At 73.6% G+C, this 115,343-nt stretch carries 91 protein-coding genes, 1 tRNA gene and 3 pseudogenes (2 of these 95 cut by a window edge); 64 read left to right on the top strand and 31 right to left on the bottom strand.

Going from position 1 to position 115,343, the window contains the following annotated elements; all coding sequences use genetic code 11:
* Both ACIQG9_RS09885 and ACIQG9_RS09890 read left to right on the top strand, forming a co-directional pair.
* Window positions 1-220 carry the 3' end of an ABC transporter ATP-binding protein gene (locus ACIQG9_RS09885; protein ID WP_400399820.1) on the top strand. It extends 1,658 nt beyond the left edge of the window, so only the last 220 of its 1,878 coding nucleotides appear in the window; the start codon falls outside the window, past its left edge; its stop codon occupies window positions 218-220.
* A complete protein-coding gene (locus ACIQG9_RS09890; protein ID WP_400399822.1) occupies window positions 217-1,989 on the top strand; it encodes an ABC transporter ATP-binding protein in 1,773 nt (590 codons plus the stop codon). The genes ACIQG9_RS09885 and ACIQG9_RS09890 overlap by 4 nt, the downstream gene beginning before the upstream one ends.
* A 15-nt stretch (window positions 1,990-2,004) precedes the next feature.
* On the opposite strand, the gene ACIQG9_RS09895 is transcribed toward ACIQG9_RS09890, so the two are convergent.
* Genes ACIQG9_RS09895 through ACIQG9_RS09905 form a run of 3 tightly spaced genes read right to left on the bottom strand, consistent with a single transcriptional unit; the run spans window position 2,005 to window position 4,107 of the window.
* Window positions 2,005-2,598 (bottom strand): TetR family transcriptional regulator, encoded by a 594-nt coding sequence (locus ACIQG9_RS09895; RefSeq protein ID WP_400399824.1) that lies wholly within the window; start codon window positions 2,596-2,598, stop codon window positions 2,005-2,007.
* A 4-nt stretch (window positions 2,599-2,602) separates the two neighbouring features.
* Window positions 2,603-3,358 carry an ABC transporter permease gene (locus tag ACIQG9_RS09900; RefSeq protein WP_400399826.1) on the bottom strand — a complete coding sequence of 252 codons (756 nt, stop codon included), beginning with the start codon at window positions 3,356-3,358 and terminating at the stop codon, window positions 2,603-2,605.
* Window positions 3,355-4,107, bottom strand: coding sequence for an ABC transporter ATP-binding protein (locus ACIQG9_RS09905; RefSeq protein WP_400399828.1), 753 nt, complete (start codon window positions 4,105-4,107; stop codon window positions 3,355-3,357). Before ACIQG9_RS09905 ends, ACIQG9_RS09900 begins: the two co-directional genes overlap by 4 nt.
* A gap of 667 nt (window positions 4,108-4,774) precedes the next feature.
* Between ACIQG9_RS09905 and ACIQG9_RS09910 the strand changes: the two are divergent.
* The 4 genes and pseudogenes from ACIQG9_RS09910 to ACIQG9_RS09925 form a co-directional block, all read left to right on the top strand.
* Window positions 4,775-5,098, top strand: a pseudogene (locus tag ACIQG9_RS09910) (phosphoribosyl-AMP cyclohydrolase); the annotation flags it as partial.
* 165 nt (window positions 5,099-5,263) lie between these two features.
* The gene (hisI, locus tag ACIQG9_RS09915; RefSeq protein ID WP_400400115.1) at window positions 5,264-5,677 is read left to right on the top strand and encodes a phosphoribosyl-AMP cyclohydrolase; all 414 of its coding nucleotides are present in this window, start codon (window positions 5,264-5,266) and stop codon (window positions 5,675-5,677) included.
* A 58-nt stretch (window positions 5,678-5,735) separates the two neighbouring features.
* Entirely contained in the window at window positions 5,736-7,289 is a 1,554-nt protein-coding gene (locus ACIQG9_RS09920) for an anthranilate synthase component I (RefSeq protein WP_400399830.1), read from the top strand.
* A 34-nt stretch (window positions 7,290-7,323) separates the two neighbouring features.
* Window positions 7,324-7,917, top strand: coding sequence for a Trp biosynthesis-associated membrane protein (locus ACIQG9_RS09925; protein WP_400399832.1), 594 nt, complete (start codon window positions 7,324-7,326; stop codon window positions 7,915-7,917).
* Here the strand turns inward: ACIQG9_RS09925 and ACIQG9_RS09930 are convergent.
* Window positions 7,910-8,185 carry a hypothetical protein gene (locus ACIQG9_RS09930; protein WP_400399834.1) on the bottom strand — a complete coding sequence of 92 codons (276 nt, stop codon included), beginning with the start codon at window positions 8,183-8,185 and terminating at the stop codon, window positions 7,910-7,912. The genes ACIQG9_RS09925 and ACIQG9_RS09930 overlap by 8 nt on opposite strands.
* A 492-nt stretch (window positions 8,186-8,677) precedes the next feature.
* Here ACIQG9_RS09930 and trpC point away from each other — a divergent pair, with 492 nt between their 5' ends.
* The 5 genes from trpC (at window position 8,678) to ACIQG9_RS09955 (ending at window position 14,547) form a co-directional block, all read left to right on the top strand.
* Window positions 8,678-9,481, top strand: a complete 804-nt coding sequence (gene trpC / locus ACIQG9_RS09935) for an indole-3-glycerol phosphate synthase TrpC (protein WP_400400117.1) — start codon at window positions 8,678-8,680, stop codon at window positions 9,479-9,481.
* Window positions 9,482-9,519: 38 nt separating this feature from the next.
* Complete coding sequence (trpB, locus tag ACIQG9_RS09940; protein WP_400399835.1) at window positions 9,520-10,752, top strand: tryptophan synthase subunit beta; 1,233 nt, start codon at window positions 9,520-9,522, stop codon at window positions 10,750-10,752.
* A 76-nt stretch (window positions 10,753-10,828) separates the two neighbouring features.
* A complete protein-coding gene (trpA, locus tag ACIQG9_RS09945) occupies window positions 10,829-11,632 on the top strand; it encodes a tryptophan synthase subunit alpha (protein ID WP_400399836.1) in 804 nt (267 codons plus the stop codon).
* 354 nt (window positions 11,633-11,986) lie between these two features.
* Entirely contained in the window at window positions 11,987-13,342 is a 1,356-nt protein-coding gene (gene lgt / locus ACIQG9_RS09950; protein WP_400399838.1) for a prolipoprotein diacylglyceryl transferase, read from the top strand.
* Window positions 13,343-13,353: 11 nt separating this feature from the next.
* The gene (locus ACIQG9_RS09955; protein WP_400399840.1) at window positions 13,354-14,547 is read left to right on the top strand and encodes an FAD-dependent oxidoreductase; all 1,194 of its coding nucleotides are present in this window, start codon (window positions 13,354-13,356) and stop codon (window positions 14,545-14,547) included.
* A 289-nt stretch (window positions 14,548-14,836) separates the two neighbouring features.
* On the opposite strand, the gene ACIQG9_RS09960 is transcribed toward ACIQG9_RS09955, so the two are convergent.
* Window positions 14,837-15,679, bottom strand: a complete 843-nt coding sequence (locus tag ACIQG9_RS09960) for a GNAT family N-acetyltransferase (RefSeq protein ID WP_400399842.1) — start codon at window positions 15,677-15,679, stop codon at window positions 14,837-14,839.
* A 147-nt stretch (window positions 15,680-15,826) separates the two neighbouring features.
* Between ACIQG9_RS09960 and gltB the strand changes: the two genes are divergently transcribed.
* From gltB to ACIQG9_RS09975, 3 genes are all read left to right on the top strand, one after another.
* Window positions 15,827-20,482, top strand: coding sequence for a glutamate synthase large subunit (gene gltB / locus ACIQG9_RS09965; RefSeq protein WP_400399844.1), 4,656 nt, complete (start codon window positions 15,827-15,829; stop codon window positions 20,480-20,482).
* Window positions 20,475-21,983, top strand: coding sequence for a glutamate synthase subunit beta (locus tag ACIQG9_RS09970; RefSeq protein ID WP_400399846.1), 1,509 nt, complete (start codon window positions 20,475-20,477; stop codon window positions 21,981-21,983). The genes gltB and ACIQG9_RS09970 overlap by 8 nt, the downstream gene beginning before the upstream one ends.
* 179 nt (window positions 21,984-22,162) lie before the next feature.
* Window positions 22,163-22,684 (top strand): hypothetical protein, encoded by a 522-nt coding sequence (locus tag ACIQG9_RS09975; RefSeq protein ID WP_400399848.1) that lies wholly within the window; start codon window positions 22,163-22,165, stop codon window positions 22,682-22,684.
* Between the two features lie 112 nt (window positions 22,685-22,796).
* Here ACIQG9_RS09975 and ACIQG9_RS09980 read toward each other — a convergent pair whose 3' ends face one another.
* On the bottom strand, window positions 22,797-24,335 hold the full coding sequence (locus ACIQG9_RS09980) for a M1 family metallopeptidase (protein WP_400399850.1): 1,539 nt from the start codon (window positions 24,333-24,335) through the stop codon (window positions 22,797-22,799).
* A gap of 269 nt (window positions 24,336-24,604) precedes the next feature.
* Here ACIQG9_RS09980 and ACIQG9_RS09985 point away from each other — a divergent pair, with 269 nt between their 5' ends.
* The 4 genes from ACIQG9_RS09985 (at window position 24,605) to ACIQG9_RS10000 (ending at window position 29,110) form a co-directional block, all read left to right on the top strand.
* Window positions 24,605-27,235, top strand: coding sequence for an FtsK/SpoIIIE domain-containing protein (locus ACIQG9_RS09985; protein WP_400399852.1), 2,631 nt, complete (start codon window positions 24,605-24,607; stop codon window positions 27,233-27,235).
* Window positions 27,236-27,946 carry a hypothetical protein gene (locus tag ACIQG9_RS09990; RefSeq protein ID WP_400399854.1) on the top strand — a complete coding sequence of 237 codons (711 nt, stop codon included), beginning with the start codon at window positions 27,236-27,238 and terminating at the stop codon, window positions 27,944-27,946.
* A gap of 231 nt (window positions 27,947-28,177) precedes the next feature.
* The gene (locus ACIQG9_RS09995; RefSeq protein ID WP_400399856.1) at window positions 28,178-28,441 is read left to right on the top strand and encodes a DUF6244 family protein; all 264 of its coding nucleotides are present in this window, start codon (window positions 28,178-28,180) and stop codon (window positions 28,439-28,441) included.
* Window positions 28,442-28,675: 234 nt separating this feature from the next.
* Window positions 28,676-29,110 carry a hypothetical protein gene (locus ACIQG9_RS10000; RefSeq protein ID WP_400399858.1) on the top strand — a complete coding sequence of 145 codons (435 nt, stop codon included), beginning with the start codon at window positions 28,676-28,678 and terminating at the stop codon, window positions 29,108-29,110.
* Window positions 29,111-29,243: 133 nt separating this feature from the next.
* On the opposite strand, the gene ACIQG9_RS10005 is transcribed toward ACIQG9_RS10000, so the two are convergent.
* The gene (locus ACIQG9_RS10005; RefSeq protein ID WP_400399860.1) at window positions 29,244-30,209 is read right to left on the bottom strand and encodes an FAD-dependent oxidoreductase; all 966 of its coding nucleotides are present in this window, start codon (window positions 30,207-30,209) and stop codon (window positions 29,244-29,246) included.
* 121 nt (window positions 30,210-30,330) lie between these two features.
* Here ACIQG9_RS10005 and ACIQG9_RS10010 point away from each other — a divergent pair, with 121 nt between their 5' ends.
* Both ACIQG9_RS10010 and ACIQG9_RS10015 read left to right on the top strand, forming a co-directional pair.
* Complete coding sequence (locus ACIQG9_RS10010) at window positions 30,331-31,335, top strand: LysR family transcriptional regulator (protein ID WP_400399862.1); 1,005 nt, start codon at window positions 30,331-30,333, stop codon at window positions 31,333-31,335.
* A gap of 438 nt (window positions 31,336-31,773) precedes the next feature.
* Complete coding sequence (locus ACIQG9_RS10015; RefSeq protein ID WP_400399864.1) at window positions 31,774-32,604, top strand: lipase family alpha/beta hydrolase; 831 nt, start codon at window positions 31,774-31,776, stop codon at window positions 32,602-32,604.
* A 49-nt stretch (window positions 32,605-32,653) separates the two neighbouring features.
* Here ACIQG9_RS10015 and ACIQG9_RS10020 read toward each other — a convergent pair whose 3' ends face one another.
* Both ACIQG9_RS10020 and ACIQG9_RS10025 read right to left on the bottom strand, forming a co-directional pair.
* Window positions 32,654-33,520, bottom strand: coding sequence for an aldo/keto reductase (locus ACIQG9_RS10020; RefSeq protein WP_400399866.1), 867 nt, complete (start codon window positions 33,518-33,520; stop codon window positions 32,654-32,656).
* A gap of 131 nt (window positions 33,521-33,651) precedes the next feature.
* Entirely contained in the window at window positions 33,652-35,787 is a 2,136-nt protein-coding gene (locus tag ACIQG9_RS10025) for a SpoIIE family protein phosphatase (protein ID WP_400399868.1), read from the bottom strand.
* 251 nt (window positions 35,788-36,038) lie between these two features.
* Between ACIQG9_RS10025 and ACIQG9_RS10030 the strand changes: the two genes are divergently transcribed.
* The 3 genes from ACIQG9_RS10030 (at window position 36,039) to ACIQG9_RS10040 (ending at window position 39,028) form a co-directional block, all read left to right on the top strand.
* Entirely contained in the window at window positions 36,039-36,404 is a 366-nt protein-coding gene (locus ACIQG9_RS10030) for a YciI family protein (RefSeq protein ID WP_400399870.1), read from the top strand.
* Between the two features lie 294 nt (window positions 36,405-36,698).
* A complete protein-coding gene (gene pyk, locus ACIQG9_RS10035; protein ID WP_400399872.1) occupies window positions 36,699-38,147 on the top strand; it encodes a pyruvate kinase in 1,449 nt (482 codons plus the stop codon).
* Window positions 38,148-38,158: 11 nt separating this feature from the next.
* The gene (locus ACIQG9_RS10040; protein WP_400399874.1) at window positions 38,159-39,028 is read left to right on the top strand and encodes an acyl-CoA thioesterase; all 870 of its coding nucleotides are present in this window, start codon (window positions 38,159-38,161) and stop codon (window positions 39,026-39,028) included.
* Here the strand turns inward: ACIQG9_RS10040 and ACIQG9_RS10045 are convergent, their stop codons facing one another.
* Window positions 39,029-40,798: an extracellular solute-binding protein gene (locus ACIQG9_RS10045; protein ID WP_400399876.1), complete on the bottom strand. Its 1,770-nt coding sequence runs from the start codon at window positions 40,796-40,798 to the stop codon at window positions 39,029-39,031.
* Window positions 40,799-40,822: 24 nt separating this feature from the next.
* Complete coding sequence (locus ACIQG9_RS10050) at window positions 40,823-42,232, bottom strand: serine/threonine protein kinase (protein ID WP_400399878.1); 1,410 nt, start codon at window positions 42,230-42,232, stop codon at window positions 40,823-40,825.
* Between the two features lie 220 nt (window positions 42,233-42,452).
* Here ACIQG9_RS10050 and ACIQG9_RS10055 point away from each other — a divergent pair, with 220 nt between their 5' ends.
* Window positions 42,453-42,923: an RrF2 family transcriptional regulator gene (locus ACIQG9_RS10055; protein WP_400399880.1), complete on the top strand. Its 471-nt coding sequence runs from the start codon at window positions 42,453-42,455 to the stop codon at window positions 42,921-42,923.
* Window positions 42,924-43,125: 202 nt separating this feature from the next.
* Entirely contained in the window at window positions 43,126-44,121 is a 996-nt protein-coding gene (locus ACIQG9_RS10060) for a sulfite exporter TauE/SafE family protein (RefSeq protein ID WP_400399882.1), read from the top strand.
* A 99-nt stretch (window positions 44,122-44,220) separates the two neighbouring features.
* On the opposite strand, the gene ACIQG9_RS10065 is transcribed toward ACIQG9_RS10060, so the two are convergent.
* On the bottom strand, window positions 44,221-45,654 hold the full coding sequence (locus ACIQG9_RS10065; protein ID WP_400399884.1) for a pyridoxal-dependent decarboxylase: 1,434 nt from the start codon (window positions 45,652-45,654) through the stop codon (window positions 44,221-44,223).
* Between the two features lie 213 nt (window positions 45,655-45,867).
* Here ACIQG9_RS10065 and ACIQG9_RS10070 point away from each other — a divergent pair, with 213 nt between their 5' ends.
* On the top strand, window positions 45,868-48,129 hold the full coding sequence (locus ACIQG9_RS10070; RefSeq protein WP_400399886.1) for a cellulose binding domain-containing protein: 2,262 nt from the start codon (window positions 45,868-45,870) through the stop codon (window positions 48,127-48,129).
* Window positions 48,130-48,310: 181 nt separating this feature from the next.
* Here ACIQG9_RS10070 and ACIQG9_RS10075 read toward each other — a convergent pair whose 3' ends face one another.
* Both ACIQG9_RS10075 and ACIQG9_RS10080 read right to left on the bottom strand, forming a co-directional pair.
* Window positions 48,311-49,321: an LLM class flavin-dependent oxidoreductase gene (locus ACIQG9_RS10075; RefSeq protein ID WP_400399888.1), complete on the bottom strand. Its 1,011-nt coding sequence runs from the start codon at window positions 49,319-49,321 to the stop codon at window positions 48,311-48,313.
* Window positions 49,322-49,467: 146 nt separating this feature from the next.
* The gene (locus ACIQG9_RS10080) at window positions 49,468-49,947 is read right to left on the bottom strand and encodes an Lrp/AsnC family transcriptional regulator (RefSeq protein WP_400399890.1); all 480 of its coding nucleotides are present in this window, start codon (window positions 49,945-49,947) and stop codon (window positions 49,468-49,470) included.
* Window positions 49,948-50,030: 83 nt separating this feature from the next.
* Between ACIQG9_RS10080 and ACIQG9_RS10085 the strand changes: the two genes are divergently transcribed.
* On the top strand, window positions 50,031-51,206 hold the full coding sequence (locus tag ACIQG9_RS10085; protein WP_400399892.1) for a trans-sulfuration enzyme family protein: 1,176 nt from the start codon (window positions 50,031-50,033) through the stop codon (window positions 51,204-51,206).
* Window positions 51,207-51,562: 356 nt separating this feature from the next.
* Here ACIQG9_RS10085 and ACIQG9_RS10090 read toward each other — a convergent pair.
* Window positions 51,563-51,638 (bottom strand) — tRNA-Leu (locus tag ACIQG9_RS10090).
* Window positions 51,639-51,733: 95 nt separating this feature from the next.
* Between ACIQG9_RS10090 and ACIQG9_RS10095 the strand changes: the two genes are divergently transcribed.
* The 12 genes from ACIQG9_RS10095 to ACIQG9_RS10150 all read left to right on the top strand — a co-directional run bounded on the left by ACIQG9_RS10095 (window position 51,734) and on the right by ACIQG9_RS10150 (window position 64,967).
* Window positions 51,734-52,357 (top strand): ANTAR domain-containing response regulator, encoded by a 624-nt coding sequence (locus tag ACIQG9_RS10095; protein ID WP_400399894.1) that lies wholly within the window; start codon window positions 51,734-51,736, stop codon window positions 52,355-52,357.
* A gap of 54 nt (window positions 52,358-52,411) precedes the next feature.
* A complete protein-coding gene (locus tag ACIQG9_RS10100; RefSeq protein ID WP_400399896.1) occupies window positions 52,412-53,587 on the top strand; it encodes a hypothetical protein in 1,176 nt (391 codons plus the stop codon).
* 261 nt (window positions 53,588-53,848) lie between these two features.
* Window positions 53,849-55,009, top strand: coding sequence for a branched-chain amino acid ABC transporter substrate-binding protein (locus ACIQG9_RS10105; RefSeq protein ID WP_400399898.1), 1,161 nt, complete (start codon window positions 53,849-53,851; stop codon window positions 55,007-55,009).
* Window positions 55,010-55,111: 102 nt separating this feature from the next.
* The gene (locus tag ACIQG9_RS10110; protein ID WP_400399900.1) at window positions 55,112-56,062 is read left to right on the top strand and encodes a branched-chain amino acid ABC transporter permease; all 951 of its coding nucleotides are present in this window, start codon (window positions 55,112-55,114) and stop codon (window positions 56,060-56,062) included.
* On the top strand, window positions 56,059-57,204 hold the full coding sequence (locus tag ACIQG9_RS10115) for a branched-chain amino acid ABC transporter permease (RefSeq protein ID WP_400399902.1): 1,146 nt from the start codon (window positions 56,059-56,061) through the stop codon (window positions 57,202-57,204). Before ACIQG9_RS10110 ends, ACIQG9_RS10115 begins: the two co-directional genes overlap by 4 nt.
* On the top strand, window positions 57,197-58,042 hold the full coding sequence (locus ACIQG9_RS10120) for an ABC transporter ATP-binding protein (RefSeq protein WP_400399904.1): 846 nt from the start codon (window positions 57,197-57,199) through the stop codon (window positions 58,040-58,042). The genes ACIQG9_RS10115 and ACIQG9_RS10120 overlap by 8 nt, the downstream gene beginning before the upstream one ends.
* Complete coding sequence (locus ACIQG9_RS10125; protein WP_400399906.1) at window positions 58,032-58,742, top strand: ABC transporter ATP-binding protein; 711 nt, start codon at window positions 58,032-58,034, stop codon at window positions 58,740-58,742. The genes ACIQG9_RS10120 and ACIQG9_RS10125 overlap by 11 nt, the downstream gene beginning before the upstream one ends.
* 30 nt (window positions 58,743-58,772) lie before the next feature.
* Window positions 58,773-59,678, top strand: coding sequence for an ABC transporter substrate-binding protein (locus tag ACIQG9_RS10130; RefSeq protein ID WP_400399908.1), 906 nt, complete (start codon window positions 58,773-58,775; stop codon window positions 59,676-59,678).
* Between the two features lie 6 nt (window positions 59,679-59,684).
* On the top strand, window positions 59,685-60,665 hold the full coding sequence (locus ACIQG9_RS10135) for an amino acid ABC transporter permease (protein WP_400399910.1): 981 nt from the start codon (window positions 59,685-59,687) through the stop codon (window positions 60,663-60,665).
* Window positions 60,666-60,718: 53 nt separating this feature from the next.
* Window positions 60,719-61,471 carry an amino acid ABC transporter ATP-binding protein gene (locus ACIQG9_RS10140; protein ID WP_400400119.1) on the top strand — a complete coding sequence of 251 codons (753 nt, stop codon included), beginning with the start codon at window positions 60,719-60,721 and terminating at the stop codon, window positions 61,469-61,471.
* A gap of 158 nt (window positions 61,472-61,629) precedes the next feature.
* Window positions 61,630-64,329: a DNA polymerase I gene (gene polA / locus ACIQG9_RS10145; protein WP_400399912.1), complete on the top strand. Its 2,700-nt coding sequence runs from the start codon at window positions 61,630-61,632 to the stop codon at window positions 64,327-64,329.
* 77 nt (window positions 64,330-64,406) lie between these two features.
* Window positions 64,407-64,967, top strand: a complete 561-nt coding sequence (locus tag ACIQG9_RS10150; protein WP_400399914.1) for an isochorismatase family protein — start codon at window positions 64,407-64,409, stop codon at window positions 64,965-64,967.
* 125 nt (window positions 64,968-65,092) lie between these two features.
* Here ACIQG9_RS10150 and ACIQG9_RS10155 read toward each other — a convergent pair whose 3' ends face one another.
* The 3 genes from ACIQG9_RS10155 to ACIQG9_RS10165 are packed head-to-tail and all read right to left on the bottom strand — an operon-like array spanning window position 65,093 to window position 66,505.
* A complete protein-coding gene (locus ACIQG9_RS10155) occupies window positions 65,093-65,440 on the bottom strand; it encodes a DUF3140 domain-containing protein (RefSeq protein ID WP_400399916.1) in 348 nt (115 codons plus the stop codon).
* Complete coding sequence (locus tag ACIQG9_RS10160) at window positions 65,427-65,645, bottom strand: DUF2945 domain-containing protein (protein WP_400399918.1); 219 nt, start codon at window positions 65,643-65,645, stop codon at window positions 65,427-65,429. The genes ACIQG9_RS10155 and ACIQG9_RS10160 overlap by 14 nt, the downstream gene beginning before the upstream one ends.
* Window positions 65,646-65,698: 53 nt before the next feature.
* Window positions 65,699-66,505, bottom strand: coding sequence for a class I SAM-dependent methyltransferase (locus ACIQG9_RS10165; protein ID WP_400399920.1), 807 nt, complete (start codon window positions 66,503-66,505; stop codon window positions 65,699-65,701).
* A gap of 386 nt (window positions 66,506-66,891) precedes the next feature.
* Here ACIQG9_RS10165 and rpsA point away from each other — a divergent pair, with 386 nt between their 5' ends.
* Both rpsA and coaE read left to right on the top strand, forming a co-directional pair.
* Window positions 66,892-68,385 carry a 30S ribosomal protein S1 gene (rpsA, locus tag ACIQG9_RS10170; protein WP_400399922.1) on the top strand — a complete coding sequence of 498 codons (1,494 nt, stop codon included), beginning with the start codon at window positions 66,892-66,894 and terminating at the stop codon, window positions 68,383-68,385.
* Between the two features lie 949 nt (window positions 68,386-69,334).
* Window positions 69,335-70,522 carry a dephospho-CoA kinase gene (gene coaE, locus ACIQG9_RS10175; RefSeq protein ID WP_400400121.1) on the top strand — a complete coding sequence of 396 codons (1,188 nt, stop codon included), beginning with the start codon at window positions 69,335-69,337 and terminating at the stop codon, window positions 70,520-70,522.
* A 4-nt stretch (window positions 70,523-70,526) separates the two neighbouring features.
* Here coaE and ACIQG9_RS10180 read toward each other — a convergent pair whose 3' ends face one another.
* Window positions 70,527-72,074 carry a hypothetical protein gene (locus tag ACIQG9_RS10180; RefSeq protein ID WP_400399924.1) on the bottom strand — a complete coding sequence of 516 codons (1,548 nt, stop codon included), beginning with the start codon at window positions 72,072-72,074 and terminating at the stop codon, window positions 70,527-70,529.
* 481 nt (window positions 72,075-72,555) lie between these two features.
* Between ACIQG9_RS10180 and uvrB the strand changes: the two genes are divergently transcribed.
* Together uvrB and ACIQG9_RS10190 are read left to right on the top strand one after the other, a co-directional pair.
* Window positions 72,556-74,664: an excinuclease ABC subunit UvrB gene (gene uvrB / locus ACIQG9_RS10185; RefSeq protein ID WP_400399926.1), complete on the top strand. Its 2,109-nt coding sequence runs from the start codon at window positions 72,556-72,558 to the stop codon at window positions 74,662-74,664.
* Between the two features lie 196 nt (window positions 74,665-74,860).
* A pseudogene (locus ACIQG9_RS10190) lies at window positions 74,861-75,715 on the top strand (helix-turn-helix domain-containing protein); the annotation flags it as partial.
* Between the two features lie 319 nt (window positions 75,716-76,034).
* Here the strand turns inward: ACIQG9_RS10190 and ACIQG9_RS10195 are convergent.
* Window positions 76,035-76,832: an SDR family oxidoreductase gene (locus ACIQG9_RS10195; RefSeq protein WP_400399928.1), complete on the bottom strand. Its 798-nt coding sequence runs from the start codon at window positions 76,830-76,832 to the stop codon at window positions 76,035-76,037.
* A gap of 172 nt (window positions 76,833-77,004) precedes the next feature.
* Window positions 77,005-77,298 carry an antibiotic biosynthesis monooxygenase family protein gene (locus ACIQG9_RS10200; RefSeq protein WP_400399930.1) on the bottom strand — a complete coding sequence of 98 codons (294 nt, stop codon included), beginning with the start codon at window positions 77,296-77,298 and terminating at the stop codon, window positions 77,005-77,007.
* A 530-nt stretch (window positions 77,299-77,828) separates the two neighbouring features.
* On the opposite strand from ACIQG9_RS10200, the gene ACIQG9_RS10205 reads away from it, so the two are divergent.
* Window positions 77,829-78,827, top strand: a complete 999-nt coding sequence (locus tag ACIQG9_RS10205) for a TerC family protein (protein WP_400399932.1) — start codon at window positions 77,829-77,831, stop codon at window positions 78,825-78,827.
* A gap of 58 nt (window positions 78,828-78,885) precedes the next feature.
* On the opposite strand, the gene ACIQG9_RS10210 is transcribed toward ACIQG9_RS10205, so the two are convergent.
* Entirely contained in the window at window positions 78,886-79,821 is a 936-nt protein-coding gene (locus ACIQG9_RS10210; protein WP_400399934.1) for an NlpC/P60 family protein, read from the bottom strand.
* A 43-nt stretch (window positions 79,822-79,864) separates the two neighbouring features.
* Window positions 79,865-80,962: a mandelate racemase/muconate lactonizing enzyme family protein gene (locus tag ACIQG9_RS10215; RefSeq protein ID WP_400399936.1), complete on the bottom strand. Its 1,098-nt coding sequence runs from the start codon at window positions 80,960-80,962 to the stop codon at window positions 79,865-79,867.
* 43 nt (window positions 80,963-81,005) lie between these two features.
* On the opposite strand from ACIQG9_RS10215, the gene ACIQG9_RS10220 reads away from it, so the two are divergent.
* The gene (locus ACIQG9_RS10220; protein ID WP_400399938.1) at window positions 81,006-81,803 is read left to right on the top strand and encodes a tyrosine-protein phosphatase; all 798 of its coding nucleotides are present in this window, start codon (window positions 81,006-81,008) and stop codon (window positions 81,801-81,803) included.
* Window positions 81,804-81,828: 25 nt separating this feature from the next.
* Here the strand turns inward: ACIQG9_RS10220 and ACIQG9_RS10225 are convergent, their stop codons facing one another.
* Together ACIQG9_RS10225 and typA are read right to left on the bottom strand one after the other, a co-directional pair.
* Window positions 81,829-82,695, bottom strand: coding sequence for a serine hydrolase (locus ACIQG9_RS10225; RefSeq protein ID WP_400399940.1), 867 nt, complete (start codon window positions 82,693-82,695; stop codon window positions 81,829-81,831).
* A 168-nt stretch (window positions 82,696-82,863) separates the two neighbouring features.
* Window positions 82,864-84,732: a translational GTPase TypA gene (gene typA / locus ACIQG9_RS10230; protein WP_400399942.1), complete on the bottom strand. Its 1,869-nt coding sequence runs from the start codon at window positions 84,730-84,732 to the stop codon at window positions 82,864-82,866.
* Between the two features lie 136 nt (window positions 84,733-84,868).
* On the opposite strand from typA, the gene ACIQG9_RS10235 reads away from it, so the two are divergent.
* Window positions 84,869-86,224 (top strand): DedA family protein, encoded by a 1,356-nt coding sequence (locus ACIQG9_RS10235; protein WP_400399944.1) that lies wholly within the window; start codon window positions 84,869-84,871, stop codon window positions 86,222-86,224.
* A gap of 57 nt (window positions 86,225-86,281) precedes the next feature.
* On the opposite strand, the gene ACIQG9_RS10240 is transcribed toward ACIQG9_RS10235, so the two are convergent.
* A complete protein-coding gene (locus ACIQG9_RS10240) occupies window positions 86,282-88,411 on the bottom strand; it encodes an MMPL family transporter (RefSeq protein ID WP_400399946.1) in 2,130 nt (709 codons plus the stop codon).
* A 150-nt stretch (window positions 88,412-88,561) separates the two neighbouring features.
* Here ACIQG9_RS10240 and ACIQG9_RS10245 point away from each other — a divergent pair, with 150 nt between their 5' ends.
* The 5 genes from ACIQG9_RS10245 to ACIQG9_RS10265 all read left to right on the top strand — a co-directional run bounded on the left by ACIQG9_RS10245 (window position 88,562) and on the right by ACIQG9_RS10265 (window position 93,790).
* Window positions 88,562-89,077 carry a MarR family winged helix-turn-helix transcriptional regulator gene (locus tag ACIQG9_RS10245; protein ID WP_400399948.1) on the top strand — a complete coding sequence of 172 codons (516 nt, stop codon included), beginning with the start codon at window positions 88,562-88,564 and terminating at the stop codon, window positions 89,075-89,077.
* 5 nt (window positions 89,078-89,082) lie between these two features.
* Complete coding sequence (locus tag ACIQG9_RS10250; RefSeq protein WP_400399950.1) at window positions 89,083-90,723, top strand: CocE/NonD family hydrolase; 1,641 nt, start codon at window positions 89,083-89,085, stop codon at window positions 90,721-90,723.
* Between the two features lie 194 nt (window positions 90,724-90,917).
* Entirely contained in the window at window positions 90,918-91,775 is an 858-nt protein-coding gene (locus ACIQG9_RS10255) for a hypothetical protein (protein WP_400399952.1), read from the top strand.
* Window positions 91,776-91,844: 69 nt separating this feature from the next.
* Complete coding sequence (locus ACIQG9_RS10260; protein WP_400399954.1) at window positions 91,845-92,420, top strand: ArsR/SmtB family transcription factor; 576 nt, start codon at window positions 91,845-91,847, stop codon at window positions 92,418-92,420.
* Window positions 92,417-93,790: an MFS transporter gene (locus ACIQG9_RS10265; RefSeq protein ID WP_400399957.1), complete on the top strand. Its 1,374-nt coding sequence runs from the start codon at window positions 92,417-92,419 to the stop codon at window positions 93,788-93,790. Before ACIQG9_RS10260 ends, ACIQG9_RS10265 begins: the two co-directional genes overlap by 4 nt.
* 45 nt (window positions 93,791-93,835) lie before the next feature.
* Here the strand turns inward: ACIQG9_RS10265 and ACIQG9_RS10270 are convergent, their stop codons facing one another.
* Window positions 93,836-94,039, bottom strand: a complete 204-nt coding sequence (locus ACIQG9_RS10270; protein ID WP_091237353.1) for a cold-shock protein — start codon at window positions 94,037-94,039, stop codon at window positions 93,836-93,838.
* Window positions 94,040-94,221: 182 nt separating this feature from the next.
* Here ACIQG9_RS10270 and ACIQG9_RS10275 point away from each other — a divergent pair, with 182 nt between their 5' ends.
* Complete coding sequence (locus ACIQG9_RS10275) at window positions 94,222-94,905, top strand: class I SAM-dependent methyltransferase (protein ID WP_400399960.1); 684 nt, start codon at window positions 94,222-94,224, stop codon at window positions 94,903-94,905.
* Window positions 94,906-95,005: 100 nt separating this feature from the next.
* On the top strand, window positions 95,006-95,620 hold the full coding sequence (locus ACIQG9_RS10280) for a DedA family protein (RefSeq protein WP_400400123.1): 615 nt from the start codon (window positions 95,006-95,008) through the stop codon (window positions 95,618-95,620).
* Window positions 95,621-95,635: 15 nt separating this feature from the next.
* Here the strand turns inward: ACIQG9_RS10280 and ACIQG9_RS10285 are convergent, their stop codons facing one another.
* Together ACIQG9_RS10285 and ACIQG9_RS10290 are read right to left on the bottom strand one after the other, a co-directional pair.
* On the bottom strand, window positions 95,636-96,289 hold the full coding sequence (locus ACIQG9_RS10285) for an MBL fold metallo-hydrolase (protein WP_400399962.1): 654 nt from the start codon (window positions 96,287-96,289) through the stop codon (window positions 95,636-95,638).
* Window positions 96,290-96,294: 5 nt separating this feature from the next.
* Window positions 96,295-96,633: pseudogene (locus ACIQG9_RS10290) on the bottom strand (maleylpyruvate isomerase N-terminal domain-containing protein); the annotation flags it as partial.
* A 178-nt stretch (window positions 96,634-96,811) separates the two neighbouring features.
* Here ACIQG9_RS10290 and rsgA point away from each other — a divergent pair.
* The 3 genes from rsgA to ACIQG9_RS10305 all read left to right on the top strand — a co-directional run bounded on the left by rsgA (window position 96,812) and on the right by ACIQG9_RS10305 (window position 101,694).
* Entirely contained in the window at window positions 96,812-97,891 is a 1,080-nt protein-coding gene (gene rsgA / locus ACIQG9_RS10295) for a ribosome small subunit-dependent GTPase A (RefSeq protein WP_400399964.1), read from the top strand.
* Between the two features lie 186 nt (window positions 97,892-98,077).
* The gene (gene uvrA, locus ACIQG9_RS10300; RefSeq protein ID WP_400399966.1) at window positions 98,078-101,023 is read left to right on the top strand and encodes an excinuclease ABC subunit UvrA; all 2,946 of its coding nucleotides are present in this window, start codon (window positions 98,078-98,080) and stop codon (window positions 101,021-101,023) included.
* Window positions 101,024-101,217: 194 nt separating this feature from the next.
* A complete protein-coding gene (locus ACIQG9_RS10305) occupies window positions 101,218-101,694 on the top strand; it encodes a Rieske (2Fe-2S) protein (protein ID WP_400399968.1) in 477 nt (158 codons plus the stop codon).
* 49 nt (window positions 101,695-101,743) lie between these two features.
* On the opposite strand, the gene ACIQG9_RS10310 is transcribed toward ACIQG9_RS10305, so the two are convergent.
* Window positions 101,744-105,001: a penicillin acylase family protein gene (locus ACIQG9_RS10310; protein ID WP_400399970.1), complete on the bottom strand. Its 3,258-nt coding sequence runs from the start codon at window positions 104,999-105,001 to the stop codon at window positions 101,744-101,746.
* A gap of 195 nt (window positions 105,002-105,196) precedes the next feature.
* Between ACIQG9_RS10310 and uvrC the strand changes: the two genes are divergently transcribed.
* Window positions 105,197-107,137, top strand: a complete 1,941-nt coding sequence (gene uvrC / locus ACIQG9_RS10315) for an excinuclease ABC subunit UvrC (RefSeq protein ID WP_400399972.1) — start codon at window positions 105,197-105,199, stop codon at window positions 107,135-107,137.
* Window positions 107,138-107,153: 16 nt separating this feature from the next.
* Here uvrC and recQ read toward each other — a convergent pair whose 3' ends face one another.
* Window positions 107,154-108,998: a DNA helicase RecQ gene (recQ, locus tag ACIQG9_RS10320; protein ID WP_400399974.1), complete on the bottom strand. Its 1,845-nt coding sequence runs from the start codon at window positions 108,996-108,998 to the stop codon at window positions 107,154-107,156.
* Window positions 108,999-109,261: 263 nt separating this feature from the next.
* On the opposite strand from recQ, the gene ACIQG9_RS10325 reads away from it, so the two are divergent.
* The 7 genes from ACIQG9_RS10325 to ACIQG9_RS10355 form a co-directional block, all read left to right on the top strand.
* The gene (locus tag ACIQG9_RS10325) at window positions 109,262-109,360 is read left to right on the top strand and encodes a DUF397 domain-containing protein (protein ID WP_400399976.1); all 99 of its coding nucleotides are present in this window, start codon (window positions 109,262-109,264) and stop codon (window positions 109,358-109,360) included.
* 429 nt (window positions 109,361-109,789) lie between these two features.
* A complete protein-coding gene (locus ACIQG9_RS10330; RefSeq protein ID WP_400399978.1) occupies window positions 109,790-109,936 on the top strand; it encodes a hypothetical protein in 147 nt (48 codons plus the stop codon).
* A gap of 54 nt (window positions 109,937-109,990) precedes the next feature.
* Entirely contained in the window at window positions 109,991-110,890 is a 900-nt protein-coding gene (rapZ, locus tag ACIQG9_RS10335; RefSeq protein ID WP_400399980.1) for an RNase adapter RapZ, read from the top strand.
* Entirely contained in the window at window positions 110,887-111,849 is a 963-nt protein-coding gene (yvcK, locus tag ACIQG9_RS10340; RefSeq protein WP_400399982.1) for a uridine diphosphate-N-acetylglucosamine-binding protein YvcK, read from the top strand. The genes rapZ and yvcK overlap by 4 nt, the downstream gene beginning before the upstream one ends.
* A gap of 54 nt (window positions 111,850-111,903) precedes the next feature.
* Window positions 111,904-112,884: a DNA-binding protein WhiA gene (gene whiA / locus ACIQG9_RS10345; RefSeq protein WP_400399984.1), complete on the top strand. Its 981-nt coding sequence runs from the start codon at window positions 111,904-111,906 to the stop codon at window positions 112,882-112,884.
* Between the two features lie 262 nt (window positions 112,885-113,146).
* Window positions 113,147-114,151, top strand: coding sequence for a type I glyceraldehyde-3-phosphate dehydrogenase (gene gap / locus ACIQG9_RS10350; protein ID WP_400399986.1), 1,005 nt, complete (start codon window positions 113,147-113,149; stop codon window positions 114,149-114,151).
* Window positions 114,148-115,343, top strand: partial view of a phosphoglycerate kinase gene (locus tag ACIQG9_RS10355; RefSeq protein WP_400399988.1) — the 5' portion only. The gene runs 4 nt beyond the window's last position; only the first 1,196 of its 1,200 coding nucleotides appear in the window; it begins with the start codon at window positions 114,148-114,150; its stop codon lies off the right edge, out of view. Before gap ends, ACIQG9_RS10355 begins: the two co-directional genes overlap by 4 nt.

Here is a 115,343-nt window from a genome sequence, read left to right on the forward strand (position 1 = left end):
GTACCGGCGGGCCACCATCGCGCTCGCCGACGAGGTGATCTACCTGGAGCAGGGCCGGGTGCTGGCCCGGGGCACCCACCCCGAGCTGCTCGCCACCGTGCCCGGCTACGCCGACCTGGTCACCGCGTACGAGCAGGCCGAGCAGGAACGCGAGCAGAACCGGCCGTACGACGAGGCCGCCCCGCTGCCGTCGGGCCTGGAAATCGAGGTGGACCGGTGAGTGAGGAAGAGCGGGCCGAGAGCACCTGGCAGACGCTGCGGCGTGGGCTGGCGCTCTCCCCGGAGTTGCGGGCCGGGTTGGCCGGCACCATCGCCCTGGCGCTGGTCTACATGGTCGGCCGGGTGGCCGTGCCGGTGGCCGTGCAGCGCGGCATCGACCAGGGCATCGACGTACCCGGCGGTCCGGATCTCGGGGTGATCGCCACCGTGGTGACCGCCACCGCGGTGGTCCTGCTGGTCACCACCACCTGCGGCTACCTGATGATGCGCCGGTTGTTCACGGTCAGCGAGACCGCGCTGGCCAACGTCCGGACCAGGGCGTTCCGGCACGTGCACGACCTGTCGATGCTGCACCAGCAGTCCGAGCGGCGCGGCTCGCTGGTCTCCCGGGTGACCAGCGACGTCGACCAGATCACCCAGTTCCTCCAGTGGGGCGGGGTCATCCTCATCGTCAATCTCGGCCAGCTCGCCGTCACCACGGCGGTGATGCTCGCGTACTCCTGGCAGTTGACCCTGGTGGTGCTCGTCGCCTTCGCCCCGGCGGTGCTGGTGATCCGGCTGCTGCAACGCCGGCTCGCCGGGGCGTACGGCGTGGTCCGGCAGCGGACGGGCACCCTGCTCGGGACGATCGCGGAGAGCGTCGTGGGCGCGCCGGTGATCCGGGCGTACGGGATCTCCGGGCGGACGGCCCGGCGGCTGGACGCGGCGATCGAGGGGCAGCGGGAGGCCCAGCAGCGGGCCATCCGGATCAGCATCGTGGGCAGCTCGGTCGGGGAGATCGCGGCCGGGCTGGCGCTGGCCGGGGTGGTGGTCGTCGGGGTGCGTCTCGGGGTGGACCAGACGCTGTCCGTCGGCCAGCTCACCGCGTTCCTGTTCCTGGTCACCCTCTTCATCCAGCCGGTGCAGATCGCCACCGAGGTGCTGAACGAGGCGCAGAACGCCATCGCCGGCTGGCGTCGGGTGCTGGACGTGCTCGACGTCGCGCCGGACGTGGCCGACCCGGGGGAGCAGGGCCGGGAGCTGCCGCCGGGGCCGCTGGACATCCGCTTCGCCGGGGTGACCTTCGCGTACCCGGGCGGGCCGCCGGTGCTGCACGACGTCAGCCTGGAGATCCCGGCGAAGAGCCGGGTCGCGGTGGTCGGCGAGACCGGCAGCGGCAAGACCACCTTCGCCAAGCTGCTCACCCGGCTGATGGATCCGACCGACGGTCGGGTGCTGCTCTCCGGGGTGCCGTTGGACGAGGTGCGGTTCGACTCGCTGCGCTCCCGGGTGGTGATGGTGCCGCAGGACGGCTTCCTCTTCGACGCCACGGTGGGGGAAAATGTTCGCTTCGCCCGGCCCGAGCTGACCGACGCGCAGCTCACCACGGCCTTCACCGAGCTGGGTCTGGCCGACTGGCTGGACGGCCTGCCGGCCGGGCTGGCCACCCCGGTGGGCGAGCGGGGGGAGGCGCTGAGCGTGGGGGAGCGGCAGCTCGTCGCGTTGGCCCGGGCGTACGTCGCCGACCCGGACCTGCTGGTCCTGGACGAGGCGACCAGCGCCGTCGATCCGGCCACCGAGGTACGCCTGCAACGCACCCTGGACGCGGTGACCCGGGGCCGGACCACGCTCGCCATCGCGCACCGGCTCTCCACCGCGCAGGCCGCCGACGAGGTGGTGGTGGTGGACCGGGGCCGGATCGTGCAGCGTGGCTCGCACGACGAGCTGGTCCGCGACCCCGACTCGGTGTACGGCCTGCTCTACGCCTCCTGGTTGGAACAGACCCGCTGACCCCGGGCCGACCTGTCAGGCCAGGTCGCCGAGGAGGTAGCGCTGCACGGTCGGGCCGATCGCCGCGACCAGGGTCTCCGGGCTGGCGGAGGCGATCGGCTCCAGCCGGATCACGTAGCGCATGGTGGCCAGCCCGATCACCTGGGTGGCCACCAGCGAGCCGCGCAGCGGTCGCTCGGCCGGGTCCAGGTCGAGCTGGTCGAGCACCCGGCGCAGCACCTGGGTGACCAGGAACTCGCGCATCAGTCGGGCCGTCCACTCGTTGCTCACCGCCGAGCGGAGCAGGGCCACCGCCGCCGCCCCGGCCGGCGAGTCCCAGATCCCGAGGAAGGTGCGGACCAGCCGCTCCCCGACCCTGTCCGGGTCGCCGGCCAGCACCGCGGGGAGCAGGTCCGCCGGGTCCACCGGGATGTCCACGGTGGCCCGGAACAGCTCCTCCTTGGTGCCGAAGTAGTGGTGCACCAGGGCCGGGTCGACTCCGGCGGCACCGGCGATCACCCGGATCGAGGCCGCGTCGAAGCCGCGTTCGGCGAACGCCGTCCGGGCCGCGGCGAGGATCGCCTGCCTGGTGTCGGGATTGCCGGGGCGTCGGCCGCTACGGCGGGCCACGCGGTCAGCCGCTGCGCCGGCGGAGCGTCGCCGCCGCCAGCACCAGGGCCGCCACCGCCGCGCCGGCCACGATCGCCACGTCCCGCCACATCAGGCCGGTCGGCTCGGCGTGCGCGCCCACCTCCTGCAACGCCTCGACCGCGTACGACAGGGGCAGCACGTCGCTGACCGCCTGGAGCCAGCCGGCCATCTGCCCACGGGGCACGAACAGCCCGCAGAGCAGCAACTGCGGGGCGACCACCACCGGCATGAACTGCACCGCCTGGAACTCGGTGCGGGCGAAGGCGCTGCAGAACAGCCCCAGCGCGACGGCGAGCACCGCGTTGACCGCGGCGATCAGGATGACCAGGCCGGCGGCGCCGGCCGTGGTGAGCCCGAAGAGCCAGTACGCCACGGCGGCGGCGATGGTCGCCTGCACCACCCCGGCCAGCCCGAACGCGATGCCGTAGCCGAAGAGCAGGTCCAGCTTGCCCAGCGGGGTGGTGAGCAGCCGTTCCAGCGTGCCGGTGGTGCGTTCGCGCAGCATCGCGATGCTGGTCACCAGGAACATGATGATGAACGGGAAGAAGCCCAGCATCACCAGCGCGATCCGGTCGAAGTCCGACGGCCGGCCGGGCGGGGCGGACTGGTCGGCGTACATGTAGTAGACCAGGGTGAGCAGCACCGTCGGCACCAGCACCAGCAGCGCGACGGTGCGCCGGTCGTGCCGGAGCTGACGCAGGATGCGCCCGGTCGTGGCGGCCAGGATCCGGGGGTTCACGACGCGTCTCCGTCCGTTGCGGCGGGCCGCTCCGGGGCCGCCTCGCCCGCCCGGATCAGCCGCAGGAACGCCTCCTCCAGGTCGTCGACCCCGGTGTTGGCGCGGACGGCGTCCGGGGTGTCGTCGGCGACCAGCCGGCCGTCCCGGATGAGCAGCAGCCGGTCGCAGCGGGCCGCCTCGTCCATCACGTGGCTCGACACCAGCAGCGTGGTGCCGGCGGCGGCCATGGCGTGGAACCGGGCCCACAGGTCGGCCCGGAGCACCGGGTCCTGCCCGACCGTGGGTTCGTCGAGGATGACCAGCTCGGGCTCGCCGACCAGCGCGCAGGCCAGCGAGGCGCGGCTGCGCTGCCCGCCGGAGAGGGTGCCGACGAGCTGGCTGGCCGCCCCGGCCAGGCCGACGTCGGTCACCGCCCGGTCCGCTTCCGCCCCGCCCCGCCCCTGGAGGGCGGCGAAGTAACGGGCGTTCTCCCGGACGGTGAGGTCGGCGTAGACGCTGGGCGCCTGGGTCAGGTAGCCGACCCGGTGGCGCAGGTCGGCCGCCCCGGCGGGCCGGCCCAGCACGGTGACCGTGCCGGAGTTGACGGTCTGCACCCCGACCACGGCCCGCATCAGGGTGGTCTTGCCGCTGCCGCTCGGACCGAGCAGCCCGGTCACCGCGCCGCGCGGCACCGCGCAGGTTATGCCGTCCAGCACCCGTCGTCGGCCTCGGTCGACGACCAGGTCGCGGACGGCGACGGCGTTGTCCATCGCCCCGCCTCCCGAAAACTCATCACCTGTTGAACTCAACGGTAGATGAGTTACCTGTCGGCGCGCAAGGCGACGGCCCGGGTCGGCCTGACCACGCCCCGTCGACCCGGTGGTCGGCGAAAGGTATCCAGAGGCAGGAATGAGAACCGTCGGGCACTAGCCTTCGGACCGGACACGGAGTCCGGCATCGGGCATTGCGGCCCGATCGGACGTACGGCACGATGACGCCGTGGATCACGCTCCGTTGCCGGAGGGCGCCTTCCTGAACGACTGGACCGACCGGTTGCGTACGGCCGCCGAGCGCCCGGTGGTCGGCATCCTGCTGCGCGGCAGCCACGCCCGGCGGGCCGCCACCGCGCACAGTGACGTCGACCTGGACGTGCTCGTCACCGACGGCCGACCGACCCCACCCGGCCCGGACGGCGCCGACCCCACCCGGCCGGGACCGCCGGCCGGCCGGGCCGACGACCTGCCGTACGACGACCGCCGTGCCTACCTCACCGAGGTCGACGGCCGGATCGTGCACGTCTCGGTGGCCGCCCGGGACGTCCGCTCCTGGGTCGACCGGCTCGGCGAACCGGCCGACTGGGCGTTCGGGCTGCCGGTGGCCGCGCCCGCCCGGCTGCTCTGGGCCGACCCGACCTGGCGGCCCCGGATCGACCTGCCGGTGCTCTGCCAGCCCGCCGACCAACCCCGGCTGGAGGAGTTGGTGGCCACCCTCGGCAAGGTCGCCGGGGCCCGGGCGACCGACGACCCGCTCGGCGTCCGGCTGGCCGCCGCCGACCTGGCCCGGCTCTGCCCGTGCGTGCTGCGGGTGGCGAACCCGGGCGTCCGGGTGGCGTCCCGCCGGGCCGCCTTCGCCGCCGCCCTCGACCTGCCGGTCGCCCCGCCGGGCTACCGCGACGACATGCTGCTCTGCCTGGGGGTCCGGCCCGGCTCCACCGCCCAGGTCGGCGCCGCCGCGGCCCGGCTGGTGGCCGGGGTGCTGCCGCTGGTCCGGCCGTACGCCGACCGGATCGCCGAGACGGCCGGCCCGGACCTGGCCCTGGCCCTGGCCGACGGCCGGCTGGACCGGTACGTCGGCCAACTGTCCCGGGCGGCCCGGGGCGGGGACGGGCCGCAGGTGCCCGCGCCGCGTACGGGACAATGGGCCACTGTGCCCGTACCTGACTCTCCCGTGAGCGACGGCGGACCCGCCGGCGCGGTCCGCCCGTCCCGTCTCGACCCGGCCGTCGCCGCCCGGCTGCGCCGCACCCCCGACGGCCTGGTCGCGGCCGTCGTGCGCCAGCACGACACCGGCGAGGTGCTGATGGTCGCCTGGATGGACGACGAGGCGCTGCACCGGACCCTCACCACCGGCCGGGCCACCTACTGGTCGCGCAGCCGCCAGGAGTACTGGGTCAAGGGCGCCACCTCCGGCCACCACCAGTACGTCCGCTCGGTGGCCCTGGACTGCGACGGCGACGCGCTGCTGGTCAGCGTGGACCAGGTCGGCGCGGCCTGCCACACCGGCCAGCGCACCTGCTTCTTCACCGAACTCCCGGTCAGCACCGGGACGGACGCCCGGTGAGCGCGAGGAGTGCGGCGTGGCGGAGCCCCGCAGCCGCGGACGAAAGGCTGGCTCGACCATGACCGACGGCGCGCTCAGCCCCGACCTGGGCACCTTCACTGAGCTGGCGGCCCGCTGGCGGGTGGTGCCGGTGACCCGGCGGCTGCTGGCCGACGCGGAGACCCCGGTCGGGGTCTACCGCAAGCTCGCCGGTGGGCCGGGCACCTTCCTGCTGGAGTCCGCCGAGCAGGGCGTCGGGTCGGCCGGGATGGCCTGGTCGCGGTACTCGTTCATCGGCGTGCGCAGCGGCGCCACCCTGGTCGAGCGGGACGGCGTCGCGGTCTGGACCGGCACCCCGCCGGCCGGGGTGCCGGCCTCCGGCGACCCGGTCCACGTGCTGCGGGAGACCGTCGCGGCGCTCGCCGGCGGCGTACCTGACCCGGCCGGCGACCTGCCGCCACTGACCGGTGGCATGGTCGGCTACCTCGGGTACGACCTGATCCGCCGGTTCGAGCGGCTGCCCGAGCTGACCGAGGACGACCTCGGGCTGCCCGAGCTGGGCATGATGCTCGCCACCGACCTGGTGGTGCTGGACCACTACGACGGCTCGGCGATCCTGGTCGCCAACGCGGTGCTGCCGCCGCTGGACGACCCCGACCGGGCGGCCCACGTCACCGCCGCCTACCACCACGCGGTGGGCCGGCTCGACGCGATGACCACCGCGCTGTCCCGACCGATTCCGCCCATGATCTCCACGGTCGACCGGCCGCCGGTCGGCGACGTGGTCAGCCGGACCCCCGACGGCGGCTACCCGAAGGCGGTCGAGGCGGCGAAGGAGGCGATCCGGGCCGGCGAGTGCTTCCAGATCGTGCTCGCCCAGCGGTTCGAGCGGGACACCGACGCCGATCCGTTGGACGTCTACCGGGTGCTGCGCACCACCAACCCCAGCCCGTACATGTACCTGCTCCGCTTCGACGGGTTCGACATCGTCGGCTCGTCCCCGGAGGCGCACCTGAAGGTCAACGCCGGCCCGGACGGGCAGCGGCGGGCGCTGCTGCACCCGATCGCCGGCACCCGGCCGCGTGGCGGCACCGCGGCGGCCGACGCCCGGCTCGCCACCGAGCTGCTGGCCGACCCGAAGGAGCGGGCCGAGCACGTGATGCTGGTCGACCTGGGCCGCAACGACCTGGGCCGGGTCTGCCGGCCGGGCACCGTCCAGGTGCCGGAGTTCGCCACCATCGAGCGGTACAGCCACGTCATGCACATCGTCTCCACCGTGGTGGGCACCCTGCGCGACGACCGGACCGCCTTCGACGCCCTCGCCGCGACCTTCCCCGCCGGCACCCTGTCCGGCGCGCCGAAGGTACGGGCCATGGAGATCATCGAGGAGTTGGAGCCGGTCCGGCGTGGGCTGTACGGCGGCACCGTCGGCTACTTCGGCTTCGGCGGCGACCTCGACATGGCGATCGCGATCCGGACCGCGCTGATCCGCGACGGCCGGGCGTACGTACAGGCCGGAGCGGGGGTGGTGGCCGATTCGGAGCCGGCCGCCGAGGACCAGGAGACCCGGAACAAGGCCGCCGCCGTACTGGCCGCCATCGCCGCCGCCGAGACCCTGCGGCCGGCCCGGTGAACGCCCGGCAGGCGCCGGCCACGCGGCGGACCCGGTGAGCGCGCCCGAGGTCGCCGGGCCGGCGGCCACCGACGGCGGCGTACCAACCGCCCGTGGGCGGCGCGAGCTGGCGTACGCGGTGCTGCTCTGCCTGGCCGGCGCGGGCCTGGCCTGCTGGGCGGTGACCCGCACCTGGTCGGTCGAGGTGACCGCCCGGGGCGCGCTGCCGCCGACCCGGCAGGACCGCTCCGGGGCGGACCTGCTGCCCTGGCTCTCCGCGCTCGCGTTGGTCGCGTTGGCCGGTGCCGGCGCGGTGCTGGCCACCCGGGGGCGGGTCCGGCGGCTGCTGGGCGGGCTGCTGGTCGGGCTCGGCCTGGCCGTCGCGGCCGGCGGTGGCTACGGGCTGGCCGCCGATCTCGGCGGCGCGGTGAGCCGGCAGTGGCCCGCGTGCTGTCTGATCGGCGGGGTGCTGGCGGCCGGCGGCGGACTGCTCACCGCGCTCCGTGGCGCGGGCTGGCCGGCGATGGGCGCCCGCTACGAACGGCCGTCCCGCGCGGACGCCGGGACCGACCGGCAGCCGATCGGCGAACGGGGAAACCGCGAGGCGTGGGACGCGCTCGACCGGGGTGAGGACCCGACGGTCAGCTGACCGGCTGCGGGTCGCGGGCCTCGTGGCGGTCCCGGGCCGCGGCCCGGGCGGCTGCCAGCTCGGCGACCAGGCGGTCCAGCTCGGCCCGCTGGTCGGCGCGGGCCCGGTCGGCGCAGACCGCCTCCCAGGCGTTGCCCCGGGCGGTGCGCACCCGGCGCTCGCCCACGACGGCCCGCTCCAGGGTGTGCACCACGCCGACGGCGAGCGACGCGACCGTCCGGGAGATGGTGGTGAGTCCGATGGTGGCGTTCGGCCCCGCAGTGCTCATAGGTCACCCCGCGCGATGAGATCGGATGGTGGGCAGGCGCGTCGTCGAGTCTGCCCGAGTCCGATGCTGCCCGGCGCAGGTTTCACCCCGGTGACGGGCCGGTCAACGGTCCCGTCGGGCGAACCACCTGCGCCGGACCGGACTTCCTTGAGCTTGGTCACAGCCCGCGCGGCCGGCCGACCCCGGGCTGCGCGGCGGGCCGGATCGTGATCCCATATCCCATGGGCATCGATCGATGGCTGGGCGGGCGGTGGACGATGGGCGTCGATGACGCCGGCCGACGGGCGTGGTGGCGCTGCGTGACATCCCGTTCACCGGAGGTCGGCCATCATGCCACAGCCCAATTCGTGAGGAGCGCCATACCCCCGGCACCTGTCGCCAGGTGGCGCCCCCTAGCATCGGCCCATGACACCCGGAGAGGGGAGTCCGTTGGTGACTGCTGAGCATGCGCACGCGGAGGGGGACGGGGCCGGTCCGGCAGCGTCCGGAAGCGTGCTCGACGAGATCCTGGCCGGCGTCCGCGAGGACGTGGCGCGGCGACAGGAGCAGGTTCCGCTGGAGCGGATCCGCGAACTGGCCGCCGCCGCGCCACCACCGCTGGACGCGTACGCGGCCCTGCGCAAGCCCGGCGTGGCCGTGATCGCCGAGGTGAAGCGCTCCTCGCCGAGCAAGGGCCGGCTGGCCGAGATCGCCGACCCGGCCGAGCTGGCGGGCGAGTACGCCTCCGGCGGCGCCCGGGCGATCAGCGTGCTGACCGAGGGCCGCTGGTTCGGCGGGTCGCTCGACGACCTGGCCGCGGTGCGGGCCGCCGTGCAGATCCCGGTCCTGCGCAAGGACTTCGTGGTCTCCAGCTACCAGGTGCACGAGGCCCGCGCGCACGGCGCCGACCTGGTGCTGCTGATCGTCGCCGCGCTGGAGCAGAACGCGCTGGTCGGGCTGCTGGAGCGGATCGAGTCGCTGGGCATGACCGCGCTGGTCGAGGTGCACACCGAGGAGGAGGCCGACCGGGCCCTGGAGGCCGGCGCGCAGGTGATCGGGGTCAACGCCCGTGACCTGCGTACCCTGGAGGTCGATCGGTCCGTCTTCGAGCGGATCGCCCCCGGCCTGCCCAGCAGCGTCGTCAAGATCGCCGAGTCCGGCGTGCGCGGCCCGCACGACCTGATCCGGTACGCCTCGGCCGGCGCCGACGCCGTCCTGGTGGGCGAGGGACTGGTCACCCAGAAGAGCCCCCGCGAGGCGGTGGCCGAGCTGGTCAACGCCGGGAACCACCCGGCGACGCCCCGCCCGGCGCGCTGACCCGAGCGGGCAGACTTCCGCAGCGAGAGGACATCGCGATGAGCGCCAACGTGTCGGCTCCGGCCGGCCAGCTTCCCGACGCCGCCGGACACTTCGGCCGGTTCGGCGGGCGGTTCGTCCCGGAGGCACTGGTCGCGGCGCTCGACGAGCTGGACGCCGCGTACCGCAAGGCGATGACCGACGAGGTGTTCCTCGCCGAGTTCGCCGCCCTGCTGCGCGACTACGCCGGCACCCCGTCACCGCTGTACGCCGCGCGGCGGTTCTCCGCGTCGGCCGGCGCCCGGATCCTGCTCAAGCGGGAGGACCTCAACCACACCGGCGCCCACAAGATCCGCAACGTGCTCGGCCAGGCGCTGCTCACCAGGCGGATGGGCAAGACCCGGGTGATCGCCGAGACCGGCGCCGGCCAGCACGGGGTCGCCACCGCCACCGCCGCCGCCCTGTTCGACCTCGAGTGCGTGGTCTACATGGGCGAGGTCGACACCCGGCGGCAGGCGCTCAACGTGGCCCGGATGCGGATGCTCGGGGCCACCGTCGTCCCGGTCACCACCGGCTCGCGCACCCTCAAGGACGCGATGAACGAGGCGATGCGAGACTGGGTCGCCAACGTCGACGACACCCATTACCTGATCGGCACCGCCGCCGGCCCACACCCGTTCCCGGAGCTGGTCCGGGACTTCGTGCGCGGCATCGGCGAGGAGGCCCGGGCGCAGTGCCTCGACCTGACCGGCGCGCTGCCGGACGCCGTCGCGGCCTGCGTCGGCGGCGGCTCCAACGCGCTGGGCATCTTCCACGCCTTCGCGCCCGACCCCGACGTCCGGCTGTACGGCTTCGAGGCCGGCGGCGACGGGGTGGAGACCGGCCGGCACGCGGCCAGCATCACCGGCGGCAGCGCCGGGGTGCTGCACGGCACCCGCACGTACGTGCTCCAGGACGCCGACGGCCAGACCGTCGAGTCGCACTCGATCTCGGCCGGGCTCGACTACCCGGGCGTCGGCCCGGAGCACGCCTGGCTGCACGACACCGGCCGGGCCCGCTACCTGCCGGTGACCGACGCCGAGGCGATGGCCGCGTTCGAGCTGCTCTGCCGTACCGAGGGGATCATCCCGGCGATCGAGAGCGCGCACGCCCTCGCCGGCGCGTTGACGATCGCCCCGCAGCTCACCGCCGAGCTGGGCCGGGAACCGGTCATCGTGGTCAACCTCTCCGGCCGGGGTGACAAGGACGTGCACACCGCCGGCGAGTACTTCGGCATCCTCGACAAGGAGTGAGCGTCGTGAGCGAGCGAGTCATCGGGCTTCGCGCGGCCCAGGTGCCGGCCGGCGTCGACCGGGCGGAGGTGGCGGCGTGAGCCGGATCGGCGTCGCCTTCGACAAGGCCCGCGCCGACGGGCGGGCCGTACTGGTCGGCTGCATGCCGGCCGGGTTCCCCACCGTCGAGGGCAGCATCGCCGCGATGACCGCGATGGTCGAGGCGGGGGTGGACGTCATCGAGGTGGAGATCCCCTACTCGGACCCGGTGATGGACGGCCCGGTGATCCAGAAGGCCAGCGACATCGCCCTGGCCGGCGGCGTCCGCACCGCCGACACGCTGCGCATCGTCGAGGCGGTCGCCGCCACCGGCGCGCCGGTGGTCACCATGACCTACTGGAACCCGATCGAGCAGTACGGGGTGGACGCGTTCGCCCGCGACCTGGCCGCCGCCGGCGGCACCGGCCTGATCACCCCCGACCTGATCCCCGAGGAGGCCGGCGAGTGGCTGGCCGCCTCGGAGGCGCACGGGCTGGACCGGACGTTCCTGGTCTCCCCGTCGTCCACCGACGCCCGGCTGCGGATGACCGTCGGGCACTGCCGGGGCTTCGTCTACGCCACCGCCATCATGGGGGTCACCGGGGCCCGGTCCTCGACCTCCGACGCCGCACCGGTGCTGGTGTCCCGGCTGCGGGAGGTGACCGACCTGCCGGTCGGCGTCGGGCTCGGCGTCGGCACCGGCGCCCAGGCGGCCACGGTCGCCGGGTACGCCGACGGGGTGATCGTGGGCAGCGCGCTGGTCCGTTGCCTGCTGGACGTCCCGGACCTCGACACCGGCCTGACCGCCCTGCGCGCCCTCTCCGCCGAACTCGCCGAGGGCGTCCGCAACCCGGCCCGCTGACCGCCCACCCGGTGCGGGCCCACCGCCCTGCCGCTGGTCGCTCGTCGGGCGCCGGCCTGCTGGTCTGCTGGTCGCCCGCCGCTCGCCGAGCGCTCGCCGGCGGCCCGCCGTTCGCCGCTCGCCCGCCGCTCGCCCGCCGCTTGCCGGCCGGGCAGATCGGGTGGATCAACCCGGATGGGCGAGGTGGCGGTGTCCGCAGCGCGGGATACCGCCACCTCGCCCCACTGGCGCCGCCCCGCCGCCCCGCCGGCTCGGCGATTCGGGCGGGCCCGGGCGGGGTGGGCGGTCGGTCGGGGCAGGTCTGACCGGACCGGGGTGCCACAACGGGGGTCCGCAGCGGTAGCCTCTGCACCCGTGACCCTCGCCTCGATGACGCCCCTGGCGGCGCTGCCCAGCCCGACGACCGCCGTCTGGCAGCTCGGGCCGGTGCCGATCCGGGCGTACGCCCTCTGCATCGTCGCCGGCATCGTGGTCGCCTGCCTGGTGACCGAGCGCCGACTGCGCCAGCGGGGTGTCGCCCCCGGCGCGGTGCTCGACATCGCGGTGTGGGCGGTCCCGACCGGCATCATCGGCGCCCGGATCTACCACGTCATCACCTCACCGGAGAAGTACTTCGGCACCGGTGGCGACCCGTGGAAGGCGTTCGCCATCTGGGAGGGCGGCCTCGGCATCTGGGGCGCGGTCGCCGGAGGCGCGCTCGGCGCCTGGATCGCCGCCCGGCAGCTCGGCATCCCGTTCGCGGTGGTCGCCGACGCCCTGGCCCCGGGCCTGCCGTTGGCCCAGGCGGTCGGCCGGTTCGGCAACTGGTTCAACAACGAGCTGTACGGCGGGCGGACCACCCTGCCGTGGGGCCTGCAGATCCACCGGATGGACCCGGACAATCCCGGCCACGCGCTGCGTGACGACGCCAACCAGCCCATCCTGGAACCGGGCCTCCACCACCCGACCTTCGCCTACGAGGCGCTGTGGAACCTCGGCGTCGCCGGCCTGGTGTTCGCCCTGGACCGCCGGTTCAAGCTGGGCCGTGGCCGGGCCTTCGCGCTCTACGTGATGGGCTACACCGCCGGCCGGTTCTGGATCGAGCTGATGCGCACCGACGAGGCGAACCAGATCCTCGGCGTACGGCTCAACGTCTGGACCGCCGGCCTGGTCTTCCTCGGCGGGTTGATCTACTTCCTGCGGGTCCGTGGCCCCCGCGAGTACCTGATCCCGGTGAACGCCCCCGCCGTGCCGGTCCCGCCGGCCGGCGGCGACGTCTCCCAGGTCGACCTCTCCCGTACCGGCGAGGGGCCGGCGGCGGTCGCCCCGGAGGGCTACCGGGTGGTCAGCGAGGAGCAGTTCACCGCGTACCGGGAGACCGGCGCGGTGCCCGACGCTCCCGGCACCGACGACGCTCCCGGCACCGACGACGCTCCCGGCACCGACGACGCTCCCGGCACCGACGACGCTCCCGGCACCGACGAGGCTCCCGGCACCGACGACGGGCGGGCCGCCGACGACGGGCCGAGCACCGACGACGCTCCTGGCCCTGACGCCGGGCCGAGCACCGGCGACCGGTCATCCGCCGACGACGCTCCGGTGGCCGACGCGGGCGCGGAGCCGGCCGGGACGACCAGCGGCGAGCCCGCCGGCGGCGCGAGCGCCGACGCGGCGGGGCGGGCCGACCGGGCCGGCGCCGCCGGTGCCCGACCCGCCGACCGGGATAGCTGAGCGGGCGCGGCATGCGCAGCGCGGTGGTGGTCGGCGCCGGACTCGGCGGGCTGGCGGTGGCCGGCGCGCTGGCCCGCTCGGGGTGGCAGGTCACCCTGCTGGAGCGGGCCGACCGGGTCCGCCCCGACCCCACCGCCGTGGTGCTCTGGCCCAACGGGGTACGCGCGCTCCAGGCGCTCGGCCTCGGCGCCGGCCTGGACGCCATCGCCACCCCGCTGCCCGACGCCGGGATACGCCGCCCCGACGGTCACTGGCTGGTGCAGCCCCGCCCCACCCCGGCCGACCGGATGCCGGTGGTGGTGCACCGGGAGGACCTGCACGACGCCCTCATCGCCGGCCTCGGCGACCGGGTCGAGCTGCGTACCGGCGCGGCGGTGGACACCGTCCGGTCCACCGCCGGCGAGCGGCCCGGAGTGGGTGTCGGCCGACAGTTCGTCGAGGCGGACCTGGTCGTCGCCGCCGACGGTGCGGAGAGCGTGCTGCGTCGCCAGCTCGCCCCGGAGGCCGCCGTGGTCAGCTCCGGCTGTGCCGCCTGGCGGGCGGTGATCCCCTGGTACCGGGCACCCCGGCTGCCCGCCGACCAGCCGGTCGGCGGTGAGGTGCTGGGCGCCGGCTACCGGTTCGTGGCCGCCTCGCTCGGTGAGCGCGGTTCCTCCGGCGCGTCCCGCCGGGGCGGCATCTACTGGGTGGCGACCGCCGCCGGCGCGCCCCGGCCGGAGCCGCCGGAGACCCAGCTCGCCCTGCTCAAGCGCTGGTACGCCGGCTGGCCCGCGCCGATCGGCGAGCTGCTGGCCGCCACCGAGCCGGACGACCTGGTGCAGCAGGAGGTACGCGAGCTGCGCCCGCTGCCCCGGTCGTACGGCTTCCCGGCCGGGCCGGGCGGGGTGGTGCTGCTCGGTGACGCCGCGCACGCCATGCCGCCGCATCTCGGGCAGGGCGCCTGCCTGGCCTTCGAGGACGCGGCCACCCTGGCGTCGCTGCTGCGCGAGTCCCGGCTGCCCGACGCCGTCCAGGCGTACGACCGGCTGCGGCGCCCCCGCGCGGCCACCGTGGTCCGGCAGACCCGCCGGATGTCGGCGGTGTTGCAGACCCGGGGCCGGCTGGCCCTGCGGGCCCGCGACGCCGCCCTCGGCACGATCAGCCCCCGCCTGCTCTCCGGCGCGGCTGCGACAGCCGCCCAATGGCGCCCCCCACCCACCACCTAACCCCACCCCCCCCCGCACGCCCACCCCGACCCTGCCCATCTCCCGGCCTGGCTGGCTCCCGGCCTGGCTGGCTCCCGGTCTGGCCGGTCCCCGGCCTGGCCGGTCCCCGGCCTGGCCGGTCCCCGGCCTGGCCGGTCCCGGTCCGTTGCGCCCGCCCCGGCCGGCTGCGCCCCTCTGGTGGTGATCAAGAAGTTTGTGTCAGCCGCCCTGCGGCCCCATGACGTAAACCTCTTGATCGACACAGGCGGGGCGGATCGACACGGCCGGGGGCGACACGGGCGGCCGGGGGTCAGATGAGGGCGGTGGGTTCGGCGATGCAGGCGGTGCCGATGCGGCGGAAACCGACCCGTAGGTAGACCCGGGCGATCTCCTCGCTGCCGGCCGACAGGAACACCAGGTCGGTGCCGGCGTCGAGCAGGGCGCGGGCGAGGGTGGCGGTGACCGCCGCGGCGAGCCCCCGGCGGCGGGCGGCCGGCAGGGTGGCCACCCCGGCGATCTCGGCGACGTCGCCGACCCGCATCGCCATCCCGCTGGCCAGCACGCCCTCGGCGGGCGTCTCGGCCACCGCCGACAGCCGCCGTCCGTCGGCGATCCGGGCCCGCTCCTCGTCCAGCGCGGCCACGTCCAGCTCGGTCAGCGCGGCGTCCCGCTGCGCCGGGCCGGCCTCGCTGCGCGCGGTGCCGGCGGCGGAGAACCCGACCGCGGCGACCGCTCGCCGGGCGGCCACGTCGAGCGCGAAGCCGGGCGCGTCCGGGGCCAGCATCCGCAGCCGTACGTCGGTGAGCGTCGCCGGGTCGGGCAGCGTGGACGGGTCGAGCACCAGCAGTGGCGCCTCCAGCACGCTCAGCCCGGCCGCGCGGGCCGTGGCGAGTAGCTCCGGGGTGGTCTCGTGCACCCACTCGAAGGTTTCCGGCTGGCCCAGTTCGCGCTGCCGCTCCCGTACCACGTTGACGTCGGCGAGTGACGGGGGCTCGGTGGCGTCGAGCCGGGGTCGGGCGTAGAACGGCCAACCGTCGCCGTCCCGGACGAAGAGCACCAGAGCGCCGTGTTCCTCGGGCCGGGCGGCATCGCGGGGCACCGCGTCGTAGAAGCGTTCCAACCGGGCGAACAGGTGGCGGTGTGCGGAATCCACCGCGCGAGACTACACGTCCCAGAGTCTGGAAGGTGTGATCAATCTGCACTGGCCTTGCCAGGGTCGCCCTAACGTAGACTCAATAGACCGCCAAAGGGCCGACGTCGTCCCGACCATGATCGAACCTGAGTGACGACAGGAGACCCGGTGGCCTTTCCGTACCCGCACAGCCCGCAACCGGCGCCGTCCGCGACCGGTCTCTACGACCCGGCGCACGAGCACGACGCGTGTGGGGTGGCCTTCGTCGCCGACCTGCACGGGCGGCGCTCCCACGCGGTGGTGGCGAACGGTCTCGGTGCGCTCTGCCGGCTGGACCATCGCGGTGCCCGGGGCGCCGAACACAACACCGGGGACGGCGCGGGCATCCTGATCCAGGTGCCGGACGCGTTCCTGCGCGCGGTGGTGGACTTCCCCCTGCCGCCGGCCGGCCAGTACGCCACCGGCCTGGTCTTCCTCCCCGACGAGGACGCCGCCGAGTCCCGGGCCCGCCAGGTGGTGGAGAAGTACGCCCTGGTCGAGGGGGCCGAGGTGCTCGGCTGGCGGGACGTCCCGACCGACCCCGGCGGGCTGGGCGAGACGGCGCTGGCCGCGATGCCCCGGATCCGGCAGCTCTTCCTGGCCGCGCGCCGGCTCACCGACACCCCGGCCGGACCGGCCGGCTCCCCGCTGGTCGGCCTCGACCTCGACCGGGTGGCGTTCTGCGTCCGCAAGCAGGCCGAGCGGGAGACCGCCGAGCGGGGCGTCCCGGCGTACTTCCCGTCGCTGTCGGCGCGGACCATGACCTGGAAGGGCATGCTCACCCCCGACCAGCTCCCGGCCTACTTCCCGGAGTTGACCGACGAGCGGGTCGACAGCGCGATCGCGCTGGTGCACTCCCGGTTCTCCACCAACACCTTCCCGTCCTGGCCGCTGGCCCATCCGTACCGGTTCATCGCGCACAACGGCGAGATCAACACGATTCGCGGCAACCGGAACTGGATGCAGGCCCGCGAGGCGCTGCTGCGCAGCCCCGACCTGCCCGGCAACATCCGGCGGATCTTCCCGGTCTGCACCCCGGGCGCCTCCGACTCGGCCAACTTCGACGAGGTCCTCGAACTGCTGCACCTGGCCGGGCGGAGCCTGCCGCACGCGGTGCTGATGATGATTCCGGAGGCGTGGGAGAACGACCCGGGCATGCGCCCGGACAAGCGCGCGTTCTACCGGTTCCACGCCAGCCTGATGGAGCCGTGGGACGGCCCGGCCTCGGTCGCCTTCACCGACGGCGAGATCGTCGGCGCGGTGCTGGACCGCAACGGCCTGCGGCCCGGCCGCTGGTGGCGTACCGCCGACGGCCTGGTGGTGCTGGGCAGCGAGGCGGGCGTGCTCGACCTCGACCCGGCCACGGTGGTGGCCAAGGGTCGCCTCCAGCCCGGCCGGATGTTCCTGGTCGACACGGTCAACGGCCGGATCGTCTCGGACGACGAGATCAAGACCGAGCTGGCCGCCGCCCGGCCGTACGACGAGTGGCTGCACGCCGGCCTGATCGCGCTGGACGAGCTGCCGCCCCGCGAGCACGTGGTCTACACCCACGACTCGGTGCGCCGCCGGCAGCAGACCTTCGGCTACACCGAGGAGGAGCTGAAGATCCTGCTCGCCCCGATGGCCCGCAGCGGCGCGGAGCCGCTCGGCTCGATGGGCACCGACACCCCGATCTCGCCGCTGTCGACCCGGCCCCGGCTGCTCTACGACTACTTCCACCAGCTCTTCGCCCAGGTCACCAATCCGCCGTTGGACGCCATCCGGGAGGAACTGGTGACCAGCCTGGCGTCGACCATCGGGCCGGAGGGCAACCTGCTGGACCCGGGGCCGGCGAGCTGCCGGCAGATCGTCCTGCCCTACCCGGTGATCGACAACGACGAGCTGGCGAAGCTGCTCTGCGTCGACGAGGACGGCGACCTGCCCGGCTTCAAGGCGGTCCGGGTCTCCGGGCTCTACCGGGTCCGCGACGGCGGGGCCGGCATCAAGGCCCGGCTCACCGAGATCTGCCGGCACGTGTCCGAGGCGATCGAGGACGGCGTCCGGATCCTGGTCCTGTCCGACCGGGACTCCAACGCCGACCTCGCCCCGATCCCGTCGCTGCTGCTCACCGCCGCCGTGCACCAGCACCTGGTGCGGGAGCAGACCCGGACCCAGGTGGCCCTGATCGTCGAGTCCGGCGACTGCCGGGAGGTGCACCACGCGGCGGTGCTCATCGGCTACGGCGCGGCGGCGGTCAACCCCTACCTGGCCTTCGAGTCGGTGGAGGACATGATCTCCACCGGGACGCTGGTCGGGGTGGACCCGGGGAAGGCGGTCCGCAACTACGTCAAGGCGCTCGGCAAGGGCGTCCTGAAGATCATGTCCAAGATGGGCATCTCGACGGTCTCGTCGTACTGCGGGGCGCAGGTCTTCGAGGCGGTCGGGCTGCACACCCGCCTGGTCGAGCGCTACTTCCGGGGCACCCCGAGCACCATCAGCGGCATCGGGCTGAACGAGATCCACGCCGAGGTGGCCGCCCGGCACTCGCTGGCCTGGCCGGCCCCGGGCGTCCCCGCGTCCGACCGGTTGGAGGTCGGCGGCGAGTACCAGTGGCGGCGCGAGGGCGAGCTGCACCTGTTCAACCCGGAGACGGTCTTCCTGCTCCAGCACGCCACCCGCAGCCGCCAGTACGACGTGTTCCGCCAGTACACCGCCAAGGTCGACGAGCTGGCCGCGCGGGCCGGCTCGCTGCGCGGGCTGTTCACCCTGCGTACCGGGGTGCGCCCGGCGGTGCCGATCGAGGAGGTCGAGCCGGCCACCGAGATCGTCAAGCGGTTCGCCACCGGCGCCATGTCGTACGGGTCGATCTCGGCGGAGGCGCACGAGACCCTGGCGATCGCGATGAACCGGCTCGGTGGCAAGTCCAACACCGGCGAGGGCGGCGAGGACGTCGACCGGCTGCACGACCCGGCCCGCCGCTCGGCGGTCAAGCAGATCGCCAGCGGCCGGTTCGGGGTGACCAGCGAGTACCTGGTCAACGCCGACGACCTCCAGATCAAGATGGCCCAGGGCGCGAAGCCCGGCGAGGGCGGGCAGCTCCCCGGCAACAAGGTCTGGCCGTGGATCGCCCGGACCCGGCACGCCACCCCGGGCGTCGGCCTGATCTCCCCGCCGCCGCACCACGACATCTACTCCATCGAGGATCTCGCCCAGCTCGTCCACGACCTCAAGTGCGTGAACCCGGCCGCCCGGGTGCACGTCAAGCTGGTCAGCGAGGTTGGGGTGGGCACCGTCGCGGCCGGCGTGGCCAAGCTCAAGGCCGACGTGATCCTGATCTCCGGCCACGACGGCGGCACCGGCGCGTCCCCGCTCAACTCGCTCAAGCACGCCGGCACCCCGTGGGAGCTGGGCCTGGCCGAGGCGCAGCAGACCCTGCTGCTCAACAAGCTCCGTGACCGGGTCACCGTGCAGGTCGACGGGCAGCTCAAGACCGGCCGGGACGTGCTGGTCGCGGCGCTGCTCGGCGCGGAGGAGTTCGGTTTCGCCACCGCCCCGCTGATCGTCGAGGGCTGCGTGATGATGCGGGTCTGCCACCTGGACACCTGTCCGGTCGGCATCGCCACCCAGAACCCGGTGCTGCGCGAGCGGTTCACCGGCCGGCCGGAGTTCGTGGAGAACTTCTTCCTCTTCCTCGCCGAGGAGGTCCGGGGCTACCTGGCCGAGCTGGGTTTCCGCAGCATCGCCGAGGCGGTCGGGCAGACCGAGCTGCTCGACATCGCCCCGGCGGTCGACCACTGGAAGGCGCACGGGCTGGACCTGAGCCGCGTCCTGCACACCCCGGAGCTGCCCGAGGGCGCCGCCCGCCGTGGCGTACGGGCCCAGGACCACGGCCTGGAGCTGGCCCTGGACAACGAGCTGATCGCGCTGGCCCAGCCGGCGCTGCGCGACGGCAGCCCGGTCCGGGTCGAGGTGGCGGTCCGCAACGAGCACCGCAGCGTCGGCGCGATGCTCGGCGGCGAGGTGACCCGCCGCCTCGGCGGCGCCGGCCTGCCCGACGACACGATCGAGTTCGTGCTGCGCGGCACCGCCGGGCAGTCCTTCGGCGCGTTCCTGCCGCGCGGGGTGACCCTGCGCCTGCACGGCGACGCCAACGACTACGTCGGCAAGGGGCTCTCCGGCGGGCGGATCGTCGTCCGCCCGGACGCCGCCGCGCCGTTTCTCACCGCCGAGGCCGCCGCCGGGCAGCGCGCCGAGGATCAGATCATCGCCGGCAACACCATCCTGTACGGGGCCACCGGCGGCGAGCTGTTCCTGCGCGGCCGGGTGGGGGAGCGCTTCGCGGTGCGCAACTCCGGCGCGGTGGCCGTCGTCGAGGGCGTCGGCGACCACGGCTGCGAGTACATGACCGGCGGCACGGTGGTGGTGCTCGGTGAGACCGGACGCAACTTCGCCGCCGGCATGTCCGGCGGGACGGCGTACGTGCACCGGCTGGACACCGACCGGGTCAACGCGGAGCTGGTCGACCTGACCCCGCTGCGGGACGCCGAGCGCGACCTGCTGCACGAGTTGGTGCGACGGCACGTCGCGGAGACCGGCTCGGCGGTCGGCGCGGCACTGCTCACCCGCTGGCCGGACGCGGCGCGGGAGTTCACCGTGGTGGTCCCGAGGGACTACCGCCGGGTGATGGAGATCATGAAGGCCGCCGAAGCCGCCGGCCGCGACGTCGACGACGCGGTCATGTCTGCGCTGACCGCGTCGGTGCCGCCCGCCCCGCGGGTGGCGGCCCAGGAGGTGGCTCGTGCCTGACCCGAACGGTTTCCTGCGCTACAACCGGCGGCTGCCGGCCCGCCGCCCGGTGCCGGTGCGGATCACCGACTGGCGTGAGGTCTACCCGCCCGCGGGCGAGGAGCTGATCCGCGAGCAGGCCACCCGCTGCATGGACTGCGGCATCCCGTTCTGCCACGACGGCTGCCCGCTGGGCAACCGCATCCCGGATTGGAACGACCTGGTCCGCACCGGCGGTTGGGACGCCGCGGTGGAGTCGCTGCACGCCACCAACAACTTCCCCGAGTTCACCGGCCGGCTCTGCCCGGCGCCGTGCGAGACGGCCTGCGTGCTCGGTCTGGGCGGCCAGCAGCCGGTCACCATCAAGCAGGTCGAGGTGGAGATCGCCGACGCGGCGGTGGCCCGGGGCGGGCTGCGCCCCCGGCCGGTGCCGGCGCCGACCGGCCGCTCCGTCGCGGTGGTCGGCTCCGGGCCCGCCGGGCTCGCCGCCGCCCAGCAGCTCGCCCGCGCCGGCCACGCGGTGACCGTGTACGAGCGGGACGACGCGATCGGTGGCCTGCTCCGGTACGGCATTCCCGACTTCAAGCTGGAGAAGCAGCACATCGACAGGCGGCTGGCCCAGCTCACCGCCGAGGGCGTCCGGTTCCGTACCGGGGTGCACGTCGGGGTGGACGTCACCGCCGGGCAGTTGCGCGCCGAGCACGACGCGGTGCTGCTGGCCTGCGGCGCGTTGCAGGGCCGGGACACCCCGGAGACGCCGGGCCGGGCGCTGCGTGGCGTACACCAGGCGATGACCCACCTGGTCGCCGCCAACCGGGTGGTGGCGGCGGCCGGTGACGGCCGGCCCGCGCTGGCCGTCCTGCCGGACGGCACCCCGATCGACGCGGCCGGCAAGCACGTGGTGATCATCGGTGGTGGCGACACCGCCGCCGACTGCCTGGGCGTGGCCCACCGGCAGGGGGCGGCCGGCGTGCACCAGCTCGACCTCTACCCGGAGCCGCCGCAGGACCGGGACGCCGCCCGTGACCCGTGGCCGACCTGGCCGTGGGTGCTGCGTAACTACCCGGCGCACGAGGAGGGCGGCGAGCGGGTCTTCGCGGTCGCGGTGCAGGAGTTCGTGGACGACGGCACCGGCCAGGTGAAGGGCGTCCGGATCGCCGAGGTGACGGTGGAGAAGCGGGACGGCCGGCGGGTCGTCACCGTGCTGCCCGGCTCGGAGCGGGAGTTGCCGGCCGACCTGGTGCTGCTGGCCATCGGCTTCGAGGGCACCGAGGAGCAGCCGCTGCTGACCCAGCTCGGGGTGGCCCGCAACGCCCGTGGCGCGGTCGACGCCCGCCCGGACTGGCAGACCGACGCCGACGGCGTCTTCGTCGCCGGTGACATGCACCGGGGGGCCTCGCTGATCGTCTGGGCGATCGCCGAGGGCCGGGCCGCCGCCGCCGCGATCCACGCCCACCTGGGCGGTGTCGGCGCCCTGCCCACCCCGGTCGACCCGGCCCGCCAACCCCTCGCCGCCCGCTGACCCCACCCCCGACGGTTCGATCGTGAGGTTGGCGGTATCCACCCCGGCAGTTCGGGCCGCCAACCTCAGCTCACCGCAGCCGGGTCGGGTGGGGGAAGGTGAGCGAGGGCACGGTCTTCGGGGTCCGGTTCGACGGTTCCGGGACCGGCCGCGCGGACGATCGTCGCTAGGCTCCGGGCATGGACACCGAGGAACGCCTGCGGCGGGTCCGCCGCTGGCTGTGGGTGGTGCTGTTGGGTCTGTTCCTGAGCGGAGCGACCGCGTTTCCGCTGGAGATCGAGGTGCGCTGGCTGTCGCGGGTGGCCGACCCGTTCGCCGGCCAGTTCCCCGCCCTGGTCGGCTGGATCGAGACGGTCCACACCGGACTCGTCGAGACCGGTGACCGCTATCCGTTCATGCGCTACGGCACCGACTGGCTGGCCTTCGCCCACCTGGTGCTCGCGGTGGCGTTCTGGGGGCCGCTGCGCGACCCGGTACGCAACGTCTGGGTGGTCCAGCTCGGCCTGATCGCCTGCGCCGGGATCGTGCCGCTGGCGCTGATCTGCGGCCCGCTCCGCGACATCCCGTGGTTCTGGACGCTGGTCGACCTGTCGTTCGCGGTCGGCGCCTTTCCGCCGCTCTGGTTCGCCTACCGGCACATCCGGGCCATCGAGGCGGCCACCGGCCCGGCGACGCCGTCGGTCCCGGTGCCGGCGTCCTGAGCGTACGGCCGGGTCGGTACGCCGGCCGTGGCCGCCGGTCGGGGCGCGTTGCCGCCGGCCGGTGCGGGCGCCCACCCCAAAAGTGGGGCGGGCACCCGCACCGGGTGCCCGGTCAGTGCGTCATCAGCTCGTGCGCCTCGCGGATCCTGGTCCACGACTTCGGCTGCGCCGGCACGGTCGCGGTGCGGGCGGCGCTGGCCGGCGTGGGGCGGCCGGCGGTGAACAGCCAGGTGGTGAGGACCGGGTCCAGGTCGAGCCCGGAGATCCGCTCGGCGAGGGCCTGGAACTGCGCGATGGTGCCGTTGCCGTACCGGTGCTCGGCGGTCCAGGCCGGCAGGATCCGGAAGAACGCGTCGTCGCCGACGGCCAGCCGGATCTGGTGCAGCGCCATCGCACCCCGGTCGTAGACGGCCCCGTCGAAGACCGCGCCGGCACCCGGGTCGCCCGGCAACACCTGCCAGAACTCGTCGTCGGCCGGGTAGTCGGCGTAGGTGAAGTCGAACAGTTCCTGCGCGGTGCCCTCGCCCTGCGCCTCCGACCAGAGCCACTCGGCGTACGAGGCGAAGCCCTCGTTGAGCCAGATGTTGCTCCAGTCGGCCACCGAGACCGAGTCGCCGAACCACTGGTGGGCGTTCTCGTGCACCACCACGTAGGTGTTGCTGCCGCGCCGCCAGAAGCCGGGCCCGTACACCGGGCGGGTCTGCGTCTCCAGGGCGAAGCCGATGCCGTCGACCGGCCCGGCCACGCCGCCCTGCGCCTCGAACGGGTACGGCCCGAAGATCCCGCTCTCCCAGTCGACGATCTCGGCGGTCCGCTCGATGCTGGCCCGTGCGGCGGGCCCCCGCTCGCCCAGCGTGGTGCTGTAGGCGTTCACCACCGGCTGCCCGTTCGGCGCGGTGTCGGTGACGATGTCGTACTGGCCGATGGCCAGGAACGCCTGGTAGGTGGCGCCCGGCTTGGTGCTGCGCCAGCTCCACCGGGTCCGGTTGCCGGCCTCGGCCAGCGGGGCCCGGGGCTGGACGCCGTTGCTGACCACCTCGACGCCGGTGGGCACCGACACCGAGATGTCCCAGGTGGCCTTGTCCAGCGGGTGGTCGTTGGCCGGGAACCACCACCAGGACGACTCGGGCTCGTTGACGGCGAGCGCGCCGTCGTCGGTGCGGGTCCAGCCGGTGTAGCCGTCGACCAGGGTCTCCGACGGCACGCCGGAGTACGTCACCACGACGGTCATCGCCTGGCCGTTGGTGATCCCGCGCGGCGCGGTCACCACCAGCTCGTGGGTGCCCTCCCGGGCGAACCGGGCGGTCCAGCCGTTGACCCGTACCGACTCGACGTCGAGCAGGAAGTCGAGGTTGAACCGGGAGAGGTCCTGGGTGGCAGTCGCCAGGATGGTGGTGGTGCCGGTGAGCCGGTCGCTGGCCGGCTCGTAGCGCAGCCGCACGTCGTAGTGGTCGACGTCGTAGCCGCCGTTGCCGTAGTCGGGGAAGTAGGGGTCGCCCAGACCGGGGCTGCCGGGTCTCGGCGCGGCCGAGGCCGGGACCGTCCGGCTCTTGCCCGGTCGGGCGTCGGCCCGGCCGGGGGCGCCGGTCACCAGGGTGCCGGCGGTGGTGACGGTCAGGACGGCGATGGCCGCCGTGAAAACGCGTCGCACGGGGTGGACTCCCTCCATTGGGGTGTTCGCTCCGTCAACCTAATCGACGGTGGTGAGCGCGTCCGCCCCGCCCGGCATCGCTCGCCGCGCTGCGGGTGACGCGGGTGCCGGACGTCGCCGCCGAGCCGGTCGAGGTGTTCCACTGCGGAGTGGCCGACAACGTGCCGGACCCCGGGTGCCGCCCGGCCTGACCGGTGGCGGCCCGTGCGCCGGAACCCCACGGGCGTTAGGGTTCCCTGGACCGTTCGAACGTCGGTGGGGAGCAGTGGGTGGGCAGGCTCGCGTCGGCGTACGGGCAGGCGGTCGCCGTGCACCGGCAGGCCCGCCAGCGGTGGGCGGCGGCCCGGACGTTGCTCGACCGGCTGGCCGGCCAGCCCGTACCGGAACGCACCGCCGACCTGGTGGCCCGCCTCGCCCGGCTCGCCGACGGGCTGGCCGCCCCACCCCCCGGCGGCACCGACCGGGCCGACGCCTCCTCCGCCGGCACCGGCCACACCGGAGCATCCCCGGGTGGCAGCGCGCCCACCGGCGCGCCGGCACCGGTGCGGATCGGCGAGGCGTCCACGGCGGACGGTCGCTTCCCGCTGCTGCTGCCGCTCGGCGCGGGCCGGCACCTGGCGGTCGACGCCGACGCCCGGGACCCCCGGGTGGCGGTGCTGCTGCGGGTGCTGGTGCTGCGGCTGCTCACCACCGCCGCGCCGGGCACGGTGCGGGTGGTCGGCATCGACCCGGCCGCGCTGGGCGCCACCTTCCTGCCGCTGCGCCCGCTGCGCGACGCCGGGGTGCTCGGTGCCACCGCCACCACCGAGGCGGAGATCGGCGCGCTGCTGGACGCCGCCGAGGCGCACGCCCGGACCGTCCAGCAGGCCGGCCCCGGTGAGCACGAGCTGCTGCTGGTGGTGGCCGCCTCCGCGCCTGCGCCGCGTGAGCTGGCCCGGCTCGGCGCGCTCACCCACGTCGGGCCGGGGGCCGGGGTCTGCGTGCTGCTCGCCGGCCACCGCGCGTCGCCGTCCGGGCAGGCCCCGCCGCCGCTGGGCGGCACCACCGAGGTACGCCTCGACGAACGCTACGCCCGCGTCGGCGACCCGCCGGGCCAGCCGTTCAGCGCCACCGGCACCGGGCTGCCGGTGCCGGTGCTGCTCGACGGCGACCCGCCCGCCTCGGCCGTTCGGGCGCTCGCCGGGCGGCTCGGCGCGGCCGTCCGCCGGGACGCCGCCCTGCACGTGGCCGACCTGCTGCCCGAGCGGCGCTGGACGGAGTCCGCCCGCGCCGGCCTGCGGACCGTGGTCGGCCGCGCCGGCCGTACCCCGGTGACCCTGGCCTTCGACGACGCCACCCCGCACTGGCTGGTGGGTGGACGCACCGGCGCCGGCAAGACGGTCTTCCTGCTCGACGTGCTGTACGGGCTGGCCGCCCGCTACTCCCCGACCGAACTCCAGCTCTGGCTGCTCGACTTCAAGGAGGGCGTCAGCTTCACCGAGTTCGTGCCCACCGAGCGGGACCCGTCCTTCCTGCCGCACGCCCGGGCCGTCGGCGTCGAGTCCGACCGCGAGTACGGCCTGGCCGTGCTGCGGGAGCTGCGCCGGGAGCTGGGCCGGCGGGCCGGGCTGTTCAAGCGGCACGGGGTGACCAAGCTCGCCGACCTGCCGGACACCGAGGCGGTGCCCCGCACGGTAGCCGTGATCGACGAGTTCCACGTGCTCTTCGCCGGCAACGACCGGCTGGCCCGGGAGGCCGTCGACCTGCTGGAGGAGCTGGCCCGCAAGGGCCGCTCGTACGGCGTACACCTGGTGCTGGCCAGCCAGAGCACCACCGGCGTGGAGGCCCTGTACGGCCGGGCCGAGTCGCTGTTCGGGCAGTTCGCGCTCCGGGTGGCGCTGCCCGGCGGGGAGGCCGTGCTCGGCCCGCGCGGCCTGGTCACCGGCGCGACGGAGATCGGTTCGGCGGTGGTCAACACCGCCGCCGGTGCGCCGGGCGCGGACACCCTGCTGCGCTTCCCCGACGCGCACGCCGACGCCCGGCAGATCGGCCGGCTGCGCTACGAGATGTGGGACGGGCGGCCCGCCGACGCCGGCCCGCCCGCCGTCTTCCGTGGGTACGCCACCGCGCACCTGGAGGACGAGCCGGCGGTCCTGGCACCGACCGGCGCCGGCGCGGGCGGTGCCTCGTCACGGCCCGCGGCCCGCCGCCCGGCGGTGCTGGTCGGCCGGGTGGTCGACGTGGCCGGCACGACCGCCCGGTGCGAACTCGACGGCACACCGGGCCGGCACCTGGCCGTGGTGGGCACCTCGGCGACCGGTGCGCACGTGCTGCGGGCCGGCGCGCTGAGCCTGGCCGGTCAGCATGTCCCCGGTGCGGCCGAGTTCGTGCTGGCCTCGCTGGTGGCCGCCGCCGACGACCTGGCCGACGACACGGCGGCCGGGCTGAAGGCCGCCGGGCACCCGGTCACCCAGGTCGACGCGGCCGGGCTGCGGCGGCGGCTCGGCGAGCTGGTCGCCGGCCCGGGGGAGCGCGGCCGGACGTACCTGGTGGTCTTCGGGGTGGACGCGGCCGGCGCGGCCCTCGCCGCCAGCGACCCCGGCACGTACCGTTCGGGCCACGACGACCTGCGCGCGCTGCTGCGCCAGGGCCCCGGCCACGGGGTGCACCTGCTCGGCTGGTGGCGCGGGCTGCGCCGACTCGCCGACGACCTCGGCGGCAGCCAGAACCGCGACGACGTGGCCTGCCTGGTGGCGCTGAACGTGCCCGCCGGTGACCTGGGGCTGCACCTCGGGGTGACCGACCTGGCCTGGACCCCGCGCCCGGACCGGGCCCTGCTGGTCGACCGGCACGCCCAGCGCACCGCGCTGATCGTGCCCTTCGTCCGCCCCGGGTACCGGCCCGAGGAGGAGGAGCGCTGAGTGTCCGGCTACGACGAGTACGCGGCGGCCGTCCGCCAGCTCTCCGCCCGGATCCGGGACGGGGAGCGGGGTGCCGCCGCCGAGGCGGAGCGCCGCCGCGCTTTGCACGCCGGGGTCACCCAGCTCGGCCAGCGGCTGGCCGCCCAGGAGCAGCGCCTCGACCAGCTCGGCGCGGCGATCGGCCTGCCGGCGGTAGCTGCCCCGGCCGTCGCCGGTCCCGCCACCGTCCCCGGCTCCGGTCCGGGTGCTGGTTCGGTGCTCGGCTCCGGCGCGGTCGCCGACGCCGGGGTGGACGTCGACCCGGCGGTCGCGCTGGAGGAGGCCCGCCGGCTGGTGGACGAGGCGGACCGGCTCGGCCAGCAGGCGGAGGCCCTGGCCCAACGGCCCGAGCTGCTGCCCACCTGGTCACCGACCGCCCGGGCGGTCGCCGTCTACGTCACCTGCGCCGCCGCCGGGGCACTGGTCATGCTGGTGCTGGTGGTCGCCAACGGCGTTGGGCTGGTCAGCGGCGTGACCCTCGGCGCGCTGACCTGCGCCGGCCTGCCGGTGCTCTCCTTCGTCGCCGGCTGGCTGGTGCTGGGACGGTGGGGACGGCCCGCCCTGGCCACCACCGACCCACCCCGGTACGTCCCGCTCGGCTTCGTCATCTGCGCCCTGCTGGTGCCGTTGGCGTACTGCGCCAGCCTGCTGCTGATCCGCTTCCTGCGCTGATCCGCGCCGCCGGCCCGCCACGGATAGCCGATCTTGGAGCGGAACGGCCCTCTCCGGGGGCCACTTCGCTGTGGTTCCGGTGGGTGGGTGGGGGTGACGGGGGCCGCGTGCCGCGATCACGGTGACCGGTCGCGTGGTCGCTTTGGGTGCGCGGATCTCGTACGCTCCCTTGTGGTCGACGCCGGTGCGGTGGCGTGACCGACCCACGCAGGGCGACCAGGGGGAGGGCGGATGAGCGCAGCGCAGATGATCGCGCGGCTGACGGCGGCGGCACAGAAGCTCGACGAGGCGAAGGCGAAGACAGCCGCCGCAACGCAGGACGCCGCCGAGGCGCGGGAACTCGTCGCCGGTGCGCTGGAGGGCGTGGCCGCCGGCCCGCTGATCGGCATCATCGATGCCTACCGGCAGGCGTTGACGCATGCCGTCCAGGGTGGCGAGCCCGCCAAGCAGCATGTCCAGGAGACGATCGCCAAGGTCCAGGCCCTGGGAAACTGAGTACGGGGGCAGGTGGCGCGACCCGCCAGCCAGCCATGCCCCTCCGGTCCGCCGCGCCCGTCATCGCCCCTACCGGTTGCTCGGCGACGACAGGAGCTTCGAGAGGAAAGGTCCCGACGTGAAGATTGACGACCGGGTGGAGCCCCTGGTCAGGTCCGTCCCGGATGCCGCCGTCCACCGTGATCCTTCGCGACTGGAAACAGCTCGGCGAGCGGTTGCGATCGAGGCGGCCCGGTGACCGCCGGATCAGCCGCCGGCTCCGGCGGTGGCGAGCTGGACGGATTCCGCATCGGCCACCTTCCGCAGCAGGTCGGCCCGGAGGTGTCGGACTTCGCCACCGAGTGGGAGGACGTCCGGTTCTCCACCCGGGTGTGGGAGCGCCCGGTCGACGACGGTTACCGGGTGGATCTGCGGGTGCACGTCCTGCGCGGCGAACGCCTGGCCACGCTCGCCGAGCTGCGCGACTTCCTGGCCGAGTACCACGAGCGCGATCCCGCCGAATGGTCGTTGACGGAGTTCGCCCACGGCGAGGGCGCCGGTCTCGTCGGTGACGGTGAGGCGTTCTGGCTGGTCGCACCCGGGCTCGGGGTCGACCTGCTGGCCGACCCCGAGCGGTACGACGGGGACGCCGTGCGCGGCATCGCGAACTCGATCGTCACCGTCCACTAGCGGCAGCGCGTGCCACCGGACCGGCCGGCCCGTAGCGTGCGGCCGGACCGGTGCTGCTGGTGGACCGGCGGGGCGGGGCCTGCGTCGTCGCCGAACGAGGCGGACAACTGCCGTGGACCGGCCGGGGACCAGGTCATCGCCGCTTGTCAGGTCGTTCGTCGTCGAGCGCCAACCGGGCCACCTCGTCCGCGCAGCCCCATGACAGCGTCACCCCCGCACCCCCGTGCCCGTACGCGTGCACCAGCCGCCCTCCCGGCCTGCCCTCCACCGCCACCCTCGGCCCGCCGTGCCGGGCCGGCCGCAGCCCGACCCGTGCACCGAGTACGGGTGCGTCGGCCAGCTCCGGCACCAGCGCCACGCACCGGTGGAGGATCGCCGCCGAGGTGGCCGGGTCGGGGCGGGTGTCCCACTCGCCCGGTTGGAAGGTGCCGCCCAGCACCACGTCGTGCCGGCGCGGGTGCACGTAGGTGATTCCGGCCGGGTTCTCCTCGTCGCGTACCGAGGTGGTCAGGCCCGGGTTCGCCACCAGCACCAGATGTCCGCGTACCGGGTGCACGGCCGGGTCGTCGGCGAGCCGGCCGGCGGCCAGTCCGGTGGCGTTGACCACCGTCGGGGCGAAGGTGAAACCGTCGCCGAGCCGGCCCAGCCGGCCGTGCCGCAACCGCCCGCCGGCCTGCGTGAACCGGTCCCGCAGCCAGTCCAGGTAGGGCGGCATCTCCACGGTCGGCGCGGTGAACCGCAGCTCGGTGGCGTACGGCCCGGTGCCCGGCCGGGCGACCAGGTCGCCGGTCGCCGCCGCCCACCACGGCGGGCCGGCCCACGGCCGGCGCAGCAGCATCCGGGTCGGCCGGGCCACCACCCCGGGCACCCCCACCTCGGCCTGTCGGCCCAGCTCCGCGTGGGTCGCGGTGGCCCAGCGCAGCACCCGGGGGTCCTCGTCGGTGTGGGTGGGATACCAGACGGCGGCGGCCACCGCCGAGACCGTGTCGCCGGGCTCGTCGGCGGCGAGCACGGTCACCCGCGCGCCCCGCTCCCGCAGCCGTACCGCCGCCGTCAACCCGATGATCCCGCCGCCGACCACCAGCACGTCCGTGTCCATCGTCGACCTCCCGTCGATGCCGCCCGGCGTGGGTGGCCGCACCTGGATCGTCGCCCCGGCCGGACCCGACGGGCCAAGACGGAATCGGCGGGCGGCGATAAGCGACGCTTATGCTTGCCGGATGGCGGCGACCCCGACCGGAGACCCGGACCGGCCGCACACCGGCCCGGACCGGCCGCACACGGACCGGCCAGACACCGGTCGAGACGGGCGGGACCTGCCCCGGGACGGGTGGGACCTGCGTCGGTGGCGGTACTTCGTGGTGCTGGCCGAGGAGCTGCACTTCACCCGCGCCGCCGTCCGGTTGCGGATCGCCCAGCCGGCGCTCAGCCAGCAGATCCGGGCCCTCGAACGGCAGCTCGGCGTGTCCCTGCTGCACCGGGACAGCCACGGCTGCGCGCTGACCGAGGTGGGGGAGCAGGTCGCCGGGGAGGCCCGCCGACTGCTCGCCGAGGTGGACGCGGCCACCGCCCGGATCCGGGACCTGGTCGGCGGGCGCGGTGGCCGGCTCCGGCTGGCGTACACCCGCTCGGCCCGGGGTGGCCGGGTGGACGCGCTCGTCGCCCGCTTCCGGGCGGCGCACCCCGAGGTGGAGGTGGTGCCCGAGACCGGCTGGACGGCGCCGAACGTGGCCGGTCTGCTCGCCGGCCGGCTCGACGCCGCCTTCGTCCGCCCGCCGGTGCCGGAACCGGGCCTGACCTGCCGGACCGTCGACAGCGAGGAGCTGCTGCTGGCGGTGCCGGTGGGCCATCCGCTCGCGGTCGGCCGGGGCCGCGTGCGCCGGGCCGAGGTGGTCGGCCTGCCCGCGGTGATGTGGCCGCGGCAGAACGGCCCCGGCATGTTCGACCGGACCATCGCCCAGGTCTGGCCCGACGGCGGCTTCCACCTGGTCCGGCAGGAGCCCGACGACGAACAGTTGCTACGCGCGGTGGCCGGCGGCGACGTGGTCGCGGCCGTGCCCGCCGGCCGGGCCCGGGCGTTGAAGGTGCCCGGGGTACGACTGCGTCGCTTCACCGCGCCGCAGCCCACCGTCGACGTCGCCCTCGCCTGGCGGCGGGGCACCACCAACCCCGCGGTACGCCGCCTCGCCGCACTCCTCGCCGCCGGTCGACCCGAACCGCTCTGACGACGCGGCCCGCCGGGGCTCGCGGACCGGCCAGCCACCACACCGGCCCGAGCTGACGCGACTGACCGGCAGGTGCACCGGGACCGGCATCCGGCCGCCCGGCGCCGTGCCGGACGACACCCCGCGTCCGCCGCCGGCCGGGGAGAAACGACGGGCGATGTCAGCGGACGGATATCCGACGTTCTCTCGGGTCGCCTACACCCTCGCCGGGCAGAAGCTGACGGCCGAGCTGTCGTTGCGCCGTGACGACGCGGCGGTGCTGGGGCTGTTCCATCGGTCCGGTAGGCCGGTTTGTGCGTCCGGTGCGACAAGAGGTTACCGGCGCGTAACTTTTCATTGACGACTGTGAAACTAGCCACGCATCATCGTTCCACGATCGATCGGATCCCCCACCCGCCGTCCCCGGGCTCCCGGGTACCTCCCGCCGGAGGTGCAGCCATGCTGCTCCGAACGATCCTCGCCGCCACCACCCTCACCGCCGCCCTGCTCGTCCCGGCCACCGCCGCCGGGGCCGCCCCCGCCCCCGGCGCCGACCGGGCCCCCACCACCGCCGCCTCCACCGCCGCCGCAACCACCGGCGCGGACCCGGCGGCCAGCCGGGTCGCCGCCAACGCCAACCCGGTCATCGTGGTCGGCGGCCTGATCGGCGTCTCCATCGCGTACGAGCCGATCGCCGCCCGGCTGCGCGCCGACGGCTTCCGGGTGTACGTCTACCAGCTACCCGGCCTCGGCTTCGGCGACATCACCGACTCCGCCCGCGCCTTCGCCACCTACGTCGACCAGGTCCGCGCCGCCACCGGGGCGGCCCGGGTCGACCTGGTCGGCCACTCCGAGGGCGGCCTGGTCTCCCGCTGGTACGTGAAGTTCCTCGGCGGGACCGACAAGGTCGCCCGCTACATCAGCCTGGGCAGCCCCCAGCAGGGCACCTACGTGGCCAACATCCTGAAGGTCGTCGGCCTGGGAAGCTGCGCCGGCATCGTCGCCTGCCAGCAGATGTCCATCGGTTCGGACTTCCTCGCCGGCCTCAACGCCGGCGACGGCACCCCCGGCGCGGTGCGCTGGACCACCGTCCGTACCAACCAGGACGAACTCGTCCGGCCGGTCGACAACGCGACCCTCGCCGACGGCGCCACCAACGTCCTGGTCCAGGCGTGGTGCCCGCTACGGGTGGTCGGCCACCTGGGCCTCGTCCTCGACGGCAGCACGTACACGGTGGTCCGGCAGGCCCTCACCGACGCCGCGATCCGCCCCAACTGCCTCGCCCTGTGAGACGCCGGCGGGCGGGTGGGAGTCATGCTCCCGCCCGCCCGGTACCGGCTCAGCCGGCCTTCGCCAGGGCCTCGTACTCGTCGTCGGTGAGCTGCACCTGCGCGGCGGCCACGTTCTCCTCCAGGTGCCGCACCGAGGACGTGCCCGGGATCGGGAGCATGACCGGCGAGCGGCGCAGCAGCCAGGCCAGCGCGAGCTGCGCGGGCGTCGCGCCGTGCCCGGCGGAGATGGCGTCCAGCGGGCCGCCCGGCCTGGCGAGGTCGCCGGTGGCGATCGGGAACCACGGGATGAACGCCAGATCGTGGCGCGCACAGTGGTCGACGACGCTCTCGGCGCTGCGGTCGGCCAGGTTGTAGAGGTTCTGCACGGACGCGATCGGGGTGATCCGCCGGGCCGCCTCGATCTGCTCGACGGTGACCTCCGACAGGCCGATGTGCCGGATCTTGCCCTCCTGCCTGAGCAGGGCCAGTTCGCCGAGCTGATCCTCCAGCGGCACCTTCGCGTCGATCCGGTGAAGCTGGTACAGCCCGATGGACTCCAGGCCCAGGTGACGCAGGCTCAGCTCGCACTGCTGGCGCAGGTACTCCGGCCGGCCGACCGGACGCCAGTCGCCCGGCCCGGAGCGGGTCAGGCCGGCCTTGGTCGCGATGACCAGGTCGTCGGCGTACGGGTGCAGCGCCTTCCTGATCAGCAGCTCCGAGACGAACGGCCCGTACGAGTCGGCGGTGTCGATGAAGGTCACCCCCAGCTCGTACGCCCGGCGCAACACCCGGACCGCCTCGGCCGGGTCCTTCGGATCACCCCACACCCCCGGCCCGGTGATCTGCATGGCCCCGTAGCCGAGCCGGTCGACCCGCAGGTCGCCCCCGATCCGGTAGGTGCCCGATGCCTTCGCGGGCTGCGTGCTGGTCGCCATGAGCCGGTCTCCGATCCTGTGCCTCGCCGTCAGCGGCAAATCTAGTGCGCTGACCACCGACGTCCACCGGAAAACGTCGCGGGTGCCCCCGGTGGATCCGGCGTGCAGTCATCGACCGGCGGCGGGGCGGCTCAGCCGGCGTGCCGGATCACCACCAGCGCCTGGTCGTCGTCCGAGCCGGAGAGCTTGGCCATGATGGTGTCGGCGATCGTCTCCACCGGCTGGTCCCGCACCGGCACGATCACCTCGTGCAGCGCCGCGACCCCGGCGTCGTACGGCTGGTCGCGCCGCTCCACCAACCCGTCGGTGTACGCCACCAGCAGGTCACCCGGGCGGAACGGCACGGTGGCCACCGGCACCGGGTCGCGGACCAGCCCCAGCGGCAGCGAGTGCCCGGTGGGCACCATCTCCGGCGGCCGGCCCGGCCGTACCAGCACCGGGTGCGGATGTCCGACCCGGGCCACCTGCGCCGTACCGGCCGCCGGGTCGACCACCATCGCCAGGCAGGTGCCGAGGAAGCCGACCCCGAGCAGCCCGGTCAACCGGGGGAACACCTCGGCCAGCGGCACCCCGGAACGGATCAGGGTGTTCACCACCGTCCGCAACTGGGCCATGTCGGCGGCCGCCTCGACCTGGTGGCCGACCACGTCGCCCACCACCACGGCCAGCCGGTCGCCGGCCAGGTCCACCAGGTCGTACCAGTCGCCGCCGAGGTGCAGGCCGCTCATCGCCGGCTGGTACCGGGTGGCGAGTTCCAGACCGGGTGGTCCGTTCGTCGCCGAGGTCCGCAGCCGACCCGCCAACCGGGTCACCAGATTGTGCTCGGCGGCGGCCAGCCGGACCCGTTCCAGAGTCTGTTCACAGAGGTCCGCGATGGTGTCCAGCAACGCCAGGTCACCGTCGTGCAGCCGGCGTTCCCGGCGCCAGCCGAAGCCGAGCGCGGCGATCGGCCGGCGTTGGGCGTCCAGCAGCGGCAGCGCCACCGTGGTCACCATGCCGTGCGCGCCCGCCGGGTCCGGCAGGCCGGGATGGCGGGCGGCGAACTCGGCCCGGTTCCGCAGGATGATCCGCTCGCCGGTGCGCAGTGCGCTCGCGATCGGTCGCGGGTCGTCGACGGTCAGCTCGTCGAAGGTGGCGGCCAGCCCGGCCGGCACCTCGCCGTGCCAGAGCCGTACCCGCCGGCCCTCGCCGCGCATCGCCAGGCCGGGCAGGGCCGCGCCGAGGGCCACCGGGGCCGCGTCCAGGATCACCTCGATCGCCTCGGCGGTGGAGCGGGTGACGCTGAGCCGGGCGGCGAACTCCGCCATGGCCCGCGCCGAGGCGGTCAGCTCGGCCCGCCGCAACGCCTGGCTGCACAGTCCGGCCACCGCGTCGAGCAGGATGCGCCGGGCCTCCTCGTCGGCGACCGGCCCGTCCCACCGCACCTCCAGCGCGCCGAGCACCCCGCCGTCGCCGTCGCGCAGCGGCAGGCAGACCCCGTCCGGCAGCGGCACGGTCGTCTCCCCGCGTACCACCCGGGCCAGTGGGTCGTCGCCGGCCACCGTCAGCCGGCGCGGCCCGGCCCCGCCGGCGACCGTCAGGTCCAGGCCGCCGGGGGTCGCGACCGCGACCCGCACCCCGGCGGCCCCCACCACCGCCGGGGTGGCCGAGGTGATCACTCCGACCATCTCGGTGCGGCCCCGGGCGTCGCTGAGCGACCCGGCGAGCCGGGCCAGCCCCTCGGCCTGCCGCAGCGCCCGCCGCCGGTCACCGGGCTCGTCGCCGCCCGGCGGCGGCGGGCGGTCACCGACCGGCTCCTCGGTGACCGTGGTGAACACCCCGCCCGGCCGTCCCGTCCCGTCGACGACCGGGCCGGACGAGTAGACCAGGCGCCGCCCGGTGCCGTCGGGCGCGACCGGCCCCGGTCGCTCGCGGCGGCAGGTGACCCGGGCGGCGGTCAGCACCTCGGCCAGCTCCGGCGCGGCGGCCGGCCAGACCGCCGCCCCGGGCCGGCCCAGCACGTCCGGCTGGTCCGGCCCGAGCAGCGCCAGGTACGCGTCGTTGTGCAGCAGCACCAGTTCCGGGCCCCACCAGACCAGCGCGGGGGAGGGCGAGTGCAGGCAGATGGTGAGGGCGGTACGCAGGCTCTGCGGCCAGCAGCCGATCGGCCCGAGCGGGGTGCCCGCCCAGTCGTGCCCGGCGATCCGCCGGCCCATCTCGCCGGCGGTGCCGAGCAGTTTCCGCCAGCGCGAGTCCGCCGGCGGCCGGGCGGCGGCGGGGCTCGTCATGGCGGGACCTCCGCTCCGGGCGCTCGAGCGTCTCCCCATCATTCGGACCGTACCAGCGGGGGAGGCCGGGGAGTGCTGTCGATCATCGCGGGTGTCGCCGCCGGCGGACGGGAGGCGTCCACCCGGTCGGCGACCGGGGTGCCCGGCGGGCCAGTTGACCGGACCGGCGGCGGCGGGCGGTCCGCCCGTGCGACGCTGGCCGGGTCGGGGGGAGACCGGGGCGCTGCGGCGCCGGCCGCGAGGGGGACGCCATGACGGGTACGCCGCGGGTGGACTTCGCGCTCGACACCTACGAGTGCATCGTCCTCTATCCCGGCCCGGCCGGGCGGGCCCTGCCGAAGGAGACCGTGCAGCGGCTCCAGGCCGAGCACTTCGCGCACATGCAGGCGTTGCAACGCCGGGGTCTGGTGCTGGTGGCCGGCTCGATCGACGGCCCGGCCCGGGAGCCCGCCCCGCCGATCGGCATCGGCCTGGCCCGCACCGGCTCGGTCGACGACGTGCGCAGCGTGATGGAGGCCGACCCGGCGGTGCAGGCCGGCCTCTACATGGTCGACGTGCTGACCTTCCTCTGCCCGGCCGGCTCGCTGGACTTCCCGCTGGTCAAGACGGAGAGCTGAGCCGCCGGACGACGAGCCGCCCGGCGGCCCGCCCGCCCCGTCGTACCCACCCCGCCGGCGACACCGGTCCGGGGCGGGCGGGCGCGGGGCGCGGACGTGGGAGCGCCCCCGGACACCGGATGCGGGCGGGCGGTACGATTCCCGGCGCGCGGTCGCCGATGCCCGCCACCTCCCGACGTACCCGGCGTGGCCCGCGTCCCGCCGGCCACGCGCCCGGACGCGCGTCGTTGGACAACTGTTCCGCAGTCCGCAAGGGGTCGGCCCGCAGGTCGACCCGGAGGAGAGACTAGCCTGATGGGCGTGACACGCCGCGCGAAGATCGTCTGTACCCTTGGCCCCGCCACCTCGTCCCCGGAGCGGATCCGGGGTCTCGTCGAGGCGGGCATGAACGTGGCCAGGCTGAACTTCAGCCACGGCAGTCACGCCGACCACGAGTCGGTGTACCGGCTGGTCCGCGAGGCCGCCGACGCCGCCGGCCGGCCGGTCGCCGTCCTGGCCGACCTGCAGGGCCCCAAGATCCGGCTCGGCAGGTTCGCCGACGGCCCGCACGAGTGGCGCACCGGTGACTCGGTGGTGATCACCGGGGACGAGATCCTGGGCACCAAGGACCGGGTCTCCTGCACCTACCGCAAGCTGCCGCAGGAGGTGAAGCCGGGCGACCGGCTGCTGATCGACGACGGCCGGGTCGCCGTCGAGGTCAGCGACGTCACCGGCAACGACATCCGCTGCCTGGTCACCGAGGGTGGCCCGGTCTCCAACAACAAGGGCGTCTCGCTGCCGAACGTGGCGGTCAGCGTCCCGGCGATGTCGGAGAAGGACGCCGACGACCTGCGCTTCGCCCTCGGCCTGGGCGTCGACCTGATCGCGCTCTCCTTCGTCCGGTCGGCGGAGGACATCAAGCTCGTCCACGGGATCATGGACGAGGAGGGCGTACGCCGTCCGGTGCTGGCCAAGGTCGAGAAGCCCGAGGCGGTCGACCACCTGGAGGCGATCGTGCTCGCCTTCGACGGCGTCATGGTCGCCCGGGGTGACCTCGGCGTGGAGCTGCCGCTGGACCAGGTGCCGCTGGTGCAGAAGCGGGCCGTGCAGCTCTGCCGGGAGAACGCCAAGCCGGTCATCGTGGCCACCCAGATGCTCGATTCCATGATCGAGAATTCCCGCCCGACCCGCGCCGAGGCCTCCGACGTGGCCAACGCGGTGCTCGACGGCGCGGACGCGGTGATGCTCTCCGGCGAGACCAGCGTCGGCAAGTACCCGGTGCTCACCGTCAGCACCATGGCGAAGATCATCACCACCACCGAGGCCGGTTCCATCGGGGTGCCCCGGCTCCAGCACGACCCGCGTACCCACGGCGGCGCGCTCACCGTGGCCGCGTCCTCGATCGCCCGGGCCATCGGCGCGAAGGCCCTGGTCGCCTTCTCGCAGACCGGTGACACCGTCAAGCGGCTGAGCCGGCTGCACTGCGACCTGCCGCTGCTGGCCTTCACCCCGGTCCCCGAGGTGCGCAGCCAGCTCGCGCTCTGCTGGGGGGTGGAGACCTTCCTGATGCCGTTCGTGCAGCACACCGACGACATGTTCCGCCAGGTCGACCAGGCCCTGCTCGGCCTCAACCAGGCCACCCCCGGCGACTACGTGGTGATCGTGGCGGGCAGCCCGCCCGGCACCCCCGGCTCCACCAACACGCTGCGCGTACACCAGCTCGGCTCGCTGGTCGACGCGGCCTCCGCGCGGGCCCTGCAGTGACCGAGCGCCCGGTGGCGACCGGCCAGGCCGCGGTCGACCAGCTCCTTGAGGTCCTCGACCTCGACCACACCGGCGAGATGACCTTCCGGGGGATGAGCCCCCCGGTCGGCCCGCAGCGGGTGTACGGGGGCCAGGTCGCCGGTCAGGCCCTGGTCGCCGCCGGGCGTACCGTCGAACCGGAGCGCTTCGTGCACTCGCTGCACGGCTACTTCGTCCGACCCGGCGACCCGGCCGAGCCGATCGAGTACCAGGTGGAGAACGTCCGCGACGGACGGTCCTTCTCGGTGCGCCGCTCGGTGGCGTTGCAGCACGACCGGCCGATCTTCTTCATGTCGGCCTCGTTCCAGCGGCAGGAGGAGGGGCTGGAGCACCAGGCCCCCACCCCGCCGGACGTGCCCGGCCCGGACGACGTCCCGACGATGACCGACCGGCTCTCCCGCTACCCGGAGCGGCTCGGCATCTGGGGGCAGATCCCCCGCCCGATCGACGTGCGCTACGTCGGCGAGCCCGGCTGGGTCCGCCCCGGCGACCGCCCGGCCGACCCGTACCAGCGGGTCTGGATGCGCATCGACGGCAAGCTGCCCGACGATCCGCTGCTGCACGCCTGCGCCCTCACCTACGCCTCCGACCTGACCCTGCTGGATTCGGTCCTCTCGGTGCACGGCGAGGTCTGGGGTCCCGGCGGCGTGGTCGGGGCGAGCCTGGACCACGCGCTGTGGTTCCACCGCTCGTTCCGGGCCGACGAGTGGTTCCTCTACGACTGCTGGAGCCCGTCCGCCTCCGGTGCCCGTGGCCTGGCCACCGGCCGGTTGTTCACCACCGACGGCCGGCACATCGCCAGCGCCGTGCAGGAGGGTCTGCTGCGCCGCGTCGGCGCGTGATCAGAAGCTGCTGACCACCTTCACCAACGCCTCGTCGATCGTGGCCGGGTCCTTGGCGTCGAACGCCTTGCCGGCCGACGCCTTGGCGATCCGGTCGAGGGCGGCGAGGTCGGACTCCTGGTCGAAGGCGACGCAGAAGACCTTGACCGGCCGCTTCGGATCCAACGCGATGTCCCGCAGCAGCCGGGCCAGGTCGCTGTCCTTCTGGTACTCGTTCTTGCCGTCGGTGAGCACGACCACCGCGTTGATCCGGTTCGGGTCGTAGTTGTCGAGCAGGGTGCGGTGCGCCGCGCGGACCGTCGCGTACAGCGCGGTGTTGCCCCCGATCCGCAGCCCGGCCAGCTTGCGGGTGAACGCCGTCCGGTCCAGCGGAGACAACGGCACTTCCGCGCTGTACGGCTTCTTCGGCCGCTGCGGGGTCTCACTGGAGAACGACCAGAGCGCCACCTGGTCGGCGGAGTTCAGCAGCTCGATCGCCTTCCCGGCGGCGCCGGTCGCCGCCTGGAACCGGGTCTGGTCGCCGACGCTGGCCTTCATCGACCCCGAGGTGTCCACGGCGAGCAGGATGTTGGCCTTCTTGCGCAGGGTGTCCCACCCGTCGAGGATCGCGTCGACCACCTCCGGCGTCGGCGGGTCGAAGTAGTTGAGCTGGTCGCCGCCCCGGCCGGGCACCGCGGCCAGGAGCGAGCCGGCGGGACGGCGTTCCTTGTCGCGGAAGCCCAGCTCGGCGAAGCTGCGCTGCTGCGGGTCGGCCTGAAGGAACCGGAGGAAGTCCTCGGCGGCCTCGCGCTGCGCCGGGTCGGCCGAGGGCAGCACCACGTACGGGTGGTCGAGGTTGAACGTCCCCTCCTTGGGGTGCACCGCCACCAGGGGGACCCGGGGCTTCTGGCCCGGGGTGGGGCTGAGCTGACCCTGGTTGTAGAGGTAGACCAGCTCCTCCTGGAGGACGATCGCGCTCATGTCCGTCGCCGGGGCGTCCCCGGTGGCGGCGGCGTCCGCCTCGGCGAGGTTGCGCAGCAGGTCCACCGAGTCGTCGCTGTAGTGCGACACGTTGGCCTCGATCCGCCGGACGAACTGGGTCACCGCCGGTTGGGCGAGGTCCTCACTGGTCAGATCGCTGGCCCGGTTGACCGCCGCGTAGTAGGTGGCGATGGTGGCCGCCAGGCCCGAGGTGGACAGGTGCGGGTTGTCCTTGCCGAAGGTGAACCGGCCCCACTGTGGTCGCCCGAACGCCGCCCAGCCGGTGTCGCCGGAGAGGCCGAGGACGTCCGCCCAGCCGAGCGGGCCGCGCTGCTGCACCAGTTCGCCCTTGTCCTGGGGCATGGCGATGACCAGCGGACTGTTGGCGATCGACGGGTACTGGCCGGGGGTCTGCGGGGCCCGGCCCGCCGCCTTGTCCAGGATGCGTAGCTGACCGGTCCACAGCGACGAGGTGGGCAGCCACACCTGCGGCGCCGGAAGCTGCGGCTGGGTGAGCGTCCAGCCGCCGGCCAGCGCCTCCATCGCCTCGCCCGAGTTGAGGCCGTTGACGCTCACCTGCGCGCAGCGCCCGCCGAAGCGCCGGTCGGCGGCGTTGTACCGGGCGGCGAGCTGGGTGACCAGCGCGCTCTTCTCGGTGGAGGAGTTGACCGCCAGCGGCACGCAGTCGGACCGGTCCGTGCCGGGCGTCGGCCCGACGAACAGGTACGCCGCGGCGATCACCACGAGCCCTGCGACGACGGCCGCCGCGTACGGAAGCCACGGCCGGGCGGGACGCTGACCGATGGCCATCGGGTCCTCCAGGGGTTCGGCGGGTCAGGCGTCGGTTCGGGGTGCCGGCACGGGCCGGTCGGTGGTGTCCGGTGGGACGCCGTCCGGCTCGGCGGTCGCGGTCAGCGCGGTGGCGACCAGCAGACGGACACCGTAGACCACGACGAAGGTGGTGGAGCCGACGGCGGCGGCGGTGCCCACGGCGGCGGACGCGACGTATCCGGCCGCCCCGCCGACCGAGCCGAGGAAGATCGCCGTCGAGACGCCCCACGGGTCGGCCCACTGCCGGCGCATCCGCCGGGCCCAGCCGGCCATCGTGGACGTCGGCTGCGGCGGACGCTCGGCTACCGTCGGCGTCGGCGCGTCGACCACCGTGGGCGTCGTCGGCGCGGCCGATGCGGGCGGCCGGTCCGCCACGGTGGGCGCGAGCGGCCGGTCTGCCACGGTGGGTGCGAGCGGCCGGTCCGTCACGGTGGGCGTCGCGGTGACCGGCTGCTCGACCAGGGTGGGCGTCGGCTGCGCCGCAGGTCCGTACGGTCGGTCCGCCACCGTCGGTGCCGATCCGGAGCGGGTCACCGGCTGGGTGGCGGCGGCTTCGTTGCCGGCCTGCAGCACGGACTGGATCGGCAGGTCCGTCCCGCCGCGCGCGCCGTACCCGAGCAGCCGTAGCAGGATCTCCTCGGCGTGGGGCCGGACCCGGTGGTCCTTGTCCAGGCACCGCCCGATCAGGTCGGCCAGCGGGCCGGAGAGCCCGGTCAGCTCCGGCGGGTCGTGCAGGACCCGGTGCATCACCACGGCCACCGCCCCGGTGCCGAACGGCGGGCGTCCGGACGCCGCGAAGGCGATGGTCGCCGCCCAGGCGAACACGTCGCTGGCCGGTCCGACCTCGTCGTCGCGGAACCGTTCCGGCGCCATGTACGGGGCGGTGCCCATGATCCGGCTGGTCATCGTCTCGGTGACGTCGAGCGCCCGGGCGATGCCGAAGTCGATCACCCGGGGGCCGTCCGCCCCGAGGATCACGTTGTCCGGCTTGAGGTCGCAGTGCACCACGTCGGACTGGTGGATCGCGGCGAGCGCGGTGGCGGTGCCCACGGCCAGCCGGTGCAGGGCGTTGCCGCTGACCGGGCCGTGCTGCCGGACGTGCCGTTGCAGGGTGACGCCCTCGATGAACTCGCTGACCACGTACGGCAGGTCACCGTCCACATCGGCGAAGAGGATCTGCGCGGTGCAGAACGGCGCGACCCGTCGGGCGGCGGCGATCTCCTTGGCGAACTGGGACTTGGCGCGGGGGTGCTGGTGCAGGTCCACATTGATCACCTTGACGGCGACCCACCGGCCCTGCTCGTCGCGACCCAGGTAGACCACGCCCTGCCCGCCCGCGCCGAGCCGGCCGATCAGCTCGTACGGCCCGGCCTGTCGCGGGTCCCGCGGGTTCAGCGGTGTCACGTCCGGCATCGCTGTCGCTGCCCCTATCGGCCAATGCTCTCGTGGTGAGGACGGGTCGTCCACCGGCAACCCCCGCCGGCGACACGGGTATGGTGCCACGTCCGCGCCACCGCGTGGCGTCGCCCGGCCGGCAGTCGGGACGGCGCCGGTCGACGAACCGCCGGCCCGGTCGACCGTTCGGTGGAGGGCGGCGACCCAGCCGGGTGGTCAGCCGACTAGCCTTGCGGTCATGCGCCTCTCCGCCCGGGTCGACTATGCCCTCCGTGCGGCCGCCGAACTCGCGTCGGTCGCCGATGGCGCGAACGCCGGGCGGAGCCGACCGGTCACCGCCGAGCAGATCGCCCGGGCCCAGGAGATCCCGCCGAAGTTCCTGGAGAGCATCCTGCTCCAGCTACGCCGGGGCGGCATCGTGCACGCCCAGCGTGGTCCGGAGGGCGGCTACTGGCTGGCCCGGCCGGCGGCGGAGATCTCGCTGGCCGAGGTGATCCGGGTGATCGACGGCCCGCTCGCCCATGTCCGGGGGCAGCGTCCCGAGCAGCTCGGCTACCACGGCGCGGCGCGGGCGTTGCAGGACGTCTGGATCGCGTTGCGGGCCAGCGAGCGGGAGATCCTGGAGCAGGTCAGCATCGCCGACGTGGCGACCGGCGCGTTGCCGGACCGGATCAACGAGCTGGCCGCCGACCCGCGCGCCTGGAGCTGACCGGCGTCCCACTCCCCGTCCCGCCAGCGCCTCGGCCGGTCCGGCCCGGTGTCCCGCGCCGGATCGCGCCTCCGCCGCCCGGTCCGGGGTTCCCCGCCGGGTGGCGGGCGTCCCACCCACCGATCGGGGGCTTGACCCGACCGGTGCCGTGCCGCATTGTCGACCAAGTCGATAGGAGATGCCGAAAAGTTCGGAGGGGCTCGTGCGCAAGCTTCTGGTTCTCGCCCTGGTCGGGCTGGCCGCACAGCTCGTCGACGGCGCGCTCGGCATGGCGTACGGGCTGACCTCGTCGACCCTGCTGCTCGTCGTCGGGGTCGCCCCGGCCGCCGCCTCGGCCTCGGTGCACCTCGCCGAGATCGGCACCACGCTCGCCGCCGGTGTCGCGCACTGGCGGTTCGGCAACGTCGACTGGCGGGTGGTCGGCCGGATCGCCCTGCCCGGTGCGGTCGGCGCGTTCGTCGGCGCCACCTTCCTCAGCTCCATCTCCACCGAGAACGCCGCCCCCTGGATGGCCGGCATCCTGTTCACCCTCGGCGCGTACCTGCTGGTGCGCTTCTCCCGGCCGCTGCGCTCGCGGCCGGGCGGCGGGCGGCTGCGCGGCCGGTTCCTCGGCCCGCTCGGCCTGGTCGCCGGGTTCGTCGACGCCACCGGCGGTGGGGGCTGGGGTCCGGTGGCCACCCCGGCGCTGCTGGTGTCCGGCCGGATGGAGCCGCGCAAGGTGATCGGCTCGGTGGACACCGCCGAGTTCGTGGTGGCCGGCGCGGCCAGCATCGGCTTCCTGATCGGCCTGGGCAGTGAGGGCTTCCTGCTGCCCACCGTCGCGGCCCTGCTGGTCGGCGGCCTGATCGCCGCGCCGGTGGCCGCCTGGCTGGTGCGGATCGTCCCCGCCCAGCTACTCGGCGCCACCATCGGCGGGGTGATCGTGCTGACCAACGCCCGTACCCTGCTCAACGCCGGAGACGCCGGGCCGGCGGCCCGCCCGGTCGTCTACGCGCTGCTCGCCGCCGGCTGGCTGGCCGCGCTGGTGCTGGCCGTCCGCGCGCTGCGCCGGACCCGCCGCACCCACGCCACCGTCGACGCCGCCGTGGCGACGTCGGCTCCGGACCACGCCGCCCCGGACGGCGCGGTCGAGCCCGCCCCGGTGGTGGCCGCCGGGCCGGTCGGGGCCGACGACCGGCTGGCCGCCGCCGAGCGCTGACCCTGACCGGGTACGTCACACCAGGGCCGCCCACCCGACCGGGCCTCGTCGCCACCGTGGGGTCGGTCCCCGCCGGTCCGGTCGGACGGCGGGGACCGGTCAGCCGGCCAGGATGTCGGTCGCCGCCGAGGCCAGCAGCTCCCACGCCTCGTCCACGTGCTCCGGTCCGGTCAGCGGTGACCCGACCGCCAGGCGCAGCGTGTACCGGCCGTTCACCCGGGTGTGCGTCAGGTGCACCCGGCCGCTGGCGTTGACCCGGGCCAGCAGCGCCGCGCTGGCCTCGTCGCCGGCCCGCAGCCGGAAGCAGACCAGCGAGAACGGGTGCGCGGCGGCCAGCGCGAACCGGTCGTCGGCGACCAGCCGGTCGGCGAACCGGTCGGCCAGGGCGACCCCCGAGCGGATGTGCGCGCGCAGCCCCTCGGCGCCGTACCAGCGCAGCACGAACCACAGCTTCAGCGCGCGGAACCGGCGGCCCAGCGGCACCTGCCAGTCCCGGTAGTCGAGCACCGCGCCGGACTCGGTGGCCGCGTTGCGCAGGAACTCCGGCATCACGGTCAGCGCCTCGGTCAGCTCGCCCCGGTCGGCCACCCAGAAGGCGTCGCAGTCGAAGCCGGTGAGCAGCCACTTGTGCGGGTCGAAGCAGTACGAGTCGGCGTACTCGACGCCGGCGTGCGACCAGCGCAGCTCGGGGCAGACCGCCGCCGCCCCCGCGTACGCGGCGTCGACGTGCAGCCAGACGCCGTACTCGGCGCAGATCGCCCCGATCTCCGGCAGCGGGTCGACGGCGGTGGTGGAGGTCGTCCCGATGGTGGCCACCACGATGGCCGGGACCTCACCGGCGGCCAGGTCCGCCTCGATCGCCGCGCGCAGCGCCGCCGGACGCAGCGCCTGGGTCACCGGATCCACCTCGATCGGGCGTACCCCCTCCCCGCCGAGCCCGGCGATGCGCACCGCCTTCTCGATGGAGGAGTGCCCGTGCGTCGAGGTGTACGCCCGGTACCGGCGGTCGACGCCCACCTCCCGCCACCGGCCCTTGCTGGCCCGGTGCAGGGCGGCCAGGGTGGCGACCAGGGTGGCCGAGGAGGCCGAGTCCTGGATCACCCCGCCGCCGGGGCCGGTGGAGCGGAACCGCTCGGGCAGGCCCATCAGGTCGGCCAGCCAGTCCAGCGTCACCGTCTCCAGTTCGGTGCAGGCCGGCGCGGTGGCCCAGAGCATGCCCTGTACGCCCAGACCCGAGCTGACCAGGTCACCGAGGACGCTGGGTCCGCTGGTGTTGGCCGGGAAGTAGCCGAAGAAGCCCGGGTGCTGCCAGTGGGTTAGCCGAGGGGTGATGATGTCGTCCATGTCGGCGAGGACCGCCGCGATGGGCTCGCCGTGCTCGGGCGCGGTGGCCGGTAGCGCGGCGACGACCGTGCCGGGCGGGTCCTGCGAGGTCACCGGGCGTTGCCCGAGCGTCGTCCAGTAGTCGGCGATCCAGTCCACCACCGCGTGCCCGGCGCTGCGGAACTCCTCCGGGTCCATGTGCTCAGCCATCCGCCGAGTCGATCAGTCGGGACCGCTCCGGGGCAAGGGCGGGAGCGGGTTGTGCGGCGGGAAAGCGTTGTCCTAGGATCCAGGGGCGCGGAGCCGGGTCGCGGATGTCGATGCAGGGCGTCCACCACCACCGTCAGCGCGGCGAACCGATCCCGCCGGTCCGGGCAGGCCGGCGTCACCGCCGTGTGCCTGACCTCCGCGAAAGGCATCCTCGTGCCCCTCAACCCCTACCGTCGCCGGACGGTGCTGCTCGCCGCCGCGGCGGCCACCACCCTCGTCGCCGGCACCCTCAGCGCCGTGGCGGCCTCCGCCGCCGCGGCCGGCTGCCGGGTCGACTACACGATCAGCAACCAGTGGAGTGGCGGCTTCGGCGCCGACGTCACCGTCACCAACCTCGGTGACCCGCTGAACGGCTGGACGCTCACCTGGTCGTACACCGCCGGCCAGCAGGTCACCCAGGCATGGAACGCCACCGTCACCCAGTCCGGCGCGCAGGTCAGCGCCAAGGACGCCGGCTACAACGCCGCGCTCGGCACCAACGGCACCGCGAACTTCGGCTTCAACGCGTCGTGGAACAACACCAGCAACCCGGTCCCGGCGAGCTTCGCCCTCAACGGCACCACCTGCACGGGCGGCACCGCGCCCACCACCGCGCCGCCGACGACCACCCCGCCCCCGCCCACCACAGCCCCGCCCACCACGCCCCCGCCGACCACCCCGCCGGCCGGGGCGAAGCAACTGGAGGACCTCGACCGCGGGCTGATCAGCGTCCGCTCCGGCAGCGCGAACCTGGTCTCCTGGCGGCTGCTCGGCACCGAGACCGCCGGGGTGTCGTTCAACCTCTACCGGGGCTCCACGAAGGTCAACGGCACGCCGATCACGGGGGCCACCAACTATCTCGACAGTGGGGCGGCGGCCGGCGCGGCGTACACCGTGCGGGCCGTGGTGAACGGCGCCGAGCAGGCGGCGTCCGCGCCCGCGCTCCAGTTCGCCAACGGCTACCTGGACGTGCCGATCCAGCCGCCGGCCGGCGGCACCACCCCGAGCGGCGAGGCGTACACCTACGCGGCCAACGACGCCAGCGTCGGCGATGTCGACGGCGACGGCCGCTACGAGATCGTGCTCAAGTGGGACCCGTCCAACGCCAAGGACAACTCCCAGTCCGGCTACACCGGCAACGTCTACGTCGACGCGTACACCCTCACCGGCAGTCGGTTGTGGCGCATCGACCTGGGCCGCAACATCCGTGCCGGCGCGCACTACACCCAGTTCCAGGTGTACGACTACGACGGCGACGGCCGGGCCGAGGTGGCCATGAAGACCGCCGACGGCACCCGCTCCGGCACCGGCCAGCTCATCGGCTCCTCGTCGGCGGACTACCGCAACTCCAGCGGTTACGTCCTGTCCGGCCCGGAGTACCTGACCATGTTCAACGGCCAGACCGGCGCGATCCTGTCCACCGTCGACTACGACCCGCCGCGCGGCACCGTCTCCTCCTGGGGCGACTCGTACGGCAACCGGGTCGACCGGTTCCTGGCCGGCACCGCGTACCTCGACGGGCAACGCCCCTCGCTGGTCATGGCGCGCGGCTACTACACCCGCGCGGTCGTCGCCGCCTGGGACTTCCGCAACGGTGCCCTGACCAAGCGGTGGACGTTCGACTCGAACGCCTCCGGCAACTCCGCCGCCGCCGGCCAGGGCAACCACCAGCTCTCCGTCGCCGACGTCGACGGCGACGGCCGGCAGGAGATCGTGTACGGCGCCGCCACCATCGACGACAACGGCCGGCTGCTCTACTCCACCGGCAACGGGCACGGCGACGCCCTGCACGTCGGTGACCTCGACCCGAGCCGGGCCGGCCTAGAGGTCTTCAAGGTCGACGAGGACGGCAGCAAGCCCAGCTCCTGGTTCGCCGACGCCCGTACCGGCCAGATCCTCTGGTCGACGGCGGCCAACGGCGACAACGGCCGGGGCGTCTCCGCCGACATCTGGGCGGGCAGCCCCGGGGCCGAGTCGTGGTCGGCGGCGGTCGACGGGCTGACCAACACCAGGGGGCAGAACGTCGGACGCAAGCCGTCGTCGATGAACTTCCTCGCCTGGTGGGACGGCGACCCGGTACGCGAGCTGGTCGACGCCACGAAGATCGACAAGTACGGCACCGGCGGCGAGACCCGGCTGCTCACCGGCAGCGGAGTGGCCTCCAACAACGGCACCAAGTCCACCCCGGCGCTCTCCGGCGACATCCTCGGCGACTGGCGGGAGGAGGTGGTCTGGCGGACCAGCGACAGCACCGCGCTGCGGATCTACAGCACCCCGACGCCGACCAGCACCCGGATCTACACCCTGATGCACGACGCCCAGTACCGGGCCGCCATCGCCTGGCAGAACACCGCCTACAACCAGCCGCCGCACCCGAGCTTCTTCATCGGCGACGGCATGTCCACCCCGCCGACGCCCAGCATCTACCTGCGCTGACCCGCCTGGCCCGAAGACGCAGGCACCGGGCCGCCAGCCGCGGAATCCGCACAGCTGGCGACCCGGTGCACCACACCGCAGCACCCCCGACCCGTCCCGACCGGGAGTGCCGTACCACCACCGGTCATAAAGTTAGAGGTCCTGCGCGACGGTGGGGTGACGTGGCTATGAAGAGCGTGTTTCAGGCGTTCCGGGTAAGCCCGCCGGCCACCGCGTCGGCCACCAGCTCGAACGAGCGCACCCGGTCGGCCACGTCGTACACCATGGTGGTGAGCATCAGCTCGTCCGCGCCGGTGCGGGCCAGCAGCTCGGTGAGCTGCCGGCGGACCGTCTCCGGCGAGCCCATCGCCTGGCCGTCCCGCCGTTGCCGGACGAACTCGCGGTCCACCTCGCGGTACGGGTACCCGGCGGCGTCCTCGGGGCTGGCCAGCGGCTCCGGTCGCCCCGAGCGCAGCTTCAGGAAGGACAGCGCGCTCGGGCCGGACAGCCACTCGGCCCGCTCGTCGGTGTCGGCGCAGACCACGTTCACCGCCACCATCGCGTACGGCCGGTCCAGCCAGCGCGACGGCCGGAAGTGCTGCCGGTAGAGCTGGAGGGCGGGCAGGGTGTGCTGCGCGCTGAAGTGGTGGGCGAACGAGAACGGCAGCCCGAGCAGCCCGGCGAGCTGGGCGCTGAACCCGCTGGAGCCGAGCAGCCAGACCGCGGGGGACTGGCCCAGCCCGGGGGTGGCCGTGATCGGCCCCGGGTCGTCGCCGCTGAAGTAGTTCATCAGGTCGGCCAGCTCCCGGGGGAAGCCGTCGGCCGACAGCCCCTCCATGGTGCGGCGCAGCGCCAGCGCGGTCACCTGGTCGGTGCCCGGCGCCCGGCCGATGCCCAGGTCGATCCGGCCCGGGTGCAGCGCCTCCAGGGTGCCGAACTGCTCGGCGACCACCAGCGGCGCGTGGTTGGGCAGCATCACCCCGCCCGAGCCCAGCCGGATCGTCGAGGTGTGGGCCGCCAGGTGGGCGAGCAGCACCGCCGGGGCGGAGCTGGCGATCGCCGGCATGTTGTGGTGCTCGGCCACCCAGAACCGGCGGTAGCCCAGCTCCTCGGTGCGCCGGGCCAGCTCGGTGGTGTGCGCGAGCGCCTCACCGGCGGAGGCCCCGGCGGCGACCGGAGCAAGATCAAGAACAGACAACGGTACGTCGATCACGACAGGAGCCAACCCGGCCCGCGCCGGATCTGTTCCCCGGCCCGGGGCGGATCGGGCAGGTGGCGGTATCCGGGCCCGGCCGACACCGCCACTTCCCCGAGCCGGAGTGGATCGAGCGCCGGCAGGTGCCGGGGTGGCTGCCGCGCTCAGCCCATGCCCCGGGCCTGCTCGAAGATCAGGCTGGTCTGGGTGTGCTGCACCGCCGGGTCCACCGCCAGGTGGTCCAGCACGAAGTCGCGCAGCGCGTCACCGGAGGCCGCCCGCACGTGCAGCACGTAGTCCTCCGCGCCGGCCACGTGGAACACCGACACCACCCCCGGCAGCCGCACCGACCGGGCCCGGAACGCGTCCACCGCGGCCCGTTCGTGCGCGGTGAGCCGCACCGACACCAGGGCCTGCAACGGCAGCCCCACCGCCGCCGGGTCCACCTCGGCGTGGAAGCCCCGAATCGCCCCGCACTCGCGCAGCGCCCGGGTCCGGGTCAGGCAGGTGGACGGGGCGACCCCGACCCGCTCGGCGAGGGCGTTGTTCGGCAACCGGCCGTCCGCCGTCAGCGCGGTCAGGATCGCGCGGTCGACGTCGTCCAGCGCGGCGAAGGGCCGTACATCGTTCGGTGTGGAGGGCATCCGGCCATCCTTCTCCGAATGTGGCAACGAGGAAAGCCCTATATGAAGAATGTTCTTCGATCCCATTGCTCATTGCGGGGCTGATGTTCGACGCTTCCGGCATGACGACGGTGGACACCCGGGCCGTGCACGCCGGCCGCGACGACCTCGCGGCCCTCGGCGTCCACGTGCCGCCGATCGACCTCTCCACCACCAACCCGCTGCCGTCGGTCGACGCCGGCGGCGACGCGTACGAACTGCTCGCCACCGGTGGCACCCGCCCACCCGGCGGCAGCGCCGTCTACCAGCGCCTCTGGAACCCCACCGTGGCCCGCTTCGAAACCGCGCTCGCCGCCCTCGAAGGCACCCCGGAGGCGGTCGCCTTCGCCAGCGGCATGGCCGCCCTCACCGCCGCCCTGCTCGCCGCCACCCGCGACGGGAAACGGCACGTCGTCGCCGTGCGCCCGCTCTACGGCGGCACCGACCACGTGCTCGCCACCGGCCTGCTCGGCACCGAGGTCGGCTGGGCCCGCCCCGACCAGGTCGCCGACGCCGTCCGCCCGGACACCGCCCTGGTCCTCGTCGAGACGCCGGCCAACCCCACCCTCGACCTCGTCGACATCGCCGCCCTCGCCACCGCTGCCGGGGACGTCCCGCTGCTCGTCGACAACACCGTCGCCACTCCGGTGCTCCAGCAGCCCGCCCGGCACGGCGCCGCGCTCGTCCTGCACAGCGCCACCAAGAGCATCGGCGGCCACGGCGACGTGCTCGCCGGGGTCGTCGCCTGCGACGCCGACTGGGCCGCCCGACTGCGCCAGGTCCGCGCCGTCACCGGAGCGGTGCTCCACCCGCTCGGCGCGTACCTGCTGCACCGGGGCCTGCAGACCCTGCCGCTGCGGGTCCGCGCCCAGCAGGCCGGCGCGGAGAAGCTGGCGCTCTGGCTCGCCGGGCATCCGGCCGTCGACCGGGTTCACCACCCGGCCGTGCACGACCCCGCCGGGCTGGTCGGCCGGCAGATGTCCGGCACCGGAAGCCTGCTCGCCTTCGAGGTACGCGGCGGCGCACCCGCCGCCGCCCGGGTCGCCGGGGCCTGCGAGCTGATCACCCACGCGGTGTCGCTCGGCGGGGTGGACACCCTGATCCAGCACCCCGCCTCGCTCACCCACCGGCCGGTGGCCGGGGAGGCGAAACCGGGCGGCGGACTGCTGCGGCTCTCCGTCGGCCTGGAGGACCCGGAGGACCTGCGGGCCGACCTGGCGCGGGCGCTCGCCGCGAACTGACCGCCCCGCAGCCGGGGTCGCGGCTCCGCGAGGCGCCGGGGCCCTCGTGGCCGTGACGGGGTGTCCATCGCCGACGACAGCAGGCCGAGCCGGCGGGATGAAGGGCCGAGCAGGCAGGCGTACGCGGCCGGGTCTGTCGGATTGTCGACCTCGGACGAGCACCGGAAGCAGCGCCGCGCGGTGCCGACGACGCCGGCCCGGGCCGGTCCACGCACCAGTGCCGGACGGTGGTGCGGGGCGGCGCGAGGTGGCGGGGCGACCGCCCGCACGGGTGGCTCCCCGGGCCGGTACGCGGGCGCGGGCCCTGCATCCCGGGTGGATGCACCCGGCCAGCTTCGAACGCCCACATGACGCTTTGGTGCCCCCGGTGGGATTCGAACCCACACTGTATGCAGTTTGAGTGCATCGTCTCTGCCATTGGACTACAGGGGCCGTTCCGTGGTTCGGCCCCAACAGGGTACCCACTAGGCTAGGGGCGGCGGCACCCGGCACGGCGGGTGCCGGGCTCAGACTGGTGGGAGTGGCTCGTGGCCGAGACGCAGACGGACGCCGAGCGCAGGCGGGTACTGATCGCCGAGGACGAGGCGCTCATCCGACTGGACCTGGCCGAGATGCTGGTCGAGGAGGGCTACGAGGTCGTCGGCGAGGCCGGCGACGGTGAGACCGCCGTGCGGTTGGCCGAGGAGCTCAAGCCGGACCTGGTCATCCTCGACATCAAGATGCCGATCATGGACGGGCTGGCCGCCGCCGAGCGGATCGCCGGTGCCCGGATCGCCCCGGTGATCATCCTGACCGCGTTCAGCCAGCGGGACCTGGTCGAGCGGGCGCGGGCTGCCGGCGCGATGGCGTACCTGGTCAAGCCGTTCCAGAAGAGCGACCTGGTGCCGGCGGTCGAGATCGCCCTCTCCCGCTACTCCGAGATCGCCGCACTTGAGGCGGAGGTGGCCGGGCTCAACGACCGGCTGGAGATCCGCAAGACCGTCGAGCGCGCGAAGGGCGCGCTGATGACGACGTACGGGATGACCGAGCCGCAGGCGTTCAAGTGGATCCAGCGCACCGCGATGGACCACCGGATGACCATGAAGGAGGTCGCCGAGCGGATCCTCGCCGAGACCGCCGGCGGCGAGATGGCCGAGCAGCCGACCTCCTGAACTGGTGGGTCGGCGGGCCCCCACGGCGGCGCGCCGATCGATAGCATCGGATGCGTGTCGATTCGACGCGGGTTCGTTCTGCTCGGCATCCTCGCCGTGCTGGTCGCCGGCTGCGACCGCTCCGGCGAGCGGGACGCCGACCGGCCCGCGCCGCTGCGCCCGGCCTGGCAGGAGCTGACCCTCCCGGCGTCGCCCGGCCCGGCCGGCCGCCTGGTGCTGCGGGACGCGGTCTCCTGCGCCGGCCGGTGGTTCCTGGTCGGCGCGGTCGCCGACGCCGCCGGTGAGACCCGCCCGGCGGCCTGGTCCAGTGCGGACGCTGTCTCCTGGTCGCCGGTTCCGATCGCGGCGCGGACCTTCTACGGCCGCCAGCATGTGCTCTACGCGGCGGCCTGCGCCGACGGTCGGGTGGCCGCGCTGGGGGCCAAGAACGGCGGGGTGCACGGCAATCCACGTACCGGCACCTGGGTGCGCGACGGCGACGGGCCGCTGCGCGAGGTGCCGGCGGCGTTCGAGTTGTTCGGCGGCCCCCGGGCGGTGAACGCGGCCCGGCTGGCGGCCGGTCCCGGCGGTTGGTTGATCGCGGGTGCCCGGTCGGACGGCGCGGCGGTCTGGACCTCCCCGGACGCGGACGGGTTCACCCTGCGTGCGGGCGTGCCGCAGTTGGCCGGCGACGCTCGGGGGCGGACGTCGGCGGACGACGCGGTGGCCCTGCCGGCGGGCTGGCTGGTGGTCGGGTCGCTGCTGCCGGCGGGTGGACGTTCGCTGACGCCGTTGGCCTGGGCCTCGGCGGACGGGCGGTCCTGGCGGCGGGCCGAGTTGCCGGCCCCGGACGGCCGGGGCCAGGCCGAGCGGGTGACGCTGCTCGGCGGCGTGCCGGTGGCCGTCGGCCCGGGGCGGGACGGCCTGTCGGTGTGGCGGGCCGACGACGGGTCGCGGTGGCGTCGGGTCGGCGGGTTCGGGTCGGCCGGTCCGGGGGTGCTGTCGGTGGTGGGCCTGGCCGCGGTGGGCGATGTCCTGGTGGCGGTGACGGGTGACGGTGCCGGCCGTTCGGTCTGGTCGTCGGCGGACGGCGGGGGGTCGTGGCGCGCGGTGACAGTGCCGGTGCCGGTGGCCGACGGCGGCGACACGGCCCTGACGGTGGCGGCCGGGGGAGATCGATTGTTGTTGCTGGCCGACGACGGTCGTGGGTCCCGTGCCTGGTGGGGGGCGTTGTTGGTCGTCGATCGGTAGCGGGTGAGGGCCCTTGCACCCCTTACCTTCGAAATGATGGTGAAACCCGCTCGGAACCGATGGTTCTTACAGCGACCGTTTCCAATCCGCCACGGCGTGTAACGGTTCGATCAACCCCGCTTGCTGGGGCTTACGTCACAGCTTCCTGGTGGGATAACGTCCCGCCCCAGACCGGCGACGACGGTCTGGTTCGTCCGCCCCCCCGCAAGGGCCAATAGTCAGCGGGTGGTTCGGGCCATGCGACGGAGGAGGGTTCGGGCCTTGAGGCAGAAGCTCGCACGCGTGATCGGTGGAGTCGCCATGCTGGCGCTCGTCGCCGGTGGCACCGCTTGCTCCAGCGGCAGCGACGACACGGCGTCCGGTGGGGATAGCTGCGGTAACAAGATCGCGTTCTTCGGCGCGCTGACCGGTAGCTCGGCGGCGCTGGGCATCAACGAGAAGAACGGCGCCAAGCTCGCCGTCGATAAGTACAACAAGGAAAACGCCGACTGCAAGGTCGAGCTGGTCGAGCTCGACTCGCAGGGTAGCGGCGACCAGGCCCCCGGCCTGGCCCAGAAGGCGATCGACGACACCAAGATCCTGGGCATCGTCGGCCCGGCCTACTCGGGTGAGTCCGAGGCCGCCGGCCCGCTGTTCAACGAGGCCGGCCTGGTCACCATCACCCCCTCCGCCACCCGCCCGAGCCTCGCCGAGCAGGGTTGGAAGACCTTCTTCCGGGGCGTCGGCAACGACTTCAGCCAGGGCCCGGCGGCCGGCAACTACATCAAGAACGTGATGAAGGCCGACAAGGTCTACGTCATCGACGACCAGTCCGCCTACGGCGCGGGCCTGGCCGACGAGGTCAAGAAGGTGCTCGGCACCGCGGTCGCTGGCTCGGACAAGGTCCAGGGCGAGGGCAAGCAGACCGACTTCTCCGGCGTGGTGACCAAGGTCAAGGCCGCCGGCGTCAAGGCGGTCTTCTACGGCGGTTACTACCAGGAGGCCGGCCTGATCCGCAAGCAGCTCACCGCTGCCGGGGTCACCGCTCCGCTGGTCGCCGGTGACGGCGTCAACGACGGCGCGTACATCACCACCGCCGGTACTGCCGCCGCCGAGGGCACCATTCTCACCTGCCCGTGTGCCCCCGCGGAGCAGGCACGTGGCACGTTCGTCGAGGAGTTCAAGGCGCTCAACGGCACCGAGCCGGGCACCTACAGCGACACCGCCTACGACGCCGCGAACATCCTGCTCGCCGGCATCAAGGCCAAGAAGACCACCCGTGAGGGCCTGCTGGAGTTCGTGAAGGGCTACAGCGGCGAGGGTGTCGCGGCCAGCTACAAGTTCGTCGAGGGCGGCGAGCTGGACCCGGCGCAGGTCAAGGTCTGGGCCTTCAAGGTGCAGGGCGGCAAGGTCGTCCCCGACCAGGAGATCCCGAAGTCCTGACCACGGTCGCTGCGAGCGTTTGACGACAGATCGCGGGTGCGGCCGGGAGCTCGCTCCCGGCCGCACCTTCTCTTTCTCCACACCTGACGGAGCGGCCCTCCCGTGAACTTCGACGGACTGTTCTCCAACTTCGGGGAACTCACCACGACCGGCCTGACCCAGGGTGCTATCTACGCCCTGGTCGCGCTCGGGTACACGCTGGTCTACGGCGTGCTCAGACTCATCAACTTCGCCCACTCCGAGGTCTTCATCGCCGGCGCGTTCGCCGCCATCTGGACCTGGAACGGCTTCGGCCTCGACCAGGACTCCCAGGTCAGCGGGCTCGGCTCGATCCTGTTCTACCTGCTGGTCGCGATGATCGTCGCGGCCATCGCCTCCGCCGGCACGGCGACCGTGATCGAGCGGGTGGCCTATCGCCCGCTGCGCAAGCGCAACGCGCCGCCGCTGGCCTTCCTGATCACTGCGATCGGTGCCTCGATCGCGATCTCCGAAGCGTTCGGCGTCTACACCCGCAGGCTTCCGGAGAGTGCGCCCAAGCTGGTCAGCTCCGAGCCGGTGTTCCACCTGTTCGGGGTGCCGATCGACGGGGTGCAGCTACTCACCCTCGGCGCCGCGCTGGCGATGATGGTCGCGCTGGACCAGTTCATCAACCGCAGCCGGGTCGGCCGGGGCATCCGGGCGGTCGCCCAGGACGCCAACACCGCCGCGCTGATGGGCGTGAACAAGGACCGGATCATCCTGATGGTCTTCATCGCCGGTGGCAGCATGGCCGGCGTCGCCGGCCTGCTGTACGACGTGCGGATCCAGACCCTGACCTACAGCGTCGGCTTCCTGCTCGGCCTCAAGGCGTTCACCGCCGCCGTGCTCGGTGGCATCGGCAACCTGCGCGGTGCGCTCGTCGGCGGGCTGCTGCTCGGCGTGATGGAGAACTACGCCGCCGGCTTGTTCGGCAGCCAGTGGAAGGACTTCGCCGCCTTCGCCGTACTGGTGGTGCTGCTGATGTTCCGGCCGACCGGCCTGCTGGGCGAATCGCTGGGGAGGGCACGGGCATGACGACGACGGTAAATCCGCCGACCCCCGAGCAGCAGCAGGGGATCGGGACACGGCTGCGGCACGGCCGCGAGGCCGTCTCGCAGCGCTGGCACGATGCCCCTCGTTGGGTGCGCTGGGCGGCGCTGGTGGCGCTGATCGCGTTCTTCTACGCGCTGCCGAACAAGGAGTTCTACCAGTACCTGGGGCCGATCCCGACCACGGGCTCCAACTTCACCCAGGTGTTGTTCACCGTCTCGATCTACGTGCTGCTGGCGGTCGGGCTGAACATCGTGGTCGGCTTCGCCGGCCTGCTCGACCTCGGCTACTTTGGCTTCTTCGCCGTCGGCGCGTACACCGTGGCGGTGCTGACCTCGCCGAGCAGCGACATCAAGACGCTCTGGCCGTGGCTGCTGGTGGTGCCGGTCGCGATCGCGCTCACCATGCTCTCCGGCGTCATGCTGGGCACGCCGACGCTGCGCCTGCGCGGTGACTACCTGGCCCTGGTGACGCTCGGCTTCGCCGAGATGATCCGGGTCGCGGCGACCAGTTCCCCGTTCCTCAAGGGGCAGCGCGGGTTCAACCAGATCCCGCACCCGCCGGGCAAGTACGCCGACGGTAAGCCGCTGTTCGGGGTGCTCGATGCCCGGCCGTACTACTGGCTTGTGCTCACGCTGATCATCGTGGTGGTGATCGGGGTGCGGAACCTGACCCACAGCCGGGTCGGCCGGGCCTGGATCTCGATCCGCGAGGACGAGGACGCCGCCCAGCTGATGGGCGTGCCGACGTTCAAGTTCAAGCTCTGGGCGTTCGCCTCGGGCGCGGCGATCGCCGGTCTGGCCGGCGCGCTCTTCGCCGGCAAGCAGAACTTCGTCAACTCGCAGAACTTCGAGCTGCTCAACTCGATCATCATCCTGGCCGCGGTCATCTTCGGCGGCTCGGGCAACATCGTCGGCGCGATCGTCGGCGGCGGCCTGGTGGCGTACATGATCGAGCGGTTCCGTGGCATCGAGCTGTTCGGCGTGGAGCTGTACGAGTACCGGTTCCTCTTCTTCGGCCTGGTGCTGGTGGTCATGATGATCTTCCGGCCGCAGGGCCTCATCCCGAACCGACGACGGGCGGCGGAGTTCAAGGACCGCCGCAAGGAGGTGATCGTCGGTGAGTGACACCGAACAGACCCCGGCCGTACCGGCCCAGGCGGGCGCGCCCGCCGTCGAGACGCTGCCCGGGCGGGAGCCGCTGCTGGAGGTCGACCACGTCACGCTGCGCTTCGGCGGTGTGGTGGCCCTCAACGACGTCGACTTCACCCTCTACAAGGGGGAGATCCTCGGGCTGATCGGCCCGAACGGCGCCGGCAAGACCACCTGCTTCAACGCGATGACCGGCATCTACCAGCCCACCGAGGGGCAGATCCGGTTCCGTGGCCAGAAGATCAGCGGCCAGAAGCGGCACCAGATCACCAAAATGGGCATGGCGCGGACGTTCCAGAACATCCGCCTCTTCCCGGAGATGACCGCGCTGGAGAACGTGCAGGTCGGTGCCGACGCGCACCACAAGACCAGCGTGCTCTCGGCGCTGCTGCGGCTGCCCCGGCACTGGCGTGAGGAGCGCGAGGGCCGGGAGAAGGCCGAGCGGCTGCTGGAGTTCGTCGGCATCCGGCCCCGGATGCACGAGTTCGCCCGCAACCTCTCCTACGGCGAGCAGCGCCGGCTGGAGATCGCCCGGGCACTGGCCACCGACCCGGTGCTGCTCTGCCTGGACGAGCCGGCCGCCGGCTTCAACCCGGCGGAGAAGGAGGAGCTGCTCCAGCTCATCCGGCAGATCCGCGACACCGGCGTGACCGTGCTGCTGATCGAGCACGACATGCGCCTGGTCATGGGCGTCACCGACCGGATCGTGGTGCTGGAGTTCGGGAAGAAGATCGCCGAGGGTCTGCCCGCCGAGGTGCGGGACAACCCGAAGGTGATCGCGGCGTACCTGGGGGTACCGGACGATGCTGCTTGAGATTGACGACGTCAGCCTGCTGTACGGGCGCATCCAGGCGCTGCACGGGATCAGCCTGACCGTGGGCGAGGGCGAGATCGTCGCCCTGATCGGCGCCAACGGCGCCGGCAAGTCCACCACCATGCGGGCGATCTCCGGCATCCGGCCGATCGCCACCGGCGCGATCCGTTTCCAGGGTGAGGACATCTCCAAGCTCCGGGCCGACCTGCGGGTCCGGCGCGGGCTGTGCCAGGCACCCGAGGGTCGCGGCATCTTCCCCGGCATGAGCGTGCTGGAGAACCTCGACATGGGCGCGTACACCCGGCGCGACAAGGCCGGCATCGCCCAGGACCTCAACCGGGTGCTGGAGCTGTTCCCCCGGCTGGCCGAGCGGCGCAAGCAGCCCGGCGGCACCCTCTCCGGCGGTGAGCAGCAGATGCTGGCCGTCGGCCGGGCGCTGATGAGCCGGCCCAAGCTGCTGCTGCTCGACGAGCCGTCGATGGGGCTGGCCCCGATGCTGATCCAGCAGATCTTCACCATCATCACCGAGATCAACGAGCAGGGCACCACCATCCTGCTGGTGGAGCAGAACGCGCAGCAGGCGCTCGCCCGGGCGCACCGGGCGTACGTGCTGGAGACCGGCCGGATCGTCAAGAGCGGCACCGGCGCGGACCTGCTGCACGACCCGTCGGTCAAAGAGGCATACCTCGGCGTGGCCTGACCGTCGCCCCCCTCGCAAAGGAGTACACCCATGTTCCACCTCACCCCTGGTCGGCGGGCGGCGTTCGGCGTCGCCGGCGCGACCGCACTCTTGTTCTCCCTCGCCGCCTGCGGCGAGGAGGAGAACACCGAGCAGCCCGGTGGCGGCGCCTCGGTCAGCGCGTCGGCCGACACGTCCCTCGCGGACAAGGTGCCCGCCGCCATCAAGTCCGATGGCAAGATCGTCGTGGGCACCGACTCCACGTACGCCCCGGCGGAGTTCCTCGACGCCGACGGCAAGACGGTCATCGGTTTCGACGTGGAGCTGTTCAGCGCCGTCGCCCAGAAGCTGGGCCTCAAGGCGGAGTTCGTCTCCGCCCCGTTCGGCGACATCATCTCGGGCGTGAGCACCGGCAAGTACGAGGTCGGCGTCTCGTCCTTCACCATCAACGACGAGCGCAAGCAGCAGGCCAACATGGTCAGCTACTTCCAGGTCGGCACCCAGTGGGTGACCAAGAAGGGCAACCCGGCCGGCGTCAAGATCGACGATGCCTGCGGCAAGAAGATCGCCGTGCAGAAGGACACCGTCCAGGTCGAGGACGTCCAGAAGCGGTCCAAGACGTGCACCGACGCCGGCAAGCCGGCGATCACCATCGAGCAGTTCCCCGGTCAGGACGCCGCGACCGCCGCGGTGGTCTCCGGCAAGGACGACGCGATGCTCGCCGACTACCCGGTCGGGGTGTACGCGGTGACCCAGTCCAACGGCGCCCTCGACCTGCTCGACAAGCAGTACGAGGCGGCCCCGTACGGCTACGTGGTCAGCAAGGACCAGGCGGCGTTCGCCGAGGCGGTCCGGGACGCGACCAAGGCGCTGATCGCCGACGGGTCGTACAAGACGGTGCTCGACAAGTGGAAGGTGGCGGACGGCGCGATCACGGACCCCGCGATCAACCCGTAACGAGTCATGGAAACCCACGAGACAACCACCGTACGGGCGCGGCCGGAGCCTATCCGCGCCGTGCCCGTACGGCACCCGGGGCGCTGGGTCGCGGTCGCCGTGCTGGCCGTGCTGGTCGCCATGTTCGTCCATCTGCTGGTCACCAACGACGCCTTCAACTGGTCGTTCATGGTGGACAAGATGTTCCGCCCGCCGATCATCGAGGGGCTGCTGCGCGGCACGGTGCTGATGACGGTGACCGCGATGCTGATCGGGGTCACGCTGGGCGTGGTGGTGGCCGTGATGCGGCTGTCCGACAACCCGATCCTGCGTGGGGTGGCCTGGCTCTACACCTGGTTCTTCCGGGCGGTGCCCCGGCTGGTGCTGCTGGCGGTGTTCGGCAACATCGGCATCCTGTGGAGCCGGATCGAGTTCGGGGTGCCGTTCGACACCCAGCTCGGTCAGCTCTTCGGCATCGACAACCTGCAACTGCGGCTGTTCGGGTTCTCCTCCCGGGACATCCTCACCGGCTTCATGGCCGGCCTGCTGGGGCTCGCGCTCTCCGAGGCGGCCTACATGGCCGAGATCGTCCGGGCCGGCATCCAGTCGGTCGACGAGGGGCAGAGCGAGGCGGCCCAGGCGCTGGGCATGAGCCGGGGCCAACTGCTGCGTCGGGTGGTGCTGCCGCAGGCGATGCGGGTGATCATCCCGCCGACCGGCAACGAGACCATCGCGATGCTGAAGGACACCTCGCTGCTGCTCTACGTACCGGTGAGCGTGGAGCTGTTCTTCCAGCTCGACGCGGTGGGCAAGCGGACCTTCCAGATCTTCCCGATGTATGTGGCGGCCTGCCTGTGGTACCTGTTCCTGACCAGCATCCTGCTGGTGGGGCAGTATTTCCTGGAGCGGCATTTCGGCAAGGGCTACGGCCCGGCCGGGCGGGCCCGGTTGCGGCTGCGGGGGATGACGGCGGAGACGGGCGGGACCGCGGGGAAGGTGGAGCCGTGACCGAGCTGATCGTTCCGGCCCAGGCCGGCGTGCCGGCCGCCGAGTCCGGCGTGATGGTCCAAGCCGAGCAGGTGCACAAGGCGTTCGGGCCGCTGGAGGTGCTCAAGGGCATCGACCTGAAGGTCCGCGCCGGGGAGGTGTGCTGCCTGCTGGGGCCGTCCGGCTCCGGCAAGTCGACCTTCCTGCGCTGCATCAACCACCTGGAGAAGATCAACGCCGGTTCGATCCGGGTGGACGGCGACCTGATCGGCTACCGGGAGCGCGGCGGCAAGCTGCACGAGCTGCGGGAGAAGGAGGTGGCCGCGCAGCGCCGGGCGATCGGCATGGTGTTCCAGCGCTTCAACCTCTTCCCGCACATGACGGTGCTGGGCAACGTGGTCGAGGCCCCGGTGCTGCTGGGCCGGGAGAAGAAGGCGGCGGCCCGGGAGCGGGCCGCGCAGTTGCTGGAGCGGGTGGGGCTGGGCGACAAGCTCGGGGCGTACCCGGGTCAGCTCTCCGGTGGGCAGCAGCAGCGGGTGGCGATCGCCCGGGCGCTGGCCATGCGGCCGAAGCTGATGCTCTTCGACGAGCCGACCAGCGCGCTCGACCCGGAGCTGGTCGGTGAGGTGCTGGACGTGATGAAGGACCTGGCCCGGGACGGGATGACCATGATCGTGGTGACCCACGAGATCGGTTTCGCCCGGGAGGTCGGCGACAAGCTGGTCTTCATGGACGGCGGCGTGGTGGTCGAGGCCGGCGACCCCCGCGAGGTGATCGCCAACCCACAGCACGACCGGACCAAGGCGTTCCTGGCCAAGGTGCTCTGACCGCCGGCCCGGCGCGGCGTCCGCCGCCGCGCCGGGCCGCCGGTTCGCCCGGGTACGTCCCGCTGCGGGCCCGGCGTCCGGCCCGACCCGGCGTCGACCGTGGGTGTCCGCCGTGCCGCCGCCCGGGGATGTCGGCGGTACGGACTAGAGTCGCTGCCGTGACAGCTACGACGCCGCGCCTGCTTCTCGTCGACGGACACTCCCTGGCATACCGGGCGTTCTTCGCCCTGCCGGTGGAGAACTTCTCCACCACGACCGGGCAGCCGACCAACGCGGTCTACGGCTTCACCTCGATGCTGATCAACGTGCTCCGCGACGAGCAGCCGACCCACATCGTGGTCGCCTTCGACGTGTCCCGCCGCTCCTTCCGCACCGAGAAGTACGCCGAGTACAAGGCCGGCCGCAGCGAGACCCCGACCGACTTCAAGGGCCAGGTCAGCCTGGTCAAGGAGGTCCTCGACGCGCTGCGCATCCCGGTCGTCGAGCGGGAGGGCTACGAGGCCGACGACGTCATCGCCACCCTCGCGTGCCAGGCCCGCGACCAGGGCATGCAGGTGTTGATCAGCACCGGCGACCGGGACGCGTTCCAACTCGTCGGCGACCAGGTGACCGTGCTCTACCCGCGCAAGGGCGTCTCCGACCTGGCCCGGATGGACCCGGCCGCGATCGAGGCCAAGTACGGCGTCGGCCCGCAGCGCTACCGCGACCTGGCCGCGCTGGTCGGCGAGACCAGCGACAACCTGCCCGGCATCCCCGGCGTCGGCCCGAAGACGGCCGCCAAGTGGATCACCACGTACGGCGGGGTCGAGGGTGTGATCGCCCGGGCCGACGAGATCAAGGGCAAGGCCGGCGACAGCCTACGCGAGCGGCTCGCCGACGTGATCCGCAACTACGAGATCAACTGCCTGGTCTCCGACCTGGAGCTGCCGCTGCGTCCCGAGGACGCCCGCTGGCAGGGCTGGGACCGCGAGGCCGTGCACCAGGTCTTCGACACCCTCCAGTTCCGGATCCTCCGCGACCGGCTCTACCAGTACCTGGAGGCCGTCGAGCCGGAGGCCGAGTCCGGCTTCGACCTGGCCGGCGAGGTGCTCACCGAGCCCGGCGCGCTGGCCGACTGGCTGGCGACGCACGCCCCGACCGGCGCCGCCGTCGGGGTGGCCGCCAAGCTCGACACCGGTCCCAACCGCCGGCACACCGCCTCGGTGACCGGCCTGGCCCTGGCCACCGCCGGTGGGGCCGCCGCCTGGGTCGACCCGGCCGGTCTGGTGCCCGCCGACGAGACGGCGCTGGCGGCCTGGCTGGCCGACGCCGAACGGCCCAAGGTGCTGCACGACAGCAAGCCCGCGCTGCTCGCCTTCGCCGCCCACGGCTGGGCCCTGGCGGGCATCGCCCGGGACACCCAGATCGCCGCCTACCTGGCCCGTCCTGACCAGCGTTCCTACGACCTGACCGACCTCGCCCTGCGTTACCTGCACCGCGAGCTGCGGGTCGACGCCCCGGAGACCGGCCAGCTCACCCTCGACGGGCTGGGCGACGAGGGGGTGGCCGAGCAGAACCTCATGCTCCAGGCCCGAGCCACCCTCGACCTGGCCGACGCGATCGACGCCGAGCTGTCCCGCGACGGCGAGCAGTCCGCGCGGCTGATGGCCGGGGTGGAGCTGCCGCTGATGCGGGTGCTCGCCGGCCTGGAGATCACCGGCATCGCCGCCGACACGCACTACCTCTCCGAGTTGGAGGCGCACTTCGCCGCCGAGGTGAAGGCCGCCGCGCAGGGCGCGTACGTCGCGGTCGGGCGGGAGTTCAACCTGGGCTCGCCGAAGCAGTTGCAGGAGATCCTCTTCACCGAGCTGGGCCTGCCCAAGACCAAGAAGATCAAGACCGGCTACACCACCGACGCCGACGCGCTCCAGTGGCTCCACGCGCAGAACCCGCACCCGGTGCTGGCGCACCTGCTGCGGCACCGGGACGTGGCCAAGCTGAAGTCGACGGTCGACGGGCTGCTCAAGTCGGTCTCCGACGACGGCCGGATCCACACCACCTTCAACCAGACGGTGGCGGCCACCGGGCGGCTCTCCTCCACCGAGCCCAACCTGCAGAACATCCCGATCCGCACCGAGGAGGGCCGGCGGATCCGCCGGGCCTTCGTGGTGGGGGAGGGCTACGAGTGCCTGCTCACCGCCGACTACAGCCAGATCGAGATGCGGATCATGGCGCACCTGTCGTCGGACGACGCGCTGATCGAGGCGTTCAACTCCGGGCTCGACTTCCACGCCGCCACCGCCTCGTCCGTCTTCGGTGTGCCGGTCGGCGAGGTCACCGCCGACCAGCGCCGCAAGATCAAGGCGATGAACTACGGCCTGGCGTACGGGCTGAGCGCCTTCGGCCTGTCCCAGCAGCTCGGGATCAGCGCCGAGGAGGCGCGCGGGCTGATGGACAACTACTTCGCCGGCTTCGGCGGGGTCCGCGACTACCTGCACGAGGTGGTGGCCCGGGCCCGCCAGGACGGCTACACCTCCACCATCCTCGGTCGCCGCCGCTACCTGCCCGACCTGGTCAGTGACAACCGGCAGCGCCGGGAGATGGCCGAGCGGATGGCGCTCAACGCCCCCATTCAGGGCTCGGCGGCCGACATCATCAAGGTCGCCATGCTGCACGTCGACACCGCGCTGCGCGGCGCCGGGCTGGCTTCCCGGATGCTGCTCCAGGTGCACGACGAGTTGGTCTTCGAGGTCGCCCCCGGCGAGCGCGAAACCCTGGAGGCGCTGGTCCGGCGGGAGATGGGCGAGGCGTACCCGCTGTCGGTGCCGCTGGAGGTCTCCGTCGGCGAGGGCCGGGACTGGAACAGCGCCGACCACTAGCCCGCGCGTTCGCGTCGGTGTCGGTGGGTGGGGCTAGCCTGCCTGGCGCAGGAAGTCGAGCACGCCAAGGGGGAGACATGACCACACTCGAAGACCGGCCGCACAGCGCACTGCTCGTCGTCGACGTACAGAACGGCGTCGTCGCGGAGGCGTACCGGCGTGACGACGTCGTCGCCAACATCGCCGGCCTGGTGGAGAAGGCACGACACGAGGGTGTGCCGGTCGTCTGGGTGCAGCACTCCGACGCCCAGCTCGTCCGGGGCAGTGACGACTGGCGGATCGTCCCCGAGCTGGTCCCGGGCGACGCCGAGCCGCTGGTCGAGAAGCACTACGGCGACTCCTTCGAGGACACCACGCTGGAGTCGGTGCTGGCCGGCCTGCGGGTCGGGCGGCTGGTCGTGGTGGGCGCGCAGACCGACGCCTGCATCCGGTCGACGCTGCACGGCGCGTTCGTCCGGGGGTACGACGCGACGCTGGTCAGCGACGCCCACACCACCGAGGACCTGACCGCGTGGGGTGCCCCGGCGCCGGAGCAGGTGGTCGCGCACACCAACCTGTACTGGGCCCACCAGGCGGCCCCGGGGCGGACGGCCGGCACGGTAGAGACCAAGGACGTCGACTTCGCCACCCCGGCCTGACCCACCCGGCCTGACCCACGCCGGGTGGCGGCCGGGCGGCTTCCGGGCCGCCACCCGGCATCGGTCCGCGACGCGGCTGGGGTTGACGGTGACGCACCGGCGGCGACGACGGGCCGCTGTCCCGGTCACCGCAACGGGTCGTGGCCCCAGTTCATCAACGACCAGCGCCACTTCGTGTTCCGGACGTCGCCGGAGGGCCGCTGCGCCAGGTGCCGGTGCACGTAGCCGACCACCTTGCGCATGTGCTGGTAGTCGGTGGCGGAGAACTCGGCCCGCTTGCGGCGGAGCAGGTCGACGATCCGTCGGCCGGACGAGTGCCCGACCGACTCGCCGCCGCCGGATCGGCCCCCCTTGTGCCAGCCGACCTGCTTGGACTCGTCGGTCTGCAACCAGGAGGAGAGTTCGCCGGGCTTCATGTTCACCGCTTCGGTGAAGTCCCGGTAGGTCTCCTGCGGGTCCTCACCTCGGCTCATGGCGCAGCACCTCCGGCCGGTGGGCGACGTCCCGCCCCGAGTCGTCGTGGCGGATCCGGTACTGCGGGTCGTCCAGGGAGGCGTTCACGGTGTGCCCGCGCACGTGCGTACGCTCGGTGAGCTCCTCCTGCACCACCCCGTGGGCGCGGCCGCTGTGGCTGGCCCAGGAGACGTGGTCACCCTTGCGGAACCTCTGCTCGGCCATGCCGTCCGGGTACCCGCCGTCGGTGCCCGGAAACGACGGGATCCCCGGCCTGGTCAGTCGGCCGGCTTCTCGGTGACGAAGATGGCGGTGCCGGGGAAGAGCCGGCCGCGCAGCGGGCTCCACTGCCCCCAGGTCCCCTCGTGTCCCGTCGGCCACTCCGGCTCCACCAGGTCCCGCAGCCGGAACCCCGCGCCGGTCAGCTCGCGGATCCGGTCGCCGAGGGTGCGGTGCTGCTCGACGTAGCTGGCCAGCCCCCGCTCGTCCTGCTCGACGTAGGGGGAGCGGTCGAAGTAGGAGTGCACGGCGGTCAGCCCGCCCTCGCCCGGGTCGTCGAGGAAGATCCAGCGCATCGGATGGGTCACCGAGAAGACCCAGCGTCCGCCGGGCCGCAGCACCCGGTGCACCTCGGCCATCAGCGCGGCCGAGTCGTCGACGAACGGGATCGCCCCGAACGCGGTGCAGGCGGTGTCGAACGAGCCGTCGGCGAAGGGCAGGGCCAGCGCGTCGGCCTGCACCAGCGGGACGCGTACCCCGGTGGCGCCGGCGGCCCGGACCGCGTGCCGCAACATGCCGGCGGAGAGGTCGAAGGCGACCGGCCGGGCACCCTGGGTGGCCAGCCAGCGGGCACAGGACGCGGCTCCGCAGCCGACCTCCAGCACCCGCCGTCCGGCGACCTCGCCGAGCAGCCGGGCGTCGGTCTCCCGCAGCCCCTCCGGGCACCAGACGAAGTCCACCTCGCCGAGGAAGGCGCCGTGCTCGGCCTGGTAGTCGTCGGCGTCGGCGTCCCACCAGCCACGGTTGGCCCGTCGCGCCTCCGCGTCGCCGACCCGGCGCCGGGTCACCCGCTCGTCGTCGTCCACCCGCTCACGCTAGGCCCTGCGCCGGTCCGGCCCGGCAGACCCCGCCGTGCGTGGCGCGCCGGACGGCCGTACGCTGTCGTACCCGTGGGGTGGATGTGACGCACGAGACACCGGAGGCGCTTTCCCACCGAAATCTCCGCTTTCGCAGGTGACGAGGTCGCGAGGACACGGGAGGGCTTGCACGCTGTGGTAATGCAGCGGGTAGGCTAGACGATGCGCTCGCGGATCGTGTACCTCGGCAGGGAGCAGGTGCGCGGTCACCGGAGCACTAATGATCTTCACTTGGCGATCGTTCGGTGTGCCCGGCGGCGGATCCGCTGGCGCGAACAGGTCACCGCGACGCCACGCCTGCTGTGACAACCCATCCGACCGGAGCAACCGCCCACATGACGAGCAGCATCGAGGCCCCCTCGAGCGCCACCCGGGTCACCCACGACGATCTCGGTTCCGAGGAGGCTTTCCTCGCCGCGATCGACGAGACCATCAAGTACTTCAACGACGGCGACATTGTCGAAGGCACCGTCGTCAAGGTCGATCGGGACGAGGTCCTGCTCGACATCGGCTACAAGACCGAGGGCGTCATTCCCTCTCGGGAGTTGTCGATCAAGCACGACGTGGACCCCGCCGAGGTCGTCTCGGTCGGTGACCACATCGAGGCCCTCGTCCTCCAGAAGGAGGACAAGGAGGGTCGTCTGATCCTCTCCAAGAAGCGGGCGCAGTACGAGCGGGCCTGGGGCACGATCGAGAAGATCAAGGACGAGGACGGCGTCGTCCGCGGTTCGGTCATCGAGGTGGTCAAGGGTGGCCTCATCCTCGACATCGGGCTGCGCGGCTTCCTGCCCGCCTCCCTGGTCGAGATGCGGCGGGTGCGCGACCTGCAGCCGTACGTCGGCCGCGAGCTCGAAGCCAAGATCATCGAGCTGGACAAGAACCGCAACAACGTGGTCCTGTCCCGCCGGGCCTGGCTGGAGCAGACGCAGTCCGAGGTGCGCACCGAGTTCCTCAACAAGCTGCAGAAGGGCCAGGTCCGCAAGGGCGTCGTCTCTTCGATCGTCAACTTCGGCGCGTTCGTCGACCTGGGCGGCGTGGACGGCCTGGTGCACGTCTCCGAGCTCTCCTGGAAGCACATCGACCACCCGTCCGAGGTCGTCGAGGTGGGCCAGGAGGTCGAGGTCGAGGTCCTGGACGTCGACCTGGACCGCGAGCGGGTCTCGCTGTCGCTGAAGGCGACCCAGGAAGACCCGTGGCGGCAGTTCGCCCGTACCCACGCGATCCAGCAGATCGTGCCGGGTAAGGTCACCAAGCTGGTGCCGTTCGGCGCCTTCGTCCGGGTGGACGACGGCATCGAGGGCCTGGTCCACATCTCCGAGCTGGCCGAGCGCCACGTGGAGATCCCGGAGCAGGTCGTGCAGGTCGGCTCCGAGGTCATGGTCAAGGTCATCGACATCGACCTGGAGCGCCGCCGCATCTCGCTGTCGCTCAAGCAGGCTAACGAGGGCTTCGTCGAGGGCGAGGAGCACTTCGACCCGACCCTCTACGGCATGGCCGCGACGTACGACACCGAGGGCAACTACATCTACCCGGAGGGCTTCGACCCGGAGACGGGCGAGTGGCTCGAGGGGTACGACAAGCAGCGCGAGACCTGGGAGAACCAGTACGCCGAGGCCCGTCAGCGCTGGGAGGCCCACACCAAGCAGGTGCAGACCTCCCGGGCCGCCGACGCCGAGGCCGCTGCCAACCCGGCTCCGCCCGTGTCCACCGGCGGCACCACCACCTCGACCAGCTCGGCCCCGAGCCGGCCGGCCGAGGAGCCGGCCGGCACCCTGGCCACCGACGAGGCGCTCGCCGCGCTGCGGGAGAAGCTCGCCGGCGGCAAGTGACCCGCTGACGACGACGGGCCCCGCCCCCCGACCCGGTACCACCGGGTCGCCGGGGGCGGGGCTCTCGCCGTTACCCGAGCCTTCTCCCGCGTGGCCCGATCCCCGTCTTACCGGTTGGTCCGATCCCCGTCTTACCGGTTGGCCCGATCCCCGTCCTACCGGTTGGGCCCGAAGGCCGTCGTGGGTCTCCGTACCGAGTCGACCGCGCTCGGGGCGAACATTCCCGAAAAGCGGATATGCCACGGTGTCATTCTTATGTCGGAGTGGCATATCGGAACCGGACGTCCCCCCGACGAGCGAGGACTTTCGCCAGGAACTTCCGGTTTCGCGGACGAAGTCGTGTGCCGAGGGCCCGGCACCATGCCGCCACCAGCGTGCCGCCGTCACCCAGAACCCGCGCACAGACCCCGACAACGGACAACCAACCCGGTCCGGGTCCTGCCCCCGGCCCCTGGCCCCTGCCCCTGGCCCCCGACCCAGGCCCCCGACCCAGGCCTCTGGCCTCTGACCCTTGGCCTCTGACCCTTGGCCTCTGGCCTCTGGCCTCTGGCCTGGCCTGGCCAGGCCAGGCCGCTAAAGCGGACATAGTCACCGAACGGGGGCGGGCATGTCGCCACCGCAACGGGTTACACCAGGGCTTCCGCCGCTTCGGGTGCATCTGTTGTCGCCATCGCAGCAACAAACGCACCCAAGGGGAGGCAGCGCGACACGATCGTTCGTGTTGCAGGTGGCGGGGAGCGATCGGGCGGGGGCGATCGGCGGGCGGGTGAGGGCGGCATCGCCAGGCAGGCCAGTCAGCCGCGATCGCGGCCCGGTGCGGGTCGTGGTCGGGTGGGGGCGGACCGGACCCGGCAAGCGTTCGTGGACGCCGCACCAGGCGCGCGGGCGTCACGGGCGTCCGGTCGGGGCCGGTGTGGTGTGCCGGGTGTCGATCCGGTTGACTGGTCCGGTGCTGAGGGTGGGGTTGACCGGTGGCATCGGGTCCGGCAAGAGCGCGGTGGCGACCCGGCTGGCCGCGCGCGGGGCGGTGATCGTCGACTCCGACCGGATCGCCCGGGAGGTGGTCGCACCGGGCAGCGCGGGGCTGGCCGAGATCGTCGCCGCCTTCTCCGACCGGATCCTGGACGCCGACGGGGCGCTGGACCGGGCCGCGCTGGGCGCGCTCGTCTTCGGCGACGAGACCGCCCGGCTGCGGTTGGAGGCGATCACCCATCCCCGGGTGCGGGCCCGGGCCGCCGAGTTGTTCGCCACGGCGTCCGCCGACGCGGTGGTGGTCAACGACGTGCCGCTGCTGGTCGAGGTGGGGCTCGCGCCGACGTACCACCTGGTGGTGGTCGTGCAGACGGCGGTGGCCACCCGGCTGGAGCGGCTGGAGCGGGACCGGGGAATGCCCCGCGCGGAGGCCGAGCGGCGGATCGCGGCCCAGGCCGACGACGCCCGCCGCCGGGCCGCGGCCGACGTCGTCCTCGACAACGACGGCCGCCTCGACGAGCTGCACGTGGCCGTGGACGCCCTCTGGCGGGACCGGCTGCTGCCCTACGAGCGCAACGTGCGGGAACGCCGCGCGGTCCGGGTGGGGACGTCGCGGGTGGCGCTGACCGAGCCCGACCCGACCTGGCCGCAACAGTACGCCCGGCTCGCCGCCCGGATCGGGCACGCGGTCGCCCCCGCCGACCTGCGGGTCGACCACATCGGCTCGACCGCCGTCCCGGGGCTCGCCGCGAAGGACGTGATCGACGTGCAGCTCACCGTGCCGTCACTGGCCGACGCGGACGGGCCGCTGGCCGACCGGCTCGCCGACGCCGGGTTCCCGCGGCTGCCCGGCGAGTGGTGGGACAGTCCGCGCCCGGCCGGCAGCGGGCGCTGGGAGAAGCGGCTGCACGGCAGCGCCGACCCGGCCCGGCCGGTCCACCTGCACCTGCGGGTCGCCGGTTCGCCCGGCTGGCGCTACGCCCTGCTGATGCGCGACCACCTGCGCGCCGACCCCGACCAGCGGGCCGCCTACCTGCTGGTGAAGCGGGAACTGGCGGCGTCGGCACCGGACAGCGGCGCCTACGCCACCGCCAAGGACCCGTGGTTCGACGAGGAGCATTTGCGGGCCGAGGAGTGGGCCGCGCAGACCGGTTGGCGGCCCTGACCGGTCAACCGGTGGCCGGCTGCGCGGGCGGTCGGACCGGCGCGTCGGTTCCGGCCGGTGGCGTCGGCGGGTTCGGCCCGGCCGGTAAGATCGGCGGGTTCGGCCCGGCCGGCGGGATCGGCGGGGCCGGGCGGGGCGGATCGGGGCGCGGCGGGACGACGCCCGCCGGCACCGGCCCCGGGGTCAGGTCGAGCTGCGCCCACAGCCCACCCTGGGTGCGCAGCTCCAGCCGGCGCAGCAGCCCCGACCGGTCCAGCCAGTAGCGCAGCCGCAGGCTCTGGTGGCGAAGCTCGATCACGTCCACCGGCTGGCCGGCCAGCCGGTCGCCGCGCACCCGGACCGCCGCGCCGGGCCGTACCGCCGTGGTGCCGGTCAGCAGCGCCGTGTCGATCAGCAGGTCCAGGTCGTCGGTCGGCCGCCCGGCGGTCCGCCAACCGGCCTCGGCCGGTGCCGGCAGCGGCGGGCCGAGCGGCGGCTCCGGGGCCCTGAGGTCCGGCCCGACCGGTACGTCCGCCCGGGCGAAGCCGGCCCGGTCCCGGCGCAGCAGCGTCCGCCGGCCGAGCGTGTCCAGCTCGGACACCGACAGGTAGGCGACCTCGCCGGACCAGCTCAGCCAGCCGGCACCCCGCAGGTTGGCGGCGCTGCCGAGCGGTGCCGCCACGGTGACGATGGCCCCGGCGCAGGCGCGGAGCCGGTCGGCCAGCCGGCCCAGTCGGGCCGACTCGGAGTCGGTGAGAGCCCGGGGCAGTCCCGGCCGGCCGCCGAGCGCGTCGACCGGTCGGAGCGTCGGCCGGTCGACCCGGTCCAGCTCCACGGTGACCGGGGTGCCGTCGGGGAGCCGGCCCGCCCAGCGGCGCAGCCGGGCGTCCCGGTCGACCCACCAGCGGGGATCCCGGTCGCCGGCCACCTGCGGGGCGGCCGGGGAGGCGGCCGGGCCGACCGGGGCGGGCGGGGACAGCCGCGCCTGCAGGACGTCCACCGGATCACCGCCGAGGACGTCCCGGTCGACCCAGCGGCCGGCGCCACGGCGCAGCGGCTCGGCCGGGTCCGCCCGGTCCGCACCCAGCGTGAACAGCACGTCGAGCACCCCGGCCAGGCCCCGGCCGGCCGGCAGGTCCCGGCGCCGCCAGTGGTCGGTGGGCGGTACCAACGGCGGCCGGGCGGAGGCCAGGACGGCCGCCGGGTCGGGGCGGGCCACCACCGCCGAGGGCGTCGCCTGCACCAGTCCCCGGTCCTGGCCGGCGCCGGGCCCGCCCACGTCGAGGTAGGCCAGCGGACGCGACCAGTCGACCCAGCCGACCAGGTCGGTGCGGCCCGCGCCGGTGCCGACGGCGACCCGTACCCCGGCCCGGACGTCCCGGTAGGTGGTGACCCGGGTGGCGGCGAGTCGCCCGGCCTCGCCGTCGGTCAGCGCCCGGGCCGGTTCCGCCGGTGCCGGTGCCCAGCTCAGCAGGCCGGCCACCAGGGCGGCGGCGGAGCCGGCGGCGATCACGCCGAGGGCGACCAGGGTGGTACGCCGGCGGGCCGGTGGCCCCTCGGTGGTGTCGGGCACGGGCCGCCGACCGGCGGGTTGGTGGTGCCGGCCCCGGCGATGTCGCCGGGGCCGCTCGGGCGTGGTCTCCACGAGTGGTTGAACGGCCGGCGCGGGTGCGAGTGACGCCCGGATGAGTGGCACAGCGACGCGCGGTGGTCACAGCGGCAGGGCCGCAGACGCAGGACCACAGCGGCAGGACCGCAGACGCAGGGCGGTGGAGGTAGGGCCGCAGACGCAGGGGCGCTCGCGGCGGCCGGTCTGCGCCATGGGCGCGACCACGCGGGGTGCGCACGCCGGTGATGTCCGGGTGCTGCGACCCCAGGTGCCGGGGGTGGGAGCCTGTCGAGGGCTCGGCCACCGGCCCGGTCGGCCGCCGCGAGCGGCCTACGGTGTCCAGGTTAGCGCTCTGAGATGTGGCCCACAATGGGAATATCGAAGCCGATCAGGGACCGGCGGTAGTCGCGCCGGAGTGTCGGACCTGCGGCGTACCGTGGGGTCCATGGCGCTCGACATTCCCCGGCTCGACGGCCGCTTCCAGGTCGTCAGCGAGTTCCAGCCTGCCGGCGACCAGCCGGCTGCCATTGATGATCTTGAGCGTCGGGTGCGGCGCGGTGATCGTAACACCGTACTGCTCGGCGCGACCGGCACCGGCAAGAGTGCCACCACGGCGTGGCTGGTCGAGCGGCTGCAACGGCCGACCCTGGTGCTCGCCCCCAACAAGACCCTCTGCGCCCAGCTCGCCAAGGAGTTCGGCGAGTTGCTCCCGCACAACGCGGTGGAATACTTCGTCTCCTACTACGACTACTACCAGCCCGAGGCGTACATCCCGCAGACCGACACCTACATCGAGAAGGACTCCTCGATCAACGAGGAGGTCGAGCGGCTGCGGCACAAGGCCACCATGTCGCTGCTCACCCGGCGCGACACGATCGTGGTGGCGACGGTCTCGGCGATCTACGGCCTGGGCACCCCGGAGGAGTACCTCGAACGGGCCGTCCGGGTCCGGGTCGGTCAGGAGGTCGAGCGGGACAAACTGCTGCGCCGGCTGGTGGACATCCAGTACACCCGCAACGACATGGCGTTCAACCGGGGCACGTTCCGGGTCCGCGGTGACACGTTGGAGATCATCCCGGCCTACGAGGAACTCGCCCTGCGGATCGAGTTCTTCGGTGACGAGGTGGAGAAGCTCTACTACCTCAACCCGCTCACCGGAGACGTGGTCAGGGAGGTCGACCACCTGTTGATCTTCCCGGCCACCCACTACGCGGCCGGTCCGGAACGGATGGAGCGGGCGACCCGCGACATCGAGGCCGAGCTCACCGAGCGGCTGGCCGAGCTGGAGCGGCAGGGCAAACTGCTGGAGGCGCAGCGGCTGCGGATGCGCACCACCTACGACCTGGAGATGATGCGGCAGGTCGGCTTCTGCTCCGGGATCGAGAACTACTCGATGCACATCGACGGCCGGCTGCCCGGCAGCCCGCCGCACTGCCTGCTCGACTACTTCCCCGACGACTTCCTCACCGTCGTCGACGAGTCACACGTGACCATCCCGCAGATCGGCGGCATGTACGAGGGCGACGCGTCCCGCAAGCGGATGCTGATCGACCACGGCTTCCGGCTGCCCAGCGCCGCCGACAACCGCCCGCTGCGGTTCGACGAGTTCCTGGAGCGGGTCGGCCAGATGGTCTACCTGTCGGCCACCCCCGGCCCGTGGGAGCTGGAGCAGGCCCAGGGCGAGTACGTCGAGCAGGTGATCCGCCCGACCGGCCTGATCGACCCGGAGGTCGTGATCAAACCGACCAAGGGCCAGATCGACGACCTGATGCACGAGATCAAGCTGCGTACCGAGCGCGACGAGCGGGTGCTGGTCACCACGCTGACCAAGAAGATGGCCGAGGATCTGTCCGACTACCTCCTGGAGAACGGCATCCGGGTGCGCTACCTGCACTCCGAGGTCGACACGTTGCGCCGGGTGGAGCTGCTGCGCGAGCTGCGCAAGGGCGACTACGACGTGCTGGTCGGCATCAACCTGCTCCGGGAGGGCCTCGACCTGCCCGAGGTCTCCCTGGTGGCGATCCTGGACGCCGACAAGGAGGGCTTCCTGCGCAGCGGCCGGTCGCTCATCCAGACCATCGGCCGCGCCGCCCGGAACGTCTCCGGCCAGGTACACATGTACGCCGACAAGATCACCCCCTCGATGGCGTCGGCGATCGACGAGACGAACCGTCGGCGGGCCAAGCAGATCGCGCACAACGAGGCGCACGGGATCAGCCCCGAGCCGCTGCGCAAGAAGATCCACGACATCCTGGACGACATCTACCGCGAGGCGGAGGACACCGAGAACTCGCGGGTCGGTGGGGCCGCCCGGCAGCTCTCCCGGGGTAAGGCGCCGGTCAGGGAGACCCGCAGCCGCGGCCGGGGCACCGCGGGCGCCCCGTCCCGGGAGGGGATGGCCCGGGCCGACCTGGCGCAGCTCATCCAGGAGCTCAACGACCAGATGCTCGCCGCCGCCCGGGAGTTGCAGTTCGAGCTGGCGGCGCGGATCCGGGACGAGGTCGCCGACCTGAAGAAGGAACTGCGCGGGATGGACGCCGCCGGGGTGAAGTGACGACCAGGACCAGTCGCCGGCAACGTCTGGTCCTTGCGGGGAGAGATCGGGCGGGCGGGTGAGGGCGGCAGGTACGTACCGGCCCCGACCGGGTCGGCCGGTGATCCGACATTGACTCACATATTTGTAGCGGTGAGCAAGCAAAGTGTTGCCCTGGGTGATTATCCTGCGTACCCTCCGTCGTGGGGAGGCCGGGATGCCACTGTCATCGAGTCCTGTCATCCGACGCGCGCGGCTCGGTGCCGAGCTGCGCCAGCTACGCAGACGGGAGGCGCTGACCCTGGAGCAGGTCTGCGGACGGTTGGGCTGGGCCTCCACCTCCAAACTGTCCCGCATCGAGCTGGGGCAGAGCCGCCCCGACCTCGCCGACGTCCTCGACCTGCTCGACGTCTACCAGGTCCCGTCGCCGCAGCGTGAGGCGCTGATCGTCATCGCCCGGGACGCGGCGACCGGGCGCGGCTGGTGGAAGGCGCTCGGCGAGATGAGCGAGCGGCAGCGCACCTACGCCGAACTGGAGGCGGGCGCGGCGACCATCGTGGAGTACCAGCCGGCCGTCCTGCCCGGCCTGCTCCAGGCCCCGGGCTACGCCCGGCTGCGGATCGCCGCCGGACGGCTGCTGCAACCGGACGTCGACGTCGAGGCCGACCTGCGGGCCCGGCTCGCCCGGCAGGAGGTGTTGCGCCGGCCGGATCCACCCCGCTACACGGCCCTGCTCGACGAGGGCGTCTGCGCTCCCGTCGACCTGCCCGCCGACGTCTGGCAGGAGCAGTTGACCCAGCTCGTCGCGGTGGCCGAGCTGCCGCACGTGACGATCCGGGTGGTCCCTCGCACGGCGGCGCCGCGCGGCGGGGCGTACCCGTTGACGGCCTTCTCGTGCTACTCCTTTCCGGACCCGGCCGATCCGCGCACCGTCATGCTGGAAGCGCTGACCACCGACGTGCGGCTGGTCTCCGACGCCGACGTCAGCCGTTACGAACGGATGACGGGCTGGCTGTCCGCCGCGGCGCTGGGCGCGGCGGAGACGCTGGAAATGCTCGGCCGGAAGGCCGCCGACGCCGCTGGGACGCCCGAGGGCGCGGCGGCGGGCGATCGGTCGGGTGCCGCCGACGGCGACGAGGGCGGTCCGGCGGGCCGGGATTCCGCCGCCGGGCAACCCGGCGGCACCGCACCCGGGACGTCGGCGGTCCAGGCGGAGCCGGACGATCCGGGGTCGGCGAACGGGCGCGCCGACGCCGGTTTGCGGGCCTGGGGGCCGCCGGGTTCGGGCTGACCACGCCCGGTCGGTGACCGTCGGGCCGGGCGTCCGTCCAGGGCCCGGGCCGCGCATCGCCGGTGGCCCCGCTCGGCGTGCCGGCGGCGACGCATCGGCATCACTGGACGTCCGGGGTGCCCGGTGGACGTCGCGTCACACGTGCCGGCGAGAAGCCGCCCTCGGAGTCGATCACCTGGCCGGTGATCCAGCCCGCCTCGGGTGAGCACAGGAAGCGGACCAGTCGCGCCGCGTCCTGCGGGGTGCCCCAGCGACCGCCGGGGAAGAGCGCGGCCACGGCGGCGTGCGCGTCCGGTGGGGCGTACCCGGTGTCGGTCGGCCCCGGGTTGACGCAGTTGACGGTGATCCCCCGGGGCATCAGCAGTGGGGCGAGCTGGGCGGTCAGGTTCTCGACGCCGGCCTTGCTGGCCGCGTACGCCAGCTCGCCCGGCATCGGACCGAGCCGCTGCCCGCTGGAGAAGAGCACCAGCCGGCCACCCGCCCCCGCGGTGAAGGCGGCGGCGAACGCGTCGGCCAGCAGCAGCGTGGCCCGGACGTTGACCAGCAGGTGCCGGTCGATCTCGCCCGGGTCCAGCTCGCCCAGCGAGGTCGTGGTGGAGTAGGCGTGCACCGCCACCACCGCGTCGAGCCGGCCGTGCCGGCGTACCGCCTCGGCGACCAGGTCGGCCGGGACGGCCGGGTCGAGCAGGTCGGCGGGGACGTGGTCGACGGCGTCACCCAGCTCGGCCAGCAGTGCCGGTACGCCGTCCGGGTCCCCGCCGTAGGGCTGGGCGTCGTCGTAGCCGGGCAGCCCAGTGAGCAGCAGCCGGTGGCCGTCCGCGGCGAGCGTGCGGGCGACCGCCGCGCCGATGCCGACCCGCCGGCTGACCCCGGTCACCAGGAACACCTGCTCGGTCATGCGCGCCAGTGCATCAGGCCGATTGGATGGACGCCAGCGATTATGGCCGCGCGACCACCGGACCCGGCACCCCCGAACGTGTCGGGGCCGGTGTGCCGCGCGTGCGGCGCACGGTAACCCGGGGGTACGACAGAACGGGCGGATGCCTGGTCGACAGGGGTGGATCCCTGGCTCAGGCCGGTACGTCGACGAAGTGCTCGACCCGGGGCGGGCCGGCGAAGTGCGGGCCGATCAGCGCCCGCCACCGGCCGAACGCCTCGGTGGCCCGGAAGTTCTGCTCGTGCGCCTCGACCGAGTCCCACTCGACCAGCAGGACGAACCGGGAGGGGGTCTCGATGCCCCGGGTCATCCGGACCGACCGGCAGCCCTCCACCGCGATGATGATGGCGTGCGCCTGCGCGTACGCGGCGGCGAAATCGTCCTCGTGTCCGGGCAGTACGTCGATGAGCGCGACCTCAAGCACCATGCCCGACAGCCTGCCACGCCGCCCGTGCCGGCCGGCGCGGCGGGTGCCGCTTCCCCCGGCCGGGTCCGCCGCCGGCATCGAGGTTCTCCGACCACCCCGTGCCCGCCGGCGCACACCCCGCCGGTCCGCCTCGGAGGCTGGTGGGGCCTCGGCCGGCGTCGGTGGGTCAGGCACAGGTACACCTAGCCTCCTAGGATGCCCTGCCGGATAGTGCCCCTGCCACCGCACAGCCCGCACGGGTGGAGTGTCGGAAGGTGATGCTGTCGGCAATCGGGGGCCAGGAGATGCGCTCGACACCCCGGATGGTGAACAATGGCGGCCGAGGAGGGGAGTATTCCCCCGCGACGGAGTCGTCAGCACGGTCGACCGCCACCCCCCGGCATCCGACCCGGCTCCGTGGGTCAACGTCCCGTTCGCGGGCCGCTGGCGGAAGAGACCTCCGACAGTCACCAGTGTGTGCGTCGTCGCCCACCCCCGCCGTCACTCGGCGTACGGTGTGCCCGACGCCGCGTGTCTGCCGGAGGAATGGATTGAACGTGTCCGGAATGGTGTGGGCGGGAACCCTCGTCGCACTGACGGCGGTGCTCCTCGTCGATCTCTTCATCGTCGGCCGTCGGCCGCACGAGCCCAGCGTCCGTGAGTCGAGCCTCTGGGTCGGCTTCTACGTCGGCCTGGCGCTGCTGTTCGGGGCGGGGCTCTGGCTCACCGCCGGTGGCAGCGTGGCCGGCCAGTTCTACACCGGCTGGCTCACCGAGTACAGCCTCTCGGTGGACAACCTCTTCGTCTTCGTGATCATCATGGCCCGGTTCGGGGTGCCCCGGAAGTACCAGCAGAAGGTGCTGCTCATCGGCATCGTGCTGGCGCTGGTCATGCGCGGTGGCTTCATCGCCGCCGGAGCGGCGCTGATCTCCCAGTTCTCCTGGGTGTTCTACATCTTCGGCGCGTTCCTGATCTACACGGCGGTCAACCTGGCCCGGCAGGGTGAGCCGGAGGAGGACGAGTTCAAGGAGAACCTGCTGATCCGGTGGAGCCGCAAGGCGCTGCCGCTCTCGCGGGACTACGACGGCGCGAAGCTCACCACGTACCAGGCCGGCAGGCGGCTCTTCACCCCGATGCTGATCGTGATGATCGCGATCGGCACCACCGACCTGATCTTCGCGCTGGACTCGATCCCGGCGATCTTCGGGATCACCCAGGAGCCGTACCTGGTCTTCACCGCGAACGTCTTCGCGCTGATGGGCCTCCGGCAGCTCTACTTCCTGCTCGGTGGGCTGCTCGACCGGCTGATCTACCTCAGCTACGGCCTGGCCGTGGTGCTCGGCTTCATCGGCGTCAAGCTGGTGCTGGAGGCTCTGGCCGACAACAACCTGCCGTTCGTCAACGGTGGCGAGCCGGTCGCCTGGGCGCCGCACATCCCGATCTGGCTCTCGCTGACGGTCATCCTCGGCTGCCTCGCCGCGGCGACCGTGGCCAGCCTGGTCAAGTCGTCCCGGGACCGGCGCCGGGAGTTGGCCGAGGCCCGGCGCTGACGCCGTCCGTCACCACGAAGGGCGCTGCCGACCTCGGCGGCGCCCTTCGCCGTGCCGATCAGACCCGGCGGGCGCCGACCAGGGTGGCGGCCCGGTCGGGCGGCAGCCGCTCCTCCAGCACCCGCCGCTGCCGGTAGCAGGCGTGCAGCATCCGGGGCCCGTCCCCGGTGGTGACCAGGCCGACGTGGTGGATCGTCCGGCCGGGCCGGGCGAAGAAGTAGAGGTCGCCGGCCCGCTCCTCGCCGGCCGGCACCGGGGAGGTGGCCGTCGCCTGGTCGTCGGCGTCGCGCGGCAGCGTCACGCCGAACCGCCGCCAGGCCAGGTGCACCAGGCCGGAACAGTCGATGCCGTGGCCGGAGAGCCCACCCCAGACGTACGCGACGGCGCGGAGCCGGTCGGCGACGGCCAGCACCGCGCCGGCCGACGGCGGGCCGACCGGCAGCGGCGCGACGTCCGCCGCCGGCACCCAGAGCGGGTCGGGTCGGCCGGGCACCCGCACCGGCTGCCACCCGTCGACGGCCGCGCCGGCCGGGGCGAGCCGGGTGCCGAGGACGACCCCGGGCAGGACGACCGGGCCGCCCGGGGTGCCCCGCAGGCCGGTGCGCACCGCGTCGACCACCAGCGGGGCGGGCGCGGCGGCGTCGGGGGTGTCGGACGTGTCCGGGGTGAGCTGGGCGGCGGGCAGCCAGCCCGGGTAGCCGCGCGGGTCGCGGCGCGGGGCGGGCTGTTCCACCGCGACCACCCGGGCCCAGCCGTCGGGGCGTACCGCGTTGACCAGCACCCGCTCGCCGAGCAGCAGTTGGCTGAGCACGCAGTCGCCGACCCGCTGCGTGACGTCCATCCCGGCGACCCAGCCTGCGGTGTCGGAGGGCACGGCCAGCGCGGGCCGGTCGACCGGGCGGGTCGCGCCGGGGTCGTTCCAGAGCGTCGCGACGGCCACCCGGACGAATGCCTCCCGACCCGGTTGCAACTCCACGTCCGACCTCCGGTTCACGCCTCGGTGCCTACCCGGACCTTATGAAAGAAAGATGCATTCCTCAACCTGAGTGCTGAACCTTTGTTTCAGTCACCGAGTCGATGCCGAGGCCGGGGGCGTCCGGTAGCACCACGGTGGCACCGTCGTACCGGATGCCGCCGCGCACCGGCGACGACGCCAACCACCAGGCGGCGTCCAGGTCCGACACGGCGCTGGTGGGGTACGCGGCGACCAGGCTGGCCGCCGCGCCGACCCCGACCTGGCTCTCCATCATGGAACCGACGATCGTGCCCATCCCGTGTGCGCGGGCCAGCTCCAGCAGGGTCCGCGCCGGGTGCAGGCCGCCGCACTTGGCGAGCTTGACGTTGACCATGTCCGCCGCCCGCCGCCGGATCACCTCGACCAGGTTCCGGACCCCGAACACCGCCTCGTCGGCCAGGATCGGCACGGTCACCCGGTCGCTGACCCAGGCCAGCCCGTCCAGGTCCCACCGGGCCACCGGCTGCTCGACCAGTTCGACGTCGAGCCCGGCGTCCTCGACGCCCCGGATCACCCGGACCGCCTCGCGTGCCGTCCAGCCCTGGTTGGCGTCCAACCGGATCCGCACCTGCGGCCCGACGGCCGCCCGGACCGCCCGGACCCGGTCCAGGTCGCCCGTGGCGTCCGTACCCACCTTCAGTTTGAGCACGTCGAAGCCCTCGCCGTGCCGCTGCCGTGCGGCCGCCGCCAGCTCCGCGCCCTCCCCGGCGGCCAGCGTGACGTCCGTCGGGACCCGCAGCGTCACGCCGCCGAGCAGCCGCACCAGCGGTACGCCGAGCCGCCGCGCCGCCAGGTCGTGCAGGGCGACGTCCAGCGCCGCCCGGGCCGCCTCGTTGCCGGCCACCGCGGCGCTCACCTCGGCGCAGCGGGCCACCAGGTCGTCGGCGTCCCGGCCGGTGACCGCCGGGGCGAGGACGTCCCGCACGCACGCCTCCGCGCCCGCCACCGACGCACCGGTCACCTGCCACACCTGGGGCGCCTCGCCGAAGCCGGACCGCCCGTCGGTGTCGGTCACCTCCACCACCAGGGTCTCCACAGTGGTGGTGCGGCGCAGCGCGGTCACGAACGGGGTGTGTAAGGGGGCGGAAAGCCGGTGGGTGCGTACCGCGGCGATCGTCATGTGCGGCACCCTATACGCAGGACGTCACCGGAAGGGGAGGCCGATGAGCGTGCGGAACTGGGAGTTGGTGGGCGCGCCGAACGCCCGTGACCTGGGCGGGCTGCCCACCACGGACGGGCGGCGGGTGCGGGCGGGCCGGCTGATCCGCACCCCGGCGCTGGGCCGGCTCACCGACGAGGACCTGCCGGTGCTGGGCGGGCTCGGCGCGGCCTGCGTGGTCGACCTGCGGGACGACTCCGAGACGTCGGTCGCCCCGCCGGACCGGCTGGTCGGTGCCCCGCGACTGGTCTGCCTGCCGGTGCTCGACCCGGCGCACCCGGTCTTCACGTACGTCTCGGCGCTGCTGCTCGGCCACGACCTCGGCGCGTACGACGAACTGGCCCGGCAGGGCACCCCGGCGGCGATGGCGGCCATCTACCGCTGGTTCGTCACCGGCCGGGCGGCCCGGGAGGGCTTCGGCCGGGCGGTCCGGCTGGCGGCCGACCCGGCGAACCTGCCGCTGCTGTTCCACTGCGCCGCCGGCAAGGACCGCACCGGCTGGCTGGCGGTGGTGCTGCTCACCGCGCTCGGCGTGGAGGAGGACGCGGTCCGGGCCGACTACCTGCGGCACAACGAGCTGACGGTGAGCCTGCGCGAGGTGCTGCGCGACGCGATGGTGCGTCGACGCCCGGAGCTGGACCCGGCGGCGGTCGAGCCGGTGCTGGAGGCACGCCCGGAGTACCTGGACGCCGCGTACGACGAGGTGCGCCGGGCGCACGGCACGTTCGACGCCTACCTGGCCGACGGGCTGGGGATCACCGCCGAGATCCGCGCCGCGCTCCGGACGCACCTGCTGGAGTGACTCCCGCGCGTCCGGGGCCGGCCGGTCAGCCGGCCAGGTCGTGCCGGGCGGCCCAGGCCGCCGCGGAGACCCCGGCGATCAGCCGGCAGGCGTCGTCGACCTCCGCGTCGCCCGTCGTGCCGCCGTCGGCCAGGTCGGTGGTGGTGCAGACGGCGATCACGTACGGCGGGGCGTCGTCGGGCAGGACCACCCCGACGCCGTGCCGCACGCCGCGTACCCAGCCGTTCTTGTGGGCGATCCGGGTGCCCTCGGGCAGCCCGGCGGCCAGGTCCTCGCGGTGCCGCTGGGCCAGCAGCACGTCCACCATGGCCGCGCAGGCCGGCGGGGCGGCCAGCGGTCCGGGCCGGTGCGCGCCGGCGGCCAGCCCGCCGAGCAGGGCCGCCAGGTCGGCGGCGGTGACCAGGTTGGTGACGCCCGCCTCGCGGGCGGCGAAGTCCTCGATGCCCCGACCGGTGACGCTGTGCCGGGCTCCGGCCAGCGCCCACGCCTCGGCCACCGGGGCCAGCCCCACCTGCCCGAGCACCAGGTTGGTGGCCAGGTTGCTGGACCGGGTGATCATCCGGTCGGCGAGCCAGCGCAGCGGGACGCTACCGCCCAGCCGCTCCCAGACCGCCTCGTCGTTGTCGTAGGGCCGGGCGCAGGAGAAGCGGGGCGCGCCCGGCTGCGCCGAGTCGAACTCGTTGGTCACCGGCACCGGCGTGTCCAGGTCGAGGCGGCCCGCCTCGGCGGCCCGGTGCAGCGCCAGCAGCACCGCGACCTTCATGGTGCTGGCCGCGTAGTGGGTGGCGTCGGCCGCCCGGGTCCAGGTCGGCGGCGTGCCGAGCCGGCCCACGTACGCCGAGACGGTGCCGGGCACCCGGTCCAGCCGGGCGTCGAGGTCATCCCAGGTCATGCCGGTGACCGTAGCGGACCGGCGGCCGGCACGGGACGGCGAGACCGCCCCCGAGCGCCCAGGTCGAGCCTCCCACCGCCGTCGACCGTACGGTCACGACCGGGGGAGCGGTGCCGGAACGCCGGAGCCCGGCCAGCCGGGTGGGTGGCCGGGCTCCGGTGGGGTGAGTCAGCCGGCGTGCTTGCGCCGGGCGGCCATCCGGCCCCGCTGGGTCTGGTCCAGCACCAGCTTGCGGATGCGGACGGCGGCCGGGGTCACCTCGACGCACTCGTCCTCGCGGCAGAACTCCAGGGCCTGCTCCAGCGACAGCTTGCGCGGCGGGATCAGCTTCTCGGTCTCGTCGGAGGTCGACGCCCGCATGTTGGTGAGCTTCTTCTCCTTGGTGATGTTGACATCCATGTCGTCGGAGCGGGAGTTCTCCCCGACGATCATGCCCTCGTACACCTCGGTGGTGGGCTCGACGAAGAGCTGGCCGCGCTCCTGAAGGTTGATCATGGCGAACGAGGTGACCGCGCCTGCCCGGTCGGCGACCAGCGAGCCGTTCTGCCGGGTCCGCAGCTCGCCGAACCACGGCTCGTACGACTCGAAGACGTGGTGCAGGATGCCGGTGCCCCGGGTGTCGGTGAGGAACTCGGTGCGGAAGCCGATCAGGCCGCGCGCCGGGACCAGCCACTCCATCCGGATCCAGCCGGTGCCGTGGTTGACCAACTGCTCCATCCGGCCCTTGCGGGTGGCCAGGAGCTGGGTGATCGCGCCGAGGTACTCCTCCGGGGCGTCGATGGTCAGCCGCTCCACCGGCTCGCAGATCTTGCCGTCGATCTCCCGGGTGACCACCTGCGGCTTGCCGACGGTCAGCTCGTACGACTCGCGGCGCATCTGCTCGACCAGGATGGCCAGGGCCAGCTCGCCACGACCCTGCACCTCCCAGGCGTCCGGCCGCTCGGTGGGCAGCACCCGCAGCGAGACGTTGCCGACCAGCTCCTTGTCGAGCCGGTCCTTGACCATCCGGGCGGTGACCTTGGCGCCCTTGACCCGGCCGACCAGCGGCGAGGTGTTGGTGCCGATGGTCATCGAGATGGCCGGCTCGTCGACGGTGATCAGCGGCAGCGGCTGCGGGTTCTCCGCGTCGGCCAGGGTCTCACCGATCATGATCTCCGGGATGCCGGCGACGGCGATGATGTCACCAGGCCCCGCCGAGTCGGCCGGCTTGCGCTCCAGCCCCTCGGTCATCAGCAGCTCGGAGATGCGGACCCGCTGGGTGCTGCCGTCGGTACGGCACCAGGACACCGTCTCGCCCTTGCGGATGGTGCCCTGCCGGACCCGGCACAGCGCCAACCGGCCCAGGAACGGCGAGGCGTCGAGGTTGGTGACGTGCGCCTGTAGCGGCGCGTCCTCCTCGTACGCGGGCGGCGGGATGGTGTCCAGCAGGGTGCGGAACAGCGGTTCCAGGCTGGTGCTGTCGTCGGGCACCGCGCCGTCGGCGGGCTGGGTCAGCGAGGCGATGCCGTCCCGGGCACAGGCGTAGACGATCGGGAAGTCGATCTGCTCCTCGTCGGCGTCCAGATCGAGGAAGAGTTCGTAGGTGTCGTCCACGACCTCCTTGATCCGGGCGTCCGGGCGGTCGACCTTGTTGATCACCAGGATGATCGGCATCCGGGCGCGCAGCGCCTTGCGGAGCACGAACCGGGTCTGCGGCAGCGGGCCCTCACTGGCGTCCACCAGGAGCACCACCCCGTCGACCATGGTCAGGCCCCGCTCGACCTCGCCGCCGAAGTCGGCGTGGCCGGGGGTGTCGATGATGTTGATGGTGACCGGCTCGGACCCGTCCGCCGGCAGGTACCGCACGCCGGTGTTCTTGGCCAGGATGGTGATGCCCTTTTCCCGCTCGAGGTCCATCGAGTCCATGACGCGCTCGGTTACCTCGCCGCGGGCGCCGTAGGCGCCGGCCTGCCGCAACATGGCGTCGACCAGGGTCGTCTTGCCGTGGTCGACGTGGGCGATGATGGCGACGTTGCGGAGGTCGGTGCGAAGCTGCATACCCTCCATACTCCTGTCTACGGTTGCCGGGGCACGCGTCGGGGTCACCCCCTACCTGGCCCGGATCTCTTGCCGAAACTGCTGTTCCGACCGTTCCAGCTCCTGGCATGCTGGCCCCCGTGCTGCTGGGGACCGGATGCCTGACCTGCTGACGTCACTACAGGGCCTGCCGACCCTGCTGATCTACCTGGTCGCCGCGACGATCGTCGCGGGCGAGACGGCGGTGATCTTCGGTCTGCTGGTGCCGGGAGAGGCGACCCTGCTGCTGGTCGGCTTCCTAGCGTACGCGGGGACGCTACGGCTCGCCCCGGCGCTGCTGGTGATGACCACCGCTGCCGTGATCGGCGACACACTCGCCTTCCGGGCCGGTCGCCGGTACGGGCCACGGCTGCGCGCCTCCGGGCTGGGTGCCCGGGTCGGCCCGCAGCGGTGGGCCCGGGCCGACGCGCTGCTGGCCCGGCTGAACGGGCGGGGGGTGTTCACCGCCCGTTGGGTGCCCTTCGCCCGGACCCTGGTGCCCCGGCTGGCCGGCGCGGCGGGCATGCCGTACCGGCGGTTCGCCCCGTGGAACCTGGCCGGGGTGGTCACCTGGGTCGGTGCCTCGGTCCTGGTCGGCAACCTGGCCGGTGAGTCGTACGACACGGTCTCCCGGCTGCTCGGCCGGGCCACCGGTGTGGTGCTGGTGCTGCTGGTCGTGCTGGTGGCGATCGTGCTGGCCGGGCGGTGGCTGGGCCGCAATCCCGACCCGGTGCGGGCGCTGCTGTCCCAGGCGGCGGCCCTGCCACCGTGGCGCTGGTTCACCCGCCGGTACGGCGTCCTGTTCTTCCTGGTCGCCGTGCGCGTCGGTCCGGGCTGGGCGCTGCTGCTCAACCTCGCCGCTGGTCTGGTGCTGCTCTTCGCCGTCTGGGTGGCCGTCGCCTGGCTGCTGGACGTGGTGGTCCGGTGGAGCGGGCTGTTCGTCGTGGACGGGGTGATCGCCGGCTGGTTCGCCGCCCGGCGGACCCCGGGCGCGGTGGAGGTGGCGCTCACGACGGTCTCCGTGCTGCGTGGCTCGGTCCTGATCGTGGTGGTGGCGGTGGTGGCCGCCGGGCTGGCCTGGCGGCACCGGCCGTGGCGGGCCGACCTGCTGAGCGTCTTCGGCACGGCCGGGGCGTTCCTGCCCCTGGTGGTGCTCACCGTGGTCGCCGACCTGACCGACGCCGGGGGCGCTGTCGTCCTGCCGACCCAGATCGCGGTGGTGGCGGCGGGGCTGTGCACGCTCGCCTGGCTGCTGTCCCGGGACGCCCGGTGGCCGGTGGCGGTGGCCGCCTGGACGGTCGCGGCGGCCGGCATCGCGGTGGTCGGCGGTGCCCGCCTCTACCTGGGCTGGAGCACGGCCAGCGGGACCGCCACCTCGGTCCTGCTCGGGGTGGCCTGGACGCTGGTCCTCGCGGTCGCCTGGGCCACCCGGGACCGGGCGGTGGGCGCGGGCGGGCGGGTGCCGGGCCGCTGACCTTCGGCCCCCGGGTGCCCGGCGACGTGCGCCACGACCCCGTCGGCAGGGGTCCGGTCAGTCCCGTGCGGCGACCGGCTCCGGGGCGGCCGGGGCCTCGTCGACGGACGTGTCCCGGGCGATCCGCCCCGGCCACCAGAACCGGTCACCGAGCAGGAACGCCAGCGCCGGTACCAGCACCGTCCGCACCAGCAGCGTGTCCAGCAGGACGCCGATGCACACGATGACACCGATCTGGGTCAGGGTGATCAGCGGCAGCACGCCGAGGACGGCGAAGACGGCGGCGAGCAGTACGCCGGCGCTGGTGATCACCCCGCCGGTGACCCGCAGGGCGGAGAGCATGCCGTCGCGGGTGCCGACCCGGCGGGCGTCCTCCCGGGCCCGGGTGACCAGGAAGATGTTGTAGTCCACCCCGAGCGCGACCAGGAACACGAAGGCCAGCAGGAGCACCCCGCTGTCCAGTGCCGGGAAGCCGAGCAGGTGGTCGAAGAGCAGCCACGCCGCGCCGAGGCTGGCGAAGAAGGACGCGATCACGGTCAGCACCAGCAGCAGCGGCGCGAGCAGGCCGCGCAGCAGCAGCACCAGCACCGCGCCGACGAGCAGCAGGATGATCGGCAGGATCAGCCGCAGGTCCCGGGAGTTGGCCTCGTCGGAGTCGTAGGTCGCGGCCACCGTGCCGCCGACGAGCGCCCCGCCGGCCCGCTCGGCGCCCTCGACCGGGGGCGGCGCGGAGCCGGGGACGGCCGCGACCGCGTCCCGGAGCGCTGCGACGGCCCGGTCCGAGGCGGTGGTGCCCGGTTCGTCGGCCAGCACCACGTCGACCTGGGCCACCGCCGCGCCGGCCGCGCCGGGCCGGGCCGAGGCGACGCCGGGTACGGCCGCGGCGGCCCGGGTGACCGCCTGGGCGGCGGCCGGGTTGGTCAGTACCGCCACCGGCTGGGTGGTGCCCGCCGGGAAGGCCCGGGCCAGGGTCTCCGCCCCGGCGACCGCCTCCGGCTTGACCCGGAACTGCGCGGTCTCGGACAGGCCGGTGCGGATGCCCCACCCGCCGAGGGCGAGGCCGGCGAGGAGCAGGACGGACAGCGCCGCGACCGGCCACGGGCGGCGGACCACGGCGTCGCCGAGCCGGCCCCAGAGCCGGCCCTCGCGGACCGGGCCGCCGACTCGCGGCACGAATGGCCAGAACAACCCCCGTCCGAAGATCACCAGTACGGCGGGCAGCACGAACAGGGCGCTGAGCATGGCGAACACCACGCCGGTCGCGCAGGCCACGGCGAGCGCCCGGTTCGTCTCCTGTTCCGACAGCAGCAGGGTGAGCACGCCGAGGACGACGGTGCCGCCGCTGGCCAGGATCGGCTCGGCGGTGCGGCGCAGGGCGGCGCGCATGGCGGCGAACCGGTCCTGCTCGCGGCGCAGCTCCTCCCGGTAGCGGGCGATGAGCAGCAGGGCGTAGTCGGTGGCGGCGCCGAAGACCAGCACGCTGGCGATGCCGGTGACCGCGCCCTGCTGGAGGTTGATGCCGACCGCCGGGACGACGGTGTCGACGGCGCGCAGGGTGAGCTGCTCGGTGGCGGCGACCACGATCAGCGGCACGATCCACAGGAACGGGCTGCGGTAGGTGATCAGGAGCAGCAGGGCGACCACCCCGGCGGTGACGGCGAGCAGGGTGACGTCGGCGCCCTCGAAGACCTTGGTCAGGTCGGCGGTGAAGGCGGGCGCTCCGGTGACCGCGACGGTGAGCCCGTCGGGGAGGCCGGTCAGTGTCCCGCGTACCTGGGCCACCTTGGCGACGACGGCCTGCTGGCCGCCGGCGGTGTCCAGCGGCACCACCAGCAGCGCGACCGCGCCGTCCGGGGAGACCTGCGGCGGGCCGGTCCGGCCGCCGACGGCGAGTTCGCCCAGCGCGCCGGAGCGGGCGGTGACGGCCGCCCGGTCGGCCTCGGTGAGCGCGCCGCCGTCGTCGCGGCTGACCACCACGACCGCCGGCTGGACGTCGCTGGAGGGCAACTGGTCCTGGAGTCGTTCCACCTGGGTCGACTGCCACCGTACGGACAGCCCGGTGGCGGAGACGGGGGCGGGGTTGTCGGGCCGGGGCAGCCCGAAGACGACCGCGCCGACGACGATCGCGGCCACCACGGTGAGCCAGGCGGCGAGCCGGCTGCGGGCGACGCGGGTGAACGGAGACATCGGCTGCCCTCGTGGTCTCTCGACGGGGTGACCGGGCGGACATATAGCCCGCCCTTCAAGTATCTTGATAGGCGAGATTATCGGCCGCTCCTCTATGCTGCAACCGGACGGTGCGACAGGGGGTCTCGGCGGGACGTGGCAGCGCACGGCATGTATCGGCGACGGGACGACCGGCGTGGGCAGATGGTGGCCGACATCACCAACGACCTGCGCCGCTACTCGGTGGACGCGCAGCACATCGGGCACGCGTTCGCCGGCCTGCACGGGCTCAATCCGACCGACCTGCACGCGCTGATCGCCGTCATGGACGCCGAACTGCTCGGCGACCCGATCACCCCGGGCCGGCTCGGCGAACAGCTCAACCTCTCCTCCGGGTCGGTGACCGCGCTGATCGACCGGCTGGAACGCGCCGGCCACATCCGCCGGGACCGGGACACCGCCGACCGGCGCAAGGTGTTCCTGCGCTACGCCGACCAGGGGGCCGCCCTGGCGATGAGCTTCTTCGGCCCGCTCGGCCGGCGCACCGACGAGGTGATGACCCGGTTCACCGACGAGGAACTGGCGGTCGTCCACCGGTTCCTGGCGACCATGGTCGCCTCGATGCGGGAGCACCGGGACGCCGTGCGGGCCGCCCGGTCCGAGCCGCCCCGGCGTCCGGCGGACTGACCGCCGTGCTGGACCGGCTGGCCACCGCCGCGCTGCGACTGCCGGCCGCGCGTACCCACCGGGTCACCGTCACCCGGGACGTCCCGGTCCGGGTCCGCGACGGCGTGCCGCTGCGCACCGACCACTACGCCCCGGAGTTGCCCGGCGCGCCGACCGTGCTGATCCGCACCCCGTACGGGCGGGGCGGGCCGGTACGGCTGCTCGGCCGGCTGGTCGCCGGGCGCGGCTTCCACGTGGTGATCCAGTCCTGCCGGGGCACCGGCGGCTCCGGCGGCCGGTTCGCCCCGCTGGTGCACGAGCGTGACGACGGCCTGGACACCGTCGACTGGCTGCGCCGCCAATCCTGGTACACCGGGACGTTCGGCATGTTCGGGGCCAGCTACCAGGGTTTCGTGCAGTGGGCGCTGGCCGCCGAGGTGGGGGCGGAGTTGGGCGCGATGGTTGCCGTGGCCACCGCCTCGGCCACCCGGGACTCGACGTACGCCGGGGAGTCCTTCGCCCTGGACACCGTACTGACCTGGGCCGAGCTGCTCCAGGCGCAGACCGTGCCGTGGCTGGCCCGGCAGTGGGAACTCAAGCGCGGGCAGCCCCGGCTCGCCGCCGCCCTGGCCCACCTGCCGTTGAGCGAGGCCGACCGGGTCGCCACCGGGGTGACCGTGCCCTTCTTCCAGGAGTGGCTGCGCCACCACACCCCGGACGCCGACTACTGGCGCGGCCGGGTCTTCGCCGACCGGATCGCCGAGGTACGCGCCCCGGTGGCGATGGTCACCGGCTGGCAGGACATCTTCCTCCCCGGCCAGCTCGCCGACCACGCCGCGCTGCGGGCCGCCGGCGTGCCCACCCGGCTCACCGTCGGGCCGTGGACCCACGGCAGCCCGGGGATGCTGGCGGCGGCGCTGCGTGAGGGGCTGGCCTGGCTCGACGCCCACCTGGGTGGCCGGCCGGCGCCGACGGGCGCCCCGGTACGGGTGCACGTCGGCGGCGACGGGGGCGGCTGGCGGGACCTCCCCGACTGGCCGCCGCCGGCGGTCACCACCCGCTGGCACCTGCACGCCGGGGGCCGGCTCGCCCCGGAGCCGCCGGCGGCGTCACCCCCCGACGCGATCTGGTACGACCCGGCCGACCCCACCCCGTCGCTGGGTGGCCCGCTGCTGGTCGCTCAGCGCGCCGGCCCGGTCGACAACCGGCCCGTCGAGGCCCGGCCGGACGTGCTGGTCTACACCAGCGCGGTGCTGGCCGCCCCGGTCGAGGTGCTCGGACCGGTCCGCGCCGAGATCCACGTCCGCAGTGACCTGTCGTACCTGGACGTGTTCGTCCGGCTCTGCGACGTGGACCGGCGCGGCCGGTCCTGGAACGTCTGCGACGGCCTGGTCCGGGTCGCCCCCGGCCGGTTCCCCGTCGGTGCGGACGGGGTGATCCGGGTGCCGGTGGAGCTCTGGCCGGCGGCGCACCGCTTCGCGCCGGGGCACCGGCTGCGGGTGCAGGTCTGCGGGGGCGCCCACCCCCGGTACGCGCGCAACCCGGGTACCGGCGAACCGCTCGGCACGGCGGTGACGCTCCGTGCGGGACGGCGGGAGATCCTGCACGATCCGGCGCACCCGTCGCTGCTCGTGCTGTCGGTGGCCCCCGCCGACCCCCAGCTTTGACCTATCTGAAGACAACCGCTCTGAGCTGGGGTTCTTCCCGCAACCTCGGTAGCGTCTACCGCAACACCCGATGAGGTGTACCAGCGGTCGGGTCCGCTCTTACGACGGCATACCGCCTACGTGGAGTCACCACCTTTTCTGGCCCTGACGCTGAAGCAGCCGGCACCGTTGGGCCGGCTGCGGGAAGGGACACCATGACCACGGCCCCGGCCAATCTGCTGGCCGTCCGCCGACTCCTGCTCGACACCATCAAGGCTCTCGACCCCGCCTCGGTCGGCATCGTCGGCGATCCGGCCCATCGCGGTGGCTACCACACCGGTGCCGACCGGGTGGTGGCCAACGACTACTCGGTCGTCGAGTCCCGCCGGGACTCCGCCGGTCTCACGCTGCACGCCTCGGCGCTGGACGTCGGCGTGTTCAGCGTGCGGTCCGGTGGCGCCACCCACAACCTGCGCACCTTCTCCGCCTGGTGCGTCGCCCAGTGCCGGGCGGACAGCGCGGACAGCAGAGACCTGCGGGAGATCATCTACTCCCCGGACGGCAAGACCGTCCGCCGCTGGGACCGCCTGGGCAGGCGCAGCACCGGCGACAACTCCCACCTCTACCACACCCACTTCAGTTTCTTCCGCGACTCGACCAAGGCCGGACGGGACCAGACCCCGCTGTTCCGGCGCTACCTGACCAGCATCGGACTCCTGGAGGACCGTGACATGACACCCGAGGAACACGCCTGGTTGAAGACCGTCCACAAGAACCTGACCGTCCTGGACGGACGTAACCCGGTGGGGCAGATCTACACCCGGATGGCGATGGGGGAGGACGACGCCACCCCCGGCTACGTCGTCCCGCACCCCACCCTCAAGTCGCTCGGCGCGCAGCTGACCGCGTTGCAGTCCACGCTCGCCGTGCTGGCCGACGCGGGCCTCGCCGACGAGCAGGCGGTTGTCGCCAGCGTGCTGGCCGAGCTCACCCCGGAGAAGATCGCCGCCGCCATCCCGCCCACCGTCGCCAAGCAGGTCGCTGACGAACTGGCCAAGCGCCTGGTCGCCTGACCCCCATTCGCAACAGGTCTTCCGCAACAGCTATTGCGGAATGCCTGTTGCGAATGGCAGGCTGTCCCGGTGGACGACCAAGAGGTACGGCAGATCACCGACTCGCGGGTGCTGGCCGCGCTGTCCCACCCACTGCGCCGCCGACTGATGGACGCGCTCAAGGTGGACGGCCCGGCCACGGTGGGCATGCTGGCCGAGCGCACCGACCAGGCCCCCGCCAACATCAGCCACCACATGAAGGTGCTGGCCGCCGGTGACCTGGTCACCGAGGCGCCGGAGCTGGCCCGTGACCGCCGCGAACGCTGGTGGAAGCTGGTCACCCGGGGGGTCCGCTGGAACAACCACGACTTCGACGCCGACCCGGCGGCGCGGGCGGTCGCCGACGCCGCCACCTCGCTCAACCTGGACCGGCAGGTGGCGCTGGCCCGGGCCTGGCACGCCGCCGACGAGACGACCCAGGCGGCCTGGGGGGACGGGCCGTTCTCGGCCGACCGGTGGCTGCGGCTGACCCCCGACGAACTGGCCGAACTCGGCACCGAGCTGACGGACCTGCTGGCCCGGTGGGCCGACCGGGCGGTCCCGGACGACGGGCGCGACCGCCAGCCGGTCTTCCTGTTCGCCCACGGCATCCCGGCCCGGCCGTGACCCGGCCAACCACGTCCGCGCCGGGCTCGACGTTGTCGGGCCCGACCGAGGCGGCAACCTCGGCGCCGGGCTCGACCTGGGCGGCAACCTCCGCGCCGGGCTCGACCAGGGCGGCTGATGGGCCGGGCCGGCGCGGTGGGCTGCTGTGGCACCGCGACTTCCGGCTGCTCTGGACGGCACAGACCGTCAGCGCTGTCGGCAGCAACGTGACCACCGTGGCGTTGCCGCTGGTCGCGGTCGCCGTGCTCGGCGCCGGGACCTTCCAGGTGGCGGTGCTCACCGCCGCGGCCTGGCTGCCCTGGCTGCTGATCGGTCTGCCGGCGGGAGCCTGGGTGGACCGGCTGCCGCGCCGGCCGCTGATGGTCGCCTGCGACGTGGCGTCCGCGCTGCTGTTCGTCAGCGTCCCGGTGGCCGCGGCGTTCGGCGTGCTCACCGTCGGCCAACTGCTGGCCGTGGCGCTCGGCGCGGGGGCGGCCCGGGTCTTCTTCGAGACCGCCGACCAGGTCTACCTGCCGGTGGTGCTCCGCGCGGAGCAGGTCCCGGAGGGTAACGCGAAACTCCAGTCCACCCAGACCGCTGCCTACGTGGTCGGGCCGGGCCTGGCCGGGCTGCTCGCGCAGAGCGTCGGCGCGGTCGCCGCCCTGCTGGCGGACGCGGTCAGCTTCCTCGCCTCCGCGTTCTGCCTGCTGCGCATCCGGACCGTCGAGACCCGGCCGCAACGGCCCGACCGCGCCCGGTCGCTGCGCCGGGAGATCGCCGACGGGGTCCGGTTCGTCGTCCGGGACCGGTACCTGCGGGTGCTGACCCTGTTCGGCGCGGCCAGCAACATCGGGCTGGTCGGCTACCAGGCCGTCCTGGTGGTCTTCCTGGTCCGCGAGGTGGGGCTGGCCCCGGGCCCGGTCGGTCTGCTGGTCGCGCTGTCCAGCCTCGGCGGAGTGGCCGGCGCGGCGGTCGCCACCGTGGTCGCCCGGCGGATCGGCACCGCGCGGGCGATCCTGCTGGCCGGGGCGCTGACCGGACCGCCCGCCCTGCTGATCCCCCTGGCCGGCACCGGGGCGGGCCTGTTCTGGCTGCCGCTGGGCGGCATCCTGGTCAGCTTCGGGGTGGCGATCGGGAACGTGGTGAAGGGCAGCTTCCGGCAGACGTACACCCCGCACCACCTGCTGGGTCGGGTGACGGTGAGCGCGCACCTGCTCAACTACGGCACGATCCCGCTGGCGGCGGTTCTCGCCGGGGCGGTCGGCGCCGGCTACGGGCCGGGGCGGGCCGTCCTGGTGATGACCGGCTGGCTGGCGGTGACACCGCTGATTCTGCTGGTGGGGCCGATCCGGCGGCGGCGGGACCTGCCCGTGGCGGCCGCAGCGGGGTGAGGCGCACAGTGGCGGCGGCCCGGGGCCGCCGCCACCGGCACGGACCTACAGCGGACGGACGTTCTCCGCCTGCGGACCCTTCTGCCCCTGGGTCACGTCGAACTCGACCTTCTGGGCCTCCTGCAGTTCCCGGTAGCCGCTACTCGCGATCGCCGAGTAGTGGACGAAGACGTCGGGGCCCCCGCCGTCCTGCTCGATGAAGCCGAAGCCCTTTTCCGAGTTGAACCACTTGACCGTGCCGGTTGCCATGCATCTCTCCCTGTTCACAACGGGTGAACCCCGCCGCTTCGGCGGATGATCGCCCTGTACTGCCCCGACAGTAACCGGCGGATCGCGCTTTTGCCGGCTGAAGTGCCGCAGGCGGACAGAAACTCGCGCGGGTCGCGGCGGAAAGTCGCCCGTCTCGTGGTCGGCTCCGGCATGCTCAACCGGTGACCGGACCGAGCACGGCGGCGTTGACCGAGCTGGAACGGGAGATCGACCTGCCGGGCGACGGGCTGGACCGGCTTCGGCTGGCGCCCGTGCCGTTCGTGCCCGAGGTGCGGTTGCACCTCGCCGAGGACGCGATCGTCTGGTGGGCCCGGATGGAGGCGGCGGCCGGCCGTACCCTCCCACCGCCCTACTGGGCGTCGGCCTGGGCCGGTGGGCAGGCGCTCGCCCGCCACCTGCTGGACCACCCCGAACTGGCCGCCGGGCGCCGGGTGCTCGACCTGGCCGCCGGGTCCGGACTGGTCGCCATCGCCGCCGCGCTGGCCGGCGCGGCCCAGGTCGTCGCCAACGACATCGACCCGTACGCGGTGGCGGCGGTGACGGTCAACGCGCGGGCCAACCGGGTGACCGTGCTGGCCCGGCAGGGCGATCTGCTCGACGACGCCGGGACGCAGGCCGACCTGCTGGTCGCCGGGGACGTCCTCTACGACCGCGAGCTGGCCGGCCGGGTGCTGCCGTACCTGCGGCGGGCCGCCGACGGCGGGGCGCAGGTGCTGATCGGGGACCCGGACCGGGGACACCTCAGCCTGGACGCGCTGGAACTGGTGGCCAGCTATCCGGTGCCGATCACCGAGCCCTCCGTCGACTCCCCGGTCCGCCGGGTGCAGGTGCTGCGGCCCCGCTGAACCGGGCCCGCTCAGGGTGACCCTCAGGGACCCCTCAGGGGGTGATCGGGGGCCGGACCTGATGCGCCCGGACGGCCTCGGGCCATAGCGTCGGGCCATGCTGGACGAACTGGCCCGGATCGGGGACCTGCCGACCACCCTGCTGATGGCGGCGCTCGGGCTGGTGATGCTCGCCGACGCCGTACCGCTGCTCGGGGTGCTCGTCCCCGGTGACGTGGCGATCCTCGCGGCGGTGGGGGTGGGCCGGCCGGCCACCGGCGCGGCGACCGTCGCGTCCGTGGTGGCCGGCTGCCTCGCCGGCTGGTCGCTGAGCTTCCTCGCCGGCCGGGTCTACGGGGAGCGGCTGCGGCGCAGCCGGGTCGGCGGCTGGATCGGCGAGGACCGCTGGACGGCGGCCGAGCGGATCCTGCGCTCCGGTGGCGGGCGGATGGTGCTGGTCGCCCCGTTCCTGCCGGTGTTCAACGCGTTGCTGCCGCTGGCCGCGGGCGGGCTGCGGATGTCGTACCGCCGGTTCGTCGGCTGCGCCGCGCTCGGCGCGGCGGCGTGGGCCGGTCTCTACCTGGCGCTGGGGACGGCGTCCCGGGCGCTGGCCGGGCTGTTGCCGGGCAACCCGCTGCTGGTCACCATGGCGGTGGGGCTGGTGCTGGCGTTCCTGGCGCTGCTCGGCACCCGACGGCGGCTGCGGACGGTGACCGGCGTCGGCCAGCCGGGCTGACCGACGCCGGGCGGGTCACCAGCCCCGGGCCCGCCACTGCGGCAGCGACGGTCGCTCCGCGCCGAGGGTGCTGTCCCTGCCGTGCCCCGGGTAGAACCAGGTCCCGTCGGGCAGCCGGTCGAAGAGCTTGTGCTCCACGTCGTCGATGAGCTGGCCGAAGCGCTCCGGGTCCCGGTCCGTGTTGCCGATTCCGCCGGGAAAGAGAGAGTCGCCGGTCCACAGGTGCGGGGTGCCGGCCGGGTCGCGGTAGAGCAGCGCGATCGAACCCGGGGTGTGCCCCTTGACGTGGATGACGTCCAGCGTCTGCTCGCCCACCGCGACGGTGTCGCCGTCGGCGAGGGACTCGGCCCCGATCGGCAGCCCGTCGGCGTCGTCGGCGTGCACCAGGGCGCGGGCGCCGGTCTTGGCGACCACCTCCTCCAGCGCCACCCAGTGGTCCATGTGCCGGTGCGTGGTGACCACCGCGGTCAGCCCGCGGTCGCCGATCAGGTCGAGCAGTCGCGGTGCCTCGTTCGCGGCGTCCACCAGCACCTGCGCGCCGGTGGCCCGGCAGCGCAGCAGGTAGGCGTTGTTGTCCATCGGGCCGACCGACACCTTGGTGACGGTGAGCCGGTCCAGCTCCCGGACGGCGGGCGGGCCGCCGGGGGTGACGTCTCCGGTGTAGCTCATACCAGGTCTATATCCATTCCGGTGGGCTCGGCAGGGGACCGTCCGGGGTGACGGTCAGCAGGTCGGCGTTGGGCGGGTGGCCGGGCGGCGCCGGCGGCGATGTCGGCGTCCCGGGCGGCGGCGCTGGCGTACATCGGGATGGGCTCGCCGGTGCGGGCGGCGGTGAGCAGGTTGACGAACCCGTCGGCGTTGCGGGCCAGGTGGGTCAGCACGTGGCCGCGGGTCCAGCCGGGCAGCAGGGAGGGGGCCGCGACGGCCGCCGTGTCGAGACCGGCCGCCGTGTGCAGCAGCCGGACGGTCGCGTCGTCCACCTCACCGGTCAGCAGCAGCGGATCCGTGGTCACGCCACGACCCTAGCGGTCCCGGGACGGTCCCGTCGCCGGGGAAATCGCTTTCGGCGCGTCGGCGGGCGGCCTACCGTCGGCCCCGACGCGGCACCGGGACGACGGACGGGGGTGGTGATCATGCCGGTAGCAGTACGCGGATACCGCCACGACCAGCTCCGACACCGATGAGGATGCCATGACCATCGATCTGACCGCCCTCGGCCTGGACGCCGAGCGGGCGGCGTACGCGCGGCGGCGCCCGGACCGCCGGCCCGGCCGGGTGGCCCGGGTCGACCGGGGGGTGTGCACCGTGCTCTGCGCGGACGGACCGGTCCGCGCCAGCCTGGGCCCGGCGGTGCTGGCCGCCGCCGCCCGTGACCTGACCACGTTGCCCTGCGCCGGCGACTGGGTGTTGTTGGCGAGTTGGCCGGACGGCCCGGTGACCGTCGACGCGGTGCTGCCCCGGCGTACCGCGCTGATCCGCCGGACCGCCGGCAAGGACGCCGGCGGGCAGGTGCTCGCCGCCAACCTCGACGCCGCCGCGGTGGTCGAGCCGGTGCACCCGGAGCCGGACGTGGCCCGGATCGAGCGGCTGCTCTCGTTGGCCCACGAGTCGGGGGCCCGGCCGCTGGTGGTGCTCACCAAGGCCGATTTGGCCGCCGACCCGGACGCGGTGGCCCGGCAGCTCACCGCCGTGGCGCCCGGGGTGCCGGTGCTGCCGGTCAGCGCCGAGCGGGGCACCGGGCTGGGCCCGCTGCGTGCGCTGGTCGGGCCGGGCCGCACCCTCGGCCTGCTCGGCCCCTCCGGTGCCGGCAAGTCGAGCCTGGTCAACGCCCTGGTGGGGGCGGAGGTCATGCCGACCCAGGCGATCCGGCGCTCCGACGGCAAGGGCCGGCACACCACCACCTGGCGGGCGCTGGTGCCGGTGCCCGGCGGCGGCGCGGTGCTGGACACCCCGGGGGTCCGGGCGGTCGGGCTGCTGGACGGCTCCGCCGGGCTGGACCGGGCCTTCACCGACATCGCCGAGCTGGCCACCGGCTGCCGGTACGCCGACTGCGGGCACGAGGCCGAGCCGGCCTGCGCGGTGCGCGAGGCGCTGGACAGCGGAGAACTGCCGGTGCGGCGCTGGGAGAACTGGCGGCGGTTGCAGCGGGAGGTGGCGTACGAGAGCCGTCGGCGGGAGACCCGGCTGGCCGCCGAGCGGCGGGGTGGCTGGCGCGGCGGCCGGCGGCGTACGGCGCGTCCGACCCCACCGCCGGGGCCCGGGGGATTCTGAGCGTGCCGGCCCGGTCGCCGGGCCGGCACGACCGGGGTGAGCTGGTGGAACGGGCGCACGAGGAAAGTTGTCGTAGCTCGGGGCTAGAGTTGCCGAGGCGTTCTTCCTGCGCCCGCTAAACCGCTCAGATCCCACTCAGAGCGGACAGATCCGCCCTCACATTCTTATTCCGGGAGTACACGGACCGTGGCCGACCGACTGATCATCCGTGGCGCGCGCGAGCACAACCTGCGTGACGTCAGTCTCGACCTGCCCCGGGACGCCCTCATCGTCTTCACCGGGCTGTCCGGGTCGGGCAAGTCGAGCCTGGCCTTCGACACCATCTTCGCCGAGGGACAGCGGCGCTACGTTGAGTCGCTGTCGTCGTACGCCCGGCAGTTCCTCGGCCAGATGGACAAGCCCGACGTCGACTTCATCGAGGGCCTGAGCCCCGCCGTCTCCATCGACCAGAAGTCGACCTCGCGCAACCCGCGCTCCACCGTCGGCACCATCACCGAGGTCTACGACTACCTGCGGTTGCTCTACGCCCGCATCGGCGAGCCGCACTGCCCGGTCTGCGGTGAGCGGATCTCCCGGCAGAGCCCGCAGCAGATCGTCGACCGGGTGCTGGCGATGGCCGAGGGGACCCGGTTCATGGTGCTCGCCCCGGTGGTCCGGGGCCGCAAGGGCGAGTACCTCGACCTCTTCGCCGAACTCCAGGCCAAGGGCTACGCCCGGGCCCGGGTCGACGGCGTGGTGCACCCGCTGACCGAGCCGCCGAAGCTCAAGAAGCAGGAGAAGCACACCATCGAGGTGGTGATCGACCGGCTCAGCGTCAAGGCGGGGGCCAAGCAGCGGCTGACCGACTCGGTCGAGGCCGCGCTCGGCCTCTCCGGCGGCCTGGTGCTGCTCGACTTCGTCGACCTGGCCGAGGACGACCCGGACCGGGAGCGTCGCTACTCCGAGCACCTGGCCTGCCCCAACGACCACCCCCTCGCGATCGAGGACCTGGAACCCCGGGTCTTCTCCTTCAACGCGCCCTACGGCGCCTGCCCGGAGTGCACCGGCCTGGGCACCAAGAAGGAGGTCGACCCGGAGTTGCTCGTCCCCGACCCGGAGCGCAGCCTGCGGGAGGGTGCGCTCCAGCCCTGGGCCACCGGGCACAACCTCGAATACTTCCTGCGCCTGCTGGAGGCGCTCGGCGAGAGCCAGCACTTCGACGTCGACACCCCGTGGCGGGCGCTGCCGGCGCGGGCGCAGAAGATGATCCTGCACGGCTCCGACGACCAGGTGCACGTCCGCTACCGCAACAAGTACGGCCGCGAGCGCTCCTACTACACCGGCTTCGAGGGCGTGGTGCAGTGGATCGAGCGCCGGCACACCGACACCGAGTCGGAGTGGTCGCGGGAGAAGTACGAGGGCTACATGCGGGACGTGCCCTGCGCGGCCTGCGGCGGCACCCGGCTCAAGCCCGAGGTGCTCGCGGTCACCCTGGCCGGCAAGAGCATCGCCGAGGTCTGCAACCTGTCGGTGGGCGAGGCGGCCGAACTGCTCGCCGGCATCGAGCTGACCGACCGGCAGAAGATGATCGCCGAGCGGGTGCTCAAGGAGATCAACGCCCGGCTGAAGTTCCTGCTCGACGTCGGGCTGGACTACCTCTCCCTGGACCGGGCGGCCGGCACCCTGTCCGGCGGCGAGGCGCAGCGCATCCGGTTGGCCACCCAGATCGGCTCCGGCCTGGTCGGCGTGCTCTACGTGCTCGACGAGCCGTCGATCGGCCTGCACCAGCGGGACAACCACCGGCTGATCGAGACCCTGCTGCGGCTGCGCGGCCTGGGCAACACGCTGATCGTGGTCGAGCACGACGAGGACACCATCCGGGTCGCCGACTGGATCGTCGACATCGGGCCGGGCGCGGGCGAGCACGGCGGCAAGATCGTGCACAGCGGGTCGGTGGCGGCGCTGCTGGCCAACGAGGAGTCGGTGACCGGGGCCTACCTGTCCGGTCGGCGGGAGATCCCGACACCGAAGCGCCGCCGGCCGCAGACGCCGGAGCGCGAGCTGGTGGTGCACGGGGCGCGCGAGCACAATCTGCGCAACCTGACCGTCTCCTTCCCGCTCGGCCAGCTCATCGCCGTCACCGGGGTCTCCGGTTCCGGCAAGTCGACGCTGGTCAACGACATCCTGTACGCGGTGCTGGCCAACCAGATCAACGGCGCCCGGCTGGTCCCCGGCCGGCACACCCGGGTCGGCGGGCTGGAGCACGTCGACAAGGTGGTCGGCGTCGACCAGTCGCCGATCGGCCGTACCCCGCGCTCCAACCCGGCCACCTACACCGGCGTCTGGGACCACGTCCGCAAGCTCTTCGCCGAGACCACCGAGGCCAAGGTGCGCGGGTACGGCCCGGGCCGGTTCTCGTTCAACGTCAAGGGTGGCCGCTGCGAGGCGTGCTCCGGCGACGGCACCATCAAGATCGAGATGAACTTCCTGCCCGACGTCTACGTCCCGTGCGAGGTGTGCAAGGGCGCCCGGTACAACCGGGAGACCCTGGAGGTGCACTACAAGGGCAAGACCGTCTCCGACGTGCTGGAGATGCCGATCGAGGAGGCGGCCGAGTTCTTCTCCGCCATCCCGGCCATCCACCGGCACCTCCGGACGCTGAACGACGTGGGCCTGGGCTACGTCCGGCTGGGCCAGCCCGCGCCGACCCTCTCCGGTGGCGAGGCGCAGCGGGTCAAGCTCGCCTCCGAGCTGCAGAAGCGCTCCACCGGGCGGACGGTCTACGTGCTCGACGAGCCCACCACCGGCCTGCACTTCGAGGACATCCGCAAGCTGCTGATGGTGCTGGAGGGCCTGGTCGACAAGGGCAACACGGTGATCACCATCGAGCACAACCTCGACGTGATCAAGACGGCCGACTGGCTCATCGACATGGGCCCGGAGGGCGGCCACCGGGGCGGCATGGTGCTCGCCGCCGGCACCCCGGAGGAGGTCGCCGAGGTGGCCGAGAGCCACACCGGCCAGTTCCTGCGTCACGTGCTCAAGCTCGACGGGGAGGCCAAGGGCGCGAAGGCGGCGGTGACCCGGGCGGCCAAGGCCAACGGGGCGGCCACGAAGTCGCGTACCCGCAAGGTGCCGGCCGGGGCGCGTTGAGCGACCGGTACGGCGGCCGGGCGGGGTGCCCGACCCCGGCCCGCAGGTCTGCGCGGAGGCCGAGGCGGCTGGCCCGGCCGCCGCACCGCGCGTCGGTGGGGTGGCCGGTTGAACCGTCGGGCACAGTGATGCGTGTGCTCCAGTGAGGCCGCGAGGTCGACGACCGGCGGCGGCAGCCGAGAGAAAGGCCGGAGATGAGTGACGATCAGGTGCTGACCGGGCCCGGTACGCAGACGCGACGCGTCCTGCTCGCCGGTGCCGGCGCGGTGGGGGCGTCGGTCCTCCTGACCGCCTGCGGCGGCGACTCGGACGGCGGGTCGGCCGCCCCGACCAGCAGCGCGCCGGGCGCGTCCGCCGGGGCCGCCCAGGGCGACCGGCAGGCCGCGTCCTCGATCGCGACGACCAGCGACATCCCGGTCGGCGGCGGCCAGGTCTACGCCGCCCAGGGGGTGGTGATCACCCAGCCCACCGCGGGGCAGTTCAAGGCGTTCGACCCGATCTGCACCCACCAGGGCTGCCCGGTGTCGAACGTCGACGGCGGGACGATCAACTGCACCTGCCACAACAGCAAGTTCGCCATCACCGACGGGTCGGTGAAGCAGGGCCCGGCGACCACGCCGCTCGCGGCCAAGGAGATCAAGGTCCAGGGGGACCAGATCTCGCTGGCCTGACCGGCGCCGGCCGGCGCGGGGCGACCCCGCGCCGGCCGGTCCGCCGGGCTCAGTGCGCGTACACCGCCAGCTCCCAGATCGAGAAGCCGTACGAGGTGGCCCGGGTCAGCCCGCGCAGCCGGACGTACCGGGCCGTCTCGGCCGGGAACGCGACCACGTCGGTGCCGCCGTCGCCGGCCGTGGTCGACCAGACGTTGCGCCAGGTCGTCCCGTCGGTGGACACCTCGATCCGGTACGACCGGGCGTACGCCGACTCCCAGGCCACCGTCACCCGGCTGACCGGGCGGGCCGCGCCGAGGTCGACGCTGAGCCACTGGTCGTCCGCCCAGGAGCTGGCCCAGCGGGTGCCGAGGTCGGCGTCGACGGCCTTGCCCGCACCGTAGAAGAGCTGGCTGCTGGACGCGGTCACCGGCCGACCGGCGGCGAGGTTGGTCAGGTCGTCGCCGCGCCGGGCGGGGAAGGAGATCACCTGCTGGAAGGTGGGCCGGTTCTGCCAGGCGACGGTGGCGTGCTTGATCCCGCCGAGCGGGGACTGGATGATCGCGTCCGCGCACCACTGGTCACCGGCCGGGCAGCTCCCGTCGCCCGGGTAGACCTGGGCCGCCGGGGTCGCCGCCGCGGTACGCAGCGCGTCGAGCAGGACCTGCCGGCAGCCGGTCAGGTTCCCATCGCCACAGTAGGTGCGGCCGAGGCCGCCGCGCACCGGGTCGCCGAGCACCGCGCGCAGGTCCTTGTCGACGTAGCCCCACCAGCCGTACTGGAACGCCGAGCCCTTGTGCGCCTGGGCCTCGTTGGCCGAGGTGGGCAGGCTGGACACGTCGCCCTGCTGGTGCCCGGAGGGGGACTCGTTGATCTGGATCGCGTTGACCAGCGACTGGTACAGGTCCGGGCCGAGCGGAGCCCGGAACATCCCGCGTACCAGCAGCGGCCACCAGGCGTCGAAGGTACGGATCGCCTCGGCGTGCCGGTAGACCTTCGACCCCTTCGCGGTCTCCACCCGCAGCGCGCCGTCCTGCCGCCACGCCTTCAACCGGGCGATCTCGGCGGCCAGCGCGGTGTCAGCGACGGGCTGGCTCTCCACCACCCGGATCAGCTCGTCGAGCACCTCCGCGCCGCGCAGGTCGGTCAGCCCGGCCTGCTCGACCAGGGCGGTCAGCGAGCCCCGGTCGAACTTCGTCCCGGCCGCGAGGGCCGCCTTCAGCGGGCGGTCCAGCAGGTTCGCCCGGTGCACCGCGCCGAAGCTGTAGTTGCCGTCCGCGCCGCCGAAGTCCTTGGCCTGCTTGTTGTTCCAGCTTATGTAGTAGTCCTGGTTGACCGAGCGGGGGTGGCCGGCCAGCGGGGCGTAGCTGGCGGTGTTCGTCGCCGGGTCGTACCCCTGCCACTCGTAGCCGGGTTCGGCCTTCATCGGCAGGTTGGGGTTGGCGCCGGCGGCCCGCAGCGGGTTGAGCCCGGAGTTGAAGTACGCCGACTCGGTCGAGTTGACGTAGAACCAGTTGAACGCGTACTCGACGTTGTTGGCCGAGGTGACGAACGCGTCGGCCGAACCCATCTGGGTCGGGTCGTTGAACATCTGGAAGCCGATCGCCGAGTCGGCCTCGTGCCGGTAGGTGGAGCGTAGCTGGGTGAAGGCGTGCGGTCGGCCGCCCACCGTCGCCCGCCAGGAGACCAGGCCGAGCTTCGTCCGCCAGGCGACCAGCTTGTACGACCCGGCGGCGGTGCCGTCGGCGACGGTCGGGCTCCACCGGTTGACGTGCGCGAGCTGCTCCATCGCCAGACACTGGCCCCGGTACAGGTAGCGGTCGCTGGCCAGGGTGGGTGCGCTGCCGTCGGTGGTGCACAGCGGCACCGCGTAGGTGTCGGTGATGTCGTGGATCGAGGAGGTGGCGCTCCACGCGTAGTCCTGGCCCCGGCCGAGCAGCACGTAGAGGTTGAGGCCGGCGAACGCGGCCCCCCGGGCGCTGATCCCCGGACCCTGCAACTCCTGCACCATCAGGAGCTGCGGCGAGAAGTAGCCGGTCTGCGGGCCGAAGACCGCGACCGGGTGGCCGGTGGCCGAGTTCGCGGCGGAGACCAGCGCGGCGTTGGACATGCCCCGGTGCGCCGGGCTGATGGTCAGCCCGGACAGCGCGGCGGCCAGCTCGCCGGCGGCGCTGGTGGTGGCGGTGGCGGTGGTGCGGGCGGCAGTGCTGCCGGCGGAGCCGGTCGGGTCGGTGACCACCGGTTCGACCCGGGCCGAGCCGGCGTCCGGCAGGACCACGCTGGCCGCGTCCGGGGCGGCGTCGCCGTACGGGAAGCTCTGCCCGTCGTGCAGGGTCAGCACGGTCTCCGGGTCGTTCTGGTTGCGGAACGCCGTCCACACCCGGTCGCCCTCGGTGGTGCCGTACCTGGCGCGGGCGGCGATCCGGACCAGTGCGGACTGCATCTCGCTGCCGCCCCCGCCGCCGAAGAGTCCGCCGACCACGCCGGCGATGGCGATCAGGTCGGTGAGCTGGAACGGCTCCGGGCCACCGGCGTTGGTGACCGCGTCGAGGTGGCCGGTGAGCACGTACTCGCCGGGGCAGTTGCGGTTGGCCATGCAGACGCCGATGTAGGCGTTGATGCCGGCGATGTACTCCTGCACGTCGGCGTAGAGCTGCTGGCCGCGCGGGCCCTTGCCGCGCAGCGCCTCGATCTGCGTCGCCAGGTCCGCCTCGGTGTATGGCGAGTTGCGCCAGACGCTCTGCTCCAGCGCCCGGTTGCCGGGGGCGCCGCCGGCGAACGAGGTGAGGGTGCCCCGGCCGACGTGCCGCAGCAGGTCCATGGTGAACAGCCGGTCCTCGGCGCCGGCGTACCCGGCGCCGTACATGGTGCCGCCCCGGGTGGTGCCGGTGACGTGCGGGACACCGGTCGCCTTGTCCCGCAGGATCCGCACGTCCGCGCGGGGCGAGTAGTCGCGTTCGACCTGTCCCTGCGGGACGCCGAAGGACGCGTCGTTGAAGAACGAGCCGATCTGCTCCTCGCGCAGCCCGGCGTAGCCGTAGACCAGGTCGGCGTACCGGCCGAGCTGGTCGCCGGAGTGCCGGGGCAGGGTGCCGAGGGCCTGGTTGCCGAGCACCTCGACGAGGGTGGCGTTGCCGTTCTGGCCGGGCGGCAGGATGTCGCCGCACTCGCCGAGGCAGTGGTCGCCGGCCGCGTACCCGCTGGTGGTGACGGCGGCGGCCGCGGCGGCGGCGGCGGGCGGGGCGGGTGGGGCGACCAGCAGGGCCGCGAGCGCGACGGCGGCGGTGCCGCCGGCGAGCAGGCGGCGGGGGGTGGTGGGACGGCGCATGGTGATCCTCCGAGGGGGTGGGGATCAGGGACGGGGCAGGTACACGAAGAACATTCGGATACCGGATGGTAACGTTCGGCCGTACGACATCGGAAGACGTCAATCGGGATTGGACCGGCCCGGCGGGTCGCTCCGGCCGGGCCGGTGCCGAGGCGACCAGCTCGGCTGTCGGTCCCCCGGACTAGGCTCGGTGGCGTGGCTGATCCCTCGACCTACCGTCCCGCGCCCGGCACGATCCCGGAGTCACCCGGGGTCTACCGCTTCCGCGACGGCACCGGCCGGGTGATCTACGTCGGCAAGGCGAAGAACCTGCGCAGCAGGCTCAACTCCTACTTCGCCGACCTGTGGGGGCTGCACCAACGGACCCAGCAGATGGTCACCACGGCCGAGTCGGTCGACTGGGTCACCGTCGGCACCGAGGTCGAGGCGCTCCAGCTCGAGTACACCTGGATCAAGCAGTACGACCCCCGGTTCAACGTCCGCTACCGCGACGACAAGTCGTACCCGTACCTGGCGGTCACCCTCGACGAGGAGTACCCACGGTTGCAGGTGATGCGGGGCGCCAAGCGCAGGGGAGTGCGCTACTTCGGGCCGTACTCGCACGCCTGGGCGATCCGCGAGACGCTCGACCTGCTGCTGCGGGTCTTCCCGGCCCGCACCTGCTCCTCCGGGGTGTTCAAGCGGGCCGGTCAGGTGGGCCGACCGTGCCTGCTGGGCTACATCGGCAAGTGCGCGGCACCCTGCGTGGGCACCGTCTCCGCCGACCAGCACCGGGCGATCGTCGACGGCTTCTGCGAGTTCATGGCCGGCCGCACCGACACCATGGTGCGCCGGCTCGAACGCGAGATGACCGAGGCCAGCGAGCAGTTGGAGTTCGAGCGGGCGGCCCGGCTGCGCGACGATGTGGCCGCGCTGCGCCGGGCCATGGAGAAGCAGACCGTGGTGCTCGGCGACGGCACCGACGCCGACGTGGTCGCCTTCGCCGACGACCCGCTGGAGGCCGCCGTGCAGGTCTTCCACGTCCGGGACGGCCGGGTCCGCGGCCAGCGTGGCTGGGTGGTGGAGAAGACCGAGGAGCTGACCACCGGCGACCTGGTGCACCACTTCTGCACCCAGGTCTACGGCGGCGAGCAGGGCGAGGCGGACGTGCCGCGCGAGCTGCTCGTCCCCGAGTTGCCGGCCGACGCGGACGCGCTCGCCGACTGGCTGGCCACCCGCCGGGGCAGCCGGGTGTCGCTGCGGGTGCCCCAGCGCGGCGACAAGAAGACCCTGCTGGAGACGGTGGGCCGCAACGCGAAGGACGCCCTCGCCCGGCACAAGCTCAAGCGGTCCGGCGACCTGACCACCCGCAGCAAGGCGCTCGACGAGATCAGCGACGCGCTCGGCATGCGTACCTCGCCGCTGCGTATCGAGTGCTTCGACGTCTCGCAGATCCAGGGCACCGACGTGGTGGCCAGCATGGTCGTCTTCGAGGACGGGCTGCCGCGCAAGAGCGAGTACCGCCGGTTCATCGTCCGGGGGGCCACCGACGACCTGTCGGCGATGTCCGAGGTGCTGCGCCGACGCTTCGCCCGCTACCTCGACGCCCGCGCCGAGACCGGTGAGCTGGGTGAGGAGACCGCCTCGGATCCGGACCGGCCCGGCATCGACCCGACCACCGGCCGACCGCGCCGGTTCGCGTACCCGCCGCAGCTCGTGGTGGTCGACGGCGGCGCACCCCAGGTCGCCGCCGCCGCGCAGGCCCTCGCCGAGTTGGGCATCGACGACGTGGCGCTGTGCGGGCTGGCCAAGCGGCTGGAGGAGGTCTGGCTCCCCGACGACGAGTACCCGGTCATCCTGCCGCGCACCTCCGAGGGGCTCTACCTGCTGCAACGGGTCCGGGACGAGGCGCACCGGTTCGCCATCACCTTCCACCGGCAGCGCCGCTCCAAGCGGATGACCGAGTCGGCGCTGGACACCGTCCCGGGGCTCGGCGAGGTACGGCGCCAGGCGCTGCTGCGGCACTTCGGCTCGCTGAAGCGGCTCTCCGCCGCCACCGTCGAGGAGATCACCGAGGTACCCGGGGTGGGCCGCCGCACGGCCGAGGCGATCCTCGCCACCCTCGACGGCGAGGCGAGGACGGCCGTGGCCGACTGACCGGCCGCCCCGGCGGTCAGGGCTGCTCGGCGAGTACGGCGAGGATCGACTCGCCGTACTTGGCCAGCTTGTTCTCCCCGACGCCGCTGATCCGGGACAGCTCGGCCAGCGAGGCGGGGGCGTCGGTGGCGATCTGCCGCAGCGTGGCATCGTGGAAGATCACGTACGCCGGCACGCCCTGCTCCTTCGCGGTCGCCGCGCGCCAGGCGCGCAGCCGCTCGAACAGCGACCCGGCGGCCGGGTCCAGCTCGGCGACGACGGTGGCCGCCCCGCGCGGCTTCGCCGACCGGGCCGAGGCCACCTTCTCCGGCTCGCGGCGCATGGTGACCGTCCGGCGGCGGCCCAGCACCTCGGCGCTGGCGTCGGTGAGCGCCAGGGTGCCGTAGTCGCCCTCGACCGCCAGCAGCCCCTCGGCCAGTAGTTGACGGACCACCCCGCGCCACTCCGTCTCGCGCAGTTCGGTGCCGATGCCGAAGGTGCTCAGCGCCTCGTGGCCGTACTGGGTGATCTTGTCGTTCTGCTTGCCGAGCAGGATGTCCACGCAGTGTCCGGCCCCGAACCGCTGGTTGCGTTCCCGGTCCAGCCGGTAGACGGTGGAGAGCAGCTTCTGCGCGGCCACCGTGCCGTCCCAGGTCTCCGGCGGGGTCAGGCAGGTGTCGCAGTTGCCGCAGTTGGCCGTGCCGGGCTGGCCGAAGTATTCCAGTAGCTGCACCCGGCGGCAGCGGACCGTCTCGCAGAGGGCCAGCATGGCGTCCAGGTGGGTGGCGAGGTTGCGCCGGTGGGCGAGGTCCCCGTCCGACGTCTCGATCATCTTGCGCTGCTGGACCACGTCCTGCAGGCCGTACGCGAGCCAGGCGGTCGACGGCAGCCCGTCCCGGCCGGCGCGCCCGGTCTCCTGGTAGTAGCCCTCCACCGACTTGGGCAGGTCGAGGTGGGCCACGAACCGGACGTCCGGCTTGTCGATGCCCATCCCGAACGCGATCGTGGCGACCATGACCAGGCCGTCCTCGCGCAGGAAGCGCTGCTGGTTGGTGGCGCGGGTGAACGCGTCCAGGCCCGCGTGGTAAGGCAGCGCGGCGACCCCGTTGGCCACCAGGAACTCGGCGGTCTTGTCCACCGAGGCGCGGGACAGGCAGTAGACGATGCCGGCGTCGCCCGGGTGCTCGTCGCGCAGCAGGGCGAGCAACTGCTTGCGCGGCTCCTTCTTGGGCACGATCCGGTACTGGATGTTGGGCCGGTCGAAGCTGGCCACGAAGTGCTTCGCCCCGGTGAGCTGGAGCCGGGTGGCGATCTCGGCCCGGGTGGCGCTGGTGGCGGTGGCGGTCAGCGCGATCCGGGGCACCTGCGGCCACCGCTCGTGCAGCATCGACAGGGCCAGGTAGTCGGGGCGGAAGTCGTGGCCCCACTGGGACACGCAGTGCGCCTCGTCGATGGCGAACAGGCCGATCCGACCCCGGTCGAGCAGTTGCTGCACGCCCCGGGTGCCCAGCGCCTCCGGGGCGAGGTAGAGCAGGTCCAACTCGCCGTCGACGAACGCCTGCTCGACCCTGCGCCGCGCGGCGAAATCCTGGGTGGAGTTGAGGAAACCGGCCCGTACGCCGACCGCGGTCAGCGCGTCGACCTGGTCCTGCATCAGCGCGATCAGCGGCGACACGACCACCGCGACCCCCTCGCGGACCAGGGCCGGGACCTGGTAGCAGAGCGACTTGCCGCCACCTGTGGGCATCAGCACCAGGGCGTCCCCACCGGCCACCACGTGGTCGATGACCTCCTGCTGGAAGCCACGGAAGGCGTCGTAGCCGAAGACCCGGCGGAGCACGCCGAGGGCGTCGGAGGTGCGCAGCTCGGTGGGGGAGGTCATCCGGGGAGTCTACGAGTTCGCTCCGACAGCAGCGTCCGCAACGCCACCCGGAACCGTCCCCGTCGCTGTCCCCGTCCCCGTCCCCGTCCCCGTCCCCGTCGCCGTCCCCGTCGTCCCAGCAGAGCGCGCCGACGCCGTGACCGTAGCCCGCACCGCTCCACCGTCATCGACCACGCACGCCGTGGAGGTCGGGTGACCGGTGATGTCCAGGCAGACCTCGTTGCCGGGGGCGATCCCGCCGCAGGAACGCCGGCCTGTCGGCGGTGCCGGACCTCAACAACCTGGGCGGGCCGGCGCTTCGCTTCGGTCGGGACGCCTGGTCGTCGTTCGTCGGTGGTCTGCCGCACGGCCTGCGCGGCTGAACGCTCACGGCTGCGGCAATCCCCGTTGTACGACGGTTCCACCGGGTTGCCGCGGACGCGGTAGAACTTGTCCAACCGGAAGTTGCCCGGGTTTCTCCGCGACTGACGGGCGGTGACAACTTCCCGCAGAGCGATATGCCGCTCCGGCATAAATATGACGGAGCGGCATATCGCTCTGCGGGACACAACAGTCCTGGCCGCCCCCCGAACCCGGCTGGCCTGTCGCGCGACGGTCCTGGTCGTCTCCCCGGACTCGGCTGGCCTGTCGCCGACGGTCCGGGGCTGTGCCCCTGGACTCGGTTGGCTGTCGTGTGACGGTCCTGGCCGCCCCCCGAACCCGGCTGGCCTGTCGCGCGACGGACCGGGCTGTGCCCTGGACTCGGTTGGCCTGTCGCCTGATGGGCTGGGCCGTGCCCACGGGCTCGGCTGGTGGTTAACCCGAGCGGCAGCGGCAGCGGCGGCGGCGGTGGGTGGGTGGGTCGGGAGGGCCGGCCCTGCCGCCGGGTGGCCGCCGGGCAACCCGCCGCCGGGCGTACCGGGACCGACGCCGCCCGCCGGGATAGAGTCGTCGACTGACCATGCGCGGCCGGTCCACCGGGGCGCGGCGCGACGTACTCGGGGGTAACAGCGGTGAGCGAGGCGCGGACAGCCGACGGCGGCCCGGCGGAGTCGGACACCACGCTGGTGGTGGTCACCGGCCTGTCCGGCGGTGGCCGCAGCACGGTCGCCCGCGCCCTGGAGAACGTCGGCTACTACGTGGTGGACAACCTGCCGCAGGCGTTGATGCTGGACATGGCCGAGTTGGCGGTCAAGGCCGGCGGTGCGGCCCGGCGTACGGCGATGGTGCTGGACGTCCGCTCGCGGGCCTTCTCCACCGACCTGGCCGGGGCGATCCGGGAGCTGAAGGAGCGCGGCTTCTCGCCCCGGGTGGTCTTCGTCGACGCCGACGACGAGGTGCTGATCCGCCGCTTCGAGAGCGTCCGCCGGTCGCACCCGTTGCAGGGGGAGGGCCGGCTGGCCGACGGTATCGCCGTCGAGCGTGCCCTGCTGGAGGAGGCCCGCGACCAGGCCGACGTGATCATCGACACCAGCCACCTCAACGTCAACCAGCTTCGCCGCCGGGTCGAGGAGCTCTTCGGCGGCGAGGACGCCCGACGGCTGCGGGTCACCGTGCTCTCCTTCGGCTTCAAGTACGGCCTGCCGCCGGACGCCGACTTCGTGCTCGACGCCCGGTTCCTGCCCAACCCATACTGGGTGCCCGAGCTGCGCGAGCACACCGGCCGGGAGGAGGCGGTCAGCGCGTACGTGCTCGGCCAGGAGGGCGCCGACGCCTTCGTCGCCGCCTACGCCGACCTGGTCAACGCCACCACCGCCGGGTTCGAGCGGGAGGGCAAGCGCTACCTGACCGTGGCGGTCGGCTGCACCGGCGGCAAGCACCGCAGTGTCGCCATCGCCGAGGAACTGGCCGGTCGGCTGCGCCAGTCCGGGCTCTCCGCCAACGCCCAGCACCGGGACCTGGGGCGGGAATGACGGCGACGAAGGTGGTCGCCTTCGGCGGTGGGCACGGGCTCTCCGCCTCGCTGCGCGCGCTGCGGCACTGCACCGGGGAGCTCGACCTGGACATCACCGCCGTGGTCACCGTCGGTGACGACGGCGGCTCCAGTGGGCGGCTGCGCGCCGAACGGGGCGGGCTGCCCCCGGGTGACCTGCGGCAGGCCCTGGTCGCGCTGGCCGGCGACCACCCGGCCACCCGGCGCAGCGCCGGCCTCTTCCAGCACCGGTTCGCCGGCGGCGCGGGGGACGGGCTGGCCGGCCACGCGGTGGGCAACCTGGTGCTCTGCGGCCTGATGGAGCAGCTCGGCGACCCGGTCGCCGCCCTGGAACACGCCGGGGCGATGCTCGGCGCGGTCGGGCGGGTGCTGCCGATGTCCCCCCAACCGGTGGGGATCGAGGCCCGGGTGCGCGGCACCGACCCGGAGCATCCCGACGAGGTACGCACGGTGCGCGGCCAGCACCAGGTCGCGGTCACCACCGGCACGGTGGAGGCGCTGCGGCTCACCCCGGACGGCCCGCCGGCCTGCGCGGAGGCGGTGACCGCCGTCGGCGGGGCGGACTGGCTGATCTTCGGGCCGGGAAGCTGGTACACCAGCGTGCTGCCGCACCTACTGGTGCCGGGGCTGGCCGCCGCGATCGTGGCCAGCCCGGCCCGCCGCCTGGTCACGCTCAACCTGGCCGCCGAGAAGGAGACCCTCGGGCTCTCCGTCGCCGACCACCTGGCCGCCCTGCACTGGTACCTTCCGCAGCTCACGGTGGACTACGTGCTGGCCGACTCGAAGGCGGTGGGTGATCCCGAACCGGTCGGGCGTGCGGCAGAATCGCTGGGTGCCCGGTTGGTCCTCGCCCCGGTCGCCGTCGACGACGGTACGCCCCGTCACGATCCGGCCGCCCTGGGCGCCGCACTGGTGCCTGTCCTGGGCGCCGATCGTTAAGCACGTACGTAATCACCGGCGACACGCCGGTACCGGTCCGTGAGGGGGCGCACAATGGCGATGACGGCTGCGGTCAAGGACGAGCTGAGCCGGGTCGACGTGCCCAAGCCCTGCTGCCGGCGGGCGGAGATGGCCGCCCTGCTGCGGTTCGCCGGCGGGCTGCACATCGTCTCCGGTCGGGTGGTGGTGGAGGCCGAGCTGGACACCGGCGCGGTGGCCCGCCGGCTGCGCCGGGAGATCGCCGAGGTCTACGGCTATCCCAGCGAGATCCACGTGCTCGCCTCGGGCGGGCTGCGCAAGGGCAGTCACTTCATCGTCCGGGTGGTCAAGGACGGCGAGGCGCTGGCCCGGCAGACCGGCCTGCTCGACGTGCGCGGTCGGCCGGTACGCGGGCTGCCGCCGCACGTGGTGGCGGCCAACGTCTGCTGCGCGGTCTCGGCCTGGCGCGGGGCGTTCATGGCGCACGGCTCGCTGACCGAGCCGGGTCGCTCCAGCGCGCTGGAGATCACCTGCCCGGGGCCGGAGTCGGCGCTGGCGCTGGTCGGTGCGGCCCGCCGGACCGGCATCACCGCCAAGAACCGCGAGGTGCGGGGGGTGGACCGGGTGGTGGTCAAGGACGGCGACGCGATCGCCGCGCTGCTCACCCGGGTGGGAGCCCACTCCAGCGTGCTGGCCTGGGAGGAGCGCCGGGTGCGCCGCGAGGTGCGGGCCACCGCCAACCGGCTGGCGAACTTCGACGACGCCAACCTGCGCCGCTCGGCGCGGGCCGCGGTGGCCGCCGCCGCCCGGGTCACCCGGGCGCTGGAGATCCTCGCCGAGGACGCCCCCAACCACCTCACCTCGGCCGGCCGGCTGCGGCTGGAGCACCGGCAGGCCTCGTTGGAGGAGCTGGGCGCGTTGGCCGACCCGCCGCTGACCAAGGACGCCATCGCCGGGCGGATCCGCCGGCTGCTGGCGCTGGCCGACAAGCGGGCCCGCGACCTGGGCATCCCGGATACCGAAGCGGCCGTCACGCCGGACATGCTCGTGGTCTGATAGGACGGTGGGTCGGCGCGCCGCGGTGGGATCACCACCCGCCGCAGCGGGGCGGCACACGCTCGGATAAGGTCGCTGGGTACGGCAAGGGGGCCGGTACAGGCACTCCTCGTCGTGCTCACCGCCTCGGGCGGTCAGGTCCTCCGGACTGCGGCGGGGTGGCCGAGATGAACCGTCAACGGCCGGCTCCAACGGTCGGCGAACACACCTCCGCCGGCCCGGATCTGACGCCGGCGGACAAGAACGCGAGGAGATGGGACCTGTGACCATCCGGGTTGGCATCAACGGCTTCGGCCGCATCGGCCGTAACTTCTTCCGGGCCGTGCTGGCGTCCGACGCCGACATCGAGGTCGTGGCCGTCAACGACCTGACCGACAACGCGACGCTCGCCCACCTGCTCAAGTACGACAGCATCCTCGGTCGCCTGCCGTACGAGGTGAAGGCCACCGCCGACGAGATCACCGTGGGTGGCAAGACCATCAAGGCGTACGCCGAGAAGGACCCGGCGAAGCTGGCGTGGGGCGAGGCCGGCGCGGACGTCGTCATCGAGTCCACCGGCTTCTTCACCGACGCCACCAAGGCCAAGGCGCACATCGCCGGCGGGGCCAAGAAGGTCATCATCTCCGCCCCGGCGAAGAACGAGGACGTCACGGTCGTCATGGGCGTCAACCACGACCAGTACGACCCGGCCAAGCACACCATCATCTCCAACGCTTCCTGCACCACCAACTGCCTCGCCCCGATGGCGAAGGTCCTGCACGACACGTTCGGCATCCAGCACGGTCTGATGACGACGATCCACGCGTACACCCAGGACCAGAACCTCCAGGACGCGCCGCACTCGGATCTGCGTCGGGCCCGGGCCGCCGCGCTCAACATCGTCCCGACCTCCACCGGCGCGGCGAAGGCCATCGGCCTGGTGCTGCCGGACCTCAAGGGCAAGCTGGACGGCTACGCGCTGCGGGTGCCGATCCCGACCGGCTCGGTCACCGACCTGACGGTCAACGTCAGCCGGGAGACCACGGTGGACGAGGTCAACGCCGCGCTGAAGGCCGCCGCCGAGGGTCCGCTCAAGGGCATCCTGGTCTACAACGAGGACCCGATCGTCTCCACGGACATCGTCACCGACCCGGCGTCGTGCATCTTCGACGCGCCGCTGACCAAGGTCGTCGGCAACCAGGTCAAGGTCGTCGGCTGGTACGACAACGAGTGGGGCTACTCCAACCGGCTGGTCGACCTGGTCAAGCTGGTGGGTTCCTCGCTGTGAGCATCCGCAACCTCGACGACCTGCTCGCCGAGGGGGTGTCGGGTCGGCGCGTGCTGGTGCGCGCCGACCTGAACGTCCCACTCGACAAGCAGACCGGCGAGATCACCGACGACGGCCGGATCCGGGCCGTCCTGCCCACGCTGGGCGCGCTCGTGCAGGCCGGCGCGAAGGTGGTCGTCTGCTCGCACCTGGGCCGTCCGAAGGGCGCGCCGGATCCGCAGTACAGCCTCCGCCCGGTCGCCGGGCGGCTCGGTGAGCTGCTCGGTGCGCCGGTGCGCTTCGCCGAGGACACCGTCGGCGACTCCGCCCGCGCCACCGTGGACGCCCTCGTCGACGGTCAGGTCGCGCTGCTGGAGAACCTCCGCTTCAACAAGGGGGAGACCAGCAAGGACGAGGCCGAGCGGGGGGCCTTCGCCGACCAGCTCGCCGCCTTCGGCGAGGCGTACGTCGACGACGCCTTCGGCGCCGTGCACCGCAAGCACGCCAGCGTCTTCGACGTGCCGGCCCGGTTGCCGCACGTCGCCGGCCGACTGGTGCTGCGCGAGGTGGAGGTGCTCGGCAAGCTGGCCGGCGAGCCGGAGCGCCCGTACGTGGTGGTGCTCGGCGGGTCCAAGGTCTCCGACAAGCTGGCGGTGATCGAGGCGCTGTTGCCGAAGGTCGACCGGCTGCTCATCGGCGGCGGGATGTGCTTCACCTTCCTCAAGGCCCAGGGCCACGAGGTGGGCACCTCGCTGCTGGAGGAGGAGATGGTCGAGACCTGCGGCAACCTCCTGGCCCGCGCCGACGGCAAGATCCTGCTCCCGGTCGACGTGGTGGCCGCGGACGCGTTCGCCCCGGACGCCGCGCACGACACGGTGCCCGCCGACGGCATCCCGAGTCACCGGCTCGGGCTGGACATCGGCCCGGAGACGGTGGCCGGCTTCGCCGCCGCGCTGTCCCAGGCGAAGACGGTCTTCTGGAACGGCCCGATGGGCGTGTTCGAGATGCCGGCGTTCGCCGCCGGCACCCGGGGTGTCGCCGAGGCGATCACCAAGACCGACGCGTTCACCGTGGTCGGCGGCGGCGACTCCGCTGCGGCAGTGCGCTCGCTTGGGCTGGACGAGTCCGGTTTCGATCACATCTCCACCGGCGGCGGCGCCTCCCTGGAGTACCTGGAGGGCAAGACCCTCCCCGGCATCGCGGCTCTGGAGAA

It is taken from the genome of Micromonospora sp. NPDC092111, from assembly GCF_044755745.1.
In the GTDB taxonomy this organism is placed as follows: domain Bacteria; phylum Actinomycetota; class Actinomycetes; order Mycobacteriales; family Micromonosporaceae; genus Micromonospora.

Coding starts and splice junctions, on each gene's coding strand:
- ACIQG9_RS09905 (WP_400399828.1), bottom strand. CDS start 4,107: ATGGACAACGCCGTCGCCGTCCGCGACCTGGTCGTCGACCGAGGCCGA.
- ACIQG9_RS09920 (WP_400399830.1), top strand. CDS start 5,736: ATGACCGACGGCGCGCTCAGCCCCGACCTGGGCACCTTCACTGAGCTG.
- ACIQG9_RS09930 (WP_400399834.1), bottom strand. CDS start 8,185: ATGAGCACTGCGGGGCCGAACGCCACCATCGGACTCACCACCATCTCC.
- trpB (WP_400399835.1), top strand. CDS start 9,520: ATGAGCGCCAACGTGTCGGCTCCGGCCGGCCAGCTTCCCGACGCCGCC.
- ACIQG9_RS09955 (WP_400399840.1), top strand. CDS start 13,354: ATGCGCAGCGCGGTGGTGGTCGGCGCCGGACTCGGCGGGCTGGCGGTG.
- ACIQG9_RS09975 (WP_400399848.1), top strand. CDS start 22,163: ATGGACACCGAGGAACGCCTGCGGCGGGTCCGCCGCTGGCTGTGGGTG.
- ACIQG9_RS09995 (WP_400399856.1), top strand. CDS start 28,178: ATGAGCGCAGCGCAGATGATCGCGCGGCTGACGGCGGCGGCACAGAAG.
- ACIQG9_RS10005 (WP_400399860.1), bottom strand. CDS start 30,209: ATGGACACGGACGTGCTGGTGGTCGGCGGCGGGATCATCGGGTTGACG.
- ACIQG9_RS10010 (WP_400399862.1), top strand. CDS start 30,331: ATGGCGGCGACCCCGACCGGAGACCCGGACCGGCCGCACACCGGCCCG.
- ACIQG9_RS10015 (WP_400399864.1), top strand. CDS start 31,774: ATGCTGCTCCGAACGATCCTCGCCGCCACCACCCTCACCGCCGCCCTG.
- ACIQG9_RS10020 (WP_400399866.1), bottom strand. CDS start 33,520: ATGGCGACCAGCACGCAGCCCGCGAAGGCATCGGGCACCTACCGGATC.
- ACIQG9_RS10025 (WP_400399868.1), bottom strand. CDS start 35,787: ATGACGAGCCCCGCCGCCGCCCGGCCGCCGGCGGACTCGCGCTGGCGG.
- ACIQG9_RS10030 (WP_400399870.1), top strand. CDS start 36,039: ATGACGGGTACGCCGCGGGTGGACTTCGCGCTCGACACCTACGAGTGC.
- pyk (WP_400399872.1), top strand. CDS start 36,699: ATGGGCGTGACACGCCGCGCGAAGATCGTCTGTACCCTTGGCCCCGCC.
- ACIQG9_RS10045 (WP_400399876.1), bottom strand. CDS start 40,798: ATGGCCATCGGTCAGCGTCCCGCCCGGCCGTGGCTTCCGTACGCGGCG.
- ACIQG9_RS10050 (WP_400399878.1), bottom strand. CDS start 42,232: ATGCCGGACGTGACACCGCTGAACCCGCGGGACCCGCGACAGGCCGGG.
- ACIQG9_RS10055 (WP_400399880.1), top strand. CDS start 42,453: ATGCGCCTCTCCGCCCGGGTCGACTATGCCCTCCGTGCGGCCGCCGAA.
- ACIQG9_RS10065 (WP_400399884.1), bottom strand. CDS start 45,654: ATGGCTGAGCACATGGACCCGGAGGAGTTCCGCAGCGCCGGGCACGCG.
- ACIQG9_RS10080 (WP_400399890.1), bottom strand. CDS start 49,947: ATGCCCTCCACACCGAACGATGTACGGCCCTTCGCCGCGCTGGACGAC.
- ACIQG9_RS10085 (WP_400399892.1), top strand. CDS start 50,031: ATGTTCGACGCTTCCGGCATGACGACGGTGGACACCCGGGCCGTGCAC.
- ACIQG9_RS10115 (WP_400399902.1), top strand. CDS start 56,059: ATGACGACGACGGTAAATCCGCCGACCCCCGAGCAGCAGCAGGGGATC.
- ACIQG9_RS10125 (WP_400399906.1), top strand. CDS start 58,032: ATGCTGCTTGAGATTGACGACGTCAGCCTGCTGTACGGGCGCATCCAG.
- ACIQG9_RS10130 (WP_400399908.1), top strand. CDS start 58,773: ATGTTCCACCTCACCCCTGGTCGGCGGGCGGCGTTCGGCGTCGCCGGC.
- ACIQG9_RS10135 (WP_400399910.1), top strand. CDS start 59,685: ATGGAAACCCACGAGACAACCACCGTACGGGCGCGGCCGGAGCCTATC.
- ACIQG9_RS10140 (WP_400400119.1), top strand. CDS start 60,719: ATGGTCCAAGCCGAGCAGGTGCACAAGGCGTTCGGGCCGCTGGAGGTG.
- ACIQG9_RS10150 (WP_400399914.1), top strand. CDS start 64,407: ATGACCACACTCGAAGACCGGCCGCACAGCGCACTGCTCGTCGTCGAC.
- ACIQG9_RS10155 (WP_400399916.1), bottom strand. CDS start 65,440: ATGAGCCGAGGTGAGGACCCGCAGGAGACCTACCGGGACTTCACCGAA.
- ACIQG9_RS10160 (WP_400399918.1), bottom strand. CDS start 65,645: ATGGCCGAGCAGAGGTTCCGCAAGGGTGACCACGTCTCCTGGGCCAGC.
- rpsA (WP_400399922.1), top strand. CDS start 66,892: ATGACGAGCAGCATCGAGGCCCCCTCGAGCGCCACCCGGGTCACCCAC.
- uvrB (WP_400399926.1), top strand. CDS start 72,556: ATGGCGCTCGACATTCCCCGGCTCGACGGCCGCTTCCAGGTCGTCAGC.
- ACIQG9_RS10195 (WP_400399928.1), bottom strand. CDS start 76,832: ATGACCGAGCAGGTGTTCCTGGTGACCGGGGTCAGCCGGCGGGTCGGC.
- ACIQG9_RS10200 (WP_400399930.1), bottom strand. CDS start 77,298: ATGGTGCTTGAGGTCGCGCTCATCGACGTACTGCCCGGACACGAGGAC.
- ACIQG9_RS10215 (WP_400399936.1), bottom strand. CDS start 80,962: ATGACGATCGCCGCGGTACGCACCCACCGGCTTTCCGCCCCCTTACAC.
- ACIQG9_RS10220 (WP_400399938.1), top strand. CDS start 81,006: ATGAGCGTGCGGAACTGGGAGTTGGTGGGCGCGCCGAACGCCCGTGAC.
- ACIQG9_RS10225 (WP_400399940.1), bottom strand. CDS start 82,695: ATGACCTGGGATGACCTCGACGCCCGGCTGGACCGGGTGCCCGGCACC.
- typA (WP_400399942.1), bottom strand. CDS start 84,732: ATGCAGCTTCGCACCGACCTCCGCAACGTCGCCATCATCGCCCACGTC.
- ACIQG9_RS10235 (WP_400399944.1), top strand. CDS start 84,869: ATGCCTGACCTGCTGACGTCACTACAGGGCCTGCCGACCCTGCTGATC.
- ACIQG9_RS10240 (WP_400399946.1), bottom strand. CDS start 88,411: ATGTCTCCGTTCACCCGCGTCGCCCGCAGCCGGCTCGCCGCCTGGCTC.
- ACIQG9_RS10245 (WP_400399948.1), top strand. CDS start 88,562: ATGTATCGGCGACGGGACGACCGGCGTGGGCAGATGGTGGCCGACATC.
- ACIQG9_RS10255 (WP_400399952.1), top strand. CDS start 90,918: ATGACCACGGCCCCGGCCAATCTGCTGGCCGTCCGCCGACTCCTGCTC.
- ACIQG9_RS10270 (WP_091237353.1), bottom strand. CDS start 94,039: ATGGCAACCGGCACGGTCAAGTGGTTCAACTCGGAAAAGGGCTTCGGC.
- ACIQG9_RS10285 (WP_400399962.1), bottom strand. CDS start 96,289: ATGAGCTACACCGGAGACGTCACCCCCGGCGGCCCGCCCGCCGTCCGG.
- rsgA (WP_400399964.1), top strand. CDS start 96,812: ATGACCATCGATCTGACCGCCCTCGGCCTGGACGCCGAGCGGGCGGCG.
- ACIQG9_RS10305 (WP_400399968.1), top strand. CDS start 101,218: ATGAGTGACGATCAGGTGCTGACCGGGCCCGGTACGCAGACGCGACGC.
- ACIQG9_RS10310 (WP_400399970.1), bottom strand. CDS start 105,001: ATGCGCCGTCCCACCACCCCCCGCCGCCTGCTCGCCGGCGGCACCGCC.
- recQ (WP_400399974.1), bottom strand. CDS start 108,998: ATGACCTCCCCCACCGAGCTGCGCACCTCCGACGCCCTCGGCGTGCTC.
- yvcK (WP_400399982.1), top strand. CDS start 110,887: ATGACGGCGACGAAGGTGGTCGCCTTCGGCGGTGGGCACGGGCTCTCC.
- whiA (WP_400399984.1), top strand. CDS start 111,904: ATGGCGATGACGGCTGCGGTCAAGGACGAGCTGAGCCGGGTCGACGTG.